Origin of the sequence: Streptomyces sp. NBC_01296 (assembly GCF_035984415.1) — a bacterium.
Classification (GTDB): domain Bacteria; phylum Actinomycetota; class Actinomycetes; order Streptomycetales; family Streptomycetaceae; genus Streptomyces.
This window is the reverse complement of record NZ_CP130720.1, coordinates 2,904,828-3,019,188: the sequence shown is the minus strand read 5'-3', so window position 1 is coordinate 3,019,188 and position 114,361 is coordinate 2,904,828. Positions and strand designations below refer to the sequence as shown.

Genomic DNA, 114,361 nt, shown 5'->3' with positions numbered 1-114,361 from the left:
GGTCACCGGCTCCAGGTTCAGCAGCCAGGCGCCCTCGCCGATCCAGGTGTGGTCCCCGACGGTGAGCTTCCACGGCCACAGCACCCGCACCCGGTGCCGGATCAGCACGCCCTCGCCGATCTGCGCGCCGAACGCCCGCAGCAGCGCCACCCGCAGCCGGGCCGGACAGAACCACGCCATGAACAGCGTGTTCATCACGGCGAACCAGAGCGCCTGCGTCAGCAGCCCGCGCCCCTTGTCGTACCCGGCCAGCGTGAAGGCAGGAAGATCACGCAACTGTCGCCCCTCATCGTGCTCTGCAGGCGTGCCTCCCCGGGCGCCGCCCGCTCAGACTAGACTGCGCGCGGACCAGGCACATGGGGTGGGGGCAGCAGTGGCAACGGACATACGCAAGCCCTCCGTGACCCTGCCGGTTCCCGAGCTCGAGGACGAGCGCAAGTGGGGCCGGGTCACCACGCCGCGCACCCTGCTCTCGCGCGCCCTGTCCGTCCCGCTCATCCTCGGCTTCACCGTCTTCCTGCCGCTCTTCGTCGCCGTCCAGTCCGGCGACGGCCAGCACGACGCGGCCTTCTGGCTCCAGCTCCTGCTCACGACGTACGCGGGCGCCCGGCTCTCCGCGATGGTCCTGACCAGCCGCCGCAAGCTGCTCCAGGGCTCCTTCTGGCTGTTCGTCTACATGGCCATGGGCGTCGCCCCGCTCGCGCAGGCCGTCCTCGGCCGGGTCCCGACCCCCGTGGTCGGCCCCCGCTCCGACCTCACGATCGCCATCGGCCTGGTCCTGCTCGGCTGCACGGCGTTCGACGTCGGCGTCCTGCTCGCCCGCCACCGGCCGGCCGGCCGGGCCGGCGGCTCCCAGAAGGAGCCGCGCCCGGTCATGGCCCACCGGCGCCGCCTCCAACTGCTCACCGGGCTCTCCTTCTTGTGCAGCGCGGCCTTCATCATGAAGCTCGGCGGACCGGCGGTCTTCTTCTCCAGCCGCCAGGAGATCATCGCGGGCATCGAGGAGGCGGGCGTCTCCAACGGCGACGGCCAGGCCGGCCAGGCCCTGCTGCGCGGCTTCGGCACCGTCCCGGCGCTGCTCGCCCTGCTGATGTACACGCGCTGGCTGATCACCTCGACGTACGCCCGCCGCAAGGTCTCGATCATCGTCACCTGGGGGGCGCTCGCCCTGCTGAACCTGGTGGTCAACAACCCGATCTCGAACCCGCGGTACTGGTTCCTCACGGTCATGTTCGCGCTGCTCTTCACCGTCTTCCCGGTGAGCGCCGCGATGTACCGGGTCGCGCTGTCGATGGCCGTGGTGATCGCCCTGCTCGTGTTCCCGTTCGCGGACCGCTTCCGGTACGACGAGAAGAACTACAAGCCGGTCGAGACGACGTCGTTCCTGGAGCCGATGGCGCTGAAGGACTACGACCAGATCGGCATGTTCGCGAACACCATCACGTACTCGAACTCCGGCCCCGGGCACTTGTACGGCCGCCAGCTCGCGGGGTCCCTCTTCTTCGCGGTGCCGCGCTCGGTGTGGCCCGGCAAGCCGAAGGACACCGGCGTGATGATCGGCGAGTGGATGGGGACGGTCAACACCAACCTCTCCTCCCCGATCTGGGCCGAGCTGTGGCTCGACTTCGGGTCGCTGGGGATGGGCGCCGGGCTGCTGGGCATGGGCTACGCGTCGGCGCGCGTGGACCGCCGGTACGCGAAGCGCGCCACGCGCAGGTCCCCGCCGGGGAGCCTGATCTCGGTGGTGGTCCCGCTGGTGGCGGGCTACTCGTTCATCCTGCTCCGGGGCCCCCTGCTGCAGGCCTCCGGCCGCGTGGCGATAGCCGCCCTCTGCCTGGCGCTGGTCGCGACGTACCGCCAGGACAAATCCACCACCCTGCGCTGACCCGCGCAGCGGCGGGTGACCGGAAGCGGGCGGCTCGGGCGGGGTGCCGGGGCCGCAGCGTCAGATGACGGGGGCCGGTTCCGGGGCGGGGGCGGCAGCCGGGACACGGGAGACGCGGAGCCAGGCCGCCGTGGCCTTGAGGGCCGAGCCCGCCGCCAGGCCCCATGCGGCGCCGGCCACGCCGCCCAGCGCGTAGCCGCCCAGCAGCAGCGCCACCGAGAGGACGGAGAACACCACCTGCAGCGACAGCGTCGCCTTCGGGGCCAGCACCCGCAGTGTCAGCAGGGCGCACGTGCCCAGGCCCATCACCGCGTACTGGGCACCCGTGGCCGGGAGCAGGGCAAAGGCCGCTCCCCACGTGTCGCCCAGCAGCTGCCGGCCCACCTCCGCCGGCAGCGCGTACAGCACGGCCCCCCACCCGGCACCGAGCACCGCCAGCACACCGCCCATCAGCAGCGTCAGCCGGACCACGCCCTGCTTGCCCGAAGCCCGCCCCACCACCGGCGGCCCGAACGCGTTCGCCGAGTTGAACAGCACGTTCAGCGGGCCGAAGAGCGTGGTCGCGCCGCGCAGCGCGCCCACGGCCAGCGGGGTGGCGAACAGCCCGAGGCCGAGCACCGCCAACTGGCTCGAGCCGTTGCCCACCGCGAACTCGACGACGAACCGCTGCCCCAGGTGTCCGCGCCGCAGGTACGGCCGCAGGTCCGCGGCAGCGCCCCGGACGTACGGGCGCAGCAGGAACAGCCCGAGCGCCAGCGCCGGGAGCGCCGAGACCCCCCACACCAGCACCAGCCGCCCCGCCGAGGCCCCTTCGGGCTGCAGCAGCAGCGCAGCGACCACGCACGCCAGCCGCAGCGCGTCCGCGGCCAGCGCCCGCTCGGGGGTGCGCAGCGCGGAGAAGCAGTACCGCAGCCCGTCCTGGACGAGCACCAGCGGCAGTACGAGGCCCAGCGCGAGGAAGGCCCGGCCGCCGGCCCCGGGCAGGGCGAGGCCGACGACGGCGAGCGCTGCGCCCACCGCCGCCGAGGCGGCCGCGGTGAACGCGAGGCCCGAGCGGCACACCGCGCCCAGCCGGTCCTCGGCCTTCTCCAGCACCACGGTCTGGCCGACGTACGCCATGTTCAGCCCGAGGAGCACGCTGAAGGTCACGTACACCATCGAGAAGTCGGCGAAGCCGGACGCCGAGGACAGCCGGGCCGCCAGCACGAGCACCAGGATGTTGGTGGCGCTGGACGCGGCCTGGTCCAGGACCGAGGAGACGGCGGCGAGGCCGCGCCGACTCATCTGCGGCCCATGCGCACCGTGCGCAGGGCCACCGTGTCCGTACCGTCGCCCGGGATGTGCTGCTCCGGCTCGGCCTGCCCGTTCGCCTGGTGGGCCTGCGCCTGGTTCGGCTGCCGCGTGAGCGGCTGCGGCTGCGGCGCGGACGGCCGGGCCGCCCGGGCCGGGGCGGCCGCGGCCTTCGACGTGCCGCCGCGCCCGCCGCGGCCGCGCTTCTCGCCCGGCAGCGGGGCGTGCAGCACCGCGCCGAGCACCGTGCCGCCGGCGCCGCTGATCAGCTCGCGGATCCGGGACAGGTCGCTGCGGTGGACGGCGCGCGGATCGCAGACGACCAGGACCCCGTCGACGCGGTCGACGAGCGCGAGGGCGTCGGCGTACGAGAGCACGGGCGGCGCGAGCACGACGACGGTGGAGTTGGGGGAGTCGGCCTCGGAGATCAGACGGGAGGCGCGCGGGGAGGTCAGCGCACGGGCCACGTTGCGCACCGGCTCGCCCGGGATCAGGTCGAAGGCGCCCGACTCCCCGGCGTCGACGACGAGTTGGCGTCCATCGGGCCAGTCGGAGTCGCCGTGCGCGGCGGCGTGCCCGCCGGCGGCCGGGCCGCCGGGCGTCTGGCTCCAGCGCGGCCGCCCGCCCGCGCCGGTCGGCAACTGGCTGGCCAGCACCGGCGTGCGCAGGTCGGCCTCGATGAGCAGGACGTCCTTGCCGGTCTCCGCGAAGGAGGCGGCCAGGTTCACGGCCGCGGCGGCGGCGGTCTCGCTGCTGCCGCGCGGGGCGACGACGAGCAGCCGGCGCCGGTCGGCGAAGCGGGAGTCGTAGGCGAGCCGGAAGGCCACCGAGCGGAACTCCTCGGCGAGCCGGGGGTCCTCCTCGCCGGCCGCGAGCAGCGGTCCGCCGATGGTCTTGGCCCGCGGCAGGTAGCCGAGCACGGGGGCGCGCAGGGCCCGCGCGACATCGCCCTCGGAGCGCGGCGCCGGGTCGAAGACGAGCCGGACCCAGGCGGCGAGCAGGCCGAGCGCGAGGCCCACGGCCGCGCCGAGCGCGAGCGACATCGGGATGCCCGGGCCGTCGGTGTCGGACGGCGGGGTCGCGGCGCTGGTGACCCGGCCAGGGGTCATGTCCAGGGCCTGGAGCTTGGCGATGTTGCTGTTGAGCGTGTTGACCTTGCTCTGGAGGTCCGTCTTCGAGGAGTACGCGGCGTCGCGCCCCGGACCGGCCGGCATGGCGTTGATCTGCTTGACGAGCTCGTCGAGGTTCTTCGCGACCGGATCGCGCTGCTCCTGGTAGCCCTTGACCATCTTGTCGCGGGTGACGTCGAGGGATTCCTGCCGCTTGAGCAGGTAGGCCTCGGTCATCGCGTTGGCTCGGGTCGAGGCCTCCTTGGGGGAGGACGCGGTGTACGTGAAGCGCAGCACCATCGTCTGCGGCGGGTTGGTCACCTGGAGGCCGCTGCGCAGGCCGGCGAAGTCCTTCGAGGACACGCCGAGCTTCTTCGCGGCCTCGTTGGCTATGGAGGAGCTGAGCGCCACCTGCCGCTCCGAGCCGATGTTGATCGCCTTGTCGGGCGCCAGGCTCGGGTTGAACGGGTCGTCGGTGGGTGCGCGCAGCACGATGTCCGCGGTCGCGACGTAGGTGTCGGCCGTGGAGATGCCGAGGTAGACGCCGCCCAGCAGGCCGATGCCGATACCCGCCCCGAGGAGGCGGCGGTAGCGCAGGAGCTGCTTGAACTGGTCCCTGAGGAGATCCGGTTCGTCCTCCGCCGGGACGGCTGCAGGGCGATTCGTCTCGATCACGGCCGCGGACCCCCAAGTGCTTCGTCTATCAGTGCGTCGATGCGGGCCAGGCCCGCGTCACGGCTCAGGTGGGCCGCCACGTGGCGGGGCCCGGCCGCCCCCAGTGCATCCGCGCCCTCGGGGTCCTCGGCGAGGGCCCGTACGGCCTTCAGCAGGGCGTGGGGGTCCTCCGGTGGTACGAGCACCCCTGCGCCCGAGCGTTCCACTTCCTGGGCGGTACCGCCTTCCGCCGCGACGGAGGCGACGACGGGCCGACCGGCCTGGAAGTAGGAGGTCAGTTTGGACGGCACGCTCATGTCGAGCACGGCCGCGTGCTGCGTCACGGCGAGCACATCCGCCGCCGCGAGGATATCCGGGAACTCTCCGTCGGCGGCAGGGGGGATGATGTCCAGATTCGGTACGTCGGCCGCGAGGTCGGCGAGGGCCGAGCGCTGGCTGCCGTCGCCCATGAGGACGAAACGGACACCCGGATCGAGGCGGGCGGCGCCGACGAGCACCTCGAGGCCCTGCTTGAGGCCCATGTTCCCGGAGTGCAGGACGACCGGCTGGCCGGGTGCCCAGCCCAGGTGGCGGCGGGTCTGGCCGCGCGGCCTGGTGGGCTGCGGGACGTGGGACCAGTTGGGGACGAGGCGGATCTTCTTCGGGTCCACGCCCATGCCGACGACGCGGTCCACGAAGGTCTCGTGGATGACGCCGACCAGGGTGGCCCGCTTCAGGGCGTACGCCTCCGCGCGCCCGGCGATCGCGGCCGCCTTGTCGCCGCCGCTGATACCGCTCTGTGCGGCGGCCGCGCCCATCAGGTCCTGGACGACCGGGACGTACGGGACCTTCCAGCGCGCGGCGAGCCGGGCGGCGACGACGCCGCCGGCCAGGCTCGGCATCTGGGCCATGATCGCGTCCGGGCGCGGCATCCGGGGCGGGGCCACCGTGCCGTGCAGCAGAATCGATCCTTCAAACAGGGCCCGCTTGACGGCGGTTTGGCGGGGCGGCACGGTGTGTGCACGCCGGTGCACAGTGACCCCCGCGCGCCGTTCCGTGCGCCGGAGCGCCCCCTTGTACTCCGGCTCCAACGACCATGACGGATAGTGCGGCATGCCGGCGAGGACGTGGGTGTCGTGGCCGAGATCCGCCCAGTGCTCCGCGATCTGGGTGGCGTACGGCCCAATCCCCGCGTGCTCGGGAGCGTAATTGGTGGAAACCAGCAGTAGGCGCCGGTGACCGGATCTCGACACTGAACGTCCCCTTCTCCCCTGGATGATGCGCTCGTCACCCTATTCGTTCACCGGCAGGGTGCAGAACGTGCACGCTATTGTCTGCTAATCCGCCACACCGGGGGGTGTGGCCGCTGGGGGGTAACACATGACGGAGCACGACATGTCCGAACTTGGCGCACCTGCGCACAGACCGTACCGAGTCGGGTATGCCCCGGGCGCTTACGATCTGTTCCACATCGGACATCTCAATATCCTTCGGCACGCCCGGAGTCAGTGCGACTACCTGGTCGCCGGGGTGGTCTCCGACGAGATGGCGGAACTGGCCAAGGGGCGGCGCCCGATGATCCCGCTCGTCGAACGCCTCGAAATCGTGCGCAGCGTGAAGTATGTGGACGCCGCGTTCGTCGAAACGGTCCCCGACAAGGTGGAGACCTGGAAGCAGGTCCGCTTCGACGTGATCTTCAAGGGCGACGACTGGCGGGGCACCCCCAAGGGCGACAAGCTGGAGAAGGACTTCGCGGCCGTCGGCGTCGACGTCGTCTACTTCCCCTACACGGTGCACACCTCCAGCACCCAGCTGCGCCGGGCGCTGGACGCACTGTCGGAACCGCTCAGCGCCGAGCGCCGCTGAGCGGGTCCGGAGCCCGAGCGGTCCGGAGCCCGAGCGGTCCGGAGCCCGAGCGGTCCGGAGCCCGAGCGGGTCCGGAAGCGCTCAGCGCGGTACGGCGCTGAGCTCCCGGAACCACTTCGCGAGGAACGCCAGCAGGAACAGCGCGGCGACCGCGCCGAGCCCCGCGTACGCCCAGCGGAACAGCCCCCCGCCCCCGAGCACCAGGAACACCAGGCAGAACACCCCGTAGTCCACGGGCAGCAGCGCCACCGCGCGCACGGTCGAGGGTGCGGCGGCGGGGCTCCCCGGCGCCGGCTTGGGCTTGAGCTTCTCGGTCAGCAGCCCGCCGAAGAAGGTGACGACCGAGGCGAACTGGAAGCCCAGCGGCACCAGCAGCCAGCCGTCCCCGCCCGTCCCGTACGCCTCCGGGAAGCGGTAGAACGCGATCAGCACGCAGGTGTGCAGGGCCGTCAGCTTGGCGCAGTCCACGACGTGGTCGAGCCATTCGCCCGCGGCGCTGCCGCCCCCGCGCAGCCGGGCCAGCTGCCCGTCGGCGGAGTCGAACGCGAAGCCGACGGCGAGCGCGGCCCATACGGCGATGCCCAGCCCCCACGTGGGCGCGGCGAGCGCGACGGCGGCCACGGCGGCGAAGCTGAAGGCGGCGCTGACCAGCGTCACCTGGTTCGGGGTCAGCCCGAGCGCGTACGACACGGCGGCCAGGTACCGCCCGGCGGGCCGGTTGACGAACCGCGAATAGAGCGACACCCCCTTTGCCGACTTCTGCGCCCCGCGCAGCTCCCGCAGCGCGGTCCCGAACTTCGCCATGCGTACCCCTGATTTCCTGCGGCGGCACACGTGTACGGGTGCACGTGTGTACGAGGGCACATCATCGCAGGGCGAGTGAGGGCTCCCGCTCCGGTTCCCTGCGGACGTCCGGGAGCAGGAGTACGGACAGATTCGCCGCGGCGCTCAGGGCGGCCGCCACCAGCAGCGGCGCCGCGGTCCCGGTGACCCCCGCCAGCGGCGCCGCCACCGCCAGCCCCAGCGGCCGGGCGGCGAAGGAGATCAGGGTGTCGAAGGAGCCGACCCGGCCCAGCGTCTCCAGCGGGATCCGGCGCTGCATCTCCGTCTCCCACAGGGGACTCAGCACGCCCAGGCCGAACATCGCGACGAAGAAGGCCGTCGCCGTCACCGCCACGGGCAGCCGCAGCGCCAGGGCCGTGAGCGGCAGGGCCTGCGCCGAGGCTCCGACGGCCACCCCGTACAGCGGCCGCCGTACGGGCAGCCGGCCGGCGGCCCAGACCCCGACGAGCATGCCGACGGTGCCCACCTGGGCGATGACCACCCAGGTCGCCGCGCCGCCCAGGCTCTGTACGGCGATCAGGGGTCCCAGGGTGAGCAGCAGGCCGGCCGCGAGGTGCCAGACGCCGTGGGCGAGCACATTGGCCAGGAACCAGGGGTGGCGCCGGGTCTCCGACCAGCCGGCCCGCAGTTCGGCGGTGAACCCGGCGCGGGTGCGCACGAGCGGCGCCGGGGCGGTCCGCAGCCCGCCGAGGGTGAGCGCGGAGGCGGCGAACAGCGCGCCGGTCAGCAGGGAGGACCAGCCGGCCCCGAGGGCCAGCATCATCGTGCCCGCGGCGGCGGGCCCCGCCATCTGGGCGAGCCCGGTCGCCACCCCCAGCCGGGAGTTGACCCGCAGCCGGCCCTCGGCGGGGGCGACCGCGGCGACGAGCGTGCGGGCCGAGGGGTTGCCGAAGGCGACGCCGGCGCCGGTGACCGCCGCCAGGGCCGCGAGCTCGGGGATCCGCACCGGGCCGGTCAGCAGCAGCACCCCGGTCGCGCCCTGCGCGGCGGAGCGCACCAGGTCGGCGGCGAGGACGACCCGCCGGGCGGGGAAGCGGTCGGCGGCCACGCCCGCGACGGGCAGCAGGAGCAGCATCGGGAGCAGTTCGCTCGCGAGGACGATGCCGAGGTCCCCGGCGGAACCGGTGCGCACGACGGCCAGGGTGAGGGTGGTGGGGATCAGGGCGCTGGCGAAGGCCGCGAAGGTGCGCCCGGCGAGGAGCCGCCAGATCGACGAGGTCATGACAGCAGATAATATTTCGCCAGCGAATGATTCGTCAACGAACCATCGAGTGCGGGGTGCGATACTTCCGACCATGGACACGGAGTACGCCGAGGATTCGGTCGACCGGCACATCGCCCGCTGGAGCGGCAAGGTCCCCTTCGACGTGCCCACCGAGGCGGTCATCACGCGGATCCAGCTCCTGGCCAAGCACGTGAAGTACGGCAAGGAGCGGGCCCTGGCCGAGACCGGACTGCAGGAGTTCGAGTTCGAGACCATGCACCGGCTCGCCTCCCGCGGCACGCCCTGGCGGGCCCCCTCCGCCGAACTCGCCGCCGAACTGCTGCTCTCCCCGGCCGGGATGACCGGCCGCCTCGACACCCTGGAGAAGTCCGGGCTGGTCCGCCGGGTCCGCGCCTCCGGGGACCGCCGCCGGGTCGACGTGGAGCTGACCGACGACGGCCACCGGCGCTGGACCGAGGCCATGCGCTGGCGCGGGATCGCCGAGGCCGAGATGGTCGACCCCCTCGACGACGGGGAGCGGGCCGCGCTCTCCGCCCTCCTCAAGCGGATGCTGCGGCACGTCGAGGAGAAGCAGGAGAAGTAGCCGGGCCCGCGCCAGCCGGCCCACCGCCACCCTCGGCCCGCCACCCCCGCCCCAGGGCCCTCAGCCCACCACCCGCAGCAGCAGTACCGACCGGGCCGGCACCGTCAGCGTCTCCCCGCCCCGGAACCGGGTCCCGGGAGGCGCCGCCTGGTCCTCCCGTGAGGTGTCCAGCACCAGTTCGTACCCCGCCGCCCACGGCGCGCCCGGCAGCGCCCACGCCACCGGCCGGTCCCCGGCGTGCAGCAGCGCCAGGAAGCTGTCGTCGCTCACCTGCCGCCCCCGCTCGTCGCGCCCCGGGATGTCCCGCCCCGACAGGTACATCCCGAGCGAGGCAGCCGGCGCGTACCAGTCCCGCTCGGTCATCTCCGCGCCCGCCGGGGTGAACCAGGCCAGGTCCCGCAGCCCGTCCGCGCCCTGCGGCCGCCCCGAGAAGAACGCCCGCCGGCGCAGCACCGGATGCTCCTGGCGCAGCGCCACCAGCCGCGCGGCCAGCGCGCACAGCTCCCGCCAGGCCGGGTCCTCCAGCAGCGACCAGTCCACCCATCCCGTCTCGTTGTCCTGGCAGTACGCGTTGTTGTTGCCGCCCTGCGTACGCCCGAACTCGTCGCCCGCGACCAGCATCGGCACCCCGGTGGACAGCAGCAGCGTGGTCAGCAGGTTGCGCAGCTGCCGCCGCCGCAGCACGTCGATCCGGGCATCGTCCGACTCTCCCTCCGCCCCGCAGTTCCACGAGCGGTTGTCGTTGGTCCCGTCGCGGCCCGCCTCCCCGTTGGCCTCGTTGTGCTTGCGCTCGTACGACACCAGGTCGCGCAGGGTGAAACCGTCGTGCGCCGTCACGAAGTTCACCGAGGCGTACGGCCGCCGCCCGCCCCACGCGTACAGGTCGCTGGAGCCCGACAGCCGGTACCCGAGATCCCGCACGTCGGGCAGCGCGCCCCGCCAGAAGTCCCGTACGGCATCCCGGTACCGGTCGTTCCACTCCGTCCACAGCGGCGGGAACGCCCCGACCTGGTAGCCGCCCGAGCCCACGTCCCACGGCTCGGCGATCAGCTTGACCCGCCGCAGCACCGGGTCCTGGGCGATGACCGCGAGGAACGGCGAGAGCATGTCCACGTCGTGCATCGAGCGGGCCAGCGCCGCCGCCAGGTCGAAGCGGAAGCCGTCCACCCCCATCTCCGTGACCCAGTAGCGCAGGGAGTCCGTGATGAGGCGCAGCACGTGCGGCCGCCCGGCGTGCAGGGTGTTCCCGCAGCCCGTGTAGTCGGCGTACCGGCGCTGGTCGGACTGGAGCCGGTAGTAGCCCCGGTTGTCGATGCCGCGCAGCGAGAGCGTCGGGCCGAGCTCGCCCGCCTCCGCCGTGTGGTTGTAGACCACGTCGAGGATGACCTCGATCCCGGCCGCGTGCAGGGCCTTCACCATCCGCTTGAACTCGCCGACCTGCTGCCCGGCCGTACCGGACGAGGAGTAGCCGGCGTGCGGGGCGAAGTAGCCGATCGAGTTGTAGCCCCAGTGGTTGCGCAGGCCCCGGCGCAGCAGGTGGTCCTCGTGCGCGAACTGGTGCACCGGCAGCAGTTCGACCGCCGTCACCCCGAGCCGGGTCAGGTGCTCGACCGCCGCCGGATGGGCGAGGCCCGCGTACGTGCCGCGCAGTTCCTCGGGAACACCCGGATGGCGCATCGTGAACCCGCGCACGTGCAGTTCGTAGATCACCGAATCGGCCCACGGCGTCTTCGGCCGGACGTCGTCCGCCCAGTCGTCGTCATCGTGGACCACGACCCCCTTGGGGACGTGCGGCGCCGAGTCGCGGTCGTCGCGCACGGTGTCCGCGATGTACTGCTGCGGCCAGTCGCGGACGTGCCCGTACACCTCCGGCGGCAGCACGAAGTCTCCGTCGACGGCCCGCGCGTACGGGTCCAGCAGCAGCTTCGCCGGATTGAACCGGGCTCCCGTCCACGGGTCCCAGCGGCCGTGCACCCGGAACCCGTACCGCTGCCCGGGGCGCACGCCGGGCACGAAGCCGTGCCAGATCTCGTGCGTCAGCTCGGTCAGGGCACAGCGGGTCTCTGCGCCCTCCGCGTCGAAGAGGCACAGCTCCACCGCCTCCGCGCCCTGGGCCCACAGCGCGAAGTTCGTGCCCGCCGTCCCGTCCGGGCCGGTACGGAAACGTGCCCCGAGCGGGTGCGAGGACCCCGGCCACACCGGTGGCCCCGGGCGCGTGACGGCCCGTAAGGCCGGCTCGAGGTCCCGTGCCACGGCCCCGTTCACCCGGCCGTTGACGTGCGGGACGGGCGGCGCGGCCCCGCCGCCGCGCACCGCGTCCACGGCCTCCACCGAATCCACGGCCTCCACGGCCTCCACCGAATCCAACGACTCCACTGACTCCATGGCGGCGGCATCCACCGCCTCGTACTCGGCTGCGCTCGACACTGCCCGCCTCCACGGCTCCTGGGTACCGGCGGGGGTAGGGGAGAGTGCGGCCCCGGCGTCCCGGCCTGGGCCCGCCCCCGTCTGGTCCTTCCCACTGTTCTGCCCGGAGAGATCTGCCCGGAACGTGGCCCGCGCTCACGTTTCCCCCGGAGGGGCCCGGTCGTTGGAGGGATCGTGACACTTCTGACGAGGCGGGCAGGGGCGGGCTTGGCCGCCGTGGCGGCATGGGCGGCGCTGCTGGGCGGCCTGGCCGGATGCACCGCGAGCGGCGGTTCCCCGGTCGAGATCCAGCTTCCCGGCAAACCCCGGTCGCCCGACGAGGCCATCCGGATCACCCCCGAGGACAACGCCAAGGGGGTACGGGCCGAAGGCCCGCTGACGGTCAGAGTGCCCGAGGGCCGCCTCGAGCGGGTCGTGGTCACCAAGGTCGAGGACGCCCAGGAGGAGCGGGTCCCCGGCTCCATCGCCCCCGACGGCCTCAGCTGGAGCCCCGACCCCGCGGGCGGCAAGCTCGCGCTCGCCGCCAAGTACACCGTGGACGCCGTCGCCCTCGACGGGCACGACCGCCGCCAGGCCCGGCACACCACCTTCACCACCTACGTCCCCGAGGAGCGGTTCATCGGCTACTTCAAGCCCGAGAACCGCTCCACCGTCGGCACCGGCATGATCGTCTCCTTCAACTTCAACCGCTCGATCGAGAACCGCGCCGACGTCGAGCGGGCCATCACCATCACCTCCAAGCCCCCGGTGGAGGTCGCAGGCCACTGGTTCGGCGACGAGCGCCTCGACTTCCGGCCCAAGCAGTACTGGAAGCCCGGGACCGAGGTCACCGTCACGATGAACCTGCGGGACGTGCAGGGCGCGCCCGGCTCGTACGGCATCCAGGACAAGGCCGTCACCTTCACCGTCGGCCGCTCCCAGGTCTCCACCGTGGACGCGGAGGCGCACACGATGGAGGTCCGCCGCGACGGGAAGCTGGTCTCCACCCTCCCGATCAGCGCCGGAGCGCCCAAGAACACCACCTACAACGGGAAGATGGTGGTGCTGGAGATGTTCGACGTGACCCGGATGAACGGCCAGACCGTCGGCTTCGGCGGCGAGTACGACATCCCCGACGTCCCGCACGCCATGCGGCTCACCACCTCCGGGACCTTCCTGCACGGGAACTACTGGGCCAGCCCCGACACCTTCGGCGCCACCAACACCAGCCACGGCTGCGTGGGGCTGCGCGACGACCGGGGCGGCGGTTCGGACACCCCGGCCGGCTGGTTCTTCGACCGGACCCTGGTCGGGGACGTGGTGGAGGTCGTCAACTCGCAGGACAAGACGGTGGCCCCGAACAACGGGCTGGGCGGCTGGAACATGGACTGGGCGCACTGGGTCGCGGGCTCCGCACTCGGCTGAGGCGCCTCGGACCGGCGGCTCCGCCCGACGCGCCGGTCCTTCCCCACTCTTGGGACGGAACGGTGACAAGACCGTTTCTCTTCGTGATCCCCCCGTGTGATTTCCTGTCGACAAGCGCGCGACTGTCCGCGCGCGGGGGACATGGGGAGAAGAAGAGTGAACGTGCAGCCGATACGCGGCCGCGCCCGCCGCACCGGCCTGCCGGCCCTCCTGCTCGGAGCGGCACTGCTGCTCACGAGCGCGTGCGGCGGAGGCGGCAACACCGGCGGCGGAGGCGGCGGCAATGCTGGGGGCGGCGGGGGCGGCAAGACCGGTACCGAGGCTTCCAAGGCCGTTGTCAGCGTCAAGCCGGACGACGGCGCCAAGGAGGTCGCCACCAGCGGCATCCTGAAGATAACCAGCACCGGCGGCAAGCTGACCACTGTGACCGTCGCCGACACCAAGGGCAACGCCGTCGACGGCAAGCTCGCCGAGGACGGCGCGAGCTGGGAGCCCGCCCGCAACCTGGCCGCCGCCACCGAGTACAAGGTGCACGCCGTCGCCAAGGACGAGGCCGGCCGGGAGTCCGCCAAGGACACCACGTTCACCACCCTGACCCCGACCAACACGTTCGTCGGCCACTACACGCCCGAGGACGGCGAGACCGTCGGCGTGGGCATGCCGGTGTCGTTCAACTTCACCCGCGGCATCACCAACACCGAGGCCGTCGAGAAGGCCATCACGGTGACGGCCGAGCCGTCCGTTCCGGTCGAGGGCCACTGGTTCGGCAACGACCGCCTCGACTTCCGCCCCGAGAAGTACTGGGCCGCGGGCACCAAGGTCACCGTGAAGATCGCCCTGGACGGGGTCGAGGGCCGTCCCGGCGTCTACGGCAAGCAGACCCGTACGGTCACCTTCACCATCGGCCGCTCGCAGGTCTCCACGGTCGACGCGAGCGAGCACACGATGCAGGTCGTCCGCGACGGCCAGGTGCTCAAGAACCTCCCGATCACCGCGGGCGGCCCGTCGACGACCACGTACAACGGGCAGATGGTCATCAGCGAGAAGTACAAGGTGACCCGGATGAACGGCGCGACCGTCGGCTTCGGCGGTGAGTACGACATCTCGGACGTCCCGCACGCGATGCGCCTGTCGAACTCGGGCACCTTCGTCCACGGCAACTACTGGGCCTCCTCGGGCACGTTCGGCTCCGAGAACGTCAGCCACGGCTGCGTGGGCCTCAAGGACGTCCGCGGTGCGGGCGACGGCAACCAGCCCGCCGCGTGGTTCTTCGACGAGTCGCTGATCGGTGACGTCGTCGTCGTGAAGAACTCCAAGGACAAGCAGATCGCCCCGGACAACGGCCTCAACGGCTGGAACATGGACTGGGCGGAGTGGATCAAGTAGTCCCCTCCCGTACGTAGTCGAGTGGCCCGGTGCTGTGACCCACAGCACCGGGCCATTCCCCGTTAACCGCCGCTAACCTTCGCGTATGACCCTCTCTCTCGAAGTCTCCGAAGGCGTCGGCACCCTCCGCCTGGACCGGCCGCCCATGAACGCCCTGGACATCGCCACCCAGGACCGGCTGCGCGAGCTCGCGGTGGAGGCCACCGACCGGGCCGATGTCCGCGCGGTGATCATCTACGGCGGCGAGAAGGTGTTCGCGGCCGGCGCGGACATCAAGGAGATGCAGACGATGGACCACGCGGCGATGGTCGCCCGGTCCCGCGCGCTCCAGGACGCCTTCACGGCCGTGGCGCGGATCCCCAAGCCCGTCGTCGCCGCCGTCACCGGCTACGCCCTGGGCGGCGGCTGCGAGCTCGCACTGTGCGCCGACTACCGGATCGCCGCCGACAACGCGAAGCTCGGCCAGCCCGAGATCCTGCTGGGCCTGATCCCCGGGGCCGGCGGCACCCAGCGGCTGTCCCGGCTGATCGGCCCCTCCAAGGCCAAGGACCTGATCTTCACCGGCCGCATGGTCAAGGCCGAAGAGGCGCTCACGCTCGGGCTCGTGGACCGGGTCGTGCCCGCCGCCGAGGTGTACGAGCAGGCGCACGCCTGGGCCGCCAAGCTCGCCCAGGGCCCGGCGATCGCGCTGCGCGCCGCCAAGGAGTGCGTGGACGCGGGTCTGGAGGCGGACATCGATACCGGCCTGACCATCGAACGCAACTGGTTCGCGGGCCTGTTCGCCACCGAGGACCGCGAGCGCGGCATGCGCAGCTTCGTCGAGGAGGGCCCCGGCAAGGCGAAGTTCCTCTAGTCCTCCCTGGGGGTGGATTAGCCAGGCCTTAAAGCAACCTTAAGGAGCTGTGGAGATCCACTCGGGGTGCACGTCCGGGAGCGGTGTGTCACCGCAGATCAGGGTGGTTTCGCAGGCTTCCGATTGCCCAACGCATATGACGGGACGCCCCTTGGAATCGACCATTCCGGGGGGTGTTTTCCTGCGGAACGGCCCGGACGGGCGTATCGGCCGTCCATGATGGGTTCATGGCGGGCCTGGAGGGTGTGGAACAGCCGCGGCAGCGCAGCAGCGCTTCCGCCGTACGGCTGACGGCGGCTCTTGAGGACGAACAGGGTCTCAAGGCGCTGGAGTTGTACGGGAATCCGGCCGAGGTGGAAGTGACGCTCCCGTCCATGCCCGAGTCGGCGAGCACGGCCCGACGGCTCACCCAGTACGTGGTGATCCGCTTCTGGGGCTTCTCCCCGCAGGTGTCCGAACACACCGTCCTGCTCGTCTCGGAGCTCGTCGGCAACGCGGTCCGCCACACCGGCGCCCGCTCCTTCGGCTTACGGATGCTGCGGCGGCGCGGCTGGATCCGGGTCGAGGTGCGCGACCCCTCGCGCGGGCTGCCCTGCCTGATGCCGGTCCACGAGCTGGACACCACCGGCCGGGGGCTCTTCCTCGTCGACAAGCTTTCCGACCGCTGGGGTGCCGACCTGCTGCCGCGCGGCAAGATCACCTGGTTCGAGATGCGGGTGGCCGACCGCTGACTCCGGCGCCCCTGTGCCCTTGGTCGCCATCGGCCCCTGAAATGCCTGAAGCCCCCGGTCGCCGTGGTGGGGCGTCGTGGGGGCTTCATGGGTCCGCCGAGGATCGAAGGGGGTGTGATCCTCGGCGTGGCGACTTCGCTCGGGTCAATGGGGAAGCCGTGATTCCGACTATGGCAGACGGGCGACCAAACGCCAAAAGTCCCAACTTGGACATAAGTGTGCAAATACTAAGAGTTTCCAGCTAAATCCTAGGTGAGGTCGACCACTCACCTCGCATTCGATGAATAACTATCCACCGTTGTGTGTGATTCGTTGATCGCATACCGGACACTCCCTCGTCTGGGTGCACTCCGGCGAAAGTCTCGAAATGGGTCAATCGTTATCTTCGGGGTCATCCACCACTTAAATGGGCGGGTGCTCTGCTACCCGGACCGCCGATCCGCCCTCCGCGCCGGCGCGGCGGCCGCCGCCGGCGCCCTCACCGCCGCCTGCGGCGCCGGCGGCCCGGCCTCCTCCGCGCGCCCGGCCCCCTCCGCGCCCCCGGCCACCGCCCCGGCCACCGCCCCGGCCACCGGGCCGGCCGCCCGGGTCGGCCAGGCGGCCGCGCCCGCCCCGCGCAGGATCCCCGGACAGCCCGACGAGATCGGGCACGGTCCGCGCGACCGCCCCCGGGTCGCCCTCACCTTCCACGGCAACGGGGACCCCGCCATCGCCCGGGCCGTACTGGCCGAGGCCGAAAGAGCGGGCGCGCGGGTCACCGTACTGGCGATCGGCAGCTGGCTCGACGCCCACCCGGACATGGCCCGCCGGGTCCTGGACGGCGGCCACGAGCTCGGCAACCACACCCAGCGCCACCTCGCGATCAACGAGATGCCCGAGGCGGAGGCCTACGCCGAGATCACCGGCTGCGCCCAGCGGCTCAAGCGGCTCACCGGCTCCATCGGCACCTGGTTCCGGCCCTCCCAGACCCAGTACGCCACCCCGCTCGTCACGAAGCTGGCCCGGCGGGCGGGCTACCCGCACGTCCTCTCGTACGACGTGGACTCCCTCGACTTCACCTCGCCCGGCGCCGCGGCCGTCATCCGCAACGTCACCGGGACGATCCAAGGCGGATCGGTGGTGAGCCTGCACTTCGGCTACGCGGACACGGTCGACGCGATGCCGCCCCTCCTCGAACAACTCGCGCGCCGCAAACTGCGCGCGGTGACCACCACGGAGCTGCTGACCTCATGACGACCACCCGCCTTCCCCGGAAGGCCACCGTGCTGCTGGCCGGTCTGGTCCTCGCCGCCCTGGCCGGCTGCGGATCGGCCGACAAGGAGCCCACCGAGGCGCTCGGCTCCGCGGCCCCGGCCCGGCAGCCCGTCAAGGCCGTCCCGGCCGTGCCGAAGGGCCTGGCCGGGATGCCGCCGCTCCTCGACCCGAACGACGTGTACGCCGCCGACCGGCCGAACAACCTCGCCCCGGAGGTCAGGGACTTCCCCTCCCGCGTCTACGTGCCGAACACCACGTCCAACACGGTGTCCGTCATCGACCCGAAGACGTACAAGGTCATCGACACCATCCCGGTCGGCGTCCAGCCCCAGCACGTGGTCCCGTCCTGGGACATGAAGACCCTGTGGGTCAACAACAACCGCGGCCACACGCTCACGCCGATCAACCCGGCCACGGGCGCGGCCGGCGAGCCCGTGGAGGTGCACGACCCGTACAACCTGTACTTCACGCCGAACGGCAAGTACGCGGTCGTGATGGCCTCCATGGACCGCGAGCTGGTCTTCCGCGATCCGCACACGATGAACCGGGTGAAGACCGTCCCGGTGACCTGCTTCGGCGTCAATCACGCGGACTTCTCCGCCGACGGCCGCTACTTCATCGTGAGCTGCGAGTTCTCCGGCGAGCTCCTCAAGGTCGACACCGAGAAGATGGAGGTCATCGCCCAGCAGAAGCTGCCCTTCGAGGGCGCGATGCCGCAGGACGTGAAGGTCTCCCCGGACGGGAAGACCTTCTACGTCGCGGACATGATGGCGCACGGCATGTGGGTGTTCAGCGGCGACAAGTTCGACATCCCCAAGCTGCTGCCCACCGGCAAGGGCACCCACGGCCTGTATGTCAGCCGCGACTCCAAGGAGATGTACATCTCCAACCGCGGCGAGGGCAGCATCTCCGTCTTCGACTTCAAGCAGAACAAGCTCACCAAGAAGTGGGAGCTGCCCAACGGCGGCAGCCCCGACATGGGCGGCGTCTCCGCCGACGGCAAGGTGCTGTGGCTGTCGGGCCGCTACAACTCCGAGGTCTACGCGATCGACACGACGACCGGCGAGCAGCTCGCCAAGATCCCGGTGGGCGGCGGCCCGCACGGCCTGGCCGTCTACCCGCAGCCCGGGCGCTACTCGCTCGGCCACACCGGCATCTTCCGCTAGACCACCGGGGGCGCGGGCCGTACAGGGCGTTGGCGTACGGGACACGGCGACACGGCGGCGCCCCGGGAGCTCGCACGGCTCCCGGGACACCCCCGTACCGTCACCAGGCGACGGGAAGCCGCTCCGGCAGCCGCTTGATGAAGCCCGTACGCCACACCAGGTTTTCGGCGGGCACCGCGAGCCGCAGGCCGGGCAGCCGTTCCACCAGCACTCCGAGCGCGATCTCGGCGTGCGTCCGGCCCAGCGCGGAGGCCGGGCAGAAGTGCCGGCCGGCGCCGAACGCGAGGTGGGCGTTCGGGCTCTCGCGCTCCAGGTCCGGCTCGCCCGGGTTCTCGAAGGCCTCCGGGTCGAAGTGGGCCCCCTCCAGCAGGACGAGGACGAGCTCACCCTCCCGGACGAGAACGTCGCCGACCCGGATGTCCGCCGTGGCGATGCGCGGCAGGCCGTCACCGACCGACAGGTTCCAGCGCAGCAGCTCCTCGACGGCCCGGCCCATGCGCTCGGGGTGCTCCCGCAAGGAGCCGATGCGACCGCGTACGCCTGGTTGCGGGTCGCCCGCAGGCCCCCGCCGCGGGCGAAGAGGGCATCCGTGAGCGGCATCTTGACGTGGTAGGCCGCCACGGAGGACGGCACGTCGAGAATGCTCGGGGTGTCCACGAAGAACGGCAGCTCGGCCGCCATGTAGTCGAAACAGACCTGCAACTGGCCGGCCGTGATGGATTCACCCTCCGGCAACTTGGAGCCGACAAAATTCAAGGCCGTCTCCTCGCAGCCCTTGCGGAATTCTTCGTCGGTCTGAAGTAAATGCAGGACGCGGCGGTGCAGGAGTTGGTAGACGGGGTTCGGCTGGAACTCTGAAAGTGCTCTCACGCGGATTTCTGCATGGGGATGCCCTGACTCCGCCACGCCCTTGAGAATGCGCCGCCGCACCGCCTTGATCTCTCTCGCGGCACGCTTCACCGGGTCACGGCCCATCCGGCGAGACTGCCGATGCGCTCTGCGCTGAAGTAGCTGTTTCCGGGGCTGACCCCTATGAGCACATGGTCGCCGTCTTCCCAGATATGGCGGCAGGTGCGGGTGAAGGGCAGAACTTCGAATGATGCGTCGACTGTGATCGTCATCTGTGTGATCGCCCTTGTTGCCGCTTGTCCCTGGGAGCCCTGAGCTCCTGGTGTGGCGGCAATGCCGGTACGTTATGCCGTGACCCCGGAACGTGACAAGCCCGGGTTGGATTTCTCGGGTGGAATTATTGATTCCACATCGCCGAGGGGTAATTGAATTTATATCTGCCGCCCGAACGGGACCCGCGGGAGGGGCGGTGCCCGGCTGCCGCTACCCTGGGCCGGTCAACAAGCACCTAGAAGGGGTGGATCCCAGTGGCTGACATCGAGAGCGCGCGGGCGACGTTCGGCAAGTTCGACGCGGACGGTGACGGCTTCGTCACGGCCGACGAGTACAGCGCGGCCATGAAGGCGATGGGTGACGCGTACGTGACCGGCGCCGTCGCGGACGCCGTGATCGCGGCCAAGGACACCAACGGCGACGGCCTGCTGAGCTTCGACGAGTTCTGGGCCTCCCTGAACAAGTAAGCCCTGCACCGCCCCCGCCACGCCCTTCTGCCGGGCGGGCGGGGGCATCGCGCTGCCCTGGCGGGTTTCCCGGGGTCAGGAGACGGTTCCGCCGGACGGCGGCGCCATGTCCTCGACCTCGCCCAGGGCCTCCTCCAGCCAGCGCAGCCAGAACGTCTCCAGGCCGATGCCGCCGTGCAGCACCAGCCGGCGCAGCCGGTCCTCGTCACCGTCCCGCTCCGGCGGGAAGTCCTTCTCCTCGATCGCCTCGTAGACGGCCAGCTGCCGCCGGTGCAGATCGAGATGGCGCCGCAGCTCCCCGGCCAGCCCGTGCGGGCCCACCACGGCGGCCGCCCGGATCCGCAGCAGCAGCGGATCCCGGATGGCCTTCGGGTCCTGGCTCTCGCCGACCCACCGTGCGAGCTCCGCGCTCCCGCCGGCCAGCACCTCGTACTGCTTCTTCTGCCCCCGTACGGGCACCTCGCTGGGCAGCGCCCGGATCAGCCCGGCCTCCTCCAGCCGGCCGAGCTCGCGGTAGATCTGCTGGTGCGTCGCGGACCAGAAGTACCCGATCGACCTGTCGAACCGCCGGGTCAGCTCCAGCCCCGACGAGGGCTTCTCCAGCAGGGCGGTCAGGATGGCGTGGGGCAGCGACATGCGGCCATCCTAGGGATGCGGGAGGTAGAGGACCGCGACCCCGTTCCCGACGGCGACCGCGAGACGACTCCCGTCGGGGCTGATGGCCGGTCGCGCGTGGAACAGGTCGCCCAGCGCGACGGGGACCGACAAGGCGCCCGCCCCTAGCCCCAAGTGGCCAGGGCCTCCGGGGTTTTGGGGCCGGGGGTGTGCGGGGGGAGGAGGCCGTGGGCGCGGAGGAGGGACGTCACCGCCGGGGACCAGGCCTGGCGCAGGCCCGCCGAGGCCAGGAGCTCCGGGTCCGACAGGAGGGCCTGCGCCGGGCCGACGCGGATGCCCGACGGGGTCAGCACCGCCGCGTCGTCGGCCCAGCGGACCGCCAGGTCGACATCGTGCGTGGCCATGACCACCGTGGTGCCGGCCGCGCGCAGGCCCGCCAGGACGTCCAGCAGCCGCTCCTGACCGTCCGGGTCCAGGCCCGCCGTCGGCTCGTCCAGGATCAGCACCCGCGGAGCCATCGCCACCGCGCCGGCTATCGCCGCGCGCTTGCGCTGCCCGAACGAGAGCAGGTGCGTCGGGCGGTCCCGCAGCGCCGTGATGTCCAGCGCGGCGAGCGCCGAGTCCACCCGGGCCCGGACCTCGTCCGCCGGCAGCCCCAGGTTCATCGGGCCGAAGGAGACGTCCTGCTCCACCGAGGCCGCGAACAGCTGGTCGTCCGGGTCCTGGACCACCAGCTGCACCGAGGTGCGCAGCCGGACCAGCCCCGCCCGGTCGTACGAGACCGCCGTCCCGTCGAGGCGCAGCGCCCCCGACCCGGGCCGCAGGCCCCCGCTCAGCAGCCGCATCAGCGTGGTCTTGCCGCTGCCGTTGCGGCCCAGCAGGACCAGCGCCCGGCCCTCCGCGATGGCGAAGTCCACGTCGGACAGGACCGCGGGGCCGTCCTCGTACGCGTAGCCCGCTCCGGCCAGTTCCACCAACGGGTTCACAGGTAGAGCCCCTTCAGGGTGAGAGTCAGGGTGATCAGGGCCGCCAGCAGGGCCCCCGACGCCGCCAGGAACCGCCACGACAGGGCCGCCTCGGGTACGAGGACCCGCAGGGCGCCGTCGTAGCCGCGCCCGGCCAGGCCCACCTGGAGCCGCGCCGCGCGGTCGAAGGCCCGTACGAACGAGGTCGCGGCGAGCCCGGCCAGCGAACGCCACACCGCGGCCCGGCCCGACTGCCCCAGGCGGGCCGCCTGGGCGCGCCGGACCTGGGCCATCGAGTCCAGCAGCAGGAAGCCGATGCGGTACATGACCAGGGCCACGTCCACCACCGGCGCCGGTACCCCGGCCCGGACCAGCCGGGGCAGGACGTCCGAGACGGGCGTCGTGAAGGCGAACAGCAGCACCCCGAGGGAGGCCGCCGAGGTCCGCAGCAGCAGCTCCGCGGCATGCCGGGGGCCGTCGGGCGCGAGCGAGACGAGCCCGGCCGGGCCGCCGACGGCGACCAGCAGCGGCAGCGCGCCGGTGACGCAGAAGCCCAGCGGGATCCGGAAGGCCCGCCACAGCCGGCGCCCGGCCACACCGGCCGGGCCGAGCAGCACGGCCAGCGTCGCCGCGGCGACCAGCGGTCCGCCGGGCCAGGGCGGCAGGCACACGGCGGTGATCGTCAGTCCCAGCCCCAGCAGGGCCTTCTCGAGCGGATGGCGGCCGCGCCAGCGGCTGCTGTGCGCGGCCACGTCGATCGGCAGCACCGCCTACGACCTCGTGGCGGCAGTGTCCGACGCAGCGCCCGCGGCGTCCGGCGAAGGCGCGTCCGACGAAGGCGCCGCCGCCGCGGCTGCCGCGGCCGCGCCCTGCCGGCGGCCCTTGCGGACGCCGAAGTAGTACGCGAGCACGCCCGCGCCCAGCGCCGCCTGGAGGGCGAACAGCGCCGACTCCACCTCCCCGGAGGGGGGTTCGTACAGCGGCGAGAACCACGGCTCGTAGTCCGGCTTCAGCTCGGTGATGGCCGTCTCCGCCTGCGCGTCGGCGCCCGTGAACGGCTCCTCCTTGCCCTCGCCCATCCCGAGCGCGATCGGCAGTACGGCGAGCGCCGCCACCAGGAGCAGCAGCAGGCCGTTGATCTTCGTGTTCCGGCTCATGCCCATCAGACCGCCGCCTTCTGCTCGCCGCCACCGGTCAGCTTCGCGACGCCCAGCCGGACCAGGTCCGACTTGCTCGACTGCATCAGCAGCCGCATCACGAGCACCGTCAGCAGGCCTTCGCTCACCGCGAGCGGGATCTGGGTGACCGCGAAGATGCCCCCGAACTTCGCCAGCGCGCCCGGGAACCCGCTGCCCGGGTCCGGGAAGGCCAGCGCCAGCTGCACGGAGGTCACGCAGTAGGTGACCAGGTCGGCGAAGAAGGCGCCGAAGAAGACGGTCACCATCAGCGGGGCGCCGAAGCGCTTCAGCAGCAGGTAGACCCCGTAGCCCGCCCAGGGCCCGGCGATGGCCATCGAGAAGACGTTCGCGCCGAGGGTGGTCAGTCCGCCGTGCGCCAGCAGCAGCGCCTGGAACAGCAGGGTGATCGTGCCGAGCACCGCCATGATCGGCGGCCGGAACAGGATCGCGCCCAGCCCGGTCCCGGTGGGGTGCGAACAACTGCCCGTCACCGAGGGGATCTTCAGCGCGGACAGGACGAACGTGAACGCTCCGGACGCCCCGAGCAGCAGTGTGCTCTCCGGGTTGGCCTTCACCTCGCGGGTGAGGGCGCGGGCACCGTGGACGACGAAGGGAGCGGACGCGGCGCCCCAGGCGACCGCGTGCAAAGGGGGCAGAAACCCCTCGGCTATATGCATGAGTGGGGAGACCTCTCCAGCACCTCGTGGATGGACAACGCGCCCCGGCCGGTCTCCTGGCTCACGGGTGCTGATGCCCTGACTCCGCCTTCCCGGGCGATGCGGATCCCCCCGCGCCGCCCAGTGGCTTCCCGAAAGAGTGGAGCCGGACTTCCCGTTCACAGTGGCGAGGGCCGCACCGGTTTCCCACCGGTTTCCCGTACACCAAGGCCCGATGACCCTAGTCGGACGGACGGACCGGTACCAACCCGGCCCGAACGGGTGCGGTCCGCTGGCGGCCCCGGCCGACTCCGCGCAGGCTGGCGGCGTGGCTGCCGAATACGACTACTCCGACCTGACCGCGCTCTACGTCAACTGCACGCTCAAGCGCTCGCCCGAGACCAGCAACACCGAGGGCCTGATCGACCGGAGCCGCGCCGTCATGGAGGCGGCGGGCGCCCGGACCTCGCTGATCCGCGCCGTCGACCACGACATCGCCACCGGTGTCTGGCCCGACATGACCGAACACGGCTGGGAAACCGACCAATGGCCCGTCCTGTACAGCCAGATCATGGACGCCGACATCCTCGTGCTGTGCGGCCCGATCTGGCTCGGTGACAACAGCTCCGTCATGAAGCAGGTCATCGAGCGGCTCTACGCCTGCTCCTCGATCCTGAACGCGCAGGGCCAGTACGCCTATTACGGCCGGGTCGGCGGCGCGCTCGTCACCGGCAACGAGGACGGCGTGAAGCACTGCGCCATGAACATCCTCTACAGCCTCCAGCACCTCGGCTACGCCGTCCCGCCGCAGGCCGACGCGGGCTGGATCGGCGAGGCCGGTCCCGGGCCCTCGTACCTCGACCCCGGTTCGGGCGGCCCCGAGAACGACTTCACCAACCGGAACACGACCTTCATGTCGTGGAACCTCATGCACCTGGCCGCCCTGCTGAAGCGCGCGGGCGGCATCCCGGCGCACGGCAACCAGCGCTCGGAGTGGGACGCCGGCTGCCGCTTCGACTTCCCGAACCCCGAGCACCGGTAGTCCCCCTCCTTCACCGGCACACGTTGCGGTGCGCGACGTCCAGCACGAACCGCTCGGGCCCGTGCAGGGTGAACGAGGTGAAGGACGGCTTGCTGCCGAAGGCGGCGCCGAAGGTGACGTACCCCTCGAAGTCGCCGGTCATGGCGAGGCCCTTGAGCTCGGGCAGGTAGATCTTGACGAGCTTCGGCCCGTGGTACGTGCTGTCGCCCGCGCGGTTGTGCGCGGCGGCGGGATGCAGGCGGATCTGCAGGAAGTACTTCCCGGCCAGCGGGACGGGCTTGCCGGATCCGTCCTGGACCAGCTTCGCCGCGCGGGTGACGGCGACCCCGGGGACGTGTCCCCGCAGGTCGATGACGATGCGGTCGTACGTGCAGTGCCCGCCCCAGCGGGCATTGACGACGAGCGGCGTGGGCCGGACGACGGCCGAGGCCGGAGCGGCGAGGGTGATCCCGGCGGTGAGCAGCGCACCTGTGGCAAGGGCCACGAGCTGCCGGCGGCGGAGGTGGTTCATGGCGTCCCCCTGATTCTTCGGAGGCGGGGACCGGTGTCACTGCTGAGGACACTCCCGGCAGGCTCATGGTTGCACCCAAACCACCCGAAACAGAAAGAATCGGGACAAACAGCCCCTAGCGGGGAAGAAGGCTGCTCAGCTCGGCGTCGAGGTCGTAGTGCCGCTGCTCCTCACCCCGCGGCACCAGGGCGACCAGCCGCCGGCACAGCGCGCGCACGTCCTTCGCCCGGGCGGACACCACGCAGCTCCGCTCGCCGTTGGTGAAGGCGAGGAAGACGCGCGGCTCCCTGCCCTGCCAGTGCGGCCACACCTGGACGTCCCCCTCGCCCGTCGCGCAGGTCTCCCCGTCGAGCAGCAGGTCCCGGGAGAACACCCAGTGCGCCACGTGGATCCCGGCGCCCCGGAAGTCGAGGGCCAGCTCGTAGGGCCGCTCGCAGCGGTACGTGAAGGCCCCGAGCAGCGGCAGGGGCGCGGGCGAGGCCTCCAGCCGGAGCGGGAGGACCTGGTGCTCGATACCGTCCGTGCCGTCCATGCGCTCCACCTCTCTGTCGGCTCACGGGGGAAAATCCGCCCTCTCGGGCAAGCTAGCCCACCTCCGGGCCGCCCCCGTGGGCCGAAGGTCCCGACCCGGAGGGCCGCTGGACCCGTCTTGTCACAGGAACGTGCGGCGGCCCGCCGAGGATCTCGGCGACGGCGGCGTTGGACGAGACGCCCGCACCCGCCCCGTTGTCGGCCTGCGCGGCCCCCGCGAAGAGCGCGACGGCGAAGGGGAGCGCGACTCCCCGCAAACCTCAGATCACCTGCGATTTCCGCCTGCCGTGACGGCAACGCGGAGGGGCCCGGCGCGTTGCGCCGGGCCCCTCGCTCGTCATGCCTGCCGGATCAGCACTCGATGACGTTGACCGCCAGACCGCCGCGGGCGGTCTCCTTGTACTTGACCTTCATGTCGGCGCCCGTCTCCTTCATGGTCTTGATGACCTTGTCGAGGGAGACCTTGTGGGTGCCGTCGCCGCGCATCGCCATCTTCGCCGCCGTGACCGCCTTGACCGCCGCCATGCCGTTGCGCTCGATGCACGGGATCTGGACGAGGCCGCCGACCGGGTCGCAGGTCAGGCCCAGGTTGTGCTCCATGCCGATCTCGGCCGCGTTCTCCACCTGCTCCGGGGAGCCGCCCAGGACCTCGGCGAGGGCGCCGGCCGCCATCGAGCAGGCCGAGCCGACCTCGCCCTGGCAGCCGACCTCGGCGCCGGAGATCGAGGCGTTCTCCTTGAAGAGCAGGCCTATCGCACCGGCCGCCAGCAGGAAGCGGACCACGCCCTCCTCGTCGGCGCCGGGCACGAAGTTCATGTAGTAGTGCAGGACCGCCGGGATGATGCCCGCGGCGCCGTTCGTCGGAGCGGTGACCACCCGGCCGCCCGCGGCGTTCTCCTCGTTCACGGCCATCGCGTAGAGGGTGATCCACTCCATCGACAGCGCCAGCGGGTCACCCTCGGAGCGGAGCTTGCGGGCGGTGTTCGCCGCGCGGCGCCGGACCTTCAGGCCGCCGGGCAGGATGCCCTCGCGCGACATGCCGCGCGAGACGCACGCCTGCATGACGCGCCAGATCTCGAGCAGGCCCTCGCGGATCTCCTCCTCCGTGCGCCAGGCCTTCTCGTTCTCCAGCATCATCGCGGAGATCGACAGGCCGCTCTCCCGGGCCATCCGCAGCATTTCGTCGCCGCTGCGGAAGGGGTACTTCAGCACGGTGTCGTCGAGCTTGATCCGGTCCTCGCCGACCGCGTCCTCGTCCACCACGAAGCCGCCGCCGACCGAGTAGTACGTCTTCTCCAGCAGCGGGGCGCCCGAGGCGTCGTACGCGAAGAGCGTCATGCCGTTCGCGTGGTACGGCAGGGAACGGCGGCGGTGCAGGATCAGCTGGCTCGGCTCGTCGAAGGCGATCTCGTGCGCGCTCCCTATCTCGGTGCCGAGCAGGCGCAGGCGGCCGCTCCGGCGGATGCGCTCCACCTCGTCGTCGGCGCTCTCCACGTTCACCGAGCGGGGGGAGTGGCCCTCCAGGCCCAGCAGCACGGCCTTGGGCGTGCCGTGGCCGTGGCCGGTCGCGCCGAGGGAGCCGTACAGCTCGGCCCGGACCGCTGCGGTCTGGGCGAGCACACCGTCCTTCTTCAGCCGGGTCACGAACATGCGGGCGGCCCGCATCGGACCGACCGTGTGGGAGGAGGAGGGGCCGATGCCGATGGAGAAGAGATCGAAGACGGAGATGGCCACGGTGGCGGACTCCCTTGTCTGCTCGTGGGTGGAGGGGCAGGCGGGGTGGATCGTACGAGGGGGGATTGTTCGGATTTTGTCCGACAGTCGAGCTTAACGTGGCGAGGTGAACGTTTCGTCTGCCCGAGATGGTGGCTGGACGGCGCTCGGGTATGGCTCGTGTCACACAGGAAGGGCCCGGCCCTGTGTGACACAAGGCCGGGCCCCCCGAGCCGATGCCTAGAGCGTCGGGTACAGCGGGAACTTCGCCGCGAGCGCGGAGACGCGCGCCTTGAGGGCCTCGCTGTCGTAGGCCGGCTTCAGCGCCTGCGCGATGATCTCGGCGACCTCGGTGAAGGCCTCGGCGTCGAAGCCGCGGGTGGCGAGGGCCGGCGTACCGATCCGCAGACCCGAGGTGACCATCGGCGGCCGCGGGTCGTTCGGGATGGCGTTGCGGTTGACCGTGATGCCGACCTCGTGGAGGCGGTCCTCGGCCTGCTGCCCGTCCAGCTCGGAGTTGCGCAGGTCGACCAGGACCAGGTGCACGTCGGTGCCGCCGGTGAGGACGTCCACGCCCACGGCCTTGACGTCGTCCTGGACCAGGCGGGCGGCGAGGATCTTCGCGCCCTCGAGGGTGCGCTCCTGGCGCTCCTTGAACTCGGGCGAGGCCGCGACCTTGAAGGAGACCGCCTTGGCCGCGATCACGTGCTCCAGCGGGCCGCCCTGCTGACCCGGGAAGACCGCGGAGTTGATCTTCTTGGCCAGCTCCTGCGTCGACAGGATGACACCGCCGCGCGGACCGCCGAGGGTCTTGTGCGTGGTGGTGGTGACGACGTGGGCGTGCGGCACCGGGTTCGGGTGCAGGCCCGCGGCCACCAGGCCGGCGAAGTGCGCCATGTCGACCATCAGGTACGCGCCGACCTCGTCCGCGATGCGGCGGAAGGCGGCGAAGTCCAGCTGGCGCGGGTAGGCGGACCAGCCGGCGACGATCAGCTGCGGCTTGGACTCCTTGGCGAGGCGCTCGACCTCGGCCATGTCGACCTCGCCGGTCTCGTCGACGTGGTACGGGACCACGTTGTAGAGCTTGCCGGAGAAGTTGATCTTCATGCCGTGGGTCAGGTGACCGCCGTGGGCCAGGCTCAGGCCCATGATCGTGTCGCCCGGCTTCAGCAGCGCGAACATCGCGGCGGCGTTCGCCTGCGCACCGGAGTGCGGCTGGACGTTCGCGGCCTCGGCGCCGAACAGCGCCTTGATGCGGTCGATCGCGATCTGCTCGACCACGTCGACGTGCTCGCAGCCGCCGTAGTAGCGGCGGCCGGGGTAGCCCTCGGCGTACTTGTTGGTCAGGACCGAGCCCTGGGCCTCCATGACGGCGACCGGAGCGAAGTTCTCCGACGCGATCATTTCCAGGGTGGACTGCTGGCGTGCGAGCTCGGCGTCGACGGCGGCGGCGACGTCCGGGTCGAGCTCGTGGAGGGGGGTGTTCAGTACGGACATCAGGATCCCCTGGGGTCTCAGTTGTCGGAGTGGGTGAGCGCGGCGTACTCGTCGGCCGAGAGCACGTCCTTCGGCTCCTCCGAGAGACGCACCTTGAACAGCCAGCCACCCGCGAACGGGGCCGTGTTGACGAGCGCCGGGTCGTCCACGACGTCCTGGTTGGCCTCGACGACCTCACCGGAGACGGGGGAGTACAGGTCGCTGACCGACTTGGTCGACTCCAGCTCGCCACAGGTCTCGCCCTCGGTGACGGTCTCGCCGACCGCGGGGAGCTGGGCGTAGACGACGTCACCGAGCGCGTTGGCCGCGAACTCCGTGATGCCGACCGTCGCGACGCCGTCCACGGCGTCCGACAGCCACTCGTGCTCCTTGGTGTAACGCAGCTGCTGGGGGTTGCTCATGACCTGATTCTCCTGGATGCGGGGGAGTGGATACGAACAGTGGTCTTGCGTACTGAGACGGCTGAGACGGCCGGTACGGCGCCGGTGTGGCGGGGTACGGCGTATCGGCGTTACTTCTGCCGCTTGTAGAACGGCAGCGCCACGACCTCGTACGGCTCATGGGTACCGCGAATGTCGATGCCGACGCCGGAGGTGCCGGGCGCGGCGTGCGCCGCGTCCACGTACGCCATCGCGATCGGCTTGCCCAGCGTCGGGGAGGGGGCGCCCGAGGTGACCTCGCCGATGACCTGCCCGTCGGCGACCACGGGGAAGCCGGCGCGCGGGACGCGGCGGCCCTCGGCGATCAGGCCGACCAGCTTGCGCGGCGGGTTCGAGGCGGCGCGCTCGGCGGCGGCCTCCAGGGCGGCGCGGCCCACGAACTCGCCCTCCTTCTCGAACTTCACGACCCGGCCCAGCCCCGCGTCGAACGGGGTCAGGGAAGTGGTCAGCTCGTGCCCGTACAGCGGCATCCCCGCCTCCAGGCGCAGGGTGTCGCGGCAGGACAGGCCCGCCGGGACCAGGCCGACGCCCTCGCCGGCCTTGGTCAGCGCCTGCCACAGCTCGACGGCGTGCTCGGGAGCGACGAACAGCTCGAAGCCGTCCTCGCCCGTGTAGCCCGTACGCGCGATCAGCGCGGGCACGCCCGCGACCGTGCCCAGCAGGCCGGCGTAGTACTTCAGGCCGTCCAGGTCGGCGTCGGTGAGGGAGGCGAGGATGCCGGGGGACTCCGGGCCCTGCACGGCGATCAGCGCGTACGCGTCGCGGTCGTCGCGGACCTCGGTGTCGAAGCCGGCGGCGCGCTCGGTCAGGGCGTCGAGGACGACCTGGGCGTTGGAGGCGTTCGCGACGACCATGTACTCGGTCTCGCCCAGGCGGTAGACGATCAGGTCGTCGACGATCCCGCCGTCCTCCTGGCAGATGTGCGTGTAGCGGGCGCGGCCGACGCCGACGGTGGAGATGTTGCCGACCAGCGCGTAGTCCAGGGCCTTGACGGCCTCGGGGCCGGTCAGCGTGATCTCGCCCATGTGGGACAGGTCGAAGAGACCGGCCTTGGTGCGGACGGCGTTGTGCTCGTCGCGCTCACTGGCGTACCGCAGGGGCATGTCCCAGCCCGCGAAATCGGTCATGGTCGCACCGAGCGATCGGTGCAGCGCATCGAGGGCGGTCAGGCGGGGGGCAGTGCTCATGGGTGTGGCTCCCGGGTCCCAGGGCATGACATGACGAGGACGATCCTCCCCATCTGTCATCGGAACCTGAGAGGTTCGCCGAGAGTTCCCGGTCGGACCCGGGGAACGTCGACTTGCACCTTGGGTGGAGCGCACGCGGATGCCGTCGTGAGGGACGGCGGCGCGGCTCGCTTTTCAGATCTGCCTCATCCACGCGGTACGGGGCCTGAGAGATTCAAGGGAGGAACTTGCTCCTTCGGCGCCCGGGCTCGGCCTCGCGGCCGGCCGGGACTCTCCCGCGCGGATTCAAGCGGCCGGTATGCAGTTGGTCCAGATGGCGCACATCATTGCACGCCGTCCGGGTGATCGGGCGGTCGGGCCCGAAAGAACGTACGGACCGGTGAGGCGGCCGGGAAGCGGAGGCCGGAACCGGGCACGGCCGGATTACCGTCTCTTTACACTCAGTGGGCATGAGGGGCCCTGCGGGTCCGAGGGGGAAGGCGATCACTGTGCGGAGATTCGGAGTGCTGGCGGCGAGCGGGACGGGAGCCGTGGACGGAGTGCCGGCGGCGCGGCGGGCGCGCTCCCTCGGCGGTCCCGTGCGCGACCTGCGCGGCCGGGGGCCGCACGGACCGCAGTGGCTCGGCTTCGCCGAAGGGGACATCGTCGTGGTGTCCGGCCTGCCGGGCGGCGGCAAGAGCACGCTGATCAAGCGGGCCGCGGAGGGCGGCGGCATCGACTCCCAGGACGTGCGCGAGCGCTGGGAGCGGCGGATGCCGCGGGCGCTGCCGTACGCGGTGTACCGGCCGCTCGTCCGCTGCGCACACTACTGGGGGCTGTGGCGGACGCTGCGCTCCGGGGCCTCGGCGGTGGTCCACGACTGCGGGACGCAGAGCTGGGTGCGGAGCCTGCTGGCCGCGGCCGCGCGGCGGCGGGGCCGGGGGCTGCACCTGCTGCTGCTGGACACCACCCCCGAAGAGGCCCTGTCCGGGCAGGCGGCGCGGGGGCGCGGGGTGTCGGCGTACGCCTTCGCCCGCCATCGCGGCGCGGTGACCCGCCTGCTGCGCGAAGCGGAATCGGGCCGCCTCCCCGCGGGCTGCACGTCGGCGGTCCTCCTGGACCGCAGCTCGGCCGCCCGCGTGACCCGCATAGCGTTCCGGCGGGACTCCGCCTAGGCCGTCCCTTCCGGACCATGCTCCGCCCGGCGGTGGCCGGGGGAGGACCCGGGTGCGGAGCCCCCGGCAGGGCGGCGCCGGCCGAGCCGTTAACCTCGGGGCCGACAGCGTGGGGCGCACAACACAGCGGAGGCGTGGATGCAGGGCGGCGGCTGGCCGGACAACGAGCTGGAGCAGGTGCTCGGGGCGGCGCTCGGACAGGCGGACGCCGGGGCCCGGATCGTCGAGGTGCTCGGCCGGAGCCGGCTCTGGGTGCCCCTGCCCGGCGGTGGCGGCCCGGACGGGGCCGGCCTCATGCTGCCCACCATGGAGATCGACGGGGCGGCGTACGTCCCCGTCTACAGCTCCGAGGCGCAGTTCCGCGCCTGCGTCGGACCCGCCATGGACTTCGCCGTCGCCCCCGCCGTCGAGTTCGCCCGGGGCCTGCCCCCGCAGCTCGGCATCGCCGTGAACCCCGAGGGCGCCGTCGGCGTCCCGCTGCCCCCGCCCGCCGTCGCGGAGCTCTGCCGCATCGGCCGGACCCCGCTCGACGGACCCGCCACCGGCGGCCGCGTCCGGCTCTACGAGCCCGACTGGCAGGAAGACCCGGTGGACTTCCTGACCGCCGCCGCCGAGGAGTTCCGCGCCACCGGCGTGGTCGCCGCCGCCCACCGCTGCCTCGCCAGCGTCGAGGGCGGGGCCCCGGAGCTCTACATCGGTGTCCGGCTGCTGGGATGGGAGCCCGACATGCGGAACGCCCCGATGGACGCCCTCGGCCGGGCCGTGACCCGGGTACCGCCGCCCTGGCCCGTGCAGTTGATCCTCCTGGACGCCGTGCAGGACCCGGTGGTCGACTTCATCGTTACGCGCGTACGCCCCTTCTACCTCCCTTAGGGCCGCTTAAGCTGGGTGCGGATACGGGTGGGACGACGGGCAGACGAAGAAGGAGTACCGGGTGAGTGCGTCAGGCACGGCCGCGGCCGGGCAGCTCGAGCACATGATGCGCCAGGTGACTCCCGGGCGCTACGAGAGCTATGAGTCGCTTCTGCACGCCCTCGCCGAGGGCCGCCTGTGGATGCTGCTCTGGCAGGGCCGGCCGGGCTCCCCGGACGCCCAGTACGGCGGCATGGAGGTCGAGGGCCTCGGGTACGCGCCGTGCGTGACCTCCCCCCAGGAGCTGGCCGCCAGTGGCTGGAACCGGGGCTACGAGGTGGTCACCGGCCGGGACATCGCCCGCGCCCTCTACCCGGACCGCTGGGGCCTGTGGCTCAACCCGCACGCCCAGGGCGGCGGCCTCGGCATCCCCTGGGCCGACCTGCGCCGCATCGCCACGGGCCTCGACCGGATGCCGGCCGGCCCGCTGCGGCTGTCCGAGCCCGCCCTGGAGCTCCCGCAGTTCTACGGGCTGCTGACCCAGCACGCGCACCGCACCCCCGCCGTCCGCTCGCTGCGCCGCGCCTGGGTGCAGCCTTCGCTGGGCTCGCCGTACCTCGCGGTCGGGCTCGACCTGTACGACGCCTCCGCGCCCGCGCTGGAATCCGTACGGGAGATGATGCGCCAGTCGGTCGGCGCGGTCCCCGAGGGCGTGCCGGTGTGCACGGTGGCGCTGGCGGACGAGCACGATCCCGTCGCGATGTGGCTGCGCGCCCAGAGCCGCCCCTTCTACGACCGCGAGGGCCAGGCCCCCGCGTACTGACCCCGAAGCACCGTCCGCGTCCGGGTCTGCCCGGCCACTGAGACATCCGTATCGAACCGACCGAAGGCCGCAGGGAACCACCGTTCCCTGCGGCCTTCGGCTTGTCCGGATTTCATCCCTGTTGTGGGTCCAAAAGGCATGGTCCTACCGCGAGTTGCGCGCCATGTCCGATTGCGTACCGAACGGACGGTCTTGATCCGCTCAGGTGAGAGCGAAGTCCGGATAACGGGAACTCGACCCTCACATCACGGTTGCGCATCCATTCATCTGCGGGTCTGGCGGCTGCTCACAGCGCCGATGAAGACTCCCCACCCAAGAGCCGGTCAGTCCTGCGAAGTCAGGTTTGGCATATGCATTTCGCTTGCGGCTCCGTCCCGCACTTCCTGCAGTTCTTGCACCTCAGCACGCGTCCTGCGTGTCACCACGCACTCCGAGCGCCACTCCGCACCAACGCCGCCACAGCGGCGGGCATGGGCCGGCAACCCGTCGGCCGAGAGGGGTCCCCACCACGATGACGGCACCACTGCATGACACGAGCGCGGAAACAGCCGCACCCGTGTCCGTAGCCGACGTCCCTGCCAAGGCCATCGAAGGCCGCTCGCCCGGCCGCATCGCCTGGATGCGGCTCAAGCGCGACAAGGTCGCGCTGACCGGCGGCGTGGTCGTGATCTTCCTGATCCTGGTGGCGGTCTTCGCACCGCAGATCGCGAGCCTGCTGGGCCACCCGCCCAACGAGTTCCACGAAGACTTGATCGACCCGGACCTGGGCACGCCGCTCGGCTCCTTCGGCGGGATGAGCTCCGACTACCTGCTCGGCGTCGAACCCACCAACGGCCGCGACGTGTTCAGCCGGATCGTCTACGGCGCCCGCATCTCCCTGGTCGTCGCCTTCCTGTCGGCCTTCGTGTCGGTCACCATAGGCAGCCTGCTCGGCGCGCTCGCCGGGTTCCTCGGCGGCTGGGTCGACGGCCTCATCAGCCGCCTGATGGACCTGCTGCTCGCCTTCCCGCAGCTGCTGTTCACCATCGCCCTGGTCTCCGTGGTCCCCAACTCCCTCTGGGGGTTCGAGGGTTCGGGCGTCCGGATGGGCGTACTGATCGTCGTCATCGGCTTCTTCGGCTGGCCGTACATCGGCCGTATCGTCCGGGGCCAGACGATCTCCCTGCGGGAGCGCGAGTACGTCGAGGCCGCCCGCAGCCTCGGCGCCGGCCGCGGCTACATCCTGATCAAGGAGCTGCTGCCCAACCTGGTCGCACCGATCCTCGTCTACTCGACGCTGCTCATCCCGACCAACATCCTGACGGAGGCGGCCCTCAGCTTCCTCGGTGCCGGCGTCAAGCCGCCCACCGCCTCCTGGGGAAAGATGCTCTCCGACGCCATCCCCATCTACCAGGACGACCCCGCGTACATGGTGGTCCCGGGTATCACGATCTTCATCACCGTCCTGGCGTTCAACCTCTTCGGGGACGGGCTGCGTGACGCACTCGACCCCAAGGGCAGCTGAACCGCTTCATCGATTCACCCACCAATGGAGGTTGGACCAACGTGATCCGCAGAAAGCAGGCATTCGCGATCACCGCCGTGATCGCCGCCCTGTCCCTGACCGCCGCGTGCGGTGGCAGCGACGGCAAGAAGACCGAGGGCAAGGGCGCAGGTGGTGCCGGGTTCAACGCCGCCACCACCGCCATGGTGAACCCCTCGGACGCCAAGGGCGGTGAGCTCAAGCTCTGGTCGCCGCAGGACGTCGACTACCTCGACCCGGCGCGTGCCTACTACGGCTTCGTGTGGGACATCCAGCGCCTCTACGTGCGCCAGCTGCTCGCGTACGACAGCAAGCCGGGCAAGGACGGCAGCAAGCTCGTCCCGGACCTCGCCGAGGCCCTGCCGGTCCTGAGCAACGAGGGCAAGACGTACACCCTCAAGATCAAGGACGGCGTGAAGTTCGAGGACGGTACGCCGATCACCTCGAAGGACTTCAAGTACGGCATCGAGCGCGTCTTCGCGCAGGACGTGCTGTCCGGTGGTCCCACCTACCTGATCGACATCCTCGACCAGGGCCAGAAGTACCCCGGCCCCTACAAGGACACCGACGCCAACAAGATGGGTCTGAAGTCCGTCGAGACGCCGGACGACAAGACGATCGTCTTCAACCTGGCGAGCGCCAACTCCGACTTCAGCTACCTGCTGGCCATGCCGTCCTCCTCGCCGGTCCCGGCGGCCAAGGACACGGGCGCCACGTACACCAACAAGCCGATCTCCACCGGCCCGTACAAGGTCGAGAGCTTCACCGCGAGCAAGGGCGCGACCTTCGTCCGCAACGAGAACTGGGACCCGAAGACCGACACGATCCGCAAGGGTCTGCCGGACAAGGTCTCGTTCACGGTGACCACCAACCCGGACGACATGGACGCGCGTCTGCTGTCGGGCGACATCGACCTCGCCATCGACGGCACGGGCATGCAGCAGGCCGGCAAGAACAAGGTCCTCAAGGACGAGAAGCTGAAGCAGAACGCGGACAACCCGTTCACGGGCTACATCCGCTACTTCGCCTTCCCGACCACGGTCGCGCCGTTCGACAACGTCGAGTGCCGCAAGGCCGTCATCTACGCGGCCGACCCGAAGTCCCTGCAGACCGCCCGCGGCGGCCCGACCAGCGGTGACCTCGGCGCGAACATGCTGCCGCCCGGCATCCCCGGTGCCGACAAGAGCTACGACCCCTTCAACCTGACCAAGGGCGAGCCGCAGGAGGCCAAGGCCAAGGAGGCCCTCAAGGCCTGTGGCAAGCCGGACGGGTTCGAGACCACCATCGCGGTGCGCAACAACCGCGCCCCCGAGGTGAAGACCGCCGAGTCCCTGCAGGCGTCGCTCGCCAAGGTCGGCATCAAGGTCACCATCGACCAGTACGACGGCAAGCTCTCCTCCTCCGTGATCGGTTCGCCCGAGAACGTGAAGAAGAAGAACTACGGCATCATCGTGATGGGCTGGGGCGCCGACTACAACTCCGGCTCGGGCTTCCTGCAGCCGCTCGTCGACGGATCGTTCATCCAGCCCAACGGCAACAACAACTTCACGATGATCAACGACCCGGAGATCAACCAGCTGTTCAAGACGGCCGCGGCCGCCGCGACTCCGGAAGCTGCTGCTCCGTTCTACACGGACATCAACAAGAAGGTCATGGAGAAGGCTCTCTACCTCCCGATCAACTTCGACAAGGCCTTCGTCTACCACAACCCGCGTCTGACGAACGTCTACTTCAACGACTCCATGGGCAAGATCGACCTGGCCACGGTCGGCATCGCCGCCAAGTAGCCGAGTGGTCGAGTCGTCACGTAACAACAGGCAAGTGCCTTCACCGCACATGCGCTAGTCCGAAGGGCAGGTGAAGGCCGCAGGCGGCGGCTGCCGTTCCCACAAGGGACGGCAGCCGCCCGCCCCGGGCGGCCGACTGCAGTGCTCGTCTACCTCATACGGCGAATGTTCAACGTCGTCGCCACGCTGCTGGTGGTCTCCGTGGTCACCTTCGGCATCTTCTTCGCGGTCCCCAAGATCACAGGCAGCGATCCGGCCCTGATGTACGCCGGCCGCGAGACCAACGAGACCGCCCTGGCGGGCATCCGCGTGAAGATGGGCTTCGACAAGCCCATCTCCGAGCAGTACCTGACCTTCGTCAAGGGCATCTTCGTCGGCCGCGACTACGACGGCGGCACGGATGTCACCCACTGCGCCGCCCCCTGCTTCGGCTACTCCTTCAAGACCGAGGCGCCCGTCTGGGAGACCATGGTCGACCGCATGCCGGTCACCCTCTCGCTCGCCCTCGGCGCAGCGGTCATCTGGGTGATCGCCGGTGTGGCGACCGGTGTCATCTCGGCGCTCAAACGCCGGACGGCCATCGACCGCACCGTGATGGTCGGCGCGCTCGCCGGCGTCTCCCTGCCGATCTTCTTCACCGGCATGGTGGCCCCCGCGATCTTCGTCTACAGCCTCGGCTGGCTGGACGTGTCCAACTACAAACCGTTCACCGAGGATCCGGTGGCCTGGCTCAACTCCCTGATCCTGCCCTGGATCACCCTGGCCTTCCTCTTCGCCGCCACCTACGCCCGCATCACCCGCGCCACGATGCTCGAGGTCCTCGGCGAGGACTACATCCGCACCGCCCGCGCCAAGGGACTCAAGGAGGGCGTGGTCATCCGCAAGCACGCCCTGCGCTCCACGCTCACCCCGATCGTCACGATGTTCGGCCTGGACCTCGGCGGACTCCTCGGCGGCGCGGTGCTCACCGAGACGACCTTCAACTTCCAGGGTCTGGGGACGGCGGCCGTGGCCGCCATCGGCCAGGGCGACCTGCCCGTGATCATGGGCGTCACCCTGCTCGCCGCGCTCTTCGTGGTGATGGCGAACCTGATCGTGGACCTGCTGTACGCCGTCATCGACCCGCGCGTGAGGCTGACGTGACCGAGAACCCCACCACCGCCTCCGGCGAAAGCACCTCCGGCGGGCCCGCGTTCGTCCCCGAGCAGGCAGGCCCGCCGAAGGACGCCGCGTTCCTCTCCGTACGCGACCTCAAAGTGCACTTCCCGACCGACGACGGCCTGGTCAAGTCCGTCGACGGGCTCTCCTTCGACCTCGAGCGCGGCAAGACGCTCGGCATCGTCGGCGAGTCCGGCTCCGGCAAGTCGGTGACCTCGCTGGCCATCATGGGCCTGCACCGCACCGGCAGCGCCCGCAGCCGCCCGGACATCTCCGGCCAGGTCGTGCTCGACGGCGAGGACCTCGTACGCGCCGACGCGGACCACGTGCGCAAGCTGCGCGGCCGCAAGATGGCGATGGTCTTCCAGGACCCGCTGTCCGCGATGCACCCGTACTACTCGGTCGGCAAGCAGATCATCGAGGCGTACCGGACCCACCAGAACGTCGACAAGAAGACGGCCCGCACCCGCGCGGTCGAGATGCTCGACCGGGTCGGCATCCCCGAGCCCCACCGGCGCGTGGACGCGTACCCGCACGAGTTCTCCGGCGGTATGCGCCAGCGCGCGATGATCGCGATGGCGCTGGTCAACAACCCCGAACTGCTCATCGCGGACGAGCCGACCACCGCCCTGGACGTCACCGTCCAGGCGCAGATCCTCGACCTGATCCGCGACCTGCAGAAGGAGTTCGGCTCCGCGGTCATCATGATCACGCACGACCTCGGCGTGGTCGCCGAGATGGCCGACGAGATCCTCGTGATGTACGGCGGCCGGTGCATCGAGCGCGGCACCGCCGAGAAGGTGTTCTACGAACCGCGCCACCCCTACACCTGGGGCCTGCTCGGCTCCATGCCGCGCATCGACCGCGAGCAGACCGAACGCCTGATCCCGGTCAAGGGCTCGCCGCCCAGCCTCATCAACATCCCGAGCGGCTGCGCCTTCAACCCGCGCTGCCCGTACGCCGACATCCCCAAGGGCGGCATCACCCGCACCCAGCGGCCCGAGCTCACCGAGGACGACAGCCGGCACTGGTCCGCCTGCCACATGTCGCAGGAGGAGCGGACCCGGATCTGGACCGAAGAGATTGCGCCGAAGCTGTGAGCGACATGAAGAAGACGGACGCGCCGCAGGCTTCCGAGGCGGAACCGCTGCTGAAGGTGACCGGCCTGGTCAAGCACTTCCCCATCAGCAAGGGGCTGCTGCGCCGGCAGGTCGGGGCCGTCAAGGCCGTGGACGGCATCGACTTCGACGTCCGGCGCGGTGAGACGCTGGGCGTGGTCGGCGAGTCCGGCTGCGGCAAGTCGACGATGGGCCGCCTGATCACGCGCCTGCTGGAGCCCACGGGCGGCACGGTCGAGTTCGAGGGGCGCGACATCACGCACCTCGGGGTCTCCGCGATGCGTCCGATGCGCCGCGACGTGCAGATGATCTTCCAGGACCCGTACGGCTCGCTGAACCCGCGGCACACGGTCGGCACGATCGTCAGCGCCCCGTTCAAGCTGCAGGGCGTGCAGCCGGAGGGCGGCCTGAAGGCGGAGGTGCAGCGCCTGCTGTCCCTGGTGGGCCTCAACCCGGAGCACTACAACCGCTACCCGCACGAGTTCTCGGGCGGTCAGCGCCAGCGCATCGGCATCGCCCGCGCGCTGGCCCTGAAGCCGAAGCTGGTCGTCGCCGACGAGCCGGTCTCGGCGCTGGACGTGTCGATCCAGGCCCAGGTGGTCAACCTGCTGGACGACCTCCAGGAGGAGCTCGGCCTCACGTACGTGATCATCGCGCACGACCTGTCGGTCATCCGGCACGTGTCCGACCGCATCGCGGTGATGTACCTCGGCAAGATCGTGGAGCTCACCGACCGCAAGTCGCTGTACGAGAACCCGATGCACCCCTACACCAAGGCGCTGCTGTCGGCCGTGCCGGTGCCGGACCCGCGTCGGCGCGGCGTGAAGAGCGGGCGCATCCTGCTCAAGGGCGACGTGCCCTCGCCGATCTCGCCCCCCTCCGGCTGCCGCTTCCACACGCGGTGCTGGAAGGCCACGCAGATCTGCACGACGCAGGAGCCGCCCATGCTGGCCCTGGCCACGGGCCACCAGGTGGCCTGCCACCACCCGGAGAACGCCCCCGACCAGGCACCGGGCGACCCGGCCCTGCCGGGCGCGGCGGAAGCGGTGGTGACGGTCTCGGAGTAACCGGGCCCCTCTCGTCCGGTGTCCCGGGTTCCGCGTAGCGGTCGGAGCCCGGGACACCGGCTTGTCCGCGCCCGGCCGCGGGGTGCCCGGCCGGGGTGGCGGGCATCCGGCCGGGGCGGCGGACCCGGCCCGTCGAACAGACGGCCAGGCGAACGGCACAATGGGGCGGTGCTCCACGATCTCTTCCCGCCCGGGATCCAGCATGCCCTGGACCTCGCCGGCATCTTCGTCTTCGCCACCGCAGGCGCCCTGCTCGCCGTACGCAAGAACTTCGACGTGTTCGGCATCTGCGTCCTCGCGCTGGTCACCGCCCTCGGCGGCGGCCTCTTCCGCGACCTCGTCATCGGCGCCGTCCCGCCGGCCGCCTTCGGCGAGCTCAGCTTCTTCGTCACGCCGCTCATCGCCGCCGGCCTCGTCTTCTTCCTGCACCCCGAGGTGCAGCGGATCAACCGCGCCATCAACGTCTTCGACGCCGCCGGCCTCGCCCTGTTCTGCGTGACGGGCACGACCAAGGCGTACGAGTTCGGCCTCGGACTCACCGCGTCCGCCGCGCTGGGCGTGGCCACCGCCGTCGGCGGGGGCGTGCTGCGCGACGTACTCGTCAACGAGGTGCCGTCGCTGCTGCGCGACCGCGAGATGTACGCCGTCCCCGCCATGGTCGGCGCCTCGATGGTGGCCGTGTTCATCGGCTTCGGCGTGCTGGGCGCCATGACCACCGCCCTCGCGATCGTCACCACCTTCGTGCTCCGGCTCCTCGCCATGACCTACCACTGGCGGGCCCCGCTGGCCTGGAACCGCCGCTCCTCGGTGGCCGAAGAGCCGTAATCAGCATGTAGCAAAGGAAAGCTACCGCTTAGTAGCTTCGCGTTGTAGTGTCGAATTCATGGCATACGCAGCGGCCCAGGCAACCATCGGCAACAGCGAGTTCGACCGCGACACCACCGTCACCGCCCGCGCGGGCGAGCCCGGCGTGTACGACGCGGAGCTGTCCGCCGGATGGACGATCATCACCGCCGTCAACGGCGGCTATCTGCTGGCCCTGGTCGGCCGGGCGCTGTCGGCGGCCCTGCCGCACCCGGACCCCTTCACCGTCTCCGCGCACTACCTGACCTCGTCGGTCCCCGGCCCCGCGGTGATCCGCACCGAGGTCGTCCGGGTGGGACGCACCCTCTCCACCGGCCAGGCCTCCCTCTTCCAGTACGACGAGAGCGGCGCCGAGATCGAGCGGATCCGGGTCGTCGCCTCGTACGGCGACCTCGCCTCCCTCCCCGACGACGTCCGCACCACGGCGCTCCCGCCGGTGCTCCCGCCCTACGCCGACTGCCTCGGCCCGGAGGCCGGCCCGGCCCCGATCCCCGGCAGCAACGCGATCGTGGACCGGCTGCGGCTGCGGCTGGACCCGGCGACGGCGGGCTGGGCGCTCGGCGCACCGTCGGGGAAGGGCGAGATGCGGGCCTGGTTCGAGCTGGCCGACGGCCGCGACGCGGACCCGCTCTCGATGCTGCTCGCGGTGGACGCGCTGCCGCCGACCTGCTTCGACCTGGGCCTGATGGGCTGGAGCCCGACCATCGAGCTCACCACCCACATCCGCCACCGCCCGGCCCCGGGCCCGCTGCGGATCTCCATCACGACCCGGAACCTGGCCGGGGGCTTCCTGGAGGAGGACGCCGAGGTCTGGGACTCCGCGGACCGCCTGGTGGCCCAGTCCCGCCAACTGGCCCGCGCCCCCCGCTGACCCCTCGGGGAGCGGGGAGTTCCGGCCGGGCCGGGCCGGATGCGGCTCCGGCGGGGTTTGGGGAACGGCCGATCGGGGGCAAGGGCCCGAGCGGGGTCCGGGCAAGGCCCGTCGGGGCCCGTCCGGGCCGGCCGGCGGCTGCCCGGATGCGGCCCGGCGGGAGGGCTGGGCCCCGCGGGGTCGGGCCCCGTGGAGCGGACTCGTAGAATCGGGGGATCATGGCCTACCTCGACCACGCCGCCACCACTCCGATGCTCCCGGAGGCCGCTGCGGCGATGACCGCGCAGTTCGCCGCCACGGGTAACGCGTCCTCCCTGCACGCCGCCGGCCGCCGCGCCCGCCGTACCGTCGAGGAGGCCCGCGAGGCCCTCGCCGAGGCACTCGGCGCCCGCCCGAGCGAGGTGGTCTTCACCGCGGGCGGCACGGAAGCCGACAACCTCGCCGTCAAGGGCCTCTACTGGGCCCGCCGGGACCAGGACCCCGCCCGGACCCGGGTGCTCGCCAGCCCCGTCGAGCACCACGCCGTCCTCGACGCCGTCCACTGGCTCGGTGAGCACGAGGGCGCCCAGGTCGAGTACCTCCCCGTCGACCGCTACGGCCGCGTGCACCCCGAGGCCCTGCGCGAAGCCGTCGCGCGCAACCCCGACGACGTGGCCCTGGCCACTGTCATGTGGGCCAACAACGAGATCGGCACCGTCATGCCGGTCCGCGAACTGGCCGCCGTGGCCCGTGAGTTCGCGATCCCCCTGCACTCGGACGCCGTCCAGGCCTTCGGCCAGCTCGACGTCCGCTTCGGCGACAGCGGCCTCGCCGCGATGACCGTCAGCGGCCACAAGGTCGGCGGCCCGTACGGCATCGGCGCGCTGCTGCTCGGCCGCGACCAGAGCCCCGTACCCGTCCTGCACGGCGGCGGACAGGAGCGGCACGTGCGCTCCGGGACCCTCGACGTGCCTGCCGTCGCCGCCTTCGCGGTGGCCGCCGTGATCGCCGCCGAGCGGCGCGAGCGGTTCGCCGCCGAGATCGGCGCACTGCGCGACGAACTGGTCGCCGCCGTGCTCCGGGAGGTGCCCGACGCCGTCCTCGGCGGGGACCCGGACGACCGGCTCCCGGCCAACGCGCACTTCAGCTTCCCCGGCTGCGAGGGCGACTCCCTGCTGCTCCTGCTGGACGCCCAGGGCATCGAGTGCTCCACCGGCTCCGCCTGCACCGCCGGCGTGGCACAGCCCAGCCACGTCCTGCTGGCCACCGGTACGGATCCGCAGCTGGCCCGCGGCACCCTGCGCTTCTCCCTCGGCCACACCTCCACCAAGGAGGACGTCGCGGCCGTCGCCGCCGCCATCGGCCCGGCCGTCGAGCGCGCCCGTACGGCAGGCCTCAGCTAGTCGGCAGCTCGGCAGCTCGGCAGCGCGTCAGCCCGCGGCGGGGGCCGCCGCGAGCTCCGAGCGGACCAGGCCCAGGTACCGGTCCCAGTCCCAGTGGGGGCCCGGGTCCGTGTGGTCGGTGCCCGGGACCTCGGAGTGGGCCAGTAGGTGCGTACGGTCCACCGGTATGCCGTACCGGCGGCACAGGTCGGCGGCCAGCCGGGCCGAGGCCGCGTACATCGCCTCCGTGAAGTCCTGCGGCCGGTCCACGAAGCCCTCGTGCTCGATGCCCACGCTGCGCTCGTTCATGGAGCGGTTGCCCGAGTGGAAGGCGACATCCATCTCGCGCACCATCTGCTCGATGCGGCCGTCCTGGCCGACTATGTAGTGCGCCGACGCCTGGTGGAACGGGTTCTTGAAGGCGTCCACCGAGGACGCGAAGCTGCCCTGCGTGACATGCACCACGATCCGGTCCACCCGGTAGTCCTCGGGCCGGTCCGCCATCCGCCAGTTCGCCGGCGAGGCAGACGTCCAGCCCACGCCCACGTGGTCCACCTCACCCTCCTTGCGGGGCTTGCCCACGCCCGGCAGCAGCCACCAGGCGCGCCGCAGCTCGTCCTGCCCGGCGATCGCCGCCACCGTGAAGACCCCGAGCCCCCCGAACAGCACCGCCCGGCGGGTCCTGCGCGGCGCGGCCTTCGGCGCGGCTTCGACCTTGCTCCCCATGTGATCCACCCCCTGTCACCGATAACGCGCTGTGACGCCGGGCGGTTCCCCCGTACTCTGGACGGTGCTATGACTCAGAACCTGCCGCGCACCGATCGCCCCCTTCGCGTCCTGGCCGCCATGTCCGGCGGCGTGGACTCCGCCGTTGCAGCCGCCCGCGCGGTCGAAGCCGGGCACGACGTGACCGGCGTCCACCTCGCGCTCTCCGCGAACCCGCAGTCCTTCCGGACGGGCGCCCGCGGCTGCTGCACCATCGAGGACTCCCGCGACGCCCGCCGCGCCGCCGACGTCATCGGCATCCCGTTCTACGTCTGGGACCTGGCCGAGCGCTTCCGCGAGGACGTCGTCGAGGACTTCATCTCCGAGTACGAGGCCGGGCGCACCCCGAACCCCTGCCTGCGCTGCAACGAGAAGATCAAGTTCGCCGCCCTGCTCGACAAGGCCCTCGCCCTCGGCTTCGACGCCGTCTGCACCGGCCACTACGCCACCGTCGTCCTGAACGAGGACGGCTCCCGCGAACTGCACCGGGCCTCCGACATGGCCAAGGACCAGTCGTACGTCCTCGGCGTCCTCGACGAGAAACAGCTCGCGCACGCGCTGTTCCCGCTCGGCGACACCCTGACGACGAAGGAAGAGATCCGGGCGGAGGCGGAGGAGCGCGGTCTGGCCGTCGCGAAGAAGCCCGACAGCCACGACATCTGCTTCATCGCCGACGGCGACACCCAGGGCTTCCTCGCGAACCGCCTCGGCAAGGCCGAGGGAGACATCGTCGACGAGGCGACCGGCGAGAAGGTCGGCACCCACGACGGCGCCTTCGGCTTCACCATCGGCCAGCGCAAGGGCCTGCGGATCGGCCACCCCGCCCCCGACGGCAAGCCGCGCTACGTCCTCGACATCTCGCCGGTGAACAACACCGTCACCGTCGGCCCCGTCGAGGCCCTCGACGTCAGCGCCCTGACCGCGATCCGCCCCCGCTGGTGCGGCTCCACGGCCGCGGCCCCGGGTACGTACACCGCGCAGCTGCGCGCCCACGGCGGCGAGACCGAGGTCTTCGCCGAGCTCGTGGACGGCGAGCTGCAGGTGCGCTTCGCGGAGCCGGTCCGCGGTGTGGCCCCCGGCCAGGCGATCGTGCTCTACGACGGCACCCGCGTGGTCGGCTCCGCCACCATCGCGACGACCACCCGGGCCGCGTCCGCGGCCGCGTCCGTGTGAGGGCCCGGGCCGTCTAGACGACCGTCAGGACGATCTTCCCGGTGGTCCGGCCCTGCTCGCCGATCTCGTGCGCCTTCGCGGCCTGCTCCAGCGGCAGCACCGTGTCGATCAGGGGCTTGAGCAGGCCCTGGTCCGCGAGGGCGGCGATCTCCTCCAGACCCTTCAGGTCCGGCTCCACCAGGACCCAGGAGGCGTGCACACCCTGCGGGTCGGCCGGAAGGCCGTCCGGGCCGGGCAGGGTCACCAGGTGCCCGCCGGGCTTGAGCACCTTGAGCGAGCGCTGCCCGTAGTCCCCGCCGACCGCGTCGATCACGATGTCCACATCGGAGACGGCGTCCTCGAAGTCCGTGGTGCGGTAGTCGAGCACCTCGTCGGCGCCCAGCTCGCGCAGCAGCTCGTGCTTGCCCGCGCTCGCCGTGCCGATCACGTAAGCGCCGCGCGCCTTGGCGATCTGCACCGCCAGGTGGCCGACCCCGCCGGCCGCCGCGTGGACCAGCACCCGCTGCCCGGCCGAGACCCCGGCCGTGTCCACCAGCGCCTGCCAGGCGGTCAGCGCCGCCAGCGGCAGCGCGGCCGCCTGCACGTGGTCCAGTGCGGCGGGCTTGCGGGCGAAGTGCCGGGTGGGGGCGACCACGTACTCGGCGTAGCCGCCGGCCTGCCGCGGGAAGTGCGGCATCCCGTACACCTCGTCGCCCGCCCGGTACAGCGTCACGCCCGGCCCGACCGCCTCGACGGTGCCCGACACGTCCCAGCCGACCATCGGGACCTCGCCCCAGCCGATCAGACCGCCGCTGGCCCGGGTCTTCCAGTCCACCGGGTTCACCCCGGCCGCGTGGACCCGTACCAGGATCTCGTTCAGACCGGGCTCGGGCCGCTCGGCCTCGACCTCGGTCAGGACCTCGGGTCCGCCCCACTGGCTGACGACGACGGCGCGCATAACTGTCTCCTTCATGGCTTTCCGAACCGGTTTCCCCGGCCGATGCATCCAGCTTGGCCGCCATCGGGTCCGCACGGTGTTGGCCGTACGGCCACCATGTGACAGGATCTGGCCATGCCCGCTTTGCATCGAATCGCCGTACTCGCCCTCGAAGGCGTCGCCCCGTTCGAGCTCGGCATGCCGTCCCGGGTCTTCGGCAACGCCCGCGCGGAGGACGGCGGGGTCCTGTACGAGGTCACCGTCTGCACCGCCGACGGCCTGCCCGTGACCAGCGACGCGGGCTTCACCATCGGCGTCACGGCCGGCCCCGAGGCCCTCGCCGCGGCCGACACCGTGATCGTCCCGCCCACCCACGCCATGCCCGGGCTGCTGCGCGGCGAGCCCCTGCCGCCGGCCCTCGCCGACGCCCTCGCCGCCATCCGGCCCGGCACCCGGACCGTGTCCATCTGCACCGGCTCCGAGGTGCTCGCCGCCGCCGGGCTGCTCGACGGGCGGCGCGCCACCACGCACTGGGCGCACGCGCCGGAGTTCCAGCGGGCCTTCCCGCGCGTCCTGCTCGACGAGGACGTGCTCTTCGTCGACGACGGCGACATCCTCACCTCGGCCGGGGTGGCCGCGGGCATCGACCTCTGCCTCTACCTGATCCGCGCCGACCACGGCACCGCCGCCGCCAACCGCGCCGCGCGGCTGTGCGTCGTACCGCCGTGGCGCGACGGCGGGCAGGCCCAGTACATCGACCGGCCCGTCCCGGAACCCACCGTCGCCACCACCACCGCCACCCGCGCCTGGGCCCTGGAGCGGCTCGCCGAGCCGGTCACGCTGGCCGAGCTGGCCGCCCACTCCCGGATGAGCCTGCGCACCTTCACCCGGCGGTTCCGCGACGAGGTCGGCATGACCCCGGTGCAGTGGCTCACCGTCCAACGCCTCGAAGTCGCCCGCCAGTTGCTGGAGTCCAGCGACCTGCCGGTCGACCTGGTCGCGCACCGGGCGGGCTTCGGCTCCGCCAACTCGCTGCGCCAGCACATGCGGACCGCCCTCGGCATCTCGCCGATCGCCTACCGCCGGACCTTCCGGCCCAGCAGCCCGGCGACCGCGGCGGCATGACCCCGGAGGTCATGGCCTCCGCCTCCCCGGCTTGGCAGGATCAGATCAACAGATCGATCCGCCACGCCACTTGAGACCGCGGAGGTCACGGCCATGACCGCGTACGCCATCGCCCACATCCGGCCCGAGACCATGAACGAGGAGATCCTCCACTACATCGAGGAGATCCAGTCGACGATGGACCCCTTCGGGGGCAGCTTCCTCGTCCACGGGGCGCAGGTCGAGGTCATGGAAGGCCCCTTCCCCGGGACCGTGGTGGTCCTCGCCTTCCCCGACATCGAGCGGGCCCGCGCCTGGTACGCCTGCCCGGCCTACCAGGCCCTGATCCCGCTCCGCACCCGGCACATCCCGGGCGAGGTCATCCTGGTGGACGGCGTCCCGCCCGGCTACGACGCCGCGAAGACGGCGGCCCGCCTGCGCGACGAAGCGGGTCTGCGATGAGCCACCCCGCCGTCCACGTCCTCGCGGGCCCCGACGGCCACCAGGGCGCCTACGACTCCTGGGGCGCGCACAGCCTGGACCTCCACCTCCTGGCCGGCCCGGACGTCCTGCTGCCCCTGCTGCGCACCCACATCGCCCGTGACGAGGCCTTCCGCCGCTCCGACGACTCGGTCGAGGCCGGAGTCCTGGTCGACCCCGAGCGCCGCGAGCTGCTCCTCTTCGTCCAGGAGGGGTCGTCGGCCGCGATGCGCACGCGCAGCGCGGCCCTCACCCTGCTGCGCCATGCCTGGCCGGACTGGCAGGTGCGCTGGGCCTACGAGGGCCAGACCGGCCTGCGGACCCGGCTCGGCCTGGACCCGGCCGACGACCACAGCACCACGGGAACCTCGTACCCCCTGTTCACGCTCGGCCCCGAGGACGAGGAACTGGGAGAGGCCGAGCCGATGACGGCCGTGGTCACCATCGGCGCCGACCGCTGCCATGTGCTCGACCTCTGTGCGGACCACCCCCTCACCGAGGGCCCCGACCTCCTGCGCCGGCTCGGGGACGCCCCCCGCCACACCGCGTACACGTCCCCCGCCGGCGCGGGACTGCACATCGACCCCGCACGCCGCAGCGTCGGCTGGTGGCTGCTCGGCGCCCAGGCCCGGGCGGAGCGGGCGGCCGCCGACTGGACCGGCTGGACCGTGGAGTTCTGGGAGGACCGCTGGAGCGAGCACGTCCGGGCCGCGCGCGGCCGATTCACCCCGCCCGCGCCGGACCGTGCAGCCGCGCTGGCCGACGTACGCGGCGACGCACTGCAGTACTGGGCCGGGCCCCGGGACCTGCGGGCGGCGGTCGTGGCGGCGGCCCCGAGTGCGCTGGTCGGGCACGCGTACCTGCCGCCCGTCACGGCGGCCCAGGCGGCCGCCGCCCGCGGCGCCGTCGAGGCGGCCTACCGAGCGGCGGGGGGCCGGTGACCGGGGCCCGGGGCAGCGCGCCGGGGGTGCGAGCATGGGGCGTATGGCTACTCACCTGATCACCGGTGCCGGGGCAGGCATCGGCGCCGCCGTCGCCGCACGGCTGCACGCACGCGGCGACGACCTCGTCCTGCTCGCCCGCGACGCCGCCCGCGGCAAGCAGCTCGTCGAGCGCTTCCCCGGCTCCCGCGCCCTCGTCGGGGACCTCGCCGACCCCGACCGGCTGTCCTGGGCCTTCTCCAAGCAGCCCGTCCCCGAGCGGATCGACTCCCTCCTGCACATCGCCGGGATCGTCGACCTCGGCCCCGTCGGCGAGCTGCGCCCCAAGACCTGGCACCAGCAGCTCAACGTGAACCTGATCGCCCCCGCCGAGGTCACCCGGCTGCTGCTGCCCACCCTGCGCGCCTCCCGCGCCACCGTGGTCTTCGTGAACTCCGGCGCCGGCCTCGCCGCCCACGCCGACTGGAGCGCGTACGCCGCCTCCAAGCACGGGCTCAAGGCGCTCGCCGACTCGCTGCGCGCCGAGGAGAAGCAGAACGGCATCCGGGTCACCTCCGTCTACCCCGGCCGGACCGCGACCGCGATGCAGGCCAAGGTCCACTCCCAGGAGGGCAAGGAGTACGACCCCGCCCAGTGGATCGACCCCGAGTCCGTGGCCACCACGATCCTGATGGCCGTGGACCTGCCGCGCGACGCCGAGGTCAACGACCTGAGCGTCAGGCCCGGCCGATGACCGCGAGCGCCACCGGCGTCGGATCCCTCCCCGGCGGCGACGCCCGCGAGGCCGCCAAGACCGTCACCGGGTCCTTCGAGGAATTCCCGTACCTGGCCGAGCTGCCCGCCCGCGGGCCCGGCGCGGACATGATCGGCCGGTCCCTCGGACTGCTCGTCGACATGTACGCCCACGTCGAGCCCAGCGGCTGGCGGATCAGCGACCGCCCGGGACGGGATTCGAAGCGGGCCCGCTCCTGGCTGGGCGAGGACCTGGACGCGCTCGAGGAGTTCACCCAGGGGTACACGGGCAAGCTCAAGGTCCAGGCCGTCGGGCCGTGGACGCTGGCCACCGCCCTCGAACTGCACGGCGGCGAGGCCGTGCTCCAGGACCCCGGCGCCTGCCGCGATCTGGCCGGATCGCTCGCGGAGGGCCTGCGCGACCACCTGGCCGACGTCCGACGGCGCATCCCCGGCGCCCAGGTCGTGCTCCAGCTCGACGAGCCGTCACTGACCGCGGTGCTGCTGGGGCGCGTACGGTCCGCGAGCAAGTACCGCACCTACCGGGCCGTCGACCGGCAGGTCGTCGAGGGCACCCTGCGCGAGCTGTTCGCCGTCCACGACGGGGAGGTCGTCGTCCACTCCTGCGCCCCCGAGGTGCCCTTCGGGCTGCTCCGCCGGGCCGGCGCCACGGGCGTGTCGTTCGATTTCTCCTTGCTCACCGAGCGCGAGGACGACGCCATCGGCGAGGCCGTCGAAAGCGGTACGAAACTCTTCGCCGGAGTGGTGCCGGGCACCGACGCCCCGTTGTCGGACCCTGCCGGTAGCGTCATGGGTGTCAGGAAGCTTTGGCGCAGGCTGGGGCTGGCCCCGGGGACTCTGGCGGAGTCCGTCGTGGTCACCCCGTCGTGCGGTCTGGCGGGCGCCTCGCCCGCGTACGCCCGCGCCGTGCAGGCGCATTGCGTCAGGGCGGCGAGGTCGCTCGCCGACAACCCTGAGTGACGGAAACAGACGGGCCACGGGAGGACACGGCATGGCAGCCGAACAGAAGCAGGCCGGCGACGGCACGGCCGCACCGGCGGCGGTGCGCGAGCAGCACGCGCTGCTGGCCGAGCAGGTCGAGGAGCACCGCTTCCGGTACTACGTGAACGACCAGCCGGTCGTCAGCGACGCCGAGTTCGACAAGCTGCTGCGCTCGCTGGAGGCACTGGAGGAGCAGTACCCGGAGCTGCGTACGCCCGATTCGCCGACCCAGAAGGTGGCCGGGGCGTACGAGACGGACTTCGCGTCCGTCGAGCACCGGGAGCGCATGCTCTCCCTCGACAACGCCTTCGACGACGAGGAGTTGGCGGCCTGGGCCGAGCGGGTGGCCCGGGACGTCAACACTCCCGATTTCCACTACCTGTGCGAGCTCAAGGTGGACGGCCTCGCCGTCAACCTCACCTACGAGAAGGGCCGCCTCACCCGGGCCGCCACCCGCGGCGACGGCCGCACCGGCGAGGACATCACCCCCAACGTCCGCACCATCGCGGACATCCCGGACCGCCTCAAGGGCGACCGGATCCCCGAGCTCGTCGAGATCCGCGGCGAGGTCTTCTTCCCGATGGAGAAGTTCGAGGAGCTCAACGCGAGGCTCGTCGAGGCCGGCGACAAGCCCTTCGCCAACCCGCGCAATGCGGCGGCCGGATCGCTGCGCCAGAAGGACCCGAAGGTCACCGCGACCCGCCCGCTGCACATGGTGGTGCACGGCATCGGCGCGCGCCAGGGCTTCGACATCGACAAGCTGAGCCACGCGTACGAGCTGCTCAGCGAGTGGGGCCTGCCCACCGCCCGGCACAACAAGGCGGTGTCCTCGCTGGCGGAGGTCCGCGAGTTCATCGCGTACTTCGGCGAGAACCGGCACTCGGTGGAGCACGAGATCGACGGCGTCGTCGTCAAGCTCGACGAGATCCCGCTCCAGGGCCGCCTGGGCTCCACGGCCCGCGCCCCGCGCTGGGCGATCGCCTGGAAGTACGCCCCCGAAGAGGTCAACACCAAGCTGGTGGACATCAAGGTCGGCGTCGGCCGCACCGGCCGGGTGACCCCGTACGCGCAGGTGGAGCCGGTGACGGTGGCCGGCTCGGAGGTCGAGTTCGCGACCCTGCACAACCAGGAGGTCGTCAAGGCCAAGGGTGTGCTCATCGGGGACACCGTCGTCCTGCGCAAGGCCGGCGACGTCATCCCCGAGATCCTCGGCCCCGTGGTGGACCTGCGCGACGGCACCGAGCGGGAGTTCGTCATGCCGGCCGAGTGCCCCGAGTGCGGGACGGCGCTGCGGCCGATGAAGGAGGGCGACATCGACCTCCGCTGCCCCAACGCCCGCACCTGCCCCGCGCAGTTGCGCGAGCGGCTCTTCTACCTGGTCGGCCGTGCCTGCCTGGACGTCAAGAACTTCGGGTACGTGGCCTCGGCCGCGCTCACCCAGCCGCTGGAGCCCTCGGTCCCCCCGATGGCGAACGAGGGCGACCTCTTCGACCTCACCCTGGAGCAGCTGCTCCCGATCACCTCGTACGTGCGCGACCAGGACTCGGGTCAGCCCAAGATCGACCCGAAGACCGGCGAGCCGAAGATCGTCACCTTCTTCGCGAACAAGGAGGGCGAGGCCAAGGCCAACACGCGGGCCATGCTGGCGAACATCGAGGCGGCCAAGGCCCAGCCGCTGGCCCGCGTCATCAACGGCCTCTCGATCCGCCACGTCGGCCCGGTCGCGGCCGCGGCGCTGGCCCGCGAGTTCCGCTCGATCGAGCGGATCGAGCAGGCGACCGAGGAGGAGCTGGCCTCGACCGACGGCGTGGGCGCGATCATCGCGGCCTCGGTGAAGGAGTGGTTCGCCGAGGACTGGCACCAGGAGATCCTGCGCAAGTGGCGGGAGGCCGGGGTCCGGATGGAGGAGGAGGGTTCCGGCGAGGAGGAGGGCCCGCGCCCGCTGGAGGGCCTGACCGTCGTCGTCACCGGCACCCTGCAGAGCCATACGCGGGACGGCGCGAAGGAGGCCCTGCAGAGCCGCGGCGCCAAGGTGACCGGCTCCGTCTCGAAGAAGACCTCCTTCGTCGTGGTCGGTGAGAACCCGGGCTCCAAGTACGACAAGGCGATGCAGCTGAAGCTGGCCGTCCTCGACGACGCGGGCTTCGCGGTGCTCCTCGAACAGGGCCCCGACGCGGCGCGCGAGGCCGCCCTCCCGGTGGACGGCGCCGCCGCAGCGGAGTAACACCCCCTGAACGACACGGCGGGACGCGAACGGGGAAAGTGGCCCGCGCGAACGGATGCGTGGTGTGCGGCCGTACGGGCGGGCGCACGCCGGGCGCAACGCCCGGTGGTAAAAGGCTGGTACAGGGCTGTTCGCAGGGCGGTGACCTGTCGGATCATCGGATGGGTGACCTGAGGGTCCTGGTCCAAACTCACCCGTTCGGCGGATACCGTACTGATGAGGATGGCTGGGTCGCATTCGGGCAACCGCCGCCGACCGCTGCCCCTGGGAGCCTCTCGCGTCCTACTGTTGAGGGGTGCGCCTGTCGTGCACGGCTGCGTGATGCGATTCCAGCCGTGATGGCATGACATCGGGGCCATCGCGTGGCATCGGCATTGCCGGCTGTGAGAGGGACGGGCATGAAACCCACCGAAAGCGCCGACCCGTCACCTGATGTCGGCGGGGAGATCCCGTCCATGCGGACGGGCCGGCTCGGTTTCCTGGGTTCCAGGACGCCGGACACCCACCCGCTCGACACCGGCACGGGATCGGGCGGAGCGGCGCAGCGCACCGTGCTGCCCTTCATCGTCGTGGGCCTGTCCGCCGTGGTCCTCGCGGCCGGCATCGTCTCCGCGCTGAGCGACCGTCATGCCCTGTTCCCCGGCGGCCCGGTCGGGTGGGCGCTCGCCCTGCTGACCGGCATCATCGTCGGCCACCTGGTCGCGCTGGGCCGCGACCGCTGGTGGGGCGGCACCGGGTCGGGCGCGGCCCTCACCCTCGGCGTGCTCCTCCTGTACGGCTGGGTGCCCGCGGGACTCGTCTCGCTCGCGGTGGTGTCCCTGGTCGGGGCGGCCCGCCGGCACCGCTGGCGGCAAGGGCTGCTGCACGGCGCCACCGACATCCTCGGCATCGGCGCGGGGGCCCTCGTGCTCACCGCGTTCGGCGAGGCGCCGACCGTCGAGACCCCGTGGCGGCCCACCACCTGGGGGCTGGAGGCGGTCCCCGAGATCGTCCTGGTGGCCCTCGCCTACCTGCTGGTCACCAAGGTGCTGCTGTGGATGGCGCTGACCCCGCGCGGCGGCGCCCTGCCCACCGTCGCCCGCACGGCCCTGCTCCGGCAGGCGTTAGTAGCCGTCGCCCTGCTCGGCATCGCCCCGCTGATCTGCGTGGTCGCCGTGACGCAGCCGGTGCTCCTGCCGCTGTTCGCCGTACCGCTGATCGCCCTCGACTCCACCTTGTGGATCGCCCGGGCGCGCGCCGAGGAGCAGCTGCGCGATCCGCTGACCGGGCTGCCGAACCGGCAGTGGCTCCTGGAGCGGGCGTGGTCCGCTCTGGACGAGGCTGAACGTTTGGGCACCCGGTCAGCTCTTGTGTTGATCGACCTGGACCGGTTCCGCGCGGTCAACGACACGCTGGGCCACCTCGCCGGCGACCGGCTGCTCCTCCAGATCGCCGACCGGCTCCGCCAGGCCCTGCCCGAGGACGCCGAGGCCGCCCGCCTCGGCGGCGACGAGTTCGCCGTGCTCCTGCCCGTCGCCGATTCCACCACCAGCGCCCAGCGGGTCGCCCGCCACCTCGTCGCCGAGCTCAGCTCGCCCCTCGACCTGGACGGCCTGACCCTCGTCCTGGAGGCCAGCGCCGGCCTCGCCGTGTTCCCCGACCACGCGCTCGACGCGGAGGGGCTGCTGCGCCGCGCCGACGTCGCGATGTACCAGGCGAAGCGGGACCGTACCGGCGTGGAAGTGTACGAGTCCAAGCGGGACAGCAACACCCCCGACCGCCTCGGCCTCCTCGGCGATCTGCGGCGGGCCCTCGACGCCGGTGAAGTGGAACTCCACTACCAGCCCAAGGTCCGCTTCGACGGCCACGTGGCTGGGCTCGAAGCCCTGGTGCGCTGGGTGCATCCGGAGCGGGGCCGGGTCTCGCCGGACGAGTTCATCGCGATCGCCGAGACCTCGGGGCTCATGCCCCACCTCACCGAGTACGTCCTCGAGACGGCCCTCGCCCAGGTGGCGCGCTGGCGGGCGCAGGGCCTGAAGGTCCCGGTCGCCGTCAACGTCTCGCCGCGCGACGTCCACACGCCCGGCTTCGCGGGCGCGGTCGCGGCCCGGCTGGCCCGGCACGGGGTCCCGGCCAGCGGGCTCCAGCTGGAAATAACGGAACACGTGCTGCTGGAGGACCCGCAGCGGGCGGCCGACACCATGGCGGGCCTGACGGGCCACGGCGTGAAGATGTCGCTCGACGACTTCGGCACGGGCTACTCCTCCCTGGTGCACCTGCGGCGGCTGCCGGTCAGCGAGCTGAAGATCGACCGCTCGTTCGTGGCGCGGCTCGCCGTGGACGCGCAGGACGCGGAGATCGTGCGCTGCACGGTGGACCTGGCGCACTCGCTGGGCCTGCTCGTCGTCGCCGAGGGCGTGGAGGACGACGAGACCTGGGAACGCCTGCGCGACCTGGGCTGCGACGCCGTCCAGGGCTGGCTGGTCGCGGCCGCCATGCCCCCGCAGGAGGCCACGGCCTGGCTCCTGGCCCGAGGCGAACGCGGCTGGCGCCGTCCGGCGGACATCACGGCGGAACTCTCGGCCTCCCCGACCCGCGCGGAAACCCCGGCCCAGTAGCCGATGCGGCAGCCGGCGCCGGGCCCGCAGGGACCCCTGGTGGGAAACGGTTTCGTGGGTCCGGGGCCCCGCCCCATAGGATTGGGCACGAAACTACACACTCACCACCCCCAGAGGATCGCTGCATGCCTGGCATCACGCGCGAGGAGGTTGCCCACCTCGCTCGGCTGGCACGTCTGGAGCTCAAGGCCGAAGAGCTGGACCACTTCGCCGGACAGCTCGACGACATCATCGGCGCGGTCGCCCGCGTTTCCGAGGTCGCCGACCAAGACGTCCCGCCGACCTCCCACCCGCTGCCGCTGACGAACGTCATGCGCGCGGACGAGGTCCGACCGTCGCTCACCCCCGAGCAGGCGCTTTCCGGCGCTCCCGCCCAGGAGCAGCAGCGTTTCAAGGTGCCGCAGATCCTGGGGGAGGACTAACAACCATGACTGACCAGATCATCAAGCTCACGGCCGCCGCGACCGCCGAGAAGATCGCCTCCGGCGAGCTCACGGCCGTCGAGGTCACCGAGGCCCACCTGGCCCGCATCGACGCGACCGACGAGAAGGTCCACGCCTTCCTGCACGTCGACCGCGAGGGCGCCCTGGCCCAGGCGCGCGCCGTCGACGCCAAGCGCGAGCGCGGCGAGAAGCTCGGCCCGCTGGCCGGCGTGCCGCTCGCCCTCAAGGACATCTTCACCACCGTCGGGGTCCCGACCACCGTCGGTTCGAAGATCCTCGAAGGCTGGATCCCGCCGTACGACGCCACCCTGACGCGCAAGCTCAAGGAAGCCGACGTCGTCATCCTCGGCAAGACCAACATGGACGAGTTCGCCATGGGGTCCTCCACCGAGAACAGCGCGTACGGGCCCACCGGCAACCCCTGGGACCTCACCCGCATCCCCGGCGGCTCCGGCGGCGGCTCCGCGGCCGCGCTGGCCGCCTTCCAGGCCCCCCTCGCGATCGGCACGGACACCGGCGGCTCCATCCGCCAGCCCGCCGCCGTCACGGGCACGGTCGGCGTGAAGCCCACGTACGGCGGGGTCTCCCGCTACGGCATGGTCGCCTTCTCCTCCTCCCTCGACCAGGGCGGGCCCTGCGCCCGTACGGTCCTGGACGCGGCGCTCCTCCACGAGGTCATCGCCGGCCACGACCCGCTGGACTCCACCTCCATCGACGCCCCGGTCCCGCCGGTCGTCGAGGCGGCCCGCAACGGCTCCGTCGCCGGCATGCGCGTCGGTGTCGTCAAGCAGTTCGCCGGCGAGGGCTACCAGGCCGGCGTCGTCCAGCGCTTCAACGAGTCCGTCGAGCTCCTCAAGGAGCTGGGCGCCGAGATCGTCGAGCTGGACTGCCCTTCCTTCGACCTCGCGATGGCCGCGTACTACCTCATCGCGCCGTCCGAGTGCTCCTCGAACCTGGCCCGCTTCGACGCCATGCGCTACGGCCTGCGCGTCGGCGACGACGGCACCAAGTCCGCCGAGGACGTCACCGCGCTCACCCGCGAAGCCGGCTTCGGCGACGAGGTCAAGCGCCGCATCATCCTCGGTACGTACGCGCTGAGCTCCGGCTACTACGACGCGTACTACGGCTCCGCCCAGAAGGTCCGCACGCTCATCACCAAGGACTTCGAGAAGTCCTTCGAGCAGGTCGACGTGATCGTCTCCCCGACGACCCCGACCACCGCCTTCGCGATCGGTGAGCGCACCGACGACCCGCTGGCGATGTACCTCGCGGACCTGTGCACCATCCCGACCAACCTGGCCGGCAACTCCGCCATGTCGCTCCCGTGCGGCCTGGCGCCGGAGGACGGCCTGCCGGTCGGGCTGCAGATCATCGCCCCGGCGATGAAGGACGACCGGCTGTACAAGGTCGGCGCCGCCGTGGAGGCAGCCTTCGTCGAGCGCTGGGGTCACCCGCTGCTTGAGGAGGCACCGTCGCTGTGAGTGGTAGCGCACTGTCCAAGGCCAAGGGCTTCAAGAAGTCCAAGTCCGGTACGTACCTGTCGATCGGCACCACCGCGTTCGGTGCCTTCAGCGTGATCAAGCAGGCCAAGAAGGCCCGCTCCGAGCACGACACGCTGAAGCTGGTCGACGCCGTTGTGTCCGCCGCCGCCATCGTCACCGGCCTCGCGATCCTGTACCGCGAGCTGAAGCGCCTCGGCGACGACGACGTCCTGCTGGGCTGAGAGGGAAGTTTCACTGTGACCGTCACCGAACTGCTGTCGTACGAGGACGCCCTCGCGTCGTACGACCCCGTCATGGGCCTCGAGGTCCATGTCGAGCTCGGCACCAAGACCAAGATGTTCTGCGGCTGCTCGACCGAGCTGGGCGCCGAGCCCAACTCGCAGACCTGCCCCACCTGCCTCGGTCTGCCCGGCTCGCTGCCCGTCGTCAACGCGATCGGCATCGAGTCGGCCATCAAGATCGGCCTCGCGCTGAACTGCGAGATCGCCGAGTGGTGCCGCTTCGCCCGGAAGAACTACTTCTATCCGGACATGCCGAAGAACTTCCAGACCTCCCAGTACGACGAGCCGATCGCCTTCAACGGCTTCCTCGACGTCCAGCTGGAGGACGGCGAGATCTTCCGCGTGGAGATCGAGCGCGCCCACATGGAGGAGGACACCGGCAAGTCGCTGCACGTCGGCGGCGCCACCGGCCGTATCCACGGCGCGTCCCACTCCCTGCTGGACTACAACCGCGCCGGCATCCCGCTCATCGAGATCGTCACCAAGCCGATCGAGGGCGCGGGCGAGCGGGCCCCCGAGGTCGCCAAGGCGTACGTCGCCGAGCTGCGCGAGGTCATCAAGGCGCTCGGCGTGTCCGAGGCCCGGATGGACAAGGGCCAGATGCGCTGCGACGTGAACCTGTCGCTGCGCCCGACCCCCGAGTCCGAGTTCGGCACCCGCAGCGAGACGAAGAACGTCAACTCGCTGCGCTCCGTCGAGCGCGCGGCCCGCTTCGAGATCCAGCGCCACGCGGCGGTGCTCTCGTCCGGCGGCACGATCGTGCAGGAGACCCGGCACTTCCACGAGGAGGACGGCTCCACCACCGCCGGCCGCATCAAGGACAACGCCGAGGACTACCGGTACTTCCCGGAGCCCGACCTGGTCCCCGTCGCCCCGGCCCGCGACTGGGTCGAGGAGCTGCGCGGCGGCCTGCCCGAGATGCCGCGCGTGCGCCGCAACCGGCTCCGCGAGGAGTGGGGCGTGAACGAGCACGACATGCAGTCCATCCTCAACGCGGGCGCGGTGGACTCCATCGTCGCCACCATCGAGGCCGGCGCCGACTCGACGGCCGCCCGCAAGTGGTGGATGGGCGAGCTGGCCCGCAACGCCAACGAGCAGGGCGTCGTCGTCGACGAGCTGCCGATCACCCCGGCCCAGGTCGCGCGCGTCGCGTCCCTGGTCGCGGCCGGCGAGCTGAACGACAAGCTGGCCCGCCAGGTCCTCGAGGGCGTCCTCGCCGGCGAGGGCACCCCCGACGAGGTCGTCGAGAAGCGCGGCCTGAAGGTCGTCTCGGACGAGGGCGCGCTCGGCGCGGCCGTGGACGAGGCCATCGCGGGCAACGCGGCCATCGCGGACAAGATCCGCGGCGGCAAGATCGCGGCCGTCGGCGCCCTGGTCGGCGCGGTCATGAAGACCACCCGCGGCCAGGCCGACGCGGCCCGCGTCAAGGAGCTCATCCTGGAGCGCCTGGGCGTCTCCGAGTAGCAGCACCCTGCGTACGGCGGCGGCCCCGCACCGGAGTTCACTTCCGGTGCGGGGCCGTCCGCCGTTCAGCGGGTGAGCTGCGGGGCGGCGATGACGACGGTGCCGTTGTCGCAGCCCATGTCCACCTTGACGCGCAGCCGCAGGGCATCGGTCACGTCCACCGACTTCGTTGCCGGCTTGCCGAGTTCGACGAGCTCGGAGAAGGCCGCGGGCTTCCCGTCGAGGGAGATGCTGACGCGTCCCTTCTCGTGCGTGGAGCCGTCGTCGATCCCGGCGGTGAACTCCAGGTGCTTCCACTCGCGGTTGAGGTCGAACTCGGTGATCGCCTCGTCGTTGCAGTCGGGGTTCGCGATGAAGGCCGCCCCGTACTGCTTGGTGTTGATCTTCGCGGCTCCGACGGTGAAGTTGCCCAGTCCCGCGATGGGCGTCAGCTGCGTCAGGTCGGCGGCCTTGATGTCCGCCGCGACGCCGCCCGGCTGGGTGCCACTGGCGGTGGGGTCGGGTGTCGCCCCGGCGTCCGAACTCCCGCTCTCGCTCTCACTCGGTGAGGGAGTGGGTGTCGGGGACTCCACCTCCGATACGGCCGCGTCGGAGGCGGCGCTGCCGCCCTTGCCGCCCGAGGCCTGGTCGCCGCCCTTGTCCTTGTCCAGCAGCCGTACGCCGAGCACGGCGAGCGCCGCGATGACCACGACGGCGGCCACCGAGCCCAGGACGAGCCCCGCCCGCCGCCTCTTCGGCGCGGCGGGCCCCGGGGGCGGGGACTCGTGCAGCGGGTACGTCGGTCCGTACCCGGCGGGCACGTGCTCCGGCCGGGGCTGCAACGGGGGCTGCGGCTGCGGCCGGGCGTCCTGGGCCGGCGGGGGCGGTGCGTGGACGGCAGCGGCGACCGGCGTCTGGACCGGCGGGCCCACGGGCTGCGGAGGTACCACCGGCTTCGACGGAACCGGCGCCGGGACCGCGTCCTGCACCGCCCGCTGCGAGGTCGAGGAGGTCGTGGACACGACCGCGTGCCGTACGTCCTTCATCCAGCCGGCCAGGCTGACGGGCCGCTGCGTCGGGTCGCCCGCATAGACGGCGGTGATCCGCTCGCGCCGCTCGGCGTCCAGCACCGCGATCTGCGGCAGCGCCGCCATCGCCCGGGCCAGCTGCTCCGGGGAGTTGGGCGGGGACTCGCCGCTCAGCAGGAAGTACGCGATCGCCCCGAAGGCGTAGCGGTCCGCCGCCGGGGTGCGCTTTCCGTCGAAGACCTCGGGAGCCGCGTACCCCGGGGTGAACCACACCTCCGCCGTCTGGTGGTCTGCGGTCAGCTTGCTGAGCCCGAAGTCCACCAGGGTGGCCTGCCCATGACCGTCCACCATCACGTTGCCCGGTGACAGGTCACCGTGGATCACCTGGCGCCCGGACGGGGTGGCCTTGCCGGAGTGCAGCCAGTCCAGGACGTCGGCCAGCTGCTCCAGCGTCCGCATCACCTCGCGCCGCTCGGCGGCGGTGGCGAGGTTCCGTTCCGCGCGCCAGTCGCGCAGGTCGAGCCCGTCGACGTGGTTCATCACGAGGACGAGGGCCCGACCGGTCAGCGTCCCGGACTCCCCCGACCGGTGGATCGGCGGCCCCTCGAAGTGCTCCCGGACGCCGACGACGCCCGGGCGGTGCACGAAGCGCAGGAGCTCGGCCTGCTCGTTCCACTTGCGGCTGATCCGGTCGAACTCGTCGGGCGTGATGGTCGTCTTGGAGTCGAGCACCTTGACGACCACCGGTTCGCCGCCGCCCGCGAGCTCGATCTCCGCGAGATAGAGCACGGCCTCCCCGCCGCGCCCGATCGACCGGAGCAGCCGATACCGGTCTGCTGCCGCATCCGGCCCGATGTGCAAATCCTGGCTGGTCAATTTCCCCCCAGCGCCGATGCTTTGAGTGGGCATCAGTCTGGCGTGGCCGGAATCACACGGTCAATCGGAACGGTCAGTTTGCCTCGGGGTGGAGGAAGGCGAGGCGGGCCTGCTTGGCCGGCAGGTAGACCTCGGGCAGGTCGATCTCCGGGAGCTCGATCTCCGGGCCGAGCACGAAGCCGGTGCGCACGAGGCGGGCGAGGGCCTTGCCGTTGCGGGCGTCCGGCTCGGCGACCACGCGGCGGGTGCGGCCGTCGGACCAGACGAACCCCATGAAGGCGGTCATCAGAGCCGCGCTGAAGCCGTGCTGGACGGACCCCCGGGCGGGGCTGATCAGCAGGTGCACGCCGGTGTCGCCCGGCTGGACCTCGTAGCACTCGCTGACCCGGTCCTCGGCGCAGTCGTACGTCTGGAAGAGCCCGACCGGCTCGCCGTCGCGGCTGACGATGAACGCGTGGTGCGTCGTGCGTCTGTCGACGTCCTCGTAGATCTCCTGGACCAGCTCGCGGCCGGCCTCGCGCATGCCCCAGAACGCGGCCCGCTCCTCGGTGACCCAGCTGTGGATCAGGGCCGAGTCCCCGGCGGGGTCCACGGGGGTGATGGTGATCGTGCCGAAGCCCTCGACGAGCTGGGTGTGCACGGGACGGCGGGTGGACGTGGTCATCTGGAGGTTTCCTTCGTGAGGCGGGTCCAGTCGGTGACGACGGGGACGAGTTCGCACTGCGCCCAGAACGGCAGCTGGTCGCGGTGGTGGGGTGAGCCGGTGACGCCGTCCGCGCCGAGCGGGACCGCCCAGAGGCTGTCCTCGCGGCGGGCCAGGTCCCAGACGTAACGGGCCGACGACGCGCGGGCGGTGAGATCGGTGAACCCGGGGACGGTGGAGGTGGCGTTGACGCAGTCGTGGTCGCCGCCGAGGCCGGGCCACTCGGCCTCCGGGTCGGGGAGGGCCGACCAGGGGGCCAGCCGGTGGACCTGCGACCAGGGGGCGTCGGGGCGGGCGGCGGCGGCCGTCTCCTCCAGGGCGGCGCGGACATGGGCCGCGCGGTCGAGGCCGGGGAGGAGGGTGGTGGTCAGCAGGCCTTCGAGGGCGTAGCCGATCTTCGGGACCAGGTACAGCCAGGGGTGGAACACGTCGGGACCGCAGGGGGCGCCGGCGAGTCCGGCGAAGACGGGGTCGGCGGCGAAGCGGCGTACGGTCGCGGTCCGGAAGGCCGAGAAGACGGTCGCGTCGGTGCTCTCGGCCGCCATGTGGCGGTCCCAGGCGAGCAGCCGGGTGCGCAGGGCGGCGGCCTCGGGGGAGAGGTCGTCGAGTCCGGGCAGCAGGGCCAGCAGCGGCTCGGCGGAGGCCAGGTGGGTGTCCCGGTGTACGTCGGCGATCGCCTTCGGGGTCCAGTCCGCGGAGCCGGAGAGCAGCTCGCGGATGCGGTTGGCGCGGTGCGGGGGCGCGAACTCCACGCCGAGCGGCGAGGCGATGCCGCGCGCGTTGGCCATGACGGCGAAGCCCTGCACGGGCTCGGCGGGGGTCTCGGCCCAGCCCTGCCAGGCGTACTGCGGATCCCAGGCGGGCACCGGGCGCAGCCGGTTGGCCCGGTGGCGCAGCGGGACCGCGCCGGCGACGCGGTGCAGCAGGCCGCCCTCGGAGTCGGCGGCGTGGACGACGTTGACGGGCTCGGCCCAGCCGTCGAAGGCGCGGTCGATCTCGGCGACGGTACGGGCGCGCAGCAGGGCGGGGAGGACGGCGAAGCCGAGGTCGCGGCGGACCCGGGGCGGGTAGCGCAGGGCGAGGGTCTGGCCGCCGCCGTCCGTCTCGTCCCGGATGATGACGGGGCCGCGCGCGGTCTCCAGGACCTCGACCTCGACGGGGTCGGCGCCGGCGACGGTGATGGTCTCGGTGTGCCGGGCGACGGGCTCCCAAGCGCCGTCGGGGCCGAGGGCCTCGATCACGTCGGGGGCGGCGGGGGCGGTGCGGAGCTGTTCGGCGTACAGGTCCTGGTAGTCGGACATGGCGTTGGTGATGGCCCAGGCGGCACTGCCGGTGTGCCCGAAGTGGCCGAGGCCGGGGATGCCCGGGACGGCCAGGCCGAGGACGTCGTACTCGGGGCAGGCGAGCCGTATCTGCTGGTACACGCCCGGGTCCTCGATGAACCGGTGCGGGTCGCCCGCGATGATCGCCGAGCCGGTGGCGGTCCGGTCGCCGGGGACCAGCCAGCCGTTGCTGCCGGCGGTGCCGGGGCCGTCGGTGGCGAAGAGGGTGACGGCCTCGTCGCCGAGGGCGCGGGCCACGCGCTCGCGCCACAGCTTGGTGGCGAAGCCGGCGAAGAGGATGTGGGTGGCGATCCAGATGGCGAGGGGGACCCAGGGCTCCCACGGGGTGGGGCTGTGGCCGGTGCGGGCGAACCGCTCGTCGCGGGCGGCGCCTTCGGCCAGCCCGTCGTTGACGCCGTCCACGTACGCCCGGACCCAGGCGGCGGTGTCGGGGTCGAGCGCCTCGTGGCAGCGGCGGGCGGTGTCGGCGAGCCGGGACCGGCGGGCGAACCGGTCCCAGGCGACGGATTCCGGGCCGAGGAAGGCGGCGCTGGAGCCCTGGGCGCGGTGGCGCTCGACCTCCAGCTGCCAGGCGCGGTCGAGGGCGGTGGTGCGGCCCTGGGCGTAGGCGAGGCGGTCGGCGTCGGCGGCGCGGAGATGGGGGATGCCCCAGTCGTCGCGGTACAGCTCGAAGCCGTCGGCTCCGGTGGCATCGGCTCCGGTGGCGTCCGCTCCGGTGGCGTTTGCGTCGGCGTCGTCCGCGTTGGTCACAAGGCTCACACTCATCCCCCAGTGCATTAGGTTAGGCTGCCCTAACTATAGGGGTTCAAGGGAGGGGTGGTCACACATGGGAGGCGTCGGCAAGGGCTGGGAGGGCGTGGTCCTTCGGCTTCTGCGGGGCAAGGACTTCACGTTCACGGTCACGGGCGCGCAGGACGTCACGGAGCACTACCGCCGCGTGCACGTGACGGACGGCGGACTGCTCGCGGCGGCGGGCGAGTCGCTCCACCCGACGATGTGGGTGCGGCTGTGGTTCGAGAGCGCGGGCAAGCCGCACACGCGGGCGTACACCCTCGTCGACCCGGATCCGGCGGCGGGCACGTTCAGCCTGGAGTTCGCGCTCCACGACGGCGCCGCGAGCGCGTGGGCGCGGGCCGCGAAACCGGGCGACACCATCGAGGCCACCGTCCAGGGGACCGGTTTCACCGCCCCGGCGCCCGAGCCCGAGCGGCTGCTGGTGATCGGCGACCCGGCCTCGGTCCCGGCGATCAACTCCCTGCTGGACGCCTACCCGCAGACCCCGGCGACGATCTGGCTGGAGACGCAGCACGCGTCGGACGCCGGCCTGCCCGTACGGCTCGACCCGGCCCGGCACGAGATCAGGCGGGTCGAGCGCACGGGCTCGGCACTGGTGGACCAGGTGAAGGCGGAGCTCCCGGAGCTCGTCGCGGACCCGGCGTCGGCGTACGTCTGGCTCGCCTGCGACACGGTGACGACACGGGCGCTGACCGCGTACCTGCGCAAGGAACTGGCCCTGCCGAAGCAGCGCGTGAACGGTCTGGGCTACTGGCGGGCCGCCTGACGGGCGTGCGGGCATGCGGTCTTGCGGGCCCGACGGGGCCCCGGTGGTCCCGCCGGGTGCGTCAGGCTCCGGTGGCGCCGTCGACGGCCTCGCGCAGGAAGTCGGCGTGGCCGTTGTGGCGTGCGTACTCGTGGATCAGGTGGAGCATGACGAGGCGCAGCGAGGCCTCCTCCTTCCAGCTGGACACGTACGCCGTCACGTCGAGGGACTCGGCGGCCGCCTCGATGCGGCGCGCGTGCGCGACCTCCGTCTCCCAGGCGGTGAACGCCTCCTCGCGGGTGGCGTCGGCTGCGTCGTAGGCGGCCTGGAAGTCGTGGGTGTCGGACCAGAGGTGGGGAAGCTCCTCGCCGTTCAGGGTGCGGCGGAACCAGTGCCGCTCGACCTCGCCCATGTGCCGGACCAGGCCCAGCAGGGAGAGGGCGGACGGCGGCGACGAGGGCCGCCGCAGCTCCTCGTCGGTGAGGCCCTCGCACTTCCAGGCGAGGGTGGCCCGGTGGTAGTCGAGGAATGCGCGCAGGGTCTCGCGCTCGTCGCCGGTCAGCGGCGGTGCAATGCGTTCCATGGGGTGATCTTGCCCGGGCGGCGGCTGCGACGGAAGGCCGGCGGGCAGATGGGCGGGCCCCGCCGCGCAGGCGGCTACGCGGTCCCGGTCCAGACGTACGGCACCGTCGTGCCCAGGCGGCTGAACCCCAGGCGTTCCAGGATCGGGCGGCTGTCGTCCGACGCGTCCACCTGGAGGTAGCGGATGCCGCGCTCCGCTGCGATGCGGGCCCGGTGGGCGACCAGGAGGCGGTAGATGCCCCGGCCCCGCCACTCCGGGAGGGTGCCGCCGCCCCAGAGGCCCGCGAAGGAGGAGCCCGGACGCATTTCCATGCGGGCCGCGCTGACCGGGGTGTCCCCGGCCATCGCCACCACCGCCGCGATGGTCTGCGGCTCCTCCTCCAGCAGCGTGAGCAGCAGGTGCCGGATCCTGGGGCGCTCCGTTCCGAAGGCCTTCGCGTGGACGTCCATCATCAGGTCGACGCCCGCCTCGTCCGTCACCACCCGCAGGGTGATCCCCTCCGGCGGCTCCACCGGCAGTGCGGCGAGCTCGTCCACCCGGCCCATCAGCAGGGTCTCGGCCGGCTCCGGGACGAAGCCCGCCGCGCGCAGCCGGTCCCCGAGATCCGCCGGCCGGTCGTGGCCGTACAGCTTCCACTCGAAGTCGCCGGCCCCGCGCCCCGCGAAGTACGCCACCTGCGCCGCGATCTCCGCGTCCGCCGTCTCCTCGTCGAGGTCCGACCAGAGCACGCCGTTCCACCCCGGCCCGGGCACCGTATGCCGTACCACCGCCCCCGCCCGTTCCACCCTGGCCTCCTTGGCGTCCGGCAGTGCGTCGCGGCGCATCTCCCGGTCGTACTGGGCCCGTACCTTCAGCAGTTCGTCAGCTTCCATCGTCATCGGCCCAGCTCACCAGCAGCCCGCCCGCCCGCACAACTGCATTAGCCTCACCCCGTGAACGACGACTCCCTCTACACCGGCAAGGCCACCCCGGACGCCGCCACCGACCGCGGCTGGCTCCTCGGCCACTTCAAGGACCCCGCCGATCCGCGCCACAGCAAGGACGTGGAGATCAAGTGGGGAGTCCACCCGAAGGGCGACGAGCGGGCCCAGTGGGTCCGGGGCGAGGAGCGCACCGCGCTGCAGGTGCTGATCAGCGGGCGCTTCCGGCTGGAGTTCCCCGGCCGGACGGTCGTCCTCGCCGAGCAGGGGGACTACGTCGTCTGGGGCCGCGGGGTCGACCACTCCTGGTACGCGGAGGAGGACGCGGTGGTCCTCACCGTCAGGTGGCCCTCCGTCCCCGGCTACCGGGCCGACGAGCCGGACGGTCCGTCGAGCGGATGACCTCGGTCCCGCACCGCCCTGCGCCCCTGTGACGATGCACACGAATGGGGCCAACGATCACGAAACGCTGGGATCGTGGCGGTGTATACCTTCTCGGCCGATACCCGGGGCGATCCCCCGGGCCGCCGGCCTTCACGAGTTCCAGTGTCTTTGCGTCGGGCAGCTCCCGGTGAAGATCCGAACCACCAGGGAGCACGTCCGTTGGCAGCGATCGCACGGTGGTGCATGCGGCACCGGCTGGTAGCCGTTCTCCTGTGGCTGCTCGCGCTCGGCGCCGCCGCCGCGGCCGCAGGGACCGCCGGATCGGCGTTCTCCAACGACTACGAGGTCCCCGGCACCGAGTCCGGCCGCGCCCATGCCCTCCTGCGGGCGGGCTTCCACGGCCACGACGGTGACACCGACACCGTCGTGTGGCGGGCCCCGGAGCATCAGAGCGTCCGTACTCCCGACGTCGAGCAGCGCATGACCAGGGCGCTCGACGCCATCTCCGCGCTCCCCGGCGTCGGTTCGGTCGCCGGCCCCTACGGCGCCGGGCCCGAGAGCGCCGCGCAGATCAGCCCCGACGGGCGCACCGCCTACGCCGTGGTGACGTTCGACCAGCAAGCCGACTCCGTACCCAAGGCGCAGGCCGAGGCCGTCGTCGACGCCGCGAAGAACCCCGCCACCGAGACGGACGGCCTCCAGGTCGAGCTCGGCGGCCGGGCGATCGCCCTGACCGAGGCACCCACCGCGCACATCGCCGAGGTCATCGGCGTGGCCGTCGCGGCCCTGGTCCTCTTCCTCGCCTTCGGCTCGCTCGCCGCGAGCCTGCTGCCCATCGCCACCGCCCTGGTCAGCGTCGGCACCGCCTACTTCGGCATCACGCTCCTCGGGCACGCCATGCCCGTCGCCGACTTCGCCCCGATGCTCGGCACCCTCGTCGGGCTCGGCGTGGGCATCGACTACGCGCTGTTCATCGTGACCCGGCACCGCAAGGGCCTCATGGGCGGCCTGCCCGTCCAGGAGGCGGGCGAGCGGGCCGTCGCCACCACGGGCCGGGCCGTCGTCTTCGCCGGGGCCACCGTCTGCATCGCGCTGCTCGGCATGCTGGTGCTGCGCCTGAACTTCCTGAACGGCGTCGCGATAGCCGCCTCCCTCACGGTGGTGCTGACGGTCGCCGCCTCGGTCACGCTGCTGCCCGCCCTCCTCTCGTACATCGGCATGCGCGCCCTCTCGCGCCGCGAGCGCCGCAGGCTCGCGGCCGAGGGCCCGCGGCCCGAGACGCCCACCGGGTTCGCCGCCCGCTGGTCGGCCTTCGTGGAGCGGCACCCCAAACTGCTCGGCGCCGTCGCCGCGCTGGTCATGGTGGTGCTGGCACTGCCCACCTTCTCGCTCCACCTGGGCACCTCCGACCAGGGCAACAACCCGGCGGGCTCCACCACCCGGCAGGCCTACGACCTCCTCGCCGAGGGTTTCGGACCGGGCATGAACGGCCCGCTCACCGTCGTCTCCCGCCTCGACGGCGCCGGGGACCGGATAGCCGTCGATCACCTGGCCGAGGCGCTGCGGACGACCGAGGGCGTCGCCGCCGCCGGCCCGGCCGTCTTCAACCGCAGCGGGGACACCGCGGTCCTGACCGTCATACCGGACTCCGCCCCGCAGTCCCGGGCCACGAGCGAGCTGGTCACGACGCTGCGCGAGGACGTCATTCCGGGCGCCGGGCACGGCAACACCATGGACGTCCACGTCGGCGGTGTGACCGCGGGCTACGACGACTTCGCCGACGTCATCGTCGGGAAACTGCCGCTGTTCGTCGGGGTGGTGATCACCCTCGGCTGCGTCCTGCTGCTGCTGGCCTTCCGGTCCCTCGGCATTCCGCTCAAGGCCGCCGCCATGAACGTCGCGGCCGTCGCCTCCTCCTTCGGCGTCGTCGTCGCGATCTTCCAGTGGGGCTGGGGCAGTGAGCTGCTGGGCCTGGGCAGCGCCGGCCCGATCGAGCCCTTCCTGCCGGTGATCATGGTGTCGGTCCTCTTCGGACTGTCCATGGACTACCAGGTGTTCCTCGTCAGCCGGATGTACGAGGAGTGGCTGGAGACGGGCGACAACCGGCGGGCCGTCCGCGTCGGCCTCGCCGAGACCAGCCGGGTGATCAACTCCGCGGCGGTCATCATGATCTCCGTCTTCCTGGCCTTCGTGCTCAGCGGAGACCGGATCATCGCGATGTTCGGCATCGCGCTCGCCGCGGCCGTCGCCCTCGACGCCTTCGTGCTGCGCACCCTCCTCGTCCCGGCGCTGATGCACCTGCTCGGCGGCGCCAACTGGTGGCTGCCCGCCTGGCTGGACCGCCGGCTGCCCAAGATCAGCATCGAGCCCCCCGAGCGCCGTTCGCGTGCGACACTTCCCGCGCAGCGACCCGGTGCCGGCTCCGCCACGAGCGAGGACGGCGCCGAGCCCGCCACCGCATCCCGGTGATCCGGCGACCCGCCGTATGAGACCCAAGGAAGAAGCCGCATGTTCTCGATAGACCTCGCCGACGACGCACAGCTGTTTCCGCTGGAGGTCTGGCACGCCGAGGAGTTCCTGGCACACATGGACCGCGGCCGGGAGTTCATCGGCGAGCACATCGTCCTGGCCGACTTCGTCACCGACCTCGACTCGGCGCGCGGTTTCCTCTCCTCGTACGCACAGAAGACGGCCGCCGACGGCGGGCGGATCTACGGCATCCGCGTCGGCGGCACCCTGGTCGGCGGGGTCCTCTTCCGGACCTTCGACGCCGAGTCGGGCAACTGCGAGGTCGGCTGCTGGCTGGAGCCGGCGGCCGCCGGCCGGGGCCTGGTGTCCACGGCCTGCCGCGTCCTGATCGACTGGGCCTTCCACGAGCGGGGCATGCACCGCGCCGAGTGGCACGCCTCCTCCGCCAACAAGAAGAGCCTCGCCGTCGCGGAGCGCCTCGGGATGACCCGCGAGGGCGTCCTGCGCGAGGCCTACCCCTACCGCGGCGTCCGCCAGAACACCGAGATCTGGGCCGTCCTCGCCCACGAGTGGCCGCCGGCTCCCACTGCCTGACACCACCCGCCGCGGCCCTGGTCCGGGGCCCGCGGCCGGCCCGGCCGGACGGCTCCGGCGCATTCTCAGAAACCTCTCAGACAAGCCGCCTACGGTGCCCCGCATGGACACCACGAAGACCGCCGACCCGACCGCTCCCGAGGCGGACACCGCCGAGCCCCAGGCCGCCGAGGCCAAGGCCGACGCCAAGGCCGACGTCAAGGCCGACGTCAAGGACGCCCCCGCCGGGGAGAGCGCCGAGGCCACCGAGCCCGCCCTCTCCGACGAGGAGCTCGAGGACGCCCTCGACGACGAGCTCGACGACACCGAGAAGGTGTCCGACGGCGTCGGCGCCGCGGCCTCCGCCGTCGTCGCGGCCGGGCTCGGGCTCGTCGCCCTCAGCGGCAGCTGGGTCTCGCGCGTCATAGCCGAGCGCCAGACCCTCGTGGGCCAGATCGAGTCGGTCAACGCCGCCACCACAGAGGCGAAGATCCAGGCCCTGTACGGCGACGCCTGGCACATGACCGCCCTCGTCAACGGCGTCCTGTCCACCCTCGCCCTGCTCCTCGCCGTCTTCGTGCTGGCCCGCCCCGCCTTCGGCGCCCCCGGCCGCACCCTCCCGACCTGGGTCCGCGCCGTCTCCTGGGCCGCCGTCGCGCTCGGCGCCCTGGGCGTCCTGCTCTTCGGCCTCATGTACTTCGACATCCTGGCTCCCCTCCCGAAGGCCGCCTAGGACCTCCCTTCCGCCTTCCTAGGAACCCCTCCTAGGCACTCCCGGTCCGCCCCGGGGTCCTTCGGCCGCTGCCTAAGGACCCCCGCCCCGTACAGATGCGGCAGGCGCCCGATGTGCCGGCACCCCCTGGGGCGCGAATCTTGGATCACACCGAACGAGGTGCCGAGAAACGCAGACCAGGGAGTACGAGATGTTCGAGTACGAGATCGCCACCGCCCGCCGCGCCGACCTCATCCGCGAGGCAGACGCGTACCGCCGGGTCCAGGAGGCCAAGAAGGCGCGCCGCGCCTCCTCTCGCAGCCAGGAACCCGAAGGGCCGGTGAGCGCAATCCGTAACCGCTTCACGCGCGCCGCGTAGCCGGCGCCGCGAAACGCGGGAACCGGCACGTGATGAGAAGCGCACCGATAACGAGTGCCGTCGGCCCGGGATCCTGTGCGATGCTCGGCGACGTGGAGACCAGATCTGTCAGCCCGGTGTTCGTCGGCCGAGCCGACGAACTGGCCGTACTCACCGACGCATTGGCCCGCGCCGCGGGCCAGGAGCCGCAGGCGATGCTCATCGGGGGCGAGGCCGGGGTCGGAAAGACCCGCCTCACCGAGGAGTTCCTCTGCGAAGCGGCCCGCCGCGGTGCGGTCGTGGCCGTCGGAGGCTGTGTGGAGATCGGGGCGGAGGGACTTCCCTTCGCCCCGTTCTCGACGGCTCTGCGCACCCTGCACCGCCAGCTCCCGGGGGAGTTGGCGGCCGCGGCCGCCGGCCAGGAGGACGAACTCGCCCGGATCCTCCCCGAACTCGGCGACACCCCCCGCGGCCCGCACGACGAGGAGAGCACCGCCCGGCTCTTCGAGCTGACGGCCCGGATGCTGGAGAGGCTCGCCGCCGACCGCACCGTCGTCCTCGTCCTCGAGGACCTGCACTGGGCGGACACCTCCACCCGGCACCTGCTCTCCTACCTCTTCCGCACCCTCGCCAGTGGCCGGCTCGTCGTCGTCGCGACCTACCGGGCCGACGACGTCCACCGCCGCCACCCGCTGCGGCCGCTGCTGGCAGAACTGGACCGGCTCCGCACCGTCCAGCGCATCGAACTGCCCCGCTTCAACCGGGCCGAGGTGCGCCGCCAGCTCGCCGGCATCCTCGCCGCGCAGCCCGACGAAGCCTTCGTGGACTCCGTCTTCGACCGCTCCGACGGCAACGCCTTCTTCGTCGAGGAACTCGTCGCCTGCCGGGAGAGCGGCTGCCGCGCCGGACTGACCGAGTCCCTGCGCGACCTGCTGCTCGTCCGCGTCGAGGTGCTGCCGGAAGCCGCACAGCGCGTGGTGCGCATCGTCGCCGAGGGCGGCTCCACCGTGGAGTACCCGCTCCTGCGGGCCGTCGCCGGGCTGACGGAGGACGAGCTGATCGAGGCCCTGCGGGCCGCCGTCGGCGCCAACATCCTCCTCGCCACCACCGACGGGGACGGCTACCGCTTCCGCCACTCGCTGGTCCGCGAGGCCGTCAGCGACGACCTGCTGCCCGGCGAGCGCGCCCGCGTCAACCGCCGCTACGCCGAGGCCATGGAGGCCGACGGCTCGCTGATCCGCGCCGAGGAGCGGGTCATCCGGCTGGCCAGCTACTGGTACTGCGCCAACGACGCCGCCAAGGCGCTGCCCGCCGTCCTGGCCGCCTCGGTCGCCGCCCGCCGCCGGCACGCCTACTCCGAACAGCTGCGGCTGCTGGAGCGGGCGTTGGACCTGTGGGAGAGCGCGCCGGAGGAGGTCCGCGAGGCGCTGCGCCCGGTGGACTACACCGATGTGTACCCGCCGTGCGGCTGCGACCCGGCCACCACCCCGCTGCAGCGGCTCGACCTGCTGGCCGAGGCGACCGTCGCCGCCCGCTTCGGCGGCGAGCGCGAACGCGCCCTGAAGATCACCAAGACGGCGCTGCGGCTGCTGGAGGAGGACCAGGACCCGCTGCGGGCCGCCTGGTTCTGGACCGAGCGCTCCCGGCTCGTCGCCGGCCTGGGCCGCGGTGACGGCTGGGACGAACTCGCCAAGGCCCAAGAGCTCGTCAAGGGGCTGCCCCCGTCCCAGGTGCACGCCGAGGTCCTGGTCAGGGCCGCGGGCTGGGGCATGCTCCACAGCCCCGGCCCGGGCAACCTCGAGGCCGCGGAACGCGCCGCCGCCTACGCACGGATGGTCGGGGCCGAGGAGATCGAGCTGAACGCCCGTATCACCGTGGGCTGCCTGCTCACCGACTCGGGCGAACCCGAGCGCGGCCTCGCCGAGATGCACGCGGTCCGGGAGCGGGCCGCCGAACTCGGGCTCGTCATGGTGGCGGGACGTGCACATATCAACCTCACCTCGCAGCTGGAAAGCATGGGCCGGTCCCGCGAAGCCGTGGAAGTGGCCGAACAGGGGGTCGAACTCGTCGAACCGTCGCGGATGCTGGACACCGAGGCCTGGCTCAGCGGGAACATGGCGGAGAGCCTGTACAACCTCGGCCGCTGGGACGAGGCGGCCGAAGCCGCCCGGCGCGCCCTGAGCGTCGGCCAGAGCGCGGCCCCGCGCGGCTCCGCCTCCGCACGGCTGTCCTACCTGGCCCTGGCGCGCGGCGAAATGACCGAGGCGACCGGCCGGCTCGCCGCCGCCCACACCCACTTCGGCACCCACGACAGCCAGCCCCAGCACCGCCTGCCGCTCTACCGCCTCGCGGTCGGCGTGGCCGCGGGAGAGGGCCGGATAGCCGACGTCCGCGGGGAGATCGCGGATGCCGTCGCCTACGGCTTCCCGCTCGGCCACCACCGCTATGCCTGGCCGCTGCTGCTCGCCGCCGCCTCCGCCGAAGCGGACGCCCGGGGGCTCCCCGTCGCCGACGCCGGCCGCGAAGCCGCCCTCGCGGTGCTCCGCGGCGCCGCCGGCGCCCTGGCCACCCCGGTGCCCGTGTGGACCGCCCACGCCGAGTTCTTCCGCGCCGAGCTGCTGCGGGCCGAGGACCGGGACACCGCCGCCGACTGGGCTGCCGTCGAGCAGGCCGTCCGCCCGCTGGAGCGCCCGTACCTGCTGGCCCGCGCCCGCCACCGGCTCGCCGAGGCCCTGCTGGCCTCCGGCGGCTGCCGCGAGAGCGCCGCCGTCCTGCTGCGCGAGGCCTATGCCACCGCGGACCGGCTCGGCTCCCGCAGGCTCCGCGAGGACCTGGCCCTGCTCGCCCAGCGCGCCCGGCTCCCGCTCACCGAGGCCGACACACCCCCGGCCCTGCCCGCACCGGACACCGACCCCGTCGAGGCCCTGGGCCTGACCAGCCGCGAGCGCGACGTACTGCGCCTGGTCGCGGCGGGCAACAGCAACCGCCAGATCGCCGAGGAGCTCTTCATCTCCCCGAAGACGGCCAGCGTGCACGTCTCGAACATCCTGGCCAAGCTGGGCGTCGCCGGCCGCGGTGAAGCAGCGGCCCTCGCCCACCGGCTGCGGCTGTTCGCGCCCCTCACTCCTGCGGGGGCTGCTCGGCCGGGCGTATGAGCACCTTGCCGGAGTCGAGGTCTATCGGACCGCGTCCCGGATCGCCGTCGTTCACGTCGGTCCGGGACAGCTCCAGCCGCTTCTTCTCCTCGTCCGTGTGCTTGCGTCCCGGGTTGAACAGCTCCTCGATCATGTTGAACACCGCGCCCACCGTGCCTTTCGCCCCCCACCGGGGACCCGTCGGTTACCGCACCGTCAGTGTCAGGATCCTGTCGTCGCCCGCCTCCGGCGATCCGCGCCCGTCCGTCTCGCTCGTGACCAGCAGCAATCTGTCCCCGCCGAGGGCGATCACCGTGCGCAGCCGGCCGTACTTCCCCGTCAGGAAGGCCTCGGGCTCGGCCACGGGATTCGCCCCGGCCAGCGGGATCCGCCACAGCCGCTCGCCCTTCAGCCCGGCCATCCACACCGAGCCCTGCGCCCAGGCGATCCCGCTCGGCGAGGCCTCGTCGGTCTTCCACACGGCCACCGGATCACGCAGGCCGGGCTTGCCCGCCTTCCCCTCGGCCTCCGGCCAGCCGTAGTTCGCGCCGGGCTCGATCAGATTCAGCTCGTCCCAGGTGTTCTGGCCGAACTCGGCCGCCCACAGCCGTTTGTCCTTGTCCCAGGCCAGCCCCTGCACATTGCGGTGCCCGTAGGAATAGACGATGGAGTCGGCCTCCGGATTCCCGTGCACCGGCTGCCCGTCCGGGGTCATCCGCAGGATCTTGCCGCCCAGCGACTTCTTGTCCTGCGCGAGCCCGGTGTCGCCCGTCTCGCCCGTCCCCGCGTAGAGCATCTTGTCCGGGCCGAAGGCGATCCGCCCGCCGTTGTGGACCAGGCCCTTGGGGATGCCCCGCAACACCGTGTCCGGCGCGCCCAGTTGCTGACCGGCGTCCCTCTGCTCGTCGTAGCGCATCCGGGCGATGCGGTTGTCGGACTCCGTCGTGAAGTACGCGTACACCATGCGGTCCGAGGCGTACGAGGGCGACAGCGCGAGCCCCAGCAGCCCGCCCTCCCCGCCCGGGGCCACCCCGGGCACCTTGCCGATCGGCGTCACCTTGCCCGTGGCCACCGCGACCCTGCTGATCGTCCCCTTGTCCCGCGAGGCGACCAGCAGGTCCCCGTCGGGCAGCGGGGCCACCCCCCACGGAGACTCCAGGTCCTTGGCGATCTCGCCCGCCACCGTCACGGAGCCCTTGGCCGGCGGCGGGGCCGCCCCCGAGGAGCCGGACGGGGAGCCTGTGGGGCCGGCCGCCGACGGTGTGGGTGCCGCGCGGGGTGGTGACGTGCCCGCCTCGCTGCCGGGGGCGCCCGCCGGTGCGCAGCCCCCCGCCAGCAGAGCCCCGCATCCGGCCAGGGCGAACGCCGCCAGCACTCCGCGGGTCCGGGGCCGCGGGCCCTCGTACAACTCGTGCGCCTGTCCGTATCGCATCGTCCTGCTCCCCTCCGGTCCTGCGATCGTGCCCTTCACCTGTCTCAACAGCTGCGGCAGTTCCCGAAGTTCCACCACTCGTACACCCGATCGAGTGGTTGTGCCGGGGCCGGCCAAAGGGCCCCGGAACCGGCTACGGCCCCGGACCCGGACCCGGACCCGGGCCCGGGCCCCGCTCAGTCCCAGGCTCCCACCGCCGCCGGCAGGGCCGCGATCTCGGCCAGGTCCCCGGCCGTCAGCCGGACCTGCGCCGCCCCCGCGTTCTCCGCCGCCCAGTGCGCCCGGTCGGCCCCCGGCACCGGCACCACCTGCGGCCCCTGCGCCAGCACCCACGCCAGCGCCACCTGCGCCGCCGTCACCTGCGCCCCGTGCCGCCGGGCCACCCGCCGCAGCCCCGCCACCAGCACCTGGTTCGCCGCCATCGACTCCGCCGTGAACCGGGGATGCCGCGCCCGTACGTCCTCCCACTCGAAGCCCTCGCCCGGCCTGAGCGTCCCGGTCAGGAACCCGCTGCCCAGCGGCATCGCCGCCAGGAATCCCACCCCGCGCGCCGCACACCACGGCAGCAGCTGCCGCGCCGCCTCCGGGGACCACACCGACAGCTCCGCCTGCACGGCGCTCACCGGGAACACCTGCTGGACCCGCTCCAGGTGCCCCAAGGTCACCCGGTACGCCCGGTCCCCGCGCCGCCCCGCCCCCGGTCCGGCCCCCGCGCCCAGCGCGCAGAACCCGAGCGCCCGCACCTTCCCGGCGCCCACCAGCTCCGCCATCGCCCCCCAGGTCTCCTCCACCGGGACGTCCGGATCGACCCGGTGCAGCTGGTAGAGGTCTATGACGTCCGTCCGCAGCCGCCGCAGCGAGGCGTCGCAGGCCCGCCGCATGTAACCGGGCCGACCGTCCGCCACCACGTGCTGCTCGCCCGCCCGCAGCCCCACCTTGGCGGACACGAACGCCTCCGCCCGCCGCTCCCGCAGCACCCGCCCCAGCAGGAGCTCATTGGTGTACGGCCCGTACAGGTCGGCGGTGTCCAGCAGGTTCGCCCCCAGGTCCAGCGCGGTGTGCACCGTGGCCAGCGACTCCTCGCCGCGGCGCCGGGAGGGCGCGTACGCCCAGCTCATCGGCATGCACCCGAGCCCGACGGCGCCCACCGCCAGCGCCCCCGCCCCGATCGACCTGCGCTCCACCCGTGCGTCCCCCTCCCGGTCCGGCAAACAAACTAACGGTTTGATCAGGATCCTTTGGCCTTGGCATAGCCTCATGATCATGACTGCAAAGACAGCGGACGTCTGGCTCCCGTTCCCCGCCGAGGAGATCGAGGGCCTCCCCGACACCTTCCGCTACCGCCACTGGGACGGTGAGGACACCTTCCCGGCCGATCCGGCCGCCTGCGTCTTCTACGTCACCCCGTACATGAAGCCCGCCGAGGTCACCCTGCGCCCGCTGGCCGGCATGCCGGACCTCGAGGTCGTGCAGACGCTGACCGCGGGCATCGACCACGTCCTGGGCGGCCTCGGCCTCCTGCACCCCGGCGTACGGCTGTGCAACGCGCGCGGCGTCCACGAGGCGAGCACCGCCGAGCTGGCGCTCACCCTCACCCTCGCCTCGCTGCGCGGCATCCCCGGCATGGTGCGCGGCCAGGACCGCGAGGAGTGGCACGGCGGCTTCTACGACGCCCTCGCCGACAAGTCCGCACTGATCGTCGGGTACGGATCGATCGGCGCGGCCATCGAGGACCGGCTCGCGCCCTTCGAGTGCGCGCGGGTCACACGGGTCGCACGCTCGGCGCGCACCACCACGCGCGGGCCGGTGCACGCGCACGCCGAACTGCCCCGGCTCCTCCCGCAGGCCGACGTGGTGATCCTCTCCACGCCGCTGACCGACGCGACGCGGGGCCTGGCCGACGCCGCCTTCCTCGCCCGCATGAAGGACGGCGCCCTGCTGGTGAACGTGGCGCGCGGCCCCGTCGCCGACACCGCCGCGCTGCTGGCGGAACTGGAGTCGGGCCGGCTGCGCGCGGCACTCGACGTCACCGACCCCGAACCGCTGCCCGCGGGCCATCCGCTCTGGCATGCTCCGAACGTCCTGATCACGCCTCATGTCGGCGGCAGCAGCACGGCGTTCGCTCCGCGGGCCAAGCGGCTGGTGGCCCGCCAGCTGCACCGGTTCGCCGCCGGGGAGCCCGTCGAGAACACGGTCCTGATCACCGGGTGACGCGCTGTGCGCACGCTCCGCATCCGTCCGGACGCGCACAGTGGTCACAACTCCCCGCGTGGTAACGGAGAGTAGACCATCTATGTCCCTGAGTGACGAAAGTGGTGTATCGTCCGGACCAAGGGGCTGCAGCGCGTTCGTCGGGCGCTGGGGAGTGATCGGACACTTTGGGGGGCGACGGGCGATGCACGGCCAATGGACGAAGGATCCGATGCGGCACAGCCGCCGGAAGCGACGCTGCAGGGACTGGGCCGCGCCGGAACCAGCCGGCGAGGGGGACCGGTGAGTGCCCCGGGGGCGGCGCTGCTGACGCGGCAGCCCGTCCCGGGAAGCGGTGGCAGGAGCCTGGCGATGCAGTTGCTGCTCGCCGTGATCAGCGGCGGGTACGCCGTCGGCGCCGCCCTCGGCTGGGGCACCGAGGAACTCGCCGAGATCATGGGCGACTTCGGGCTCAGCGCCGCCGCCCTGCTCGCCGCCGTCTCCTGCTACACCTACGCACGGGCCATCGACAGCCGAGAGCGCCCGGCCTGGCTGCTCTTCGCGTTCTCCTCCCTCATGGGAGCCTGCGGCAACGCCGTCTGGGGCTGGTACGAGGTGATCCTCGGCGAGGCCGTCCCGAAGCCCTCGGTCGCCGACTTCGCGTTCCTGTGCTTCGCGCCGCCCGCCATCGTGGGCCTGCTCGTCCTCGCCAAACGCCCGGTCACCCGCGCCGGCTGGGTCTGCCTCGGGCTCGACTCCTGGCTCATCGGCGGATCCCTGCTCACCCTGTCCTGGAGCCTGGCCCTCGCGCACGCGGCGCGCACCGCCCAGTCCGGGGCCCCCGGCAGCGTCCCGCGCGCCGCGCTCTCCCTCGCCTACCCGCTGCTGGACATCGCGCTCGTCTCCATGGTGCTGGTCCTGCACTTCCGGCGCTCCGAGGCGAACCGCTCGGCCGTCAACACCGCCATCGCGGCCCTCGCCCTGACCGTGCTCAGCGACGCCCTGTTCACCTCGCCGCTGCTGAGCGCCGAATACCAGTCCGGGCAGCTGCTCGACGCCGGCTGGTTCGCCGGCTCGCTGCTGCTCGCGTACGCACCCTGGGGCGCCCGGCGCATCCATCCGAACCCGGGGGCGCCGGGGCTTCCGCGCGCCGGCCGCCCCGTCGGCCGCCCCATCACCGGCTCGCTGCCCGCCCTCACGCCGTACCTCGCGGCGGCCGTCTGCACCCTGGGCATCCTGTACAACGTCGTCGACGGCCGGAAGGTCGACCGGGTGGTCGTCTTCACCGGCTGCACGGTCGTGCTCGCCCTCGTCATCCGGCAGGGCATCATGCTCATCGACAACATCGCGCTGACGCAGGAACTGGCCCAGAAGGAGAACCACTTCCGCTCCCTGGTCCAGGGCTCCAGTGACGTCATCATGATCGCCGCCCCCACCGGGACCCTGCGGTACGTCAGCCCCGCGGCGGCCGGGGTCTACGGGCGCGAGGCCGAGGAGCTCGTCGGCGCCGAGCTCGCCACCCTGATCCACCCGCACGACCTGGGCCGGGTGGTCCACGAGGTGCGCCGCTTCCTCGCCGCACCGCCCGCCGAGGAGCCGACCACCCGCATCGAATGCCGCTTCGAATCGGGCAGCGGCGAATGGCTCAACGTGGAGTCCACCGTCAACCGCCACCAGGGCGGCCTCATCCTCAACAGCCGGGACGTCACCGAGCGGGTCCGCCTCCAGGCGCAGCTCCAGCACAGCGCCGAGCACGATCCGCTGACCGACCTGCCCAACCGGGCCCTGTTCACCCGCCGGGTCCGCCAGGCCCTGACCGGCCGGCGCGCGGGGGACCACAGCACCGCCGTGCTCTTCATCGACCTCGACGGCTTCAAGGCGGTCAACGACACCATCGGCCACCAGGCCGGCGACGAGCTGCTCATCGAGGCCGCGCACCGGCTCCAGGACTCGGTGCGCGCCGGGGACACCGCGGCCCGCCTCGGCGGCGACGAGTTCGCGGCGCTGATCCAGGGCGACGGAAGCCGCGACCGCAGCGCCCGCGAGTACCAGGTGCAAGAGATCGCGGACCGGCTGCGCACCACCCTGTCCCAGCCGTACCGGATCTCCGGCAGCGAGGTCCGGGTCGCCGCGAGCATCGGCGTGGCCTTCGCCGACCCCGGCATCACCCCTTCGGACCTGATGCGCAACGCGGATCTCGCGATGTACCGCGCCAAGGCGGGCGGCAAGGACCGGGTCGAGCTGTACGCGCCCCAGATGCAGGCCGAGGTCGTACGGAAGGCGGAGCTCGCCGGGCGGCTGCGCACCGCGCTGCACGACGGGGAGTTCGCCCTGCTGCACCAGCCCGTGGTCTCGCTGGCCAGCGGCGAGGTCACGGCCGTGGCGGCGCAGGCCCGCTGGCGCTCGGCCCAGGGGATCCTGTTCACCCCGGCGGAATTCCTCCGGGTGGCCGAGTACAGCGAGGGCGCGGCGGTCGGGCCGGACGGCCGCGGCGGGCCCCCCGGGGGCGCGCCCACCCGGGCCGCCGAGCTGGGGCGCTGGCTGCTGGAGGAGGCCGTGGGGCAGGCCGCCGAGCGGCACCGGATCGGGCACGACGTACCGGTGGCCGTCCGGATGAGCGCGCAGCGGCTGCTGGACCTGGGGCCGGCAGCCGGGGGAGCCGTGCCGCTCGGCTCCGTGGAGGCCCTGCTGAACCGCCACGGGCTGCCCTCCGGGGCCCTGGTGGTCGAACTGGCCGACAGCGACCCCCGAGTCCCCTTCGACGAGCTGGAGCGGCGCCTGGCGGCCCTGCGCGGGCTCGGGGTCCTGATCGCCCTGGACGGCTTCGGCAGCGGCTACGCGGCCATCAGCGCCCTGCGCCGGCTCCCCGTGGACATCCTGAAGCTGGACAGAGGCCTGGTCGAGGGAGTGGTCGAATCCGCCCGGCTCCACAAGATCACCGCAGGTTTGTTGCGTATTGCAAATGATTTGGGCATGCAGTCGGTGGCCGACGGGGTGGACCTCCCCGAGCAGGTCATGGCGCTGCGCGCCATGGGCTGCACGCACGGCCAGGGAGCGGCCTTTTCCGGCCCGCTCGACGAGTACAGGCTGCGCCGCGCGCTCGTGCGCGGTACGTTCCCAGTACCGGGCGGAGCGGCCCAGCCCGCCTTGGCCGGTGGTTCGTCCGGGGGCTCGATGGCCATCCATAGAGGCTCACATAATGAGACGCCCGTCCCACCCGCTTGACATCCCCCTCCCGCCGGAGGGAGGGTCAGTGCCATGCGCACCCGAATTCTCGTACTTGGAAAGCGCGTCGGCTGAAGCTGGGACCCACATGTCCCCGCTCCGCACACCCGACGCGCTCCCCTCGCTTGCCTCCTGGCACGAGGGGTTTTTTGTTGCACTGGCACACCTTCGAATCCTCGTAAAACCCTCAGCCTCGAGAAGAGAATGCCGATGACCGAGCAGGCCACCGGGGCCCACCATCCGCAGCCGCGGCCCCGTTCCGGCGGACACCAGCCCGCCGCAGTTGAGCACGTCACGGGTGCGCAGTCCCTCATCCGCTCTCTCGAAGAGGTGGGGTGCGACACCGTCTTCGGAATCCCGGGCGGGGCCATCCTCCCGGCCTACGACCCGATGATGGACAGCACCAAGGTGCGCCACATCCTGGTCCGCCACGAGCAGGGCGCCGGCCACGCTGCGACCGGCTATGCGCAGGCCACCGGCAAGGTGGGTGTCTGCATGGCCACCTCCGGCCCGGGCGCCACCAACCTGGTCACCCCGATCGCCGACGCGCACATGGACTCCGTGCCGCTCGTCGCGATCACCGGCCAGGTCTCCTCCAAGGCGATCGGCACCGACGCCTTCCAGGAGGCGGACATCGTCGGCATCACGATGCCGATCACCAAGCACAACTTCCTGGTCACCAAGGCCGCGGACATCCCGAGGACGATCGCCGAGGCCTTCCACATCGCCTCCACCGGCCGTCCCGGCCCGGTCCTGGTCGACATCGCCAAGGACGCCCTGCAGGCGAAGACCACCTTCACGTGGCCGCCCACGCAGGACCTCCCGGGCTACCGACCGGTCACCAAGCCGCACGCCAAGCAGATCCGCGAGGCCGCCAAGCTCATCTGCCAGGCCAAGCGCCCGGTCCTGTACGTCGGCGGCGGCATCATGAAGTCCGGCGCGACCGCCGAACTGAAGGTCCTGGCCGAGCTGACCGGCGTCCCGGTCACCACCACGCTGATGGCGCTGGGCTCCTTCCCCGACAGCCACCCGCTGCACGTGGGCATGCCGGGCATGCACGGCGCGGTCACCGCCGTCACCGCCCTGCAGAAGTCGGACCTGCTGATCGCGCTCGGCACCCGCTTCGACGACCGCGTCACCGGCAAGCTGGACAGCTTCGCCCCGTTCGCCAAGGTCATCCACGCGGACATCGACCCGGCCGAGATCGGCAAGAACCGCGAGGTCGACGTCCCGATCGTCGGTGACGCCCGCGAGGTCATCGCCGACCTGATCCAGGCGGTCCAGGCCGAGCACACCGAGGGCAACGCCGGGGACTACTCCGCCTGGTGGAAGGACCTCAGCCGCTGGCGCGAGACCTACCCGCTGGGCTACGAGACCCCCGCGGACGGCATGCTCTCCCCGCAGCAGGTCATCCAGCGCATCGGCGAACTCGCGCCCGAGCACACCATCTACGCGGCCGGCGTCGGCCAGCACCAGATGTGGGCCTCGCACTTCGTCAACTACGAGGAGCCCCGCACCTGGCTGAACTCCGGCGGCGCCGGAACCATGGGCTACGCGGTCCCGGCCGCGATGGGCGCCAAGGTCGGCATGCCGGACCGCACGGTCTGGGCGATCGACGGTGACGGCTGCTTCCAGATGACCAATCAGGAACTGGTCACCTGCGCGCTGAACAACATCCCGATCAAGGTCGCGATCATCAACAACGGTGCGCTGGGCATGGTCCGCCAGTGGCAGACCCTGTTCTACAACCAGCGGTACTCCAACACCGTCCTGCACGCGGACGAGACGGGCCACGACACCGTCGGCTCCCAGCTCGGCGAGTCCACCGCCCCCCGCAAGGGCACCCGCGTCCCGGACTTCGTCAAGCTGTCCGAGGCCATGGGCTGCGTGGCGCTGCGCTGCGAGGACCCGGCCGACCTGGACAAGGTCATCGCCGAGGCCAACGCGATCAACGACCGTACGGTCGTGATCGACTTCATCGTCCACGAGGACGCCATGGTGTGGCCGATGGTCGCCGCCGGCACCTCCAACGACGAGGTCATGGCAGCCCGGGGCGTCCGTCCCGACTTCGGCGACAACGAAGACGACTGAGCCGAGAGAGCCTGAGAGAGAGAACGACTCACATGTCCAAGCACACGCTCTCCGTCCTGGTCGAGAACACGCCCGGCATCCTCGCCCGGATCGCCGCGCTGTTCTCCCGCCGCGGGTTCAACATCGACTCCCTCGCGGTCGGCGTCACCGAGCACCCCGACATCTCGCGCATCACCATCGTCGTGAACGTCGAGGACCTCCCGCTGGAGCAGGTGACCAAGCAGCTGAACAAGCTGGTCAACGTGCTCAAGATCGTCGAGCTGGAGCCGCACAACGCCATCGAGCGCGAACTCGTTCTGGTGAAGGTCCGGGCCGACAACGAGACCCGGTCCCAGATCATCGAGATCGTCCAGCTGTTCCGCGCCAAGACGGTCGACGTCTCCCCCGAGGCCGTCACCATCGAGGCCACCGGCGGCGCCGACAAGCTCGGCGCGATGCTCAAGATGCTGGAGCCGTTCGGCATCAAGGAGCTCGTGCAGTCCGGCACGATCGCCATAGGGCGCGGCGGCCGGTCCATCACGGACCGCAGCCTGCGCGCGCTCGACCGCAGCGCCTGAGCAACACCCTGACGTCGCGTTGCCTCTCGCATCGCGAGACCAGGAAACTTCCTCCCCGTTCCCCGCCGTACGGTGGGAGCAACACCAGCGCACCAAGGAGATATCCCAGTGGCCGAGCTGTTCTACGAGAACGACGCCGACCTGTCCATCATCCAGGGCCGCAAGGTCGCGGTCATCGGCTACGGCAGCCAGGGCCACGCCCACGCGCTGTCGCTGCGTGACTCCGGCGTCGACGTCGTCGTCGGCCTGAAGGAGGGCTCGAAGTCCAAGGCCAAGGCCGAGGAGCAGGGCCTGAAGGTCGTCTCGGTGTCCGAGGCCGCGGCCTGGGCGAACGTCATCATGATCCTGACCCCGGACCCGCTCCAGGCCGAGATCTACGAGGAGTCCATCAAGGAGCACCTCGAGGAGGGCGACGCGCTCTTCTTCGGCCACGGCTTCAACGTCCGCTACGGCTTCATCAAGCCCCCGGCCAACGTGGACGTCGCCCTGGTCGCCCCGAAGGGCCCGGGCCACCTGGTCCGCCGCCAGTACGAGGAAGGCCGCGGCGTGCCCTGCATCGCCGCCGTCGAGCAGGACTTCTCGGGCAGCGCCTTCGCCCTCGCGCTCTCGTACGCGGCCGGCATCGGCGGCACCCGCGCCGGCGTCATCAAGACCACCTTCACCGAGGAGACCGAGACCGACCTGTTCGGTGAGCAGGCCGTCCTCTGCGGTGGCGCCTCCGCCCTGGTCAAGGCCGGTTTCGAGACCCTGACCGAGGCCGGCTACCAGCCGGAGATCGCGTACTTCGAGTGCCTGCACGAGCTGAAGCTCATCGTGGACCTCATGTACGAGGGCGGCCTGGAGAAGATGCGCTGGTCGGTCTCCGAGACCGCCGAGTGGGGCGACTACATCACCGGCCCCCGCATCATCACGGACGCCACCAAGGCCGAGATGAAGCAGATCCTCGCCGAGATCCAGAGCGGCGAGTTCGCCAACACCTGGATGGCCGAGTACAAGGCCGGTCTGCCGAAGTACAACGAGTACAAGAAGGCCGACGAGGCACACCTGCTCGAGACCACCGGCAAGAAGCTGCGCAAGCTGATGAGCTGGGTCGACAGCGACGAGAGCTGATCTCGCAGCCGTGGGGGCCGGGGCGGCGCACCGTCCCGGCCCCGCGGTGCACCACCGGTTCGGCGGAATGCAGGCCCGCTCCGGCGCGGCTTGTCCACCCCGGCCAACCCCGGACGGGTGATCCTTCCGGACAGGCGGAATTCCAGCCGGGATCCGCCACTACACTGCTCAACACAACGCGTCAGGCCCACAGTGTCGTGCGTCTTCCACGCGGCTACCCCCTCCACCGCCTGCGGCCGTCGGGACGGCCGTCCGCACTGGACTTGTGAGGACCCACGTGAGCTCGAAACCTGTCGTACTCATCGCCGAAGAGCTGTCGCCCGCCACGGTGGACGCGCTCGGCCCGGACTTCGAGATCCGGCACGTCAACGGAGCCGACCGCGCGGAGCTGCTCCCCGCGATCGTGGACGTCGACGCCATCCTCGTGCGCTCCGCGACCAAGGTCGACGCGGAGGCCATCGCCGCCGCCAAGAAGCTGAAGGTCGTCGCCCGCGCCGGTGTCGGCCTCGACAACGTCGACGTCTCCTCGGCCACCAAGGCCGGCGTGATGGTCGTGAACGCCCCGACCTCCAACATCGTGACCGCCGCCGAGCTCGCCTGCGGCCTGCTCGTCGCCTCGGCCCGCAACATCCCGCAGGCCAACACCGCCCTGAAGAACGGCGAGTGGAAGCGGAACAAGTACACGGGCGTCGAACTCAGCGAGAAGACCCTCGGTGTCGTCGGCCTCGGCCGCATCGGCGTCCTGGTCGCCCAGCGCATGTCGGCCTTCGGCATGAAGATCGTCGCGTACGACCCCTACGTACAGCCCGCGCGCGCCGCCCAGATGGGCGTCAAGATGCTGACGCTGGACGAGCTCCTCGAGGTCGCCGACTTCATCACCGTGCACCTGCCCAAGACCCCCGAGACCCTCGGTCTCATCGGGGACGAGGCCCTGCACAAGGTCAAGCCCTCCGTCCGCATCGTCAACGCCGCGCGCGGCGGGATCGTGGACGAGGCCGCCCTGTACTCGGCCATCAAGGAGGGCCGCGTCGCCGGCGCCGGCCTCGACGTGTACGCGAAGGAGCCCTGCACGGACTCCCCGCTGTTCGAGCTCGACCAGGTCGTCTGCACCCCGCACCTCGGCGCGTCCACGGACGAGGCCCAGGAGAAGGCCGGCATCTCGGTCGCCAAGTCGGTGCGCCTCGCGCTCGCCGGCGAGCTCGTACCGGACGCGGTCAACGTCCAGGGCGGCGTCATCGCCGAGGACGTACGTCCGGGCCTGCCGCTCGCCGAGAAGCTCGGCCGCATCTTCACCGCCCTCGCAGGCGAGGTCGCGGTCCGCCTCGACGTCGAGGTCTGCGGCGAGATCACCCAGCACGACGTCAAGGTGCTGGAACTCTCCGCCCTCAAGGGTGTCTTCGAGGACGTCGTCGACGAGACGGTCTCCTACGTCAACGCCCCGCTGTTCGCGCAGGAGCGCGGCGTCGAGGTGCGCCTGACCACCAGCTCGGAGTCCCCGGACCACCGCAACGTGGTGACCGTGCGCGGCACCCTGTCGGACGGTCAGGAGGTCTCGGTCTCCGGCACCCTCGCCGGCCCGAAGCACCTGCAGAAGATCGTCGGCATCGGCGAGTACGACGTGGACCTGGCGCTGGCCGAGCAGATGCTCGTGCTGCGCTACACCGACCGACCGGGCGTGGTCGGCACCGTCGGCCGCATCCTCGGCGAGGCCGGCCTGAACATCGCGGGCATGCAGGTCGCCCGCGCCGAGGAGGGCGGCGAGGCGCTCGGCGTCCTCACGGTCGACGCCGAGGTCCCGGTGAACGTCCTCGCGGAGATCGCCGAGGAGATCGGCGCCGTCTCGGCGCGTACGGTCAGCCTCGGCTGAACCCCGTAGCGGGCGGCAGTCGCCGCCCGCCGCGCAGCAACGGACGAAGGGCCCGGGGAGTTCTCCCCGGGCCCTTCGCCGTGTTCCGCCGCTGCTCCGTCCGGCCGTACGGGGCTCAGCCCGCGAGGGGCGCTGCCTGTGCGGCGGGCTGTGCGGCCGCGGCCGGGGCCGGGGCGCCGAGCCCCCGCGTCAGGGCCACCGCGAGGGCGCCGCCCGCGAGCAGCAGGGCCGCACCGCCCCAGGCCGCGTACTGCATGCCGTGGACGAAGGCCTCGCGGGCCAGGGCCAGTACCTGCTCGCCGGCCGCACCGCCGAGCTGGTGGGCGGTGGCGACGGCGCCGCCCAGGGTCTCCCGTGCGGCGGGCTCCGCACTCGGCAGATCGGAGCGGTAGACGGCGGTGCCGAGGCTGCCCAGGACCGCCATGCCCAGCGCCCCGCCGAACTCCGACCCGGTCTCCAGCAGGGAGGCGGCGGAACCGGCCTTCTCGGCAGGGGCCGAGCCGAGGGCCATGTCGGAGACCAGGGACATCACGGTGACGAGGCCGGAGGCCAGCACGCCGGCGCCGGTCAGCAGCAGCCACAGCGAGTCGCTGCCGACGAGGCCGATGAGGGCGAACCCGCCGGCGGCGAGGACGAAGCCGCCGGCGATGACGTACGCCCGGTCGGTCTTCTGGGCCAGGGCGGCGCCGACCGGGGCGGCGGCGCCGATGAGGAGCGAGGGGGCGAGGCTCCACAGGGCGGCTTCCAGCGTGCCCATGCCGAGCACCGACTGCAGGTACTGGGTGGTGAAGTAGGCCGAGCCCATCATGGCGAAGGCGGCGATGGTGTTGAGGGCGATCCCCGCGCCGAATCCGCGGCCCCGGAACAGGGCCCGGGCGACCATGGCGTCGTCACGGCTGCGCTGGCGGCGGACGAAGACGAACCCGAAGGCCAGGCCCACGGCCACGGAGAGCGCGTAGAGCGGTTCGAGGCCCTCGGCGGCGATCTCCTTGAGGCCGTACACGACCGGGAGCACGGCGGCCGTCGACAGCGGGACGCTCAGCAGGTCGAAGCGGCCGGGGGCCGGGTCCTTGAACTCGGGGACCAGCACCGGGACGAGGACCAGCAGGAGCAGCATCGCGGGCACGTTGATCAGGAAGACCGAACCCCACCAGAAGTGGTTCAGCATCAGGCCGCTCAGGACCGAGCCGAGGGCGATCCCGCCGGTCATGGCCCCGGACCAGATCGCGATGGCCTGGCCGCGCTGCCTGGCGTCCTGGAACAGGTTGCGTACGAGCGCCAGCGTGGAGGGCATCAGGGTCGCGCCGCCGATGCCGAGCAGGACGCGGGCCGCGATCAGCATCTCGGCGCTGGTGGCGTAGGCGGCGCCGACGGAGGCGAGCCCGAATGCGGTCGCTCCCATCAGCAGCAGCTTGCGGCGGCCGATCCGGTCGCCGAGCGAACCCATGGTGATGAGCAGCCCCGCGAGGGCGAAGGCGTAGCTGTCGAAGATCCACAGCTGCTGGGTGGCGCTCGGGTCGAGCTCCTGGGTGATGGCCGGGATGGCGAAGTAGAGGACGGAGACGTCCATGGAGACCAGGAGCAGGGGCAGCAGGAGAACGGTGAAGGCGGTCCATTCCCGGCGGCCGGCGAGACGTGCTGCGGAGTTCGTCATGAGCAGCAATGTACAAGCGTCATAAACGCTTGTCTAGTACGAGCGTATGGAACGCTTGTCTATGACGGTTGTCTTGATACGGTGAGGGCATGGGACACCGTGAAGATCTGCTCGAAGGCGCCAAGAAGTGCCTGGTCGAGAAGGGTTTCGTGCGGACGACCGCGCGCGACATCGTCAATGCCTCCGGGGCGAACCTCGCGTCGATCGGCTACCACTACGGCTCGAAGGACGCCCTGCTGACGCAGGCCTACGTCGAACTCGCGCAGGAGTGGGGCGACTCCTTCTCGCCGGAGGTCACCGGCGAGGGGGGCTCGCTGGAACGCTTCCGCTCCGTATGGGACGGCGTGATCGGCCGTCAGGAGGAGTCGGCCCCGATGTGGGCGGCCAGCATGGAGGTCGCGCTCAGCCGTGACCGGATGCCGGAGCTGCGGGCGATGCTGGCGGCTTCGCAGGGCGAGGGCCGCCGGGGGCTCATCGCCATGCTGACCGGCGTCCCCGAGAAGGACCTCGACGAGCGGGACGAGCGGACGCTCGGCGGACTGTACGAGGCCCTGCTGACCGGGGTGATGGCGCAGTGGCTGTTCAACCCGGAAGGCGCGGTCACCGCGGAGGAGTTGACGGAGGGCATGCGGCGCACCGCGGAGATGATCACGAAGGCCAAGGGCGGCGACCCGGCCTGAGCCGCCGCCGGGCCATCGGGGCTCCGGCCGGTCGGGATTCCCTCAGGGGAGCGTGCCGGCCGGGCCCTGCGGCGCGGCGACGGCGTCCCGCAGCCGGGCCGTGACCGCCTGTCCCGCGCCGCCGGCCGTGGACAGGGAGGTGATGCCGAGCCGTTCGGCCAAGTCCCCGAGGTGCAGGTCGGTGGCGCTCTCGATCAGCTCGGCCAGTGCGTCGGCAGCGGCGCGGGAGCGCGGCACGGCGCAGGCGAGTACGGCGGGACCGATCAGGGCGGCCGGCCACCAGACGGCAGCGAGCAGGGTGAAGAGCAGGCCCCAGGCCGCCAGACGCGCCGTCGAGGCGTAGCCGCTGCGCGCGGTGGCGATGTCGGTGCGCAGTTCTTCGGGCAGCACGGTCCACAGCCGTGGCCAGACGAGCGCGAAGTCGTCGACCCCGTTGACCGCGCCGGCCCGCGTGGTGGTCCGGGCGAAGCGGTCGCCGATCCGCGTCGGACACACGGGCCGGGCGGGGCCGAGCCGGTCACGGCGCCGCTGGAGGGCCCGTACCCGCGCGGCGGCCCGGGCGGGGTCGAGTCCGGGGTGCGGGGGCTGTGCGGCCTGCAGGATCGCGGCCTTCAGACGGCGCGTCGCCTGGTCCCACACCCCTTGGCGGCGTCGGAGCAGCCAGGCCGCCGGGGCCGGGTCGGCGGGCAGGGCCCACACCCGCTCGACCAGGCCGCCCAGGGCGCCGGCCAGGAGGCCGATGCCGGCCGCCGCCAGCAGGACGGCGCCCGCGGCGAGCACGGCGGTGACGGAGGTGTGCGCGGCAGGGCGGGAAGCGAGCTGGTCCAGCCACTGCGCCAGCCGTCCGGCGGCGAACGGCCGCCCCTGGCCCAGGTGCAGTCCGGCGGCGAGCAGGGCGATCCACAGCAGCCCCGGCAGGAGCACGGCGCCCAGCCACCGGTCGGCGAGTTTCGTGCCGATCTGGGTCAGGAAGGTGCTCACGAGGTCACAGGCCGATAGGGCTTCATCCGGGCGTCCCGGCCGTGGGCGGCCGCGCATTCGGGCGGGCGCGGGGACTCGTCCGGGGTGACCACGCGGTCGCACCGGGAGAAGGGGCAGGTCCAGCCGGCCACCCCGGCCGTGCCGGTCATCCCCGGAGGCAGGGTCGGGACCCCCGGGAGCGGGACGCCCTCGCGACTGGTCCATCCCGCCAGGCCCTGGCGCGCGCAGGACCGCTCGACGGCGTCGACCAGTTCGGCCATCCGCCGCGGGGCGGGCTCGGCCGGGCCGGCGAGCAGCGCCAGCAGGTCGTCGAGCTCGGGTCCGGCCCCGCCCTCCCGGATGATCTCCCGCAGGGACGGCCAGCGGCTGAGCTGGTCGCACAACAGCCCCACCCGGCTCCTGGTTGCCGCGTCCATACCCGAGGTGTCCTCCCGCTCGGCCCCGTCCTGGCGGCTCGCCTGCCCATGCGGCGGGACCGCCCCGCCGAATGCGCCATCGTCGTCCGGAAAAGCGTACGTCGCACCCCGCGGGGCGTGGGTACGATCCACAAGTCGGCGACCGGGACGCGTACTTGGAGGCAGGCGTGCAAGCAGGCGTGGAGGGTCATGCCGGACCGTGAAGCAGCGCTCGGAGTCCTCCGCGACCACGTCGCCCGCGCGGCCGCCGACCCCGCGCTGATACTCGACGACGCTGCCGCCCGGGCCGCGGCCGCCCTCCTGGAATCACCCGACCCGGCGGGCGATCTGACGACGGCGCACGCACTGGGCTGGTACCACTGGTTACGCTTCCTGGCCCTGGGCGACACGAGGGTCCCGAGCGATCTGGACCCCGTCATCCGGTTCCTGACCCCCGTGTTCCGGGCAGATCCGGAGCGCGTCCCCGAAGAAGTACGCGCCGTGCTCGCCGGCCACCTGGCGAAGTCCCCGCCCGCGCCGCAGCCCACGGCGGGCGCGCAGGGCCCGGCCGAACTCAGGCGACGGGCGATGGGTCTGATCGATGCGTACCAGCGCACCCGGCGCTGGCAGGCGCTGGACGAGGCGATCGCCCTGCTGCGCAGGGCACTCGACGCCACCCCGCCGGACCGCCCCGAACGCGCCGGCCGGCTGACCGACCTGGGCACCGCCCTCGGAATGCTGTTCGAGGACACCGGGGAGACGGACCACCTGCGGGAAGCGGTGGCGGCAAGCCGCGAGGCGGTCTCGCTCAGCCCGCCCAAAGACCCCGGGCGGCGCCACCACCTGAGCAACCTCGCCGTCTCCCTGCGGCATCTGTACCACCGCACCGACGACACGGCCGTGCTGGACGAGGCGGTACGGACCGCCCAGGAGACCGTGGCCCTCACTCCGCCCGGACATCCGGGCCAGGCCGCGGAACTGGCGAGCCTCGTCCATCTCCTCGACATCCAGAGCGACCGCAGGGGGCAGCAGGGAGGGGAGGGCGCACTCCGGGCCGCGCGCGAGGCCGTGGCCCGCACCTCACCGCAGGATCCGCGCCGCGCCGGACTCCTCGACGTGCTCGGCAGCGCCCTCGAAGCCGAGTACCGGCACACCGGCCGGCTCGGCGCCCTGGAGGAGGCCGCCGAGGCCGTTCGTGAAGCAGCATCCCTCACGCCCCAGGGGCATCCCGACCGTCTCAGGTACCTGATCAACCTCGAGACCTCCCTCAGGGCGCTGTACCGGCGCACCGAGCGGCCGGAGCTGTTGGAGGAAGCGGTCCGGTACGGACGGGAAGCGGCGTCCGCCACCCCGTCCGACTCGCCCCACCGGCTCCGCGTGGTGACGAACCTCGGCGCATCGCTCCTCGAGCTCTACGTCGCATCGAAACGGCTCGCTCTTCTGGAAGAGGCGGCCGTGATCGGACGCGAGGCCGTGGCGGCGACGCCACCGGACCACCCCCGCCGCATCGCGCAGCTCGAACACCTCGGACTCGTACTGGGATTCCTGGCCGAGCGCACCCGTGAGGTGGACGTACTGGAGGAGGCGGTGCGAACGATGCGCGAGACGGTGGCGGCGATGCCCCGCGAGGACCGCCGCCGTGACGCGAGCGTCCGGTTGTTCCACGACCACCTTCGGCTCCTGTTCGCCGCGACCGACCGCGTGGACGTACTGGAGGAGGCGCTCCAGGTCCTCGGCGAGGCCACGGCGGCCGCGCCCCCGGACGATCCCGCGCGCGGCGCCGGTCTGGACGAACTCACCATCGACCTCCAGACGTTGTTCGAGCGGACCGGCCGACCGGAACTGCTGGAGCAGGCGGTGCGGACCGGACGCGAGGCGCTGGCCGCCGTCCCGGACGACGAGATCCACCGGGCCGCGCGCCTCACGAATCTCGGTGGCGCACTGGCCGGGCTCTACGAGCAGACCGGACGGCCGGACCTCCTGCGCGAGGCGACCGAGGCCGAGCGCGAGGGTCTCGTGCTCATGCCCCCCGGTCACCCCAAACGCGCCCTGCACCTCCTCAACTTGGAGAACGCACTGCTGCGGCTGTACGTCCGCACGGCGCAGCCGACGGTCCTGGAGGAGGCGGTACGGATCGGGCGTGAGGCCGTGGCGGACGCCCCGGTCGGCCATCCCGAGCGCGCGCAGGCCCTGACCGCCCTGGGCGGCGCCCTGGGCCTCCTCCACGAACGCACCGGCGAGACGGCCCCGCTGGAAGAGGCGGTCCGGGCCGAGCGGGAGGCGGTGGAACTCACTCCCCGGGACCATCCGCAACGCGCGATGTACCTGAACAACGTGGCGAGCGCCCTCCACCGCCTGTCCGAGCGCACAGACCGCCAGGCGGATCTGGAGGAGGCGGTCCAGGCCGTGCGCGAGGCCGTGGCACTCACCCCGGACGACCATCCGGCCCGGGCCGGACGGTTGAGGAACCTTGCGGCCGTCCTCGGCTCGCTGCACGGTCGCACCCGGCAGATGGACTCCCTCCTGGAGGCGCTGCGGATCTCGCGGCAGGCACTGGACCTCACCCCCGAGGGCCGGCCCCAGTACGCCGGGCAGTTGAACCACCTCGCCGCGACCTTGGTGACCACGTTCCGGAAGGCGAAGCGCACGTTCAAGGAGCCCGGGACCGTGACCGTCGAGGAGGCGGCCCACTTCGAGAACCCCACGTTCGGCTGGATCGGGTGGCTGTTGCAGAGCCGGGAACTGATGGACCCCCGGATCCTGGACGAAGCGGCGCAGGCGGCGCGCGAGGCCGTGCGGGCCACGCCCGTCGACCACCCGGAACGTGCCGCGTACCTCGTCAACCTGGGGACCGCCCTCGAGACCAGGTCCGAACACGGCGGACAGGGCGACCTGCTCGAGGAGGCGCGCCGCTGCTACCGCGAGGCGGGCGAGAGCACGGCCGCCTCGACGTTCCAGCGCATCGACGCCCACCGGCGCCTCGCCCGGCTGTCCGCGGAGCCCGAACACGCAGCGGAGGGGCTGCGAGCCGTGGAGAAGGCGATCGAGCTCGTGGGGATCCTCGCGCCGGGAAGCCTCACCCGTGCCGATCGGGAGCACCAGATCGGCCGGGTCGCCGACCTGGCGGGCGAGGCCGCCGCGGCCGCCCTGTTCGCCGGCCGGCCGGCCCGGGCCGTGGAACTGCTGGAACGCGTACGGGGCATCCTCGCCGCCGACGCGCTCGCAGTGCCCGGCGACGACCGCGCGCGGCTCGATGAACACGCCCCTCACCTGGCGGTGGAGCTCGACCGGCTGCGCGCCCGCCTCGCGGCCCCGGACCGGCCGGCCTCCCCGTACGGCCGCCGTCCGGTGGCAGGCGTCGCCGCCGAGCAGGTGCCGGATGCCGGGCGGCGCCTGGCCGCGGACCGGCGCGAGGCCTACGAAGCCTGGCAGGGGCTGCTGACGCGCATCCGCTCGGTTCCGGGGTGCGAGGACTTCCTGGAGGCACCCTCCGTCCGCCTCCTGTCCCGGCAGGCACAGGAAGGGCCCGTCGTCTTCGTGACCACGAGCCGCTCACGCTGCGACGCGCTCATCCTGAGGGACCGCGGAGACCGGGAACCCGTCGAGGTGGTGCCGCTGACCGGCCTCACGCATGACGACGCCTACGCCTGGGCCAACCGGCTGCTCACCGCCCGGCGGAGGGCCACCGACCCCGCGCTCGACCCCATGAACCGCATCAAGGCACAGCGGGACGTCCTCGCCGTCCTGGAACTGCTGTGGACCGCGGTGGCCGAGCCCGTGCTGGAACGTCTCGGCCACACCGCCGCTCCTCGAAGCGGCGAAGCCTGGCCGCGCGTGTGGTGGTGCCCGGTCGGGATCCTCGCCTTCCTCCCGCTCCACGCCGCCGGCCGTACTACGGCCGACGGGACGGGCGGCGACACCACGCTGATGGACCGCGTCGTCTCCTCGTACACCACGACCGTCCGGGTGCTGGCCCATGCGCGCGCACGCCGGTCGACGGCCGTGGAGGACGGCACGCTGATCGTGCCCGTGCCCGACGTCCCCGACATGCCGCTGCCGGGGATCGCCGACGAGATCAGCGCGATCACCGGGATGGTGCCGGACGCCCGGGTGCTGACCGACGCCACCCGCGCCGGCGTGCTGGAGGCGCTGCCCCGCCACGGCACGGCCCACTTCGCCTGCCACGGCTACGCCGATCCGGACGACCCGGCGCGCAGCCACCTCGTGCTGACCGACCGCGCCGAGGCTCCGCTGACCATCGCCGACATCAGCGCCCTGCAGCTCAGCGCCTCGCTGAGCTATCTGTCGGCGTGCGACACCGGTGTCTCCCCGTCCCGCCTGGCCGACGAATCGCTCCACATCACCGGTGCGTTCCAGATCGCGGGGTACCAGCACGTCATCGGCACCCTCTGGTCGGTCGACGACCGCGCCGCCGCCGAACTGGCCGCCGAGTTCTACGCCCACCTCACCGCCGACGGCACCACCGCGCCCCGCACCGGACTCAGCGCGCATGCCCTGCACCACGCCGTCAGGCGCATGCGCGCCCGCTACCCGTACAGCCCCGGACTGTGGGCCGCCCATACGCACACGGGCAGTTGAGCGCCCGGCGTCCGACGCCGGCGCGCTGTGGGCAGGCCCCCGCCGGTGACCTGGCGGATCTGCGATCAGCCGTGCAGGCGGGCCGCCTTGAGGGCCATGTGGAGCAGCAGGCGGTCCTCGCCCTCGTCCAGGTCGAGGCCGGTCAGCTGTTCCACCCGGCCGAGCCGGTAGTACAGGGTCTGGCGGTGGATGCCCAGGGCCGCCGCCGCGCGGCCCGCCTGGCCCGCGCAGTCCAGGAACAGCTCGGCGGTCCGGGCGAGTTCCCGGTGCGCGGGCTGGAGCAGGACGCGGGTCGCCGGGTCGCCCTCCCGGTCGGCGGCCGAGAGCGCCGCCAGCATCCGGTACGGGCCGATCTCCGACCACTGGGCCACCGGGCCGAACCGCGGCTGGGCCGCGGCCGCCTGCGCCGCCGCCGAGGCCTCCGACCAGGCGTCGGCCAGCGCGGTCAGCTCCCGGCGGGGCTCCGCGATCCCGGCGGTGGGGCCCGTGTGCGGCCGGGCGGCCGACGTGTCGGCGTGGGGCAGCAGCCGCGTCGCGACGCCCACGGCCGGTACGAGCACCTCCCCCGAGCGGAGCCTGACCAGTACGGCGAGGGCCTGGTGCCCCGGCCGGGGCACGGTGCAGACCGCCGCCGTGCCCGGTACCGACGCCGGGGCCTCGCCGGCCCACGGCGTCACGCACACCACCGCGTGCAGCCCGTCCGCCCCCGGACCCAGCGCCACCCGGAGCGCGGCCACCGCCATGTCCTGCTGCCCGCCCCGGCCGGCCGTGAGCACCGCCCGGAACTCCCGGGACAGGTCGGCCCCCGCCTTCGCCTCCTCGGCGAGCAGGATCCCGATCCGCTCGGCCACCTCCATGGCCGCCGCCAGGACGTCCGGACCGGGGCCCGGCTCCTGGTCGAGGAGCCATACGTAGCCCTGCACGATCCCGCGGTACCGCGCCGGCAGGCAGATCCGTCCCCGGAAGACCCCCGCGTCCGGCGCCGCCGGGATGCGCACCGGCCCGGTGGCCCGCGCGATGCCGAAGCCCTCGAACCAGGCCCGTACGGCCGCCGTCGACTGGCGGGTCAGGATCGAGCGGGTGCGCACCGGGTCCATCGCGAGATCGTCGTCGCTGTCGTGCGCGCCGAAGGCGATGAGGCGGAAGTCCCGGTTCTCCAGCGTCGCCGGGGCGCCGAGAAGCGCCGAGATCTCATCCACCAGGTCCTGGTAATCGCCCTTCACCCGGACATTCTCCCACTCGGAAACCCCGTCTTCAGACAGATGTATGAGATCGGGGACACGGATGCGTGACAGCTGTCGATGGCAGAGGATCAAAGCGATCCTTAGGTTTCACGGTGGTTTTACTTGAGTTTTCCTTATGGCCCCCGCCCGCCCCCGCGCGGACCGTATGCCTGCTTCTGCCACCTGTTGGAGGTGCCCCGTGCTGGGTCCCGTGATCCTCGCCGCTTCGCGCAGCGACAAGATGCGCCGAATCGTCTCTGCCGCCCCGGTGACCAAGCCCGTGGTGAACCGGTTCATCCCCGGCGAGACGGTCGACCAGGTCATCCCGATCGTCGTGGACCTCACGGAGAAGGGCCTGGAGCTCACGCTCGACGTGGTGGGCGAGGACATCACCACCGTCGAGCAGTCCTACGCCGCGCGTGACGCCTACCTCGAACTCATCGAGCACCTGGCGGGCCTGGGACTCGGCGAGAAGGCCGAGATGTCGGTCAAGCTGTCGATGTTCGGCCAGGCGCTGGAGGGCGGCCACGAGCTCGCGCTCGCCAACGTCCGCCCGGTCGTCGAGGCCGCCGCGGCCATCGGCACCACCGTCACGCTGGACGCCGAGGACCACACCACCCTCGACTCGATGTTCGCCATCCACGAGGAGCTGCGCCGGGACTTCCCGCAGACCGGCTGCGTGATCCAGGCGTACCTCTTCCGCACCGAGGCCGACGCCCGCCGCCTGGCCGCCGCCGGCAGCCGCGTCCGGATCGTGAAGGGCGCGTACAAGGAGCCCGCCGAGGTCGCGTACCAGGACAAGGCCGAGATCGACAAGGCGTACGTCCGCATCCTGAAGACGCTGATGGACGGCGAGGGCTACCCGATGATCGGGTCGCACGACCCGCGCCTCATCGCCATCGGCCAGGAGCTCGCCCGCACGGCGGGGCGCAAGCTGGACGAGTACGAGTTCCAGATGCTGTACGGCATCCGCAGCGAGGAGCACCTGCGGCTCGCCGCCGAGGGCCACCGCATGCGCGTCTACACCGCGTACGGGACGGACTGGTACGGCTACTTCATGCGGCGCCTCGCCGAGAAGCCGGCCAACCTCCTGTTCTTCCTCCGCTCGATGATCACCAAGAACTAGCCAAGAACCAGGTCAAGGAGTTACCAGTCCCATGGATGCTGTGACCCAGGTCCCCGCGCCGGTCAACGAGCCGGTCCACTCGTACGCCCCCGGCACCCCGGAGCGCGCGCGCCTCGAATTCCAGCTCAAGCAGCTGGCCGAGAACCCGATCGACCTGCCGATGACCATCAACGGCGAGAAGCGGATGGGCGGCGGCGACCGCTTCGACGTCGTGCAGCCGCACGACCACAAGTCCGTCATCGGTACCTACGCCAACGCCACCCAGGCCGACGCGCAGGAGGCCATCGACGCCGCCCTCGCCGCCGCCCCGGCCTGGCGCGCGATGGACTTCGACGACCGCGCCGCGATCATCCTGCGCGCCGCCGAGCTGCTGTCCGGCCCGTGGCGCGAGAAGCTGGCCGCTTCCACCATGCTCGGCCAGTCGAAGACCGCCCAGCAGGCCGAGATCGACACCCCGTGCGAGCTCGTCGACTTCTGGCGCTTCAACGTCCACTTCGCCCGCCAGATCCTGGCCGAGCAGCCGGTCGCGAACTCCGCCGGCGTGTGGAACCGCAGCGACCACCGCCCGCTCGAAGGCTTCGTCTACGCGATCACGCCCTTCAACTTCACGGCCATCGCGGGCAACCTGCCGACCGCCCCCGCCCTGATGGGCAACGTGGTCGTCTGGAAGCCGTCCCCGACGCAGACCCACTCCGCGGTCCTCCTGATGGAGCTCCTGGAGGAGGCCGGCCTGCCGAAGGGCGTCATCAACCTGGTGACGGGCGACGGCATCGCCGTCTCCGAGGTGGCCCTGAACCACCCCGAGCTGGCCGGCATCCACTTCACCGGCTCGACCAAGACCTTCCAGTACCTGTGGAAGACGGTCGGCAACAACATCGAGAAGTACAAGTCCTACCCGCGCCTGGTCGGCGAGACCGGGGGCAAGGACTTCGTCGTCGCGCACCCGTCCGCGGACCGCGCCGTCCTGAAGACCGCCCTGACCCGCGGGTCCTTCGAGTTCCAGGGCCAGAAGTGCTCGGCGTCCTCGCGCGCCTACGTTCCGGCCTCGATCTGGAACGACGGCTTCAAGGAGGCCTTCGCGGCCGAGGTCGACGGCATCACCATGGGTGACGTCCGCGACCTGACCAACTTCATCGGCGCCGTCATCGACGAGCGGTCGTTCGCCAAGAACAAGGCCGCCATCGACCGCGCGATCGCCGACCCGACCTGCGAGATCATCGCCGGCGGCACGTACGACGACTCGGAGGGCTACTTCGTCCGCCCGACCGTCATCGCGTGCACCGACCCGGAGAACGAGGTCTTCACGACCGAGTACTTCGGCCCGATCCTGGCGATCCACGTCTACGAGGACGCCGAGTTCGACGCGATGCTGGCCCAGATGGAGTCGGTGTCGGCGTACGCGCTGACCGGCGCGATCATCGCCGGTGACCGCTACGCGGCCGCGGACGCGATGGAGAAGCTCCGCTTCGCGGCGGGCAACTTCTACATCAACGACAAGTCGACCGGCGCCGTGGTCGGCCAGCAGCCCTTCGGCGGCGGCCGCGCCTCGGGTACGAACGACAAGGCGGGCGCCGCGTCGAACCTGATGCGCTGGACCTCGACGCGCTCCATCAAGGAGACCCTGGTCGCGCCGACGGACTACGCGTACCCGCACATGGGCTGATCCTGCCCCGCTGACCCCGCCCCCGTTCCGGTACCCCCAAGTCCGGATCGGGGGCGGTTCCAGTTGCGCCCCTGTTCGGTCAGGGGATCAGGACCACCTTGCCGAGGTTGCGCCGCTCCTCGATCAGCCGGTGGGCTCGGCCCGCCTCGGCGAGCGGGATCTCCCCGTGCACGGCGGGGCGCAGCGAGCCGTCCGCGTACGCCTTCCACAGCTCGCGCCGCCAGGCCTCGTACACCTCGGGCCGGCCCTGGGCGACGGCCCGGATCTGGAAGCCGATCACCGAGGCGCCGCGCACGAGCAGCTCGTACGCCTCCACCGTGCCGCCGCCGGAGCCGTACGCCACCAGCCGCCCGCCCGTGGCCAGGGCCCGCACCGCGGGGCCGAGCAGCTCGCCGCCGACTCCGTCGAGGACCACGTCGTACGGCTCGCCCCAGGCGGCGGGGTCCTCGTACAGCACGACCTCGTCGGCGCCGAGGCTCCGGACGAAGCCGGCCTTGTCCGCGCTGGACACGGCGGCGACCAGCCGGCCCGCCCCGGCGGCCCGGGCCAGCTGGAGCGCGAGGCTGCCGACCCCGCTCGCGGCGGCCGTGACCAGTACGGACTCCCCGGGCCGGAGCTGCCCGGCCGCCACGGCGCCGCGGGCGACGAGCCCGCTGCGCACGAGCGCGACGGCGTCGACGGAGCCGACCCCGTCGGGGACGGCGGAGGCGAACGGGGCCGCGAGGAGCGCGTACTCGGCGTAGCCGTGGCCGAAGCACAGCCCGGTGACCCGGTCCCCGACGGCGAAGCCCGTCACCCCCTCGCCGAGCGCGGCGACGGTCCCCGCGACCTCCCCGCCGAGCGGTATGGCCTCCCCGCCCTCCCGCACCTTGCGCACGACGGGCAGCGTCACCCCGACGGCCTCGACCGCGACGAGCAGCTCTCCGGCCCCGGGGGCGGGCACGGCCACGTCCTCGGCGAACAGCACTTCGGGGCCGCCGTTGACGTCGTGGCGGATGCGGAGCACAGGACCTCCCGGACCGGTCAGATTCGTTGGGAGCCCCAACGATATAGGAGATCGTGGGGAATCCCAATGAATTGCTAGGCTGGGCCCATGACGTCGGCCCTCGCACACATCCAGTCCCTGCCGAGCTGGCTCGTCGGCCGGGTCGCGGCGCGCGGCCGCAGCCTGGTCGCCGAGGCGCTGGCCGCGGAGGGCCTGAAGCTCGCGCACCACGCGGTGCTGGCGGCGACCGCCGAGTACGGCCCGGCGGCCCAGGCCGACCTCGGCCGCCGGCTCGGCATCGACCCCAAGGACCTGGTCGGCCTCCTCAATCACCTCGAAGGCGCCGGCCTCGTCCTGCGCGCCCCGGACCCGGCGGACCGCCGCAAGAACGCGATCACCCTCACCCCGGCCGGCACGGCCACCCTCACCCGCTGCGCATCCCTGGCCGAGACGGCGAACGCCGCACTCCTGTCCCCGCTGACCCCGGCGGAGCGCGGCACACTGCTGGCCTTGCTGACCCGGATCCACGAGGCCTCGTAGCTCCTTCGGGCAAGTCCTTTTGACCTGGCGCCGGTTGTCGCGCACGGCGGCACGCTCCGCTGCTCGGGCCTGGCTTCCCGAGGGGGGCGCAGGGCTCTCGCGAGTTCCCGTGCGGGGGTGGGCTGCCCCTTCGAGGCTCGGATGGCGGCCGAGATCGTCGGCGACCGCCGGGACGGGGTTCGGCAGGACACTGCTCGGCTTCACCACCGCGGCCCCGGCCGCACCGGCCTCCTGCTCCGAGGCTTCCCCGGCGGGTGGGGCGGCCGTGAGGCCCCCGGGAACAGCCCGGCCCGGGACTGGGTGTTCAGCCGAATCCTGCGGCGCGGCCGCTGCGGACACAGCCGGTCCTGGCCTCAGGGGAGCGACGCTGACCGCGGCGGGGAAGGTCAGATCTCGACCAGGACCTGGTCCAGGGATTTGCGGATCAGGTCCGGGACCTCGCAGTCGTCCGCGGGGTAGCCGACCGGGATGACGGCGAACGCCTTCTCGTTCTCCGGGCGCTGCAGGACGTGGGAGAGGAAGCGCATCGGGCTCGGGGTGTGGATCAGGGCCGCGAGGCCGCCGAGGTGGAGGGCGGTCAGGAGCATGCCGACCGCGATGCCGACCGACTCGTCGACGTAGTAGTGCTTGCGCTTCGTGCCGTCCGGGCCGAGCCAGTAGCGCTGTTGGAAGACGACGATCAGGGCGGGGGCATCGGTGAGGTGGGTCTTGACCGCGTCCGTGCCGAGCGGGCGCAGGGCGGCGAGCCACTCGTCGCCGAGGCGGCCGTCGTAGGAGATCAGCTCCTCCTGCTCGGCGGCGTCGCGGATCTGCCGCCGCACGGCCGGGTCCTTGACCAGGACGAAGGTCCACGGCTGCTGGTGGGCCCCCGACGGCGCGGTCGCGGCGCACGCGACGGCATCCCGGATGACCTGCTCCGGGACGGGTTCGGGGGAGAAGTGCCGGACGGTCCGCCGCTCGTCCATGCGCGCCCGCAACTGCGCGGAACGCGCGAGCGATTGCGCGCTCGGCATCCGCTCGGGCCGGTAGGCGACGGGGCGATACGGCTCGCCGTGGGTCGGGGTCCACTGATGGGTCTCGGGCGACATGGACCGATCCTGGCGCCGGGAACCGTGCGGGGCCAGCGCCCCGTCATGACCGATTGTCCGTTGTGTACTGACAGGGGGAACTATGGACATGTCGAACGCCGGTCGAATCCTCGACTGGGAGGGCTGCTTCAACGTCCGTGACCTCGGCGGGCTCGGCGGGGTCCGGTCCGGCGCCCTGGTCCGCGCCGACGCCCTCGACCGGCTCACCGCCCGGGGGTGGACCAGTCTCACCGGCCACGGGGTGCGCACCGTCATCGACCTGCGCAACGACGACGGGGCCGGGGTGGACCACGCGCCCCGCCCGGCCGACCTGACCACCGTCCGCATCCCGCTCGACGGGATCGAGGACCGGGAGTTCTGGGACGTGTGGTGGGGGACCGCGGGTTTCGCGACGCCCGCCTATTTCCGGCCTTTCCTCGCCCGCTTCCCCGAACGCGTGGCCGCCGTCGCCGCGGCCGTCGCCGGCGCCCCGCCCGGCGGGGTGGTCTTCCACTGCGGCCTGGGCCGCGACCGCACCGGCATCATCGCCCTGGTGCTGCTGCGGCTGATGGGTGCGAGCCCCGAGGAGATCGCGGCCGACCACGGGCTGAGCGAGCCGCGGGTGCGCGCGATGTACGCCGCGCGGGGCCGCCCGTACGACAGCCGGGAGATCGAGGAGTACACGGCGGGCCTGGGCACCAGTGTCCACGAGCTCGCCCGCTCCGCCGCGGCCTGGCTGATGCCGCAGGAGTACCTGCGGGCGGGCGGGCTCAGCGGTGCGGAGCTCGCCGGGCTGCGCGGCAGACTGGGGGCATGAGCGACCTCCGCACCCGCCTCGCCCACACCTCGCAGCTCGGCCCGGACCTCCTCGGCGAGGTACGGGCCCTGCTCGACGAGGCCTTCGACGGGGAGTTCTCGGACGAGGACTTCGAGCACGCCCTCGGCGGCATGCACGCCCTGGTGTACGAGGGCGAGCGGCTGACCGCGCACGGCAGCGTGGTCCAGCGCCGGGTGGTGCACACCGACCGGGCCCTGCGCTGCGGCTACGTCGAGGCGGTGGCCGTACGGGCCGGGGCCCGGCGGCGCGGTCTGGGCAGCGCGGTCATGGCCGGGCTGGAAGGCGTCATCGGGCGGGCCTACGTGCTGGGCGCGCTCTCCGCCTCCGACGCGGGGGCGGCGCTGTACACCTCCCGGGGCTGGACGGTGTGGGGCGGGCGGATCGGTACGCTCGCGTCCCCGTGGCCGCAGGCCCTCCCCGAGGAGGAGGGCTCGACGTACCTGTGGGTGCCCGACGGCGGGGTCCTGCCGGACCCCGCCCAGGGGCTGTGGTTCGACTGGCGCAACGGGGACGTGCTGTGACCGCCGGTCCTACGAGCCGCTGATGCTGGGCGCGCCCGTCTCGATGTGGCCCGTGTAGCGGCGCGACCAGGTGCCGTCGTTGTCCGCGAGGATCGTGAAGTCGTACCAGCCGTCGTTGTAGGCGACCGCGTTGAAGTAGTCCTCGCGCGAGGAGTTCGCCGGGACGGTGTACGTCCACGGGCCGTCCGAGCGGTAGGCGTTCGAGCGGATCGTGAAGGTGACCGGCGCGGCCGACGTGTTCGTCATCTTGAAGTAGACCGCCGTCTTGCCCGTGCCCGGCTCCACCGCGAAGCGGGCCGCCACCTCGATCGCCTTGCCCGCCTTCGACGCGTCGCCGATGAACCGGCGCAGGAAGCGGTTCGGCCCGTACATCGAGATGTCGTACTTGCCGGAGCCGCTGCCGAGCCCGATGTTGAAGTAGTCCGTCCCCGTCGCGCCGGGGTCGACCGTGTACTGCCAGGCCGCCGTGTCCCGGTACTGGTGCGGGTGGATCGAGAAGTGCGCCGCCTGCTTCGCCTGCGCACCCTGGTTGGTCATCGAGAACCACGCCAGGATCTTGCCGGCCGCGCCGAACTCGAAGCGGTCCAGATTGCCGTTCACCTGGTACGGAAGGGCCCGCGCGGGGCGGGTTCCGGCCTCCTGGACCGGGAGCGCGTTGTCCTGCGGCGCAGGGTTGGGCAGCGGGCCGCAGGTCGACTGGCCGATGACCTTCGCGGTCGAGGGAAGCCCGGACGGCACCCCGTACACCGGGCGCGCGAAGTCGAAGACGCCGGTCAGGTCGCCGGTCACCTTGCGGCGCCAGGCGCTGATGTTCGGGCAGTTCGCCGGGGTACCGAGGGCCGCCGTCCAGGTCTCCATGAAGCGGAGCACCGAGGTGTGGTCGAAGACCTCCGAGCTCACCCAGCCGCCGCGCGTCCACGGGGACATGACGATCATCGGGACGCGGAAGCCGAGCCCGATCGGGGTGCCGTCGATGTACTCGCCCGGGGTGCCGGGCGGGGCGACCGGCGGCGGGACGTGGTCGAAGAAGCCGTCGTTCTCGTCGTAGTTGAGGAACAGGACGGTGGAGTCGAAGACCTCGGGGTTCGCGGACAGCGCCCGGTAGACCAGGTCCACGAAGTGCGCGCCGTCGCCGGGCGGGGCGTACGGGTGCTCCGAGAAGGCCTCGTTCGCGACCACCCAGGAGACCTGGGGCAGGGTGCCGGCGACGACGTCCGCGCGGATGGCGGCCGCGATGTCGTCGGGGGTGGAGCCGGTGACCTTCGGGACGGAGCCCATGCCGCGGTCCCACAGCGGGTTGCCGGGCGCCGCGTCCGTGAACTTCTTGAAGTACGCGAGGCCGTTGTCCCCGTAGTTGTCCTGGGCGTTCTGGTAGACCTTCCAGCTCATGCCGGCCCGCTGCAGGGCCTCCGCGTACGTCTCCCAGGTCAGCCCGGACTCGTCGCCGCCGTCCTTGCTGCCCGCGTCGACCTTGCCGCTCCACAGGAAGGTGCGGTTCGGGCCGGTCGCGCTCAGCGTGGAGCAGAAGTACGCGTCGCAGATCGTGTAGTTGTCGGCGAGCCCGTAGTGGAACGGTATGTCCCCGCGGTCGAGGTAGCCCAGGGTGCGGGTGTTGCCGACGCCGAGGACCCAGTTGTCCATCCGGCCCTTGTTCCAGGCGGCGTGCTGCGAGGTCCAGCTGTGCGGGAGGTCGCCGTTGCACTGGGCCAGGGTCTCGCCGTCCACACCGCCCGCCGGCGGGGTGGCGCTGAGCTTCCACGGGTACTGGCGGCCGCCCCAGTTGGACTGGTTGAACATGCCCCAGCCGCCCGGGATGTTCCCGGCGGCGCGGTCACCGAAGCCGCGGACACCCTTCAGCCGGCCGAAGTAGTGGTCGAAGCTGCGGTTCTCCTGCATCAGGATCACCACGTGCTTCACGTCGGTGATCGTGCCGCTCGCGGCGGCCGCGGCCGCCGACGTCGGCGCGAGCGCCGGCAGGGCGGCACCGGCCATCAGCCCGGCGCCGATTCCCACGAACCCTCTGCGGCTGATCGGTGTCACTGGCTACTCGCCTCCAACTCAAGTGCCCCGCTGGCACATTGACGGAAAGAGTGACGGGCGCCGGGCCAAAGGTCTACATCCGTGCGGTAAGAAGTCGGTGAACATCCGGTTGGCTGGATTCAGCCCTCGAGACGGACGAGCATCTTGCCCAGATTGTCCCCGCGGAGCACACCCAGGAAGGCGTCCACCGTGTGATCGATTCCCTGGACAACGGTGGTGTCCGTGCCGATGCGGCCGCTCTGCAGGTGCGGGACCAGGAAGTCCTCCAGCTCGTCCTGCAGATTGGTGTGGTTTCGAACCAATACGCCTTCCAGGCGCAGCGACTTGTGGACGACCTCGAAGAGGTTGCGGGGCGCGGCCGGCGAGCGGTCCCCGTTGTACATCGAGATCCCGCCGACCCAGGCGATCCGGCCGTACTCGCGCAGCACGTCGATCGCGCCCGCCAGGTGGTCCCCGCCCACGTTGTCCACGTACACGTCGATGCCCTCGGGCGCGGCCTTCGCGAGCTGCTCGCCGACCGGCCCGTCGTGGTAGTCGAAGGCCGCGTCGAAGCCGAGCGCGTCGGTGAGGTGGCGGACCTTCGCCGCCGAGCCCGCGCTGCCGATGATCCGGCGGGCGCCCAGCAGCCGCGCGATGTGGCCGGTCGCGGTGCCGACCCCGCCCGCGGCCGCGGAGACGAAGAGGTCCTCGCCCTCGCGCAGGGCCGCGGTCCGGGTGAGTGCGGCGTACGCGGTCAGGCCGGTGCCGCCGAGGATGCTCAGGTACGCCTCCAGCGGGACGCCTTCGTGGCCGCGGAGCTTGCGGGTGCCGTTCGCGCCGAGGGTGACGAGGGCGTGGGTACGCCAGCCCTCGCGGTGGAAGACCAGGTCGCCCTCGCGCAGCCCCGGGTCGCGGGAGGCGAGCACCCGGCCCACCGAGCGGCCCTCCAGCGGGGTGTTCAGCTCGAAGCCGCCCTCGCCGCCGTCCATCATCCCGCGGTGGTACGGGTCCACCGAGAGCAGGAGGTTCTGCACCAGGGCGGTGCCCGGGGCGGGGACGGGGATTGGGGTCTCGACGTACGCGAAGTCGGTCGGGGAGGGGAAGCCGGTGGGGCGGGCGATCTGGTGGACGGCGTGAGCGGTGTGGTTCGTGGTCATGGCGAGGACGTTAGGAAGGAATCACGGGCCCGGGCAGGGGGTTGCGTTCATGGAAGCCGCACATCCATGAACACCGCTCATAGAACGAGGTGAGAGCCGCCGTGTCCGAGCTCGCTCCGCACGAACTCCGGATCCTGGTCGCCGTCGCCGAGACCGGCGGCTTCTCCGCCGCGGCGGCCCGGCTCGGCCTGACCCAGTCGGCCGTGTCGCACTCCGTGCGCGGCAGCGAGGCCAAGGTCGGTGCGGTGCTCTTCGAACGCGGGCGCACCGGCGCCTCGCCCACCGCGGCGGGGGAGCGGGCCGTCGGCCTCGCCCGCCGGATCCTGCGGCTGTACGAGGTCCTCGGCGCGGAGGCGCGCGGCGCCGGCCGGACCGCCGCGGATCAGGACGTGGTGGAGGGGGTGCTGCGCATCGCGGCGTTCCGCAGCGCGGCCCTGCACCTGCTGCCCCCGGCCCTGGAGCGGCTCACGGACCGCCACCCCGGCATCCGCCCCGAGGTCCGGGTGGTGCGCGAGCTCGGTGCCGGCACCGCCGGGGAGGTGGCCGCCGGCCGCGCCGACCTCGGCATCGCCACGCTGAACGCGGCCGGGCCCGTACCGGAGGGCGGCGCCGCGGGCCTGCTGACGGGGGTGCTCCGGGAGGAGGCGTACGCCCTGGTCCACCCGGCCGGACACCCCGACCCGAAGGCGCTGCCGCTGCTGGACTGGGACGAGAACTGCGGCTCGTACACCCGCGACTGGTGGCAGGCCCAGGACTGGATCCCGCGGGCCACCGTCAAGGCGGAGGACGACGGGATGGTGCTGACCATGGTCGGGCGGGGGCTCGGCATGGCGATCCTGCCCGAGCTCTCGCTCCGCGAGGCCACGGACGCCGTGGACATCACCGGACTGGGCCCTTCGGGGCCGGTGAGACGCGTGGGATACGTCACCACGCCGGAATCCGCCGCCACCCTCGGCGTAAGGGCTCTGATCAGGGAACTTCGCTCCGAGACGCGCTGAATCGGATGCCCGGAAGGGAGCCTTCCGGGCAGTTGCCCGTCTCAGATAGTAGGAAGTCCGAGTAATTGCGGAGACATACAGCGGGACCTGCCCTAGCTTTGTAGAAGCCGAACGTCTCGCCGATCCGGCGAATGGCGGTCGAGAGCGCGCGCCCCTGGCAGGCAACCCCTGCGGCGCACAGCTCCCCGCCTCTTCCGGCGCCTTGAAGGAACCCCTCATCCGTGGCCCCGCCACGCCGTGATCTCAAGGAGTCGATCACCATGACCGCATCCACCGCAGCCCGCCGCGTCCGCCACTCCTCCACGGCCGACGCCGACCGCAAGAACGCCGCCGCAGCGCTCCAGCGCGCCCTCGACCGCCGTGACAACGGCGGTTCGACCGGCCACTGACCAGGCCCGGCACGTCAGACATCTTGCGTCCACATGGTGGACGCAAGATGTCTGAGGACTGGGACAGGGAGTACGGTTCCGACATGTCGACCAGCATCAGTCTCGCAGTGATCCCCGGTGATGGCATCGGCCAGGAAGTCGTGGCTCAGGGCCTCAAGGTCCTTACCGCGGTCCTGCCCCAGGATGTGAAGCTGGAGACCAAGCAGTACGACCTCGGCGCCACGCGCTGGCACCGCACCGGTGAGACCCTCCCGGACGACGAGCTCGAGGCGCTCAAGCACCACGACGCGATCCTGCTCGGCGCCATCGGCGACCCGTCGGTCCCCTCGGGCGTCCTGGAGCGCGGCCTGCTGCTCAAGCTCCGCTTCGCGTTCGACCACTTCATCAACCTGCGCCCCTCGAAGCTCTTCCCGAACACGGCCACCCCGCTCGCCGGCCGTCCGGAGATCGACTTCGTCGTGGTCCGCGAGGGCACCGAGGGCCCGTACACCGGCAACGGCGGCAGCCTGCGCACCGGCACCCCCGCCGAGGTGGCCACCGAGGTCAGCATCAACACCGCCTACGGCGTCGAGCGCGTCGTACGCGACGCGTACGAGCGGGCGAACGCCCGCCCCCGCAAGAAGCTGACGCTGGTCCACAAGAACAACGTCCTCGTGTACGCGGGCCACATGTGGAAGAACATCTTCGACAAGGTCGGCCAGGAATACCCCGAGGTCACCACCGACTACCTGCACGTCGACGCCGCGACGATCTTCTTCGTCACCCAGCCCGAGCGCTTCGACGTCATCGTCACGGACAACCTCTTCGGCGACATCCTCACCGACCTGGCCGCCGCCGTGACCGGCGGAATCGGCCTCGCCGCCTCCGGGAACATCAACCCGACCGGCACCTACCCCTCCATGTTCGAGCCCGTCCACGGCTCGGCCCCGGACATCGCCGGCACCGGCAAGGCCGACCCGACCGCCACGATCCTCTCCGTCGCCCTCCTGCTGCGCCACCTCGGCCACGAGACCCAGGCCGCCCGCATCGAAGACGCCGTCACCGCCGACCTCGCCGAGCGCGACGGAACCTTCCGCACCACCGACCAGATCGGCGACGCGCTCGCCGCCCGAGTAGCCGGCTGACCCGGCAGCTCCACCTCAGGAAGCCGCCGGGTCGCGCGCACGACGCACCCGGCGGCTTTTCCTGTGCGGCCCCGGGTGCCACCATCTCCCCTGGGCCGCATTCACCCCGCTTCTCCGAAGGCACCTCGCGCGCGATAATCGAACGCGAGACCGCGGAATGCGAGGAAGCTCGGACGTCCTAGTACGCCGTGAGCGCGGTCCGCCATACACAACCGGTGAAGGACAAGCACTCATGACGACGCCCACGATCGAGCTCAAGCCCTCCTCGAACCCGCTGTCCGATGCGGAGCGCGAGGCGATCCTGGCCAGCCCCGGCTTCGGCCGCCACTTCACCGACCACATGGTGACGATCAAGTGGACCGAGGGCCGCGGCTGGCACGACGCCGAACTGGTCCCGTACGCGCCGCTGTCGATGGACCCGGCGAACATGACCCTGCACTACGCGCAGACGATCTTCGAGGGCCTCAAGGCCTACCGCCAGCCCGACGGCACCGTCGCCACGTTCCGCCCGCAGGCCAACGCCGAGCGCTTCCAGGCCTCCGCCCGCCGCATGGCGATGCCGGAGCTGCCGGCCGAGCTCTTCATCGAGGCCTGCGACGCGCTCATCAAGCAGGACGCCGCCTGGGTGCCCTCCTCCGGTGAGGCCTCGCTGTACCTGCGGCCGTTCATGTTCGCCTCCGAGGTCGGCCTGGGCGTCCGCCCGGCCAACGAGTTCCTCTTCATGGTCATCGCCTCGCCCGCCGGCGCGTACTTCCCCGGCGGCGTCCAGCCCGTCTCCGTGTGGCTCTCCGAGGAGTACGTCCGCGCCGTCAAGGGCGGTACGGGCGCGGCCAAGACCGGCGGCAACTACGCGGCTTCCCTCGTCGCCCAGGCCCAGGCCGCCGAGCACGGCTGCGACCAGGTGGTCTGGCTCGACGCGGTCGAGCACCGCTGGATCGAGGAGATGGGCGGCATGAACCTGTACTTCGTGTACGGGCAAGAAGATGGCACGCAGCGCATCGTCACCCCGGAGCTGACCGGCTCGCTCCTGCCGGGCATCACCCGCGACTCCCTCCTCACCATCGCCCGCGACCTCGGCTACACCGCCGAGGAGGGACGTATCTCCACCGAGGACTGGAAGCGCGACAACGAGAACGGCACCCTGACCGAGGTGTTCGCCTGCGGCACCGCCGCCGTCATCACCCCGGTCGGCTCGGTCAAGTCCGAGCGCGCCAACTGGACCCAGGGCGACGGGCAGCCCGGCGAGGTCACCATGAAGCTCCGCAAGGCGCTGCTGGACCTCCAGACCGGCCACACCGCCGACACCCACGGCTGGATGCACCCGCTGGGCTAGCACCGCAGCGCACTCCACGACGAGGTCCCGGCCGGGAGGCCGGGGCCTCTTCGTGCGTCCGGGGCCCGGTCCGCCGGGTGGTGCGGGCAGGCCGCCGCGCCCCTCCGTGCCACCCGTCCGGGGGTACGCCGGCACGGTTGCCCATCGTCGCCTGCCGGGGGCGCGGGAGGCCGTCTGCGCCAGTGCCCGCGGGTGTTGCGGCCCCGCCCGCCGCTCCGTGGGGCGCATGGGTCCGGTCTGTTCGGAGGTGCGGTGGACGTACCGGCGTGCGACGTTGATCGCGCCTGCCCATGCGGCGCCGGACACCGGCTCCGGGCGGCACGGTACGCCCCCAGCGGCGTGAATCTCTCGTGCGTCGGCCGCCCCGGCCGGCGGGAAGGCGGATCCCCATGAAGCGGTTCGTTGCCTCCGGCCTGCTGTGCACGGCCGTGGTACTCGGCGCCTCGGCATGCTCCAGCGACGACAACGCGACGCCGCAGGAGGCAGCCTCGTCGGCCAGCGCCGCGCTGTGCACCAGCCTGGTCCAGTTGAAGTCGGACAACGCGGCGCTCAAGGCGTTGAATCCGGCCACGGCCACCAAGGACCAGTTGAAGTCGGCGTTCGACGCCGTCCAGGCCGACTGGAAGAAGGTCAAGGAGAGCAGCTCGGCACTGAAGTCGGCCGAGAAGGACGCCGTCACGACGGCCGCGGAGAACCTCAAGAAGGCCTACGAGGACCTGCCGGGCGACACCACGGGCAAGGACGCGGTCACCCAGCTCCAGCCGCAGGTCCAGGCGCTGGACACCGCGGCCAACGAGGCGACGACCGCACAGAAGTGCCGTTAGCGCGCAGCGGCGGCGACGGCCGCGCGGGCCCCGGGGGACGTCCCCCGGGGCCCGCGTCGTGCACCGGTCCGGGCGTGCGCCGTCAGTCGGCGGCGACCGCGACCCTGTCGGCCGGTGCGGCCGGCTGCGCGGTCTCGGCCGCGGCGGGGGAGCGCCGGGCGGTCAGGGCCGTGTAGACCAGGCCGCCGGCCAGGGCGGAGAGGACGAAGGAGCAGTCGACGCCGCCGGTCAGGGCGAGCAGCGGGCCCTCGTAGAAGGGGGTGGTCACGGCGAGCAGGCCGACTCCGGCGCCGACGGCCCAGGAGACCGTGGCGGCGACGTTCCAGCCGGCCCGGTACCAGTAGATCCCGCCCACCGAGCGGCGGTTGAAGACCTGGAGGGCGTCGGCGTCGTACTGCCCGCGGCAGCGGACGTAGCCGATCAGGGTGATCACGGCCCACGGGGTGCCGATCGCGGTCAGCAGCAGGACGAACGAGGTCATCGCGGACTGCACGTCCCACTCGAAGGAGCCGATGAAGACGAACCCGGTGGCGACGCCCGCCGCGACCAGCGTGGCCTTGGCCCGGGTCGCCTTCGGCACGATGGCGTCGAGGTCGAGGCCCATGGAGTAGAGCATCAGCCCGGCGTTGCCCACCGAGCCGGCCGCCGCGGCGGCGAGCAGCGGGAGCAGGTACCAGAACGGCGCGGCCTCGACGAGGGGCCCGGCGTAGTCGGCGCCGGCCTTGGCGGCGAGCGCGGTGTAGGTGCCGAACAGCTGCGGGATCAGCAGGCCGACCAGCAGGCCGAGACAGGTCGCCCAGAACACCTTGCGGGAGCTGTGCCTGCGGGGGGAGACGTAGCGGGTGTAGTCGCCGAGCAGGGTGATGAAGGCGACGGGGCCGCTGAGTCCGGCGGCGACGGCGGCGAGCAGCCAGGTCGGCCAGAAGGAGCCGAGCAGGTACGCGGTCTCCGGCGGTGCGGCGGTGGTGAAGTCGGGGGCGTAGGCGTAGATGCCGACGGCGAGCAGGACCACCATGCCGATGGAAAGGACCTTGCTCATGCGCAGCAGCAGCCGGTAGCCGAAGACGGCCCCGACGACGGTACAGGCGGCCAGTACGCCGTACATCACGGCCCGCGTGGCACCCGTGTCCGGCAGGCCGATGAGCCGGGACAGCGTGCCGGCCATCACGTCGCCGCCGATCCACAGGGTGAGCGCCGTGTAGCCGAGGGCGAGCAGCAGGCCGACGACGGAGCCGACGAGCCGGCCGCGTACGCCGAACTGGGCTCCGCTGGAGGTGGAGAGGTTGGTCGCCGTGCGCAGGGACACCAGCGCCAGCGGCGCGGTGAAGGCGATGCCGACGAGCGTGCCGGTCACGATCGCGGTGACCGAGGGCCACAGGCCCAGTCCGAAGGACGGGGGCAGCCAGCCGAACACGATCACGCCGAGGCAGAGGTTGGAGCCGAGCAGGATCGAGATCAGGTCACGGGGACCGCTCGTCCGCTCCTCCTCGGGGATGGTGTCGACTCCGCGCTGTTCGATGGGCATGGGGGGACTCCCTTGGCAGGGCGGGGGGTGGTTCGCATTTGTTTGAGCGACACTCAATGTGACCTAAGCCCAGGTCTCAGGTCAATGCTTCATTGCTGAGAAATGAAGAGTTAGAGTGATGCTCTAACCCATCGACTCAAAAGGTGGTGGATCGGCGTGCGGCTGACCCCTACGGAGCGCGACCGGCTGCTGCTGCGCAGCGCGGCGGAACTGGCCAGGGCCCGGAGGGCCCGCGGACTCAGGCTCAACGTCCCCGAGGCCACCGCGCTCATCGCGGACACGGTCTGCGAGGCCGCGCGCGACGGCAAGCGGCTGGCGGAGGCCATCGAGGAGGCCCGCAGCGTGCTGGGCCCGGACGACGTCCTGCCCGGCGTGGCCGACGTGGTCACCGAGGTGCACGTGGAGGCCGTCTTCGACGACGGTTCCCGCCTCGCGGTGGTCTCGGCCCCGATCCGGGGCGCGGTGCCGCTCGGCGAGAACGCCCCCGGAGCCGTCGTACCCGGCCCCGGCGCGCCCCAGCCGGAGCCGGCGCTGCACCTCCACGTGCGCAACACGGCCTCCGTGCCGGTGAGCGTCACGTCCCACTTCCACTTCTTCGAGGCCAACCCCCGCCTCGATTTCGACCGCGCCGCGGCCTACGGCATGCGGCTGTGCGTGCCCGCGGGCTCGTCCGTGCGGTTCGACCCGCACGGCGCGGCCGAGGTCGGCCTCGTCCCCATCGGCGGCGACCGCATCGCGATCGGCTTCGCCGGCCTGGTCGACGGCCCCCTGGACGCCCCGGGCGCCAAGGACGAGGCCCTGCGCCGCGCCGCGGCCTGCGGCTACCTGGGCACGGGGACCAGCGGCACGGCGGACGGTACGGCGGACAACTCGGCGGACGACTCGGCGGACGGAGAGCAGGCGTGAGCAAGCAGACCAGGCACAGCGACCACTGTGCGCCGGGCAGCCGGCACATCGACCCCCACGAGTACGCCTCCGTCTTCGGCCCCCGCGCCGGGGACCGGGTCCGGCTCGGCGACTCCGGGCTCACCGTCCGGGTCGAGCACGACGCCCAGAAGCCGGGCGACGAGTTCCTGGCCGGCTTCGGCAAGACCGCCCGCGACGGCCTGCACCTGAAGGCCGCGGCCGTCCGCGAGACCTGCGACGTCGTGATCAGCAACGTGCTGGTCATCGACGCCGTCCTCGGCATCCGCAAGGTCTCCGTCGGCATCCGCGAGGGGCGGATCCACGCGATCGGCCGGGCCGGCAACCCCGACACCCTCGACGGGGTGGACGTCGTCGTCGGCACGGGCACGAGCATCGTCTCCGGCGAGGGCCTGATCGCCACCGCCGGCGCCGTCGACACCCACGTCCACCTGCTGTCCCCGCGCGTCATGGAGGCCTCGCTCGCCGCGGGCGTCACCACGATCATCGGCCAGGAGTTCGGCCCGGTCTGGGGCGTCGGCGTCAACTCGCCTTGGGCCCTCAAGCACGCCTTCAACGCCTTCGACGCCTGGCCCGTCAACATCGGCTTCCTCGCCCGCGGCTCCTCCTCGGACGCCGCCCCGCTGGTCGAGGCGCTGGCCGAGGGCGGTGCGTCCGGCTTCAAGGTCCACGAGGACATGGGCGCGCACACCCGCGCCCTGGACACCGCGCTGCGGGTGGCCGAGGAGTACGACGTCCAGGTCGCCCTGCACAGCGACGGCCTCAACGAGTGCCTCTCCGTCGAGGACACCCTGCGCGTGCTGGACGGCCGCACCATCCACGCCTTCCACATCGAGGGCTGCGGCGGCGGGCACGTCCCCAACGTGCTCAAGATGGCGGGCGTGCCGAACGTCATCGGCTCCTCCACCAACCCCACCCTGCCCTTCGGCCGGGACGCGGTCGCCGAGCACTACGGCATGATCGTCTCCGTCCACGACCTCAAGCCGGACCTCCCCGGCGACGCCGCCATGGCCCGCGACCGGATCCGCGCGGGCACCATGGGCGCCGAGGACGTGCTGCACGACCTGGGCGCGATCGGCATCACCTCCTCCGACGCCCAGGGCATGGGCCGCGCCGGCGAGACCATCCGCCGCACCTTCGCCATGGCCGCCAAGATGAAGGGCGAGCTCGGCCCGCTCGAAGGCGACGGCGAGGGCGACGACAACGCCCGCGTCCTGCGCTACATGGCCAAGCTGACCATCAACCCCGCCATCGCCCACGGCCTGGCCCACGAGATCGGCTCCATCGAGGTCGGCAAGCTCGCCGACATCGTGTTGTGGCGCCCCCAGTTCTTCGGCGCCAAGCCGCAGCTGGTCCTCAAGTCCGGCTTCCCCGCGTACGGAGTCACGGGCGACCCCAACGCGGCCACCGACACCTGCGAACCGCTGGTCCTCGGCCCGCAGTTCGGCTCGTACGGAGCCACCGCCGCCGACATCTCCGTCGCCTTCGTCTCGGCCGCCGCAGCGGCCCTGGGCAGCGACGAGATGCCGACCCGGCGCCGCCGGGTCGCCGTCCGCGGCACCCGCGGCATCGGTCCCGGGAACCTCCTCCTCAACTCCCGGGTGGGCGCGGTCGATGTGGACGCGCGCAGCGGTCTCGTCACCCTCGACGGCGACCCGCTGCGCTCCGAAGCGGCCGACTCGGTCTCCCTCAACCGCCTGTACTTCTTGTAAGTCAGCACAGCTTTTAAGGACCCCTGCCATGACTTCAAAGCCCGCCGCCCACGGATTCCGGATGCCCGCCGAGTGGATGCCCCACGAGCGGACCTGGATGGCCTGGCCCAGCCCCAACCCGACCTTCACCGACGAGCAGGAGCTCGCCGAGGCCCGCGAGGCCTGGGGCGCCGTCGCCCGCGCGGTGCGCGCGTACGAGCCGGTGACCC

General features: G+C 72.1%; 102 protein-coding genes, 1 pseudogene and 2 riboswitches (2 of these 105 only partly in view). Of the genes and pseudogenes, 62 read left to right on the top strand and 41 right to left on the bottom strand.

The window, feature by feature from the left end; translation table 11 throughout:
• Positions 1-276: the 5' portion of a WcaF family extracellular polysaccharide biosynthesis acetyltransferase gene (locus OG299_RS13355; RefSeq protein ID WP_030295168.1), read on the bottom strand. Its footprint begins 264 nt before the window's first position; only the first 276 of its 540 coding nucleotides appear in the window; it begins with the start codon at positions 274-276; its stop codon lies off the left edge, out of view.
• A gap of 97 nt (positions 277-373) precedes the next feature.
• Between OG299_RS13355 and OG299_RS13350 the strand changes: the two genes are divergently transcribed.
• Positions 374-1,885, top strand: coding sequence for a hypothetical protein (locus OG299_RS13350; RefSeq protein WP_405700746.1), 1,512 nt, complete (start codon positions 374-376; stop codon positions 1,883-1,885).
• A 60-nt stretch (positions 1,886-1,945) separates the two neighbouring features.
• Here the strand turns inward: OG299_RS13350 and OG299_RS13345 are convergent, their stop codons facing one another.
• The 3 genes from OG299_RS13345 to OG299_RS13335 are packed head-to-tail and all read right to left on the bottom strand — an operon-like array spanning position 1,946 to position 6,161.
• A complete protein-coding gene (locus tag OG299_RS13345) occupies positions 1,946-3,169 on the bottom strand; it encodes an MATE family efflux transporter (protein WP_327361599.1) in 1,224 nt (407 codons plus the stop codon).
• Positions 3,166-4,959 carry a lipopolysaccharide biosynthesis protein gene (locus OG299_RS13340; RefSeq protein ID WP_327361598.1) on the bottom strand — a complete coding sequence of 598 codons (1,794 nt, stop codon included), beginning with the start codon at positions 4,957-4,959 and terminating at the stop codon, positions 3,166-3,168. Before OG299_RS13340 ends, OG299_RS13345 begins: the two co-directional genes overlap by 4 nt.
• On the bottom strand, positions 4,956-6,161 hold the full coding sequence (locus tag OG299_RS13335) for a glycosyltransferase family 4 protein (RefSeq protein WP_327364512.1): 1,206 nt from the start codon (positions 6,159-6,161) through the stop codon (positions 4,956-4,958). The genes OG299_RS13340 and OG299_RS13335 overlap by 4 nt, the downstream gene beginning before the upstream one ends.
• A 172-nt stretch (positions 6,162-6,333) precedes the next feature.
• On the opposite strand from OG299_RS13335, the gene OG299_RS13330 reads away from it, so the two are divergent.
• Entirely contained in the window at positions 6,334-6,804 is a 471-nt protein-coding gene (locus tag OG299_RS13330; RefSeq protein WP_266625279.1) for an FAD synthase family protein, read from the top strand.
• A gap of 81 nt (positions 6,805-6,885) precedes the next feature.
• Here OG299_RS13330 and OG299_RS13325 read toward each other — a convergent pair whose 3' ends face one another.
• Complete coding sequence (locus tag OG299_RS13325) at positions 6,886-7,608, bottom strand: CDP-alcohol phosphatidyltransferase family protein (protein ID WP_266625278.1); 723 nt, start codon at positions 7,606-7,608, stop codon at positions 6,886-6,888.
• 61 nt (positions 7,609-7,669) lie between these two features.
• Positions 7,670-8,869, bottom strand: coding sequence for an MFS transporter (locus OG299_RS13320; protein ID WP_266625276.1), 1,200 nt, complete (start codon positions 8,867-8,869; stop codon positions 7,670-7,672).
• 73 nt (positions 8,870-8,942) lie between these two features.
• On the opposite strand from OG299_RS13320, the gene OG299_RS13315 reads away from it, so the two are divergent.
• Positions 8,943-9,455 (top strand): MarR family winged helix-turn-helix transcriptional regulator, encoded by a 513-nt coding sequence (locus tag OG299_RS13315; RefSeq protein ID WP_266625274.1) that lies wholly within the window; start codon positions 8,943-8,945, stop codon positions 9,453-9,455.
• Positions 9,456-9,515: 60 nt separating this feature from the next.
• Here the strand turns inward: OG299_RS13315 and glgX are convergent, their stop codons facing one another.
• Entirely contained in the window at positions 9,516-11,882 is a 2,367-nt protein-coding gene (glgX, locus tag OG299_RS13310) for a glycogen debranching protein GlgX (RefSeq protein ID WP_327361597.1), read from the bottom strand.
• A gap of 183 nt (positions 11,883-12,065) precedes the next feature.
• Between glgX and OG299_RS13305 the strand changes: the two genes are divergently transcribed.
• From OG299_RS13305 to OG299_RS13280, 6 genes are all read left to right on the top strand, one after another.
• Positions 12,066-13,286 (top strand): L,D-transpeptidase, encoded by a 1,221-nt coding sequence (locus tag OG299_RS13305; RefSeq protein ID WP_327364511.1) that lies wholly within the window; start codon positions 12,066-12,068, stop codon positions 13,284-13,286.
• A gap of 141 nt (positions 13,287-13,427) precedes the next feature.
• The gene (locus OG299_RS13300; protein ID WP_389869408.1) at positions 13,428-14,672 is read left to right on the top strand and encodes a L,D-transpeptidase; all 1,245 of its coding nucleotides are present in this window, start codon (positions 13,428-13,430) and stop codon (positions 14,670-14,672) included.
• Positions 14,673-14,757: 85 nt separating this feature from the next.
• Positions 14,758-15,525, top strand: coding sequence for an enoyl-CoA hydratase/isomerase family protein (locus OG299_RS13295; protein WP_266625268.1), 768 nt, complete (start codon positions 14,758-14,760; stop codon positions 15,523-15,525).
• 227 nt (positions 15,526-15,752) lie between these two features.
• Positions 15,753-16,256 carry an ATP-binding protein gene (locus OG299_RS13290; protein ID WP_327361596.1) on the top strand — a complete coding sequence of 168 codons (504 nt, stop codon included), beginning with the start codon at positions 15,753-15,755 and terminating at the stop codon, positions 16,254-16,256.
• Between the two features lie 414 nt (positions 16,257-16,670).
• Positions 16,671-17,489, top strand: a complete 819-nt coding sequence (locus OG299_RS13285; RefSeq protein WP_327361595.1) for a polysaccharide deacetylase family protein — start codon at positions 16,671-16,673, stop codon at positions 17,487-17,489.
• Positions 17,486-18,676 (top strand): YncE family protein, encoded by a 1,191-nt coding sequence (locus OG299_RS13280; RefSeq protein WP_327361594.1) that lies wholly within the window; start codon positions 17,486-17,488, stop codon positions 18,674-18,676. Before OG299_RS13285 ends, OG299_RS13280 begins: the two co-directional genes overlap by 4 nt.
• A gap of 100 nt (positions 18,677-18,776) precedes the next feature.
• Here the strand turns inward: OG299_RS13280 and OG299_RS13275 are convergent, their stop codons facing one another.
• Together OG299_RS13275 and OG299_RS13270 are read right to left on the bottom strand one after the other, a co-directional pair.
• Positions 18,777-19,193: a cytochrome P450 gene (locus OG299_RS13275; RefSeq protein ID WP_327361593.1), complete on the bottom strand. Its 417-nt coding sequence runs from the start codon at positions 19,191-19,193 to the stop codon at positions 18,777-18,779.
• A 71-nt stretch (positions 19,194-19,264) separates the two neighbouring features.
• A pseudogene (locus OG299_RS13270) lies at positions 19,265-19,797 on the bottom strand (tRNA-dependent cyclodipeptide synthase); the annotation flags it as partial.
• Between the two features lie 255 nt (positions 19,798-20,052).
• On the opposite strand from OG299_RS13270, the gene OG299_RS13265 reads away from it, so the two are divergent.
• Positions 20,053-20,265, top strand: coding sequence for an EF-hand domain-containing protein (locus OG299_RS13265; protein ID WP_266625258.1), 213 nt, complete (start codon positions 20,053-20,055; stop codon positions 20,263-20,265).
• 75 nt (positions 20,266-20,340) lie between these two features.
• On the opposite strand, the gene OG299_RS13260 is transcribed toward OG299_RS13265, so the two are convergent.
• The 6 genes from OG299_RS13260 to OG299_RS13235 are packed head-to-tail and all read right to left on the bottom strand — an operon-like array spanning position 20,341 to position 23,700.
• Complete coding sequence (locus tag OG299_RS13260; protein ID WP_327361592.1) at positions 20,341-20,901, bottom strand: PadR family transcriptional regulator; 561 nt, start codon at positions 20,899-20,901, stop codon at positions 20,341-20,343.
• A gap of 9 nt (positions 20,902-20,910) precedes the next feature.
• Entirely contained in the window at positions 20,911-21,033 is a 123-nt protein-coding gene (locus OG299_RS13255; protein ID WP_327361591.1) for a hypothetical protein, read from the bottom strand.
• A gap of 11 nt (positions 21,034-21,044) precedes the next feature.
• On the bottom strand, positions 21,045-21,866 hold the full coding sequence (locus tag OG299_RS13250) for an energy-coupling factor ABC transporter ATP-binding protein (protein ID WP_327361590.1): 822 nt from the start codon (positions 21,864-21,866) through the stop codon (positions 21,045-21,047).
• The gene (cbiQ, locus tag OG299_RS13245) at positions 21,863-22,612 is read right to left on the bottom strand and encodes a cobalt ECF transporter T component CbiQ (RefSeq protein WP_266625252.1); all 750 of its coding nucleotides are present in this window, start codon (positions 22,610-22,612) and stop codon (positions 21,863-21,865) included. Before cbiQ ends, OG299_RS13250 begins: the two co-directional genes overlap by 4 nt.
• A gap of 3 nt (positions 22,613-22,615) precedes the next feature.
• On the bottom strand, positions 22,616-23,002 hold the full coding sequence (locus OG299_RS13240) for an energy-coupling factor ABC transporter substrate-binding protein (protein ID WP_266625250.1): 387 nt from the start codon (positions 23,000-23,002) through the stop codon (positions 22,616-22,618).
• 5 nt (positions 23,003-23,007) lie between these two features.
• On the bottom strand, positions 23,008-23,700 hold the full coding sequence (locus OG299_RS13235; RefSeq protein WP_266625248.1) for an energy-coupling factor ABC transporter permease: 693 nt from the start codon (positions 23,698-23,700) through the stop codon (positions 23,008-23,010).
• 29 nt (positions 23,701-23,729) lie between these two features.
• Positions 23,730-23,924: riboswitch (cobalamin riboswitch) on the bottom strand.
• 83 nt (positions 23,925-24,007) lie between these two features.
• Between OG299_RS13235 and OG299_RS13230 the strand changes: the two genes are divergently transcribed.
• On the top strand, positions 24,008-24,721 hold the full coding sequence (locus tag OG299_RS13230) for a flavodoxin family protein (protein WP_266625246.1): 714 nt from the start codon (positions 24,008-24,010) through the stop codon (positions 24,719-24,721).
• Positions 24,722-24,731: 10 nt separating this feature from the next.
• Here the strand turns inward: OG299_RS13230 and OG299_RS13225 are convergent, their stop codons facing one another.
• From OG299_RS13225 to gcvT, 7 genes are all read right to left on the bottom strand, one after another.
• Entirely contained in the window at positions 24,732-25,232 is a 501-nt protein-coding gene (locus tag OG299_RS13225; protein ID WP_327361589.1) for an AMIN-like domain-containing (lipo)protein, read from the bottom strand.
• A 115-nt stretch (positions 25,233-25,347) separates the two neighbouring features.
• Complete coding sequence (locus OG299_RS13220; protein WP_266625242.1) at positions 25,348-25,764, bottom strand: SsgA family sporulation/cell division regulator; 417 nt, start codon at positions 25,762-25,764, stop codon at positions 25,348-25,350.
• A gap of 52 nt (positions 25,765-25,816) precedes the next feature.
• Complete coding sequence (locus tag OG299_RS13215; protein ID WP_266633818.1) at positions 25,817-26,020, bottom strand: hypothetical protein; 204 nt, start codon at positions 26,018-26,020, stop codon at positions 25,817-25,819.
• Between the two features lie 94 nt (positions 26,021-26,114).
• Entirely contained in the window at positions 26,115-27,497 is a 1,383-nt protein-coding gene (locus OG299_RS13210; protein ID WP_266625240.1) for an L-serine ammonia-lyase, read from the bottom strand.
• Between the two features lie 219 nt (positions 27,498-27,716).
• Complete coding sequence (gene glyA / locus OG299_RS13205; protein WP_266625238.1) at positions 27,717-28,973, bottom strand: serine hydroxymethyltransferase; 1,257 nt, start codon at positions 28,971-28,973, stop codon at positions 27,717-27,719.
• A gap of 17 nt (positions 28,974-28,990) precedes the next feature.
• Entirely contained in the window at positions 28,991-29,374 is a 384-nt protein-coding gene (gene gcvH, locus OG299_RS13200; RefSeq protein ID WP_266625236.1) for a glycine cleavage system protein GcvH, read from the bottom strand.
• 110 nt (positions 29,375-29,484) lie between these two features.
• Positions 29,485-30,600, bottom strand: a complete 1,116-nt coding sequence (gene gcvT, locus OG299_RS13195; RefSeq protein WP_327361588.1) for a glycine cleavage system aminomethyltransferase GcvT — start codon at positions 30,598-30,600, stop codon at positions 29,485-29,487.
• 184 nt (positions 30,601-30,784) lie between these two features.
• Positions 30,785-30,888: riboswitch (glycine riboswitch) on the bottom strand.
• Positions 30,889-31,082: 194 nt separating this feature from the next.
• On the opposite strand from gcvT, the gene OG299_RS13190 reads away from it, so the two are divergent.
• The 11 genes from OG299_RS13190 to OG299_RS13140 all read left to right on the top strand — a co-directional run bounded on the left by OG299_RS13190 (position 31,083) and on the right by OG299_RS13140 (position 43,198).
• Positions 31,083-31,754 (top strand): AAA family ATPase, encoded by a 672-nt coding sequence (locus tag OG299_RS13190; RefSeq protein WP_266633205.1) that lies wholly within the window; start codon positions 31,083-31,085, stop codon positions 31,752-31,754.
• Positions 31,755-31,892: 138 nt separating this feature from the next.
• Positions 31,893-32,627: an enhanced serine sensitivity protein SseB gene (locus tag OG299_RS13185; RefSeq protein ID WP_266625232.1), complete on the top strand. Its 735-nt coding sequence runs from the start codon at positions 31,893-31,895 to the stop codon at positions 32,625-32,627.
• A gap of 61 nt (positions 32,628-32,688) precedes the next feature.
• Positions 32,689-33,429, top strand: a complete 741-nt coding sequence (locus OG299_RS13180; protein WP_266625230.1) for an enhanced serine sensitivity protein SseB C-terminal domain-containing protein — start codon at positions 32,689-32,691, stop codon at positions 33,427-33,429.
• A gap of 511 nt (positions 33,430-33,940) precedes the next feature.
• Positions 33,941-34,933, top strand: coding sequence for an ABC transporter permease (locus OG299_RS13175; protein ID WP_266625228.1), 993 nt, complete (start codon positions 33,941-33,943; stop codon positions 34,931-34,933).
• Between the two features lie 41 nt (positions 34,934-34,974).
• Positions 34,975-36,738 (top strand): ABC transporter substrate-binding protein, encoded by a 1,764-nt coding sequence (locus OG299_RS13170; protein WP_266625226.1) that lies wholly within the window; start codon positions 34,975-34,977, stop codon positions 36,736-36,738.
• 141 nt (positions 36,739-36,879) lie between these two features.
• Positions 36,880-37,881 carry an ABC transporter permease gene (locus OG299_RS13165; RefSeq protein ID WP_266625225.1) on the top strand — a complete coding sequence of 334 codons (1,002 nt, stop codon included), beginning with the start codon at positions 36,880-36,882 and terminating at the stop codon, positions 37,879-37,881.
• Positions 37,878-38,996 carry an ABC transporter ATP-binding protein gene (locus OG299_RS13160; RefSeq protein ID WP_266625223.1) on the top strand — a complete coding sequence of 373 codons (1,119 nt, stop codon included), beginning with the start codon at positions 37,878-37,880 and terminating at the stop codon, positions 38,994-38,996. Before OG299_RS13165 ends, OG299_RS13160 begins: the two co-directional genes overlap by 4 nt.
• Before the next feature lie 5 nt (positions 38,997-39,001).
• Entirely contained in the window at positions 39,002-40,081 is a 1,080-nt protein-coding gene (locus tag OG299_RS13155) for an ABC transporter ATP-binding protein (RefSeq protein WP_266625222.1), read from the top strand.
• Between the two features lie 168 nt (positions 40,082-40,249).
• A complete protein-coding gene (locus OG299_RS13150) occupies positions 40,250-40,906 on the top strand; it encodes a trimeric intracellular cation channel family protein (protein WP_327361587.1) in 657 nt (218 codons plus the stop codon).
• Between the two features lie 58 nt (positions 40,907-40,964).
• Positions 40,965-41,816, top strand: coding sequence for a thioesterase family protein (locus tag OG299_RS13145; RefSeq protein WP_327361586.1), 852 nt, complete (start codon positions 40,965-40,967; stop codon positions 41,814-41,816).
• 218 nt (positions 41,817-42,034) lie between these two features.
• Positions 42,035-43,198: a cysteine desulfurase family protein gene (locus OG299_RS13140; RefSeq protein WP_327361585.1), complete on the top strand. Its 1,164-nt coding sequence runs from the start codon at positions 42,035-42,037 to the stop codon at positions 43,196-43,198.
• Positions 43,199-43,225: 27 nt separating this feature from the next.
• Here OG299_RS13140 and OG299_RS13135 read toward each other — a convergent pair whose 3' ends face one another.
• Entirely contained in the window at positions 43,226-43,903 is a 678-nt protein-coding gene (locus OG299_RS13135; RefSeq protein ID WP_327361584.1) for an N-acetylmuramoyl-L-alanine amidase, read from the bottom strand.
• A 69-nt stretch (positions 43,904-43,972) separates the two neighbouring features.
• On the opposite strand from OG299_RS13135, the gene mnmA reads away from it, so the two are divergent.
• On the top strand, positions 43,973-45,115 hold the full coding sequence (gene mnmA / locus OG299_RS13130) for a tRNA 2-thiouridine(34) synthase MnmA (protein ID WP_266625214.1): 1,143 nt from the start codon (positions 43,973-43,975) through the stop codon (positions 45,113-45,115).
• Positions 45,116-45,128: 13 nt separating this feature from the next.
• Here the strand turns inward: mnmA and OG299_RS13125 are convergent, their stop codons facing one another.
• Positions 45,129-46,052: an NADP-dependent oxidoreductase gene (locus OG299_RS13125; RefSeq protein WP_266625212.1), complete on the bottom strand. Its 924-nt coding sequence runs from the start codon at positions 46,050-46,052 to the stop codon at positions 45,129-45,131.
• A gap of 114 nt (positions 46,053-46,166) precedes the next feature.
• On the opposite strand from OG299_RS13125, the gene OG299_RS13120 reads away from it, so the two are divergent.
• The 11 genes from OG299_RS13120 to gatB all read left to right on the top strand — a co-directional run bounded on the left by OG299_RS13120 (position 46,167) and on the right by gatB (position 58,801).
• Positions 46,167-47,156 (top strand): GlxA family transcriptional regulator, encoded by a 990-nt coding sequence (locus tag OG299_RS13120; RefSeq protein ID WP_266625210.1) that lies wholly within the window; start codon positions 46,167-46,169, stop codon positions 47,154-47,156.
• Between the two features lie 93 nt (positions 47,157-47,249).
• Positions 47,250-47,597 (top strand): DUF1330 domain-containing protein, encoded by a 348-nt coding sequence (locus OG299_RS13115; protein ID WP_266625208.1) that lies wholly within the window; start codon positions 47,250-47,252, stop codon positions 47,595-47,597.
• Positions 47,594-48,556 carry a hypothetical protein gene (locus OG299_RS13110; protein ID WP_327361583.1) on the top strand — a complete coding sequence of 321 codons (963 nt, stop codon included), beginning with the start codon at positions 47,594-47,596 and terminating at the stop codon, positions 48,554-48,556. The genes OG299_RS13115 and OG299_RS13110 overlap by 4 nt, the downstream gene beginning before the upstream one ends.
• A 43-nt stretch (positions 48,557-48,599) precedes the next feature.
• A complete protein-coding gene (locus tag OG299_RS13105; RefSeq protein ID WP_327361582.1) occupies positions 48,600-49,289 on the top strand; it encodes an SDR family oxidoreductase in 690 nt (229 codons plus the stop codon).
• The gene (locus tag OG299_RS13100) at positions 49,286-50,269 is read left to right on the top strand and encodes a methionine synthase (RefSeq protein WP_266625202.1); all 984 of its coding nucleotides are present in this window, start codon (positions 49,286-49,288) and stop codon (positions 50,267-50,269) included. Before OG299_RS13105 ends, OG299_RS13100 begins: the two co-directional genes overlap by 4 nt.
• Before the next feature lie 31 nt (positions 50,270-50,300).
• Positions 50,301-52,514: an NAD-dependent DNA ligase LigA gene (gene ligA / locus OG299_RS13095; protein WP_266625200.1), complete on the top strand. Its 2,214-nt coding sequence runs from the start codon at positions 50,301-50,303 to the stop codon at positions 52,512-52,514.
• A 554-nt stretch (positions 52,515-53,068) separates the two neighbouring features.
• Positions 53,069-55,111: a putative bifunctional diguanylate cyclase/phosphodiesterase gene (locus OG299_RS13090; protein ID WP_405706247.1), complete on the top strand. Its 2,043-nt coding sequence runs from the start codon at positions 53,069-53,071 to the stop codon at positions 55,109-55,111.
• 125 nt (positions 55,112-55,236) lie between these two features.
• A complete protein-coding gene (gene gatC / locus OG299_RS13085) occupies positions 55,237-55,533 on the top strand; it encodes an Asp-tRNA(Asn)/Glu-tRNA(Gln) amidotransferase subunit GatC (RefSeq protein WP_010984178.1) in 297 nt (98 codons plus the stop codon).
• 5 nt (positions 55,534-55,538) lie between these two features.
• On the top strand, positions 55,539-57,035 hold the full coding sequence (gene gatA, locus OG299_RS13080) for an Asp-tRNA(Asn)/Glu-tRNA(Gln) amidotransferase subunit GatA (RefSeq protein WP_266625183.1): 1,497 nt from the start codon (positions 55,539-55,541) through the stop codon (positions 57,033-57,035).
• Positions 57,032-57,277 (top strand): hypothetical protein, encoded by a 246-nt coding sequence (locus OG299_RS13075; protein ID WP_266625181.1) that lies wholly within the window; start codon positions 57,032-57,034, stop codon positions 57,275-57,277. Before gatA ends, OG299_RS13075 begins: the two co-directional genes overlap by 4 nt.
• Before the next feature lie 15 nt (positions 57,278-57,292).
• Positions 57,293-58,801, top strand: coding sequence for an Asp-tRNA(Asn)/Glu-tRNA(Gln) amidotransferase subunit GatB (gene gatB / locus OG299_RS13070; RefSeq protein WP_266625179.1), 1,509 nt, complete (start codon positions 57,293-57,295; stop codon positions 58,799-58,801).
• A gap of 65 nt (positions 58,802-58,866) precedes the next feature.
• Here gatB and OG299_RS13065 read toward each other — a convergent pair whose 3' ends face one another.
• The 3 genes from OG299_RS13065 to OG299_RS13055 all read right to left on the bottom strand — a co-directional run bounded on the left by OG299_RS13065 (position 58,867) and on the right by OG299_RS13055 (position 63,495).
• Positions 58,867-60,684, bottom strand: a complete 1,818-nt coding sequence (locus OG299_RS13065; RefSeq protein ID WP_327361581.1) for a protein kinase domain-containing protein — start codon at positions 60,682-60,684, stop codon at positions 58,867-58,869.
• Between the two features lie 73 nt (positions 60,685-60,757).
• Positions 60,758-61,348, bottom strand: a complete 591-nt coding sequence (locus OG299_RS13060; RefSeq protein WP_266625176.1) for a GNAT family N-acetyltransferase — start codon at positions 61,346-61,348, stop codon at positions 60,758-60,760.
• Positions 61,345-63,495, bottom strand: coding sequence for a penicillin acylase family protein (locus tag OG299_RS13055; protein WP_327361580.1), 2,151 nt, complete (start codon positions 63,493-63,495; stop codon positions 61,345-61,347). Before OG299_RS13055 ends, OG299_RS13060 begins: the two co-directional genes overlap by 4 nt.
• 61 nt (positions 63,496-63,556) lie before the next feature.
• Here OG299_RS13055 and OG299_RS13050 point away from each other — a divergent pair, with 61 nt between their 5' ends.
• Positions 63,557-64,291 carry a siderophore-interacting protein gene (locus OG299_RS13050; RefSeq protein ID WP_266625173.1) on the top strand — a complete coding sequence of 245 codons (735 nt, stop codon included), beginning with the start codon at positions 63,557-63,559 and terminating at the stop codon, positions 64,289-64,291.
• A gap of 61 nt (positions 64,292-64,352) precedes the next feature.
• On the opposite strand, the gene OG299_RS13045 is transcribed toward OG299_RS13050, so the two are convergent.
• Both OG299_RS13045 and OG299_RS13040 read right to left on the bottom strand, forming a co-directional pair.
• Positions 64,353-64,853, bottom strand: a complete 501-nt coding sequence (locus tag OG299_RS13045; RefSeq protein ID WP_266625171.1) for a DinB family protein — start codon at positions 64,851-64,853, stop codon at positions 64,353-64,355.
• 74 nt (positions 64,854-64,927) lie between these two features.
• A complete protein-coding gene (locus OG299_RS13040; RefSeq protein WP_266633203.1) occupies positions 64,928-65,725 on the bottom strand; it encodes a GNAT family N-acetyltransferase in 798 nt (265 codons plus the stop codon).
• Between the two features lie 60 nt (positions 65,726-65,785).
• On the opposite strand from OG299_RS13040, the gene OG299_RS13035 reads away from it, so the two are divergent.
• The 6 genes from OG299_RS13035 to OG299_RS13010 all read left to right on the top strand — a co-directional run bounded on the left by OG299_RS13035 (position 65,786) and on the right by OG299_RS13010 (position 73,424).
• A complete protein-coding gene (locus tag OG299_RS13035) occupies positions 65,786-66,175 on the top strand; it encodes a cupin domain-containing protein (RefSeq protein ID WP_266625169.1) in 390 nt (129 codons plus the stop codon).
• Positions 66,176-66,376: 201 nt separating this feature from the next.
• Positions 66,377-68,626, top strand: a complete 2,250-nt coding sequence (locus OG299_RS13030; protein WP_327361579.1) for an MMPL family transporter — start codon at positions 66,377-66,379, stop codon at positions 68,624-68,626.
• A gap of 39 nt (positions 68,627-68,665) precedes the next feature.
• Positions 68,666-69,220 carry a GNAT family N-acetyltransferase gene (locus OG299_RS13025; RefSeq protein WP_266625166.1) on the top strand — a complete coding sequence of 185 codons (555 nt, stop codon included), beginning with the start codon at positions 68,666-68,668 and terminating at the stop codon, positions 69,218-69,220.
• A 103-nt stretch (positions 69,221-69,323) separates the two neighbouring features.
• Positions 69,324-69,932, top strand: a complete 609-nt coding sequence (locus OG299_RS13020; RefSeq protein ID WP_327361578.1) for a hypothetical protein — start codon at positions 69,324-69,326, stop codon at positions 69,930-69,932.
• Between the two features lie 190 nt (positions 69,933-70,122).
• Positions 70,123-70,290, top strand: a complete 168-nt coding sequence (locus OG299_RS13015; protein WP_266625162.1) for a hypothetical protein — start codon at positions 70,123-70,125, stop codon at positions 70,288-70,290.
• A gap of 80 nt (positions 70,291-70,370) precedes the next feature.
• Positions 70,371-73,424, top strand: a complete 3,054-nt coding sequence (locus OG299_RS13010; protein ID WP_389870955.1) for a helix-turn-helix transcriptional regulator — start codon at positions 70,371-70,373, stop codon at positions 73,422-73,424.
• On the opposite strand, the gene OG299_RS13005 is transcribed toward OG299_RS13010, so the two are convergent.
• The 3 genes from OG299_RS13005 to OG299_RS12995 form a co-directional block, all read right to left on the bottom strand.
• Positions 73,390-73,557, bottom strand: a complete 168-nt coding sequence (locus OG299_RS13005) for a DUF6191 domain-containing protein (RefSeq protein ID WP_323139658.1) — start codon at positions 73,555-73,557, stop codon at positions 73,390-73,392. The two genes, OG299_RS13010 and OG299_RS13005, sit on opposite strands and share 35 nt — an antisense overlap.
• Positions 73,558-73,608: 51 nt before the next feature.
• Entirely contained in the window at positions 73,609-74,835 is a 1,227-nt protein-coding gene (locus OG299_RS13000) for a PQQ-dependent sugar dehydrogenase (protein WP_327361577.1), read from the bottom strand.
• A gap of 176 nt (positions 74,836-75,011) precedes the next feature.
• Positions 75,012-76,019, bottom strand: coding sequence for an aldo/keto reductase (locus tag OG299_RS12995; RefSeq protein WP_327361576.1), 1,008 nt, complete (start codon positions 76,017-76,019; stop codon positions 75,012-75,014).
• Positions 76,020-76,098: 79 nt separating this feature from the next.
• Between OG299_RS12995 and OG299_RS12990 the strand changes: the two genes are divergently transcribed.
• From OG299_RS12990 to serA, 6 genes are all read left to right on the top strand, one after another.
• Complete coding sequence (locus tag OG299_RS12990; protein WP_327361575.1) at positions 76,099-77,046, top strand: 2-hydroxyacid dehydrogenase; 948 nt, start codon at positions 76,099-76,101, stop codon at positions 77,044-77,046.
• A 351-nt stretch (positions 77,047-77,397) separates the two neighbouring features.
• Positions 77,398-80,250 (top strand): putative bifunctional diguanylate cyclase/phosphodiesterase, encoded by a 2,853-nt coding sequence (locus OG299_RS12985; RefSeq protein WP_327361574.1) that lies wholly within the window; start codon positions 77,398-77,400, stop codon positions 80,248-80,250.
• A 204-nt stretch (positions 80,251-80,454) separates the two neighbouring features.
• Positions 80,455-82,341, top strand: a complete 1,887-nt coding sequence (locus tag OG299_RS12980) for an acetolactate synthase large subunit (RefSeq protein WP_266625149.1) — start codon at positions 80,455-80,457, stop codon at positions 82,339-82,341.
• Between the two features lie 32 nt (positions 82,342-82,373).
• Entirely contained in the window at positions 82,374-82,898 is a 525-nt protein-coding gene (gene ilvN, locus OG299_RS12975) for an acetolactate synthase small subunit (RefSeq protein WP_054223586.1), read from the top strand.
• 108 nt (positions 82,899-83,006) lie between these two features.
• Positions 83,007-84,008, top strand: coding sequence for a ketol-acid reductoisomerase (ilvC, locus tag OG299_RS12970; protein ID WP_266625143.1), 1,002 nt, complete (start codon positions 83,007-83,009; stop codon positions 84,006-84,008).
• 277 nt (positions 84,009-84,285) lie between these two features.
• A complete protein-coding gene (gene serA, locus OG299_RS12965) occupies positions 84,286-85,875 on the top strand; it encodes a phosphoglycerate dehydrogenase (protein ID WP_266625142.1) in 1,590 nt (529 codons plus the stop codon).
• A gap of 115 nt (positions 85,876-85,990) precedes the next feature.
• Here serA and OG299_RS12960 read toward each other — a convergent pair whose 3' ends face one another.
• Positions 85,991-87,529 carry an MFS transporter gene (locus OG299_RS12960; protein ID WP_327361573.1) on the bottom strand — a complete coding sequence of 513 codons (1,539 nt, stop codon included), beginning with the start codon at positions 87,527-87,529 and terminating at the stop codon, positions 85,991-85,993.
• 89 nt (positions 87,530-87,618) lie between these two features.
• Here OG299_RS12960 and OG299_RS12955 point away from each other — a divergent pair, with 89 nt between their 5' ends.
• Positions 87,619-88,209 carry a TetR/AcrR family transcriptional regulator gene (locus OG299_RS12955; RefSeq protein WP_327361572.1) on the top strand — a complete coding sequence of 197 codons (591 nt, stop codon included), beginning with the start codon at positions 87,619-87,621 and terminating at the stop codon, positions 88,207-88,209.
• Between the two features lie 42 nt (positions 88,210-88,251).
• On the opposite strand, the gene OG299_RS12950 is transcribed toward OG299_RS12955, so the two are convergent.
• Positions 88,252-89,190: a hypothetical protein gene (locus tag OG299_RS12950; RefSeq protein WP_327361571.1), complete on the bottom strand. Its 939-nt coding sequence runs from the start codon at positions 89,188-89,190 to the stop codon at positions 88,252-88,254.
• Entirely contained in the window at positions 89,187-89,606 is a 420-nt protein-coding gene (locus OG299_RS12945) for a hypothetical protein (RefSeq protein ID WP_266625134.1), read from the bottom strand. Before OG299_RS12945 ends, OG299_RS12950 begins: the two co-directional genes overlap by 4 nt.
• 189 nt (positions 89,607-89,795) lie before the next feature.
• Here OG299_RS12945 and OG299_RS12940 point away from each other — a divergent pair, with 189 nt between their 5' ends.
• The gene (locus OG299_RS12940) at positions 89,796-94,184 is read left to right on the top strand and encodes a CHAT domain-containing protein (protein WP_327361570.1); all 4,389 of its coding nucleotides are present in this window, start codon (positions 89,796-89,798) and stop codon (positions 94,182-94,184) included.
• Positions 94,185-94,249: 65 nt separating this feature from the next.
• On the opposite strand, the gene OG299_RS12935 is transcribed toward OG299_RS12940, so the two are convergent.
• The gene (locus OG299_RS12935; protein ID WP_266625130.1) at positions 94,250-95,407 is read right to left on the bottom strand and encodes a PucR family transcriptional regulator; all 1,158 of its coding nucleotides are present in this window, start codon (positions 95,405-95,407) and stop codon (positions 94,250-94,252) included.
• Between the two features lie 199 nt (positions 95,408-95,606).
• Here OG299_RS12935 and OG299_RS12930 point away from each other — a divergent pair, with 199 nt between their 5' ends.
• Together OG299_RS12930 and pruA are read left to right on the top strand one after the other, a co-directional pair.
• On the top strand, positions 95,607-96,533 hold the full coding sequence (locus OG299_RS12930; protein ID WP_266625128.1) for a proline dehydrogenase family protein: 927 nt from the start codon (positions 95,607-95,609) through the stop codon (positions 96,531-96,533).
• A gap of 31 nt (positions 96,534-96,564) precedes the next feature.
• Positions 96,565-98,196 carry an L-glutamate gamma-semialdehyde dehydrogenase gene (gene pruA, locus OG299_RS12925; RefSeq protein ID WP_327361569.1) on the top strand — a complete coding sequence of 544 codons (1,632 nt, stop codon included), beginning with the start codon at positions 96,565-96,567 and terminating at the stop codon, positions 98,194-98,196.
• 79 nt (positions 98,197-98,275) lie between these two features.
• Here the strand turns inward: pruA and OG299_RS12920 are convergent, their stop codons facing one another.
• The gene (locus tag OG299_RS12920; protein ID WP_327361568.1) at positions 98,276-99,202 is read right to left on the bottom strand and encodes a quinone oxidoreductase family protein; all 927 of its coding nucleotides are present in this window, start codon (positions 99,200-99,202) and stop codon (positions 98,276-98,278) included.
• 87 nt (positions 99,203-99,289) lie between these two features.
• Here OG299_RS12920 and OG299_RS12915 point away from each other — a divergent pair, with 87 nt between their 5' ends.
• Positions 99,290-99,721, top strand: a complete 432-nt coding sequence (locus OG299_RS12915) for a MarR family winged helix-turn-helix transcriptional regulator (protein ID WP_327361567.1) — start codon at positions 99,290-99,292, stop codon at positions 99,719-99,721.
• Positions 99,722-100,107: 386 nt separating this feature from the next.
• On the opposite strand, the gene OG299_RS12910 is transcribed toward OG299_RS12915, so the two are convergent.
• Positions 100,108-100,809: a nitroreductase family protein gene (locus tag OG299_RS12910; RefSeq protein WP_327361566.1), complete on the bottom strand. Its 702-nt coding sequence runs from the start codon at positions 100,807-100,809 to the stop codon at positions 100,108-100,110.
• 88 nt (positions 100,810-100,897) lie between these two features.
• On the opposite strand from OG299_RS12910, the gene OG299_RS12905 reads away from it, so the two are divergent.
• Complete coding sequence (locus tag OG299_RS12905) at positions 100,898-101,605, top strand: tyrosine-protein phosphatase (protein WP_327361565.1); 708 nt, start codon at positions 100,898-100,900, stop codon at positions 101,603-101,605.
• Positions 101,602-102,147: a GNAT family N-acetyltransferase gene (locus OG299_RS12900; protein WP_327361564.1), complete on the top strand. Its 546-nt coding sequence runs from the start codon at positions 101,602-101,604 to the stop codon at positions 102,145-102,147. Before OG299_RS12905 ends, OG299_RS12900 begins: the two co-directional genes overlap by 4 nt.
• A gap of 9 nt (positions 102,148-102,156) precedes the next feature.
• Here OG299_RS12900 and OG299_RS12895 read toward each other — a convergent pair whose 3' ends face one another.
• Together OG299_RS12895 and OG299_RS12890 are read right to left on the bottom strand one after the other, a co-directional pair.
• A complete protein-coding gene (locus OG299_RS12895; protein WP_327361563.1) occupies positions 102,157-104,187 on the bottom strand; it encodes a phosphocholine-specific phospholipase C in 2,031 nt (676 codons plus the stop codon).
• 119 nt (positions 104,188-104,306) lie between these two features.
• Positions 104,307-105,323, bottom strand: coding sequence for an NADP-dependent oxidoreductase (locus tag OG299_RS12890; RefSeq protein ID WP_327361562.1), 1,017 nt, complete (start codon positions 105,321-105,323; stop codon positions 104,307-104,309).
• A 101-nt stretch (positions 105,324-105,424) separates the two neighbouring features.
• On the opposite strand from OG299_RS12890, the gene OG299_RS12885 reads away from it, so the two are divergent.
• The 5 genes from OG299_RS12885 (at position 105,425) to OG299_RS12865 (ending at position 109,991) form a co-directional block, all read left to right on the top strand.
• On the top strand, positions 105,425-106,321 hold the full coding sequence (locus OG299_RS12885; protein WP_266625111.1) for a LysR family transcriptional regulator: 897 nt from the start codon (positions 105,425-105,427) through the stop codon (positions 106,319-106,321).
• Positions 106,322-106,581: 260 nt separating this feature from the next.
• Complete coding sequence (locus OG299_RS12880; protein WP_266625109.1) at positions 106,582-106,710, top strand: hypothetical protein; 129 nt, start codon at positions 106,582-106,584, stop codon at positions 106,708-106,710.
• Positions 106,711-106,793: 83 nt separating this feature from the next.
• Entirely contained in the window at positions 106,794-107,834 is a 1,041-nt protein-coding gene (locus tag OG299_RS12875; protein ID WP_327361561.1) for a 3-isopropylmalate dehydrogenase, read from the top strand.
• 232 nt (positions 107,835-108,066) lie between these two features.
• Positions 108,067-109,167, top strand: a complete 1,101-nt coding sequence (locus tag OG299_RS12870; RefSeq protein WP_266625106.1) for a branched-chain amino acid aminotransferase — start codon at positions 108,067-108,069, stop codon at positions 109,165-109,167.
• A gap of 389 nt (positions 109,168-109,556) precedes the next feature.
• Positions 109,557-109,991, top strand: coding sequence for a hypothetical protein (locus OG299_RS12865; RefSeq protein WP_266625104.1), 435 nt, complete (start codon positions 109,557-109,559; stop codon positions 109,989-109,991).
• Positions 109,992-110,073: 82 nt separating this feature from the next.
• Here the strand turns inward: OG299_RS12865 and OG299_RS12860 are convergent, their stop codons facing one another.
• A complete protein-coding gene (locus OG299_RS12860) occupies positions 110,074-111,516 on the bottom strand; it encodes a cytosine permease (protein ID WP_327361560.1) in 1,443 nt (480 codons plus the stop codon).
• Positions 111,517-111,672: 156 nt separating this feature from the next.
• On the opposite strand from OG299_RS12860, the gene ureA reads away from it, so the two are divergent.
• The 3 genes in view from ureA to OG299_RS12845 are tightly spaced (at most 28 nt apart) and all read left to right on the top strand, a layout consistent with a single transcriptional unit that may run on beyond the window.
• Positions 111,673-112,422: an urease subunit gamma gene (gene ureA / locus OG299_RS12855; RefSeq protein ID WP_327361559.1), complete on the top strand. Its 750-nt coding sequence runs from the start codon at positions 111,673-111,675 to the stop codon at positions 112,420-112,422.
• Entirely contained in the window at positions 112,419-114,152 is a 1,734-nt protein-coding gene (locus OG299_RS12850) for an urease subunit alpha (RefSeq protein ID WP_389874514.1), read from the top strand. Before ureA ends, OG299_RS12850 begins: the two co-directional genes overlap by 4 nt.
• Before the next feature lie 28 nt (positions 114,153-114,180).
• Positions 114,181-114,361, top strand: partial view of an agmatine deiminase family protein gene (locus OG299_RS12845; RefSeq protein WP_327361558.1) — the 5' end (the start) only. 857 nt of this gene lie beyond the right edge of the window; the window shows 181 of its 1,038 coding nt (coding positions 1-181); it begins with the start codon at positions 114,181-114,183; its stop codon lies beyond the right edge, outside the window.

What these genes read in the sequence shown, in the direction of transcription:
- OG299_RS13345 (WP_327361599.1), bottom strand. Translation starts at nt 3,169, where the DNA reads ATGAGTCGGCGCGGCCTCGCCGCCGTCTCCTCGGTCCTGGACCAGGCC.
- OG299_RS13330 (WP_266625279.1), top strand. Translation starts at nt 6,334, where the DNA reads ATGTCCGAACTTGGCGCACCTGCGCACAGACCGTACCGAGTCGGGTAT.
- OG299_RS13325 (WP_266625278.1), bottom strand. Translation starts at nt 7,608, where the DNA reads ATGGCGAAGTTCGGGACCGCGCTGCGGGAGCTGCGCGGGGCGCAGAAG.
- OG299_RS13320 (WP_266625276.1), bottom strand. Translation starts at nt 8,869, where the DNA reads ATGACCTCGTCGATCTGGCGGCTCCTCGCCGGGCGCACCTTCGCGGCC.
- OG299_RS13315 (WP_266625274.1), top strand. Translation starts at nt 8,943, where the DNA reads ATGGACACGGAGTACGCCGAGGATTCGGTCGACCGGCACATCGCCCGC.
- OG299_RS13300 (WP_389869408.1), top strand. Translation starts at nt 13,428, where the DNA reads ATGGGGAGAAGAAGAGTGAACGTGCAGCCGATACGCGGCCGCGCCCGC.
- OG299_RS13295 (WP_266625268.1), top strand. Translation starts at nt 14,758, where the DNA reads ATGACCCTCTCTCTCGAAGTCTCCGAAGGCGTCGGCACCCTCCGCCTG.
- OG299_RS13290 (WP_327361596.1), top strand. Translation starts at nt 15,753, where the DNA reads ATGGCGGGCCTGGAGGGTGTGGAACAGCCGCGGCAGCGCAGCAGCGCT.
- OG299_RS13280 (WP_327361594.1), top strand. Translation starts at nt 17,486, where the DNA reads ATGACGACCACCCGCCTTCCCCGGAAGGCCACCGTGCTGCTGGCCGGT.
- OG299_RS13260 (WP_327361592.1), bottom strand. Translation starts at nt 20,901, where the DNA reads ATGTCGCTGCCCCACGCCATCCTGACCGCCCTGCTGGAGAAGCCCTCG.
- OG299_RS13240 (WP_266625250.1), bottom strand. Translation starts at nt 23,002, where the DNA reads ATGAGCCGGAACACGAAGATCAACGGCCTGCTGCTGCTCCTGGTGGCG.
- OG299_RS13235 (WP_266625248.1), bottom strand. Translation starts at nt 23,700, where the DNA reads ATGCATATAGCCGAGGGGTTTCTGCCCCCTTTGCACGCGGTCGCCTGG.
- OG299_RS13225 (WP_327361589.1), bottom strand. Translation starts at nt 25,232, where the DNA reads ATGAACCACCTCCGCCGCCGGCAGCTCGTGGCCCTTGCCACAGGTGCG.
- OG299_RS13220 (WP_266625242.1), bottom strand. Translation starts at nt 25,764, where the DNA reads ATGGACGGCACGGACGGTATCGAGCACCAGGTCCTCCCGCTCCGGCTG.
- glyA (WP_266625238.1), bottom strand. Translation starts at nt 28,973, where the DNA reads ATGTCCGTACTGAACACCCCCCTCCACGAGCTCGACCCGGACGTCGCC.
- gcvH (WP_266625236.1), bottom strand. Translation starts at nt 29,374, where the DNA reads ATGAGCAACCCCCAGCAGCTGCGTTACACCAAGGAGCACGAGTGGCTG.
- gcvT (WP_327361588.1), bottom strand. Translation starts at nt 30,600, where the DNA reads ATGAGCACTGCCCCCCGCCTGACCGCCCTCGATGCGCTGCACCGATCG.
- OG299_RS13185 (WP_266625232.1), top strand. Translation starts at nt 31,893, where the DNA reads ATGCAGGGCGGCGGCTGGCCGGACAACGAGCTGGAGCAGGTGCTCGGG.
- OG299_RS13175 (WP_266625228.1), top strand. Translation starts at nt 33,941, where the DNA reads ATGACGGCACCACTGCATGACACGAGCGCGGAAACAGCCGCACCCGTG.
- OG299_RS13155 (WP_266625222.1), top strand. Translation starts at nt 39,002, where the DNA reads ATGAAGAAGACGGACGCGCCGCAGGCTTCCGAGGCGGAACCGCTGCTG.
- OG299_RS13145 (WP_327361586.1), top strand. Translation starts at nt 40,965, where the DNA reads ATGGCATACGCAGCGGCCCAGGCAACCATCGGCAACAGCGAGTTCGAC.
- OG299_RS13140 (WP_327361585.1), top strand. Translation starts at nt 42,035, where the DNA reads ATGGCCTACCTCGACCACGCCGCCACCACTCCGATGCTCCCGGAGGCC.
- OG299_RS13135 (WP_327361584.1), bottom strand. Translation starts at nt 43,903, where the DNA reads ATGGGGAGCAAGGTCGAAGCCGCGCCGAAGGCCGCGCCGCGCAGGACC.
- mnmA (WP_266625214.1), top strand. Translation starts at nt 43,973, where the DNA reads ATGACTCAGAACCTGCCGCGCACCGATCGCCCCCTTCGCGTCCTGGCC.
- OG299_RS13125 (WP_266625212.1), bottom strand. Translation starts at nt 46,052, where the DNA reads ATGCGCGCCGTCGTCGTCAGCCAGTGGGGCGGACCCGAGGTCCTGACC.
- OG299_RS13120 (WP_266625210.1), top strand. Translation starts at nt 46,167, where the DNA reads ATGCCCGCTTTGCATCGAATCGCCGTACTCGCCCTCGAAGGCGTCGCC.
- OG299_RS13115 (WP_266625208.1), top strand. Translation starts at nt 47,250, where the DNA reads ATGACCGCGTACGCCATCGCCCACATCCGGCCCGAGACCATGAACGAG.
- OG299_RS13110 (WP_327361583.1), top strand. Translation starts at nt 47,594, where the DNA reads ATGAGCCACCCCGCCGTCCACGTCCTCGCGGGCCCCGACGGCCACCAG.
- OG299_RS13105 (WP_327361582.1), top strand. Translation starts at nt 48,600, where the DNA reads ATGGCTACTCACCTGATCACCGGTGCCGGGGCAGGCATCGGCGCCGCC.
- OG299_RS13100 (WP_266625202.1), top strand. Translation starts at nt 49,286, where the DNA reads ATGACCGCGAGCGCCACCGGCGTCGGATCCCTCCCCGGCGGCGACGCC.
- ligA (WP_266625200.1), top strand. Translation starts at nt 50,301, where the DNA reads ATGGCAGCCGAACAGAAGCAGGCCGGCGACGGCACGGCCGCACCGGCG.
- gatC (WP_010984178.1), top strand. Translation starts at nt 55,237, where the DNA reads ATGCCTGGCATCACGCGCGAGGAGGTTGCCCACCTCGCTCGGCTGGCA.
- gatA (WP_266625183.1), top strand. Translation starts at nt 55,539, where the DNA reads ATGACTGACCAGATCATCAAGCTCACGGCCGCCGCGACCGCCGAGAAG.
- OG299_RS13060 (WP_266625176.1), bottom strand. Translation starts at nt 61,348, where the DNA reads ATGACCACGTCCACCCGCCGTCCCGTGCACACCCAGCTCGTCGAGGGC.
- OG299_RS13055 (WP_327361580.1), bottom strand. Translation starts at nt 63,495, where the DNA reads ATGAGTGTGAGCCTTGTGACCAACGCGGACGACGCCGACGCAAACGCC.
- OG299_RS13050 (WP_266625173.1), top strand. Translation starts at nt 63,557, where the DNA reads ATGGGAGGCGTCGGCAAGGGCTGGGAGGGCGTGGTCCTTCGGCTTCTG.
- OG299_RS13045 (WP_266625171.1), bottom strand. Translation starts at nt 64,853, where the DNA reads ATGGAACGCATTGCACCGCCGCTGACCGGCGACGAGCGCGAGACCCTG.
- OG299_RS13040 (WP_266633203.1), bottom strand. Translation starts at nt 65,725, where the DNA reads ATGGAAGCTGACGAACTGCTGAAGGTACGGGCCCAGTACGACCGGGAG.
- OG299_RS13025 (WP_266625166.1), top strand. Translation starts at nt 68,666, where the DNA reads ATGTTCTCGATAGACCTCGCCGACGACGCACAGCTGTTTCCGCTGGAG.
- OG299_RS13020 (WP_327361578.1), top strand. Translation starts at nt 69,324, where the DNA reads ATGGACACCACGAAGACCGCCGACCCGACCGCTCCCGAGGCGGACACC.
- OG299_RS13015 (WP_266625162.1), top strand. Translation starts at nt 70,123, where the DNA reads ATGTTCGAGTACGAGATCGCCACCGCCCGCCGCGCCGACCTCATCCGC.
- OG299_RS13010 (WP_389870955.1), top strand. Translation starts at nt 70,371, where the DNA reads ATGCTCGGCGACGTGGAGACCAGATCTGTCAGCCCGGTGTTCGTCGGC.
- OG299_RS13005 (WP_323139658.1), bottom strand. Translation starts at nt 73,557, where the DNA reads ATGATCGAGGAGCTGTTCAACCCGGGACGCAAGCACACGGACGAGGAG.
- OG299_RS13000 (WP_327361577.1), bottom strand. Translation starts at nt 74,835, where the DNA reads ATGCGATACGGACAGGCGCACGAGTTGTACGAGGGCCCGCGGCCCCGG.
- OG299_RS12990 (WP_327361575.1), top strand. Translation starts at nt 76,099, where the DNA reads ATGACTGCAAAGACAGCGGACGTCTGGCTCCCGTTCCCCGCCGAGGAG.
- OG299_RS12985 (WP_327361574.1), top strand. Translation starts at nt 77,398, where the DNA reads ATGCAGTTGCTGCTCGCCGTGATCAGCGGCGGGTACGCCGTCGGCGCC.
- OG299_RS12980 (WP_266625149.1), top strand. Translation starts at nt 80,455, where the DNA reads ATGCCGATGACCGAGCAGGCCACCGGGGCCCACCATCCGCAGCCGCGG.
- ilvN (WP_054223586.1), top strand. Translation starts at nt 82,374, where the DNA reads ATGTCCAAGCACACGCTCTCCGTCCTGGTCGAGAACACGCCCGGCATC.
- OG299_RS12960 (WP_327361573.1), bottom strand. Translation starts at nt 87,529, where the DNA reads ATGACGAACTCCGCAGCACGTCTCGCCGGCCGCCGGGAATGGACCGCC.
- OG299_RS12955 (WP_327361572.1), top strand. Translation starts at nt 87,619, where the DNA reads ATGGGACACCGTGAAGATCTGCTCGAAGGCGCCAAGAAGTGCCTGGTC.
- OG299_RS12945 (WP_266625134.1), bottom strand. Translation starts at nt 89,606, where the DNA reads ATGGACGCGGCAACCAGGAGCCGGGTGGGGCTGTTGTGCGACCAGCTC.
- OG299_RS12940 (WP_327361570.1), top strand. Translation starts at nt 89,796, where the DNA reads ATGCCGGACCGTGAAGCAGCGCTCGGAGTCCTCCGCGACCACGTCGCC.
- pruA (WP_327361569.1), top strand. Translation starts at nt 96,565, where the DNA reads ATGGATGCTGTGACCCAGGTCCCCGCGCCGGTCAACGAGCCGGTCCAC.
- OG299_RS12915 (WP_327361567.1), top strand. Translation starts at nt 99,290, where the DNA reads ATGACGTCGGCCCTCGCACACATCCAGTCCCTGCCGAGCTGGCTCGTC.
- OG299_RS12910 (WP_327361566.1), bottom strand. Translation starts at nt 100,809, where the DNA reads ATGTCGCCCGAGACCCATCAGTGGACCCCGACCCACGGCGAGCCGTAT.
- OG299_RS12905 (WP_327361565.1), top strand. Translation starts at nt 100,898, where the DNA reads ATGTCGAACGCCGGTCGAATCCTCGACTGGGAGGGCTGCTTCAACGTC.
- OG299_RS12900 (WP_327361564.1), top strand. Translation starts at nt 101,602, where the DNA reads ATGAGCGACCTCCGCACCCGCCTCGCCCACACCTCGCAGCTCGGCCCG.
- OG299_RS12890 (WP_327361562.1), bottom strand. Translation starts at nt 105,323, where the DNA reads ATGACCACGAACCACACCGCTCACGCCGTCCACCAGATCGCCCGCCCC.
- OG299_RS12880 (WP_266625109.1), top strand. Translation starts at nt 106,582, where the DNA reads ATGACCGCATCCACCGCAGCCCGCCGCGTCCGCCACTCCTCCACGGCC.
- OG299_RS12875 (WP_327361561.1), top strand. Translation starts at nt 106,794, where the DNA reads ATGTCGACCAGCATCAGTCTCGCAGTGATCCCCGGTGATGGCATCGGC.
- OG299_RS12870 (WP_266625106.1), top strand. Translation starts at nt 108,067, where the DNA reads ATGACGACGCCCACGATCGAGCTCAAGCCCTCCTCGAACCCGCTGTCC.
- OG299_RS12865 (WP_266625104.1), top strand. Translation starts at nt 109,557, where the DNA reads ATGAAGCGGTTCGTTGCCTCCGGCCTGCTGTGCACGGCCGTGGTACTC.
- OG299_RS12860 (WP_327361560.1), bottom strand. Translation starts at nt 111,516, where the DNA reads ATGCCCATCGAACAGCGCGGAGTCGACACCATCCCCGAGGAGGAGCGG.